Origin of the sequence: Armatimonas rosea, assembly GCF_014202505.1 — a bacterium.
Lineage (GTDB): Bacteria > Armatimonadota > Armatimonadia > Armatimonadales > Armatimonadaceae > Armatimonas > Armatimonas rosea.
The window spans coordinates 287070-401234 of record NZ_JACHGW010000001.1 but is presented as its reverse complement, the minus strand read 5'-3'; the positions used below and the strand labels follow the sequence as shown (position 1 = coordinate 401234).

Annotated in this window: 99 protein-coding genes (2 of these 99 running past the window's edge); 63 read left to right on the top strand and 36 right to left on the bottom strand. The window is 64.1% G+C overall.

The genetic code is table 11. From position 1 onward, the window contains the following. A protein-coding gene (locus HNQ39_RS01730) for a BPSS1187 family protein (RefSeq protein ID WP_184192227.1) crosses the window boundary here: on the bottom strand, positions 1-326 show its 5' end (the start). It extends 622 nt beyond the left edge of the window; only the first 326 of its 948 coding nucleotides appear in the window; it begins with the start codon at positions 324-326; its stop codon lies beyond the left edge, outside the window. A gap of 178 nt (positions 327-504) precedes the next feature. Beyond that, positions 505-1527, bottom strand: coding sequence for a Gfo/Idh/MocA family protein (locus tag HNQ39_RS01725; protein WP_184192226.1), 1023 nt, complete (start codon positions 1525-1527; stop codon positions 505-507). A 219-nt stretch (positions 1528-1746) separates the two neighbouring features. On the opposite strand from HNQ39_RS01725, the gene HNQ39_RS01720 reads away from it, so the two are divergent. Both HNQ39_RS01720 and HNQ39_RS01715 read left to right on the top strand, forming a co-directional pair. After that, positions 1747-2838 carry an NHL repeat-containing protein gene (locus HNQ39_RS01720; protein WP_184192225.1) on the top strand — a complete coding sequence of 364 codons (1092 nt, stop codon included), beginning with the start codon at positions 1747-1749 and terminating at the stop codon, positions 2836-2838. 4 nt (positions 2839-2842) lie between these two features. After that, a complete protein-coding gene (locus HNQ39_RS01715; RefSeq protein ID WP_184192224.1) occupies positions 2843-3949 on the top strand; it encodes a potassium channel family protein in 1107 nt (368 codons plus the stop codon). Positions 3950-4068: 119 nt separating this feature from the next. Here the strand turns inward: HNQ39_RS01715 and HNQ39_RS01710 are convergent, their stop codons facing one another. Beyond that, positions 4069-5850 carry a hypothetical protein gene (locus tag HNQ39_RS01710; RefSeq protein WP_184192223.1) on the bottom strand — a complete coding sequence of 594 codons (1782 nt, stop codon included), beginning with the start codon at positions 5848-5850 and terminating at the stop codon, positions 4069-4071. A 98-nt stretch (positions 5851-5948) separates the two neighbouring features. Next, a complete protein-coding gene (locus HNQ39_RS01705; protein WP_184192222.1) occupies positions 5949-7553 on the bottom strand; it encodes a GMC family oxidoreductase in 1605 nt (534 codons plus the stop codon). Positions 7554-7631: 78 nt separating this feature from the next. Here HNQ39_RS01705 and HNQ39_RS01700 point away from each other — a divergent pair, with 78 nt between their 5' ends. The 6 genes from HNQ39_RS01700 (at position 7632) to HNQ39_RS01675 (ending at position 12864) form a co-directional block, all read left to right on the top strand. Next, complete coding sequence (locus HNQ39_RS01700) at positions 7632-8576, top strand: D-2-hydroxyacid dehydrogenase (RefSeq protein WP_184192221.1); 945 nt, start codon at positions 7632-7634, stop codon at positions 8574-8576. Between the two features lie 168 nt (positions 8577-8744). Continuing rightward, positions 8745-9470 (top strand): DUF4331 family protein, encoded by a 726-nt coding sequence (locus HNQ39_RS30205; protein ID WP_184192220.1) that lies wholly within the window; start codon positions 8745-8747, stop codon positions 9468-9470. A gap of 22 nt (positions 9471-9492) precedes the next feature. Then, on the top strand, positions 9493-10038 hold the full coding sequence (locus tag HNQ39_RS30200; RefSeq protein WP_184192219.1) for a DUF4331 family protein: 546 nt from the start codon (positions 9493-9495) through the stop codon (positions 10036-10038). After that, entirely contained in the window at positions 10038-11171 is a 1134-nt protein-coding gene (locus HNQ39_RS01685; RefSeq protein ID WP_184192218.1) for a tetratricopeptide repeat protein, read from the top strand. Before HNQ39_RS30200 ends, HNQ39_RS01685 begins: the two co-directional genes overlap by 1 nt. Next, a complete protein-coding gene (locus HNQ39_RS01680; RefSeq protein ID WP_184192217.1) occupies positions 11168-11887 on the top strand; it encodes a type II secretion system protein in 720 nt (239 codons plus the stop codon). Before HNQ39_RS01685 ends, HNQ39_RS01680 begins: the two co-directional genes overlap by 4 nt. Continuing rightward, a complete protein-coding gene (locus tag HNQ39_RS01675; protein WP_184192216.1) occupies positions 11884-12864 on the top strand; it encodes a HupE/UreJ family protein in 981 nt (326 codons plus the stop codon). The genes HNQ39_RS01680 and HNQ39_RS01675 overlap by 4 nt, the downstream gene beginning before the upstream one ends. 1 nt (position 12865) lies before the next feature. On the opposite strand, the gene HNQ39_RS01670 is transcribed toward HNQ39_RS01675, so the two are convergent. Continuing rightward, positions 12866-14209, bottom strand: coding sequence for an AAA family ATPase (locus HNQ39_RS01670; protein WP_184192215.1), 1344 nt, complete (start codon positions 14207-14209; stop codon positions 12866-12868). Between the two features lie 298 nt (positions 14210-14507). Between HNQ39_RS01670 and HNQ39_RS01665 the strand changes: the two genes are divergently transcribed. After that, positions 14508-16193: a GAF domain-containing protein gene (locus HNQ39_RS01665; RefSeq protein ID WP_184192214.1), complete on the top strand. Its 1686-nt coding sequence runs from the start codon at positions 14508-14510 to the stop codon at positions 16191-16193. Next, positions 16190-16636 carry a response regulator gene (locus HNQ39_RS01660; protein WP_184192213.1) on the top strand — a complete coding sequence of 149 codons (447 nt, stop codon included), beginning with the start codon at positions 16190-16192 and terminating at the stop codon, positions 16634-16636. Before HNQ39_RS01665 ends, HNQ39_RS01660 begins: the two co-directional genes overlap by 4 nt. Before the next feature lie 5 nt (positions 16637-16641). Here the strand turns inward: HNQ39_RS01660 and HNQ39_RS01655 are convergent, their stop codons facing one another. Further along, the gene (locus HNQ39_RS01655) at positions 16642-17142 is read right to left on the bottom strand and encodes a hypothetical protein (RefSeq protein WP_184192212.1); all 501 of its coding nucleotides are present in this window, start codon (positions 17140-17142) and stop codon (positions 16642-16644) included. A gap of 119 nt (positions 17143-17261) precedes the next feature. Between HNQ39_RS01655 and HNQ39_RS01650 the strand changes: the two genes are divergently transcribed. The 16 genes from HNQ39_RS01650 to HNQ39_RS01575 all read left to right on the top strand — a co-directional run bounded on the left by HNQ39_RS01650 (position 17262) and on the right by HNQ39_RS01575 (position 34213). Then, entirely contained in the window at positions 17262-18545 is a 1284-nt protein-coding gene (locus HNQ39_RS01650) for a potassium channel family protein (protein ID WP_184192211.1), read from the top strand. Further along, complete coding sequence (locus HNQ39_RS01645) at positions 18546-19769, top strand: S41 family peptidase (RefSeq protein ID WP_184192210.1); 1224 nt, start codon at positions 18546-18548, stop codon at positions 19767-19769. A gap of 593 nt (positions 19770-20362) precedes the next feature. Beyond that, a complete protein-coding gene (argC, locus tag HNQ39_RS01640) occupies positions 20363-21370 on the top strand; it encodes an N-acetyl-gamma-glutamyl-phosphate reductase (RefSeq protein WP_184192209.1) in 1008 nt (335 codons plus the stop codon). Further along, positions 21361-22524 (top strand): bifunctional glutamate N-acetyltransferase/amino-acid acetyltransferase ArgJ, encoded by a 1164-nt coding sequence (argJ, locus tag HNQ39_RS01635; protein WP_184192208.1) that lies wholly within the window; start codon positions 21361-21363, stop codon positions 22522-22524. The genes argC and argJ overlap by 10 nt, the downstream gene beginning before the upstream one ends. Positions 22525-22659: 135 nt before the next feature. Then, entirely contained in the window at positions 22660-25425 is a 2766-nt protein-coding gene (locus tag HNQ39_RS01630; protein ID WP_184192207.1) for a DUF1553 domain-containing protein, read from the top strand. A 4-nt stretch (positions 25426-25429) separates the two neighbouring features. Further along, entirely contained in the window at positions 25430-26848 is a 1419-nt protein-coding gene (locus HNQ39_RS01625; RefSeq protein ID WP_184192206.1) for a DUF1501 domain-containing protein, read from the top strand. A 71-nt stretch (positions 26849-26919) separates the two neighbouring features. After that, a complete protein-coding gene (locus HNQ39_RS01620) occupies positions 26920-27939 on the top strand; it encodes an ankyrin repeat domain-containing protein (protein ID WP_184192205.1) in 1020 nt (339 codons plus the stop codon). 105 nt (positions 27940-28044) lie between these two features. Continuing rightward, positions 28045-28893, top strand: a complete 849-nt coding sequence (argB, locus tag HNQ39_RS01615) for an acetylglutamate kinase (RefSeq protein WP_184192204.1) — start codon at positions 28045-28047, stop codon at positions 28891-28893. Position 28894: 1 nt separating this feature from the next. Then, positions 28895-29362, top strand: a complete 468-nt coding sequence (locus tag HNQ39_RS01610; RefSeq protein WP_184192203.1) for a GNAT family N-acetyltransferase — start codon at positions 28895-28897, stop codon at positions 29360-29362. A 44-nt stretch (positions 29363-29406) separates the two neighbouring features. Further along, entirely contained in the window at positions 29407-29847 is a 441-nt protein-coding gene (locus HNQ39_RS01605; protein WP_184192202.1) for a GNAT family N-acetyltransferase, read from the top strand. A 1-nt stretch (position 29848) separates the two neighbouring features. Beyond that, positions 29849-30493, top strand: coding sequence for an FMN-binding negative transcriptional regulator (locus HNQ39_RS01600; RefSeq protein WP_184192201.1), 645 nt, complete (start codon positions 29849-29851; stop codon positions 30491-30493). Continuing rightward, the gene (locus HNQ39_RS01595) at positions 30490-31692 is read left to right on the top strand and encodes an acetylornithine transaminase (protein WP_184192200.1); all 1203 of its coding nucleotides are present in this window, start codon (positions 30490-30492) and stop codon (positions 31690-31692) included. Before HNQ39_RS01600 ends, HNQ39_RS01595 begins: the two co-directional genes overlap by 4 nt. A 3-nt stretch (positions 31693-31695) precedes the next feature. Then, positions 31696-31971 carry a hypothetical protein gene (locus HNQ39_RS01590; RefSeq protein ID WP_184192199.1) on the top strand — a complete coding sequence of 92 codons (276 nt, stop codon included), beginning with the start codon at positions 31696-31698 and terminating at the stop codon, positions 31969-31971. A gap of 31 nt (positions 31972-32002) precedes the next feature. Next, the gene (argF, locus tag HNQ39_RS01585) at positions 32003-33403 is read left to right on the top strand and encodes an ornithine carbamoyltransferase (protein WP_184192198.1); all 1401 of its coding nucleotides are present in this window, start codon (positions 32003-32005) and stop codon (positions 33401-33403) included. 98 nt (positions 33404-33501) lie between these two features. Beyond that, positions 33502-33675: a hypothetical protein gene (locus HNQ39_RS01580; RefSeq protein ID WP_184192197.1), complete on the top strand. Its 174-nt coding sequence runs from the start codon at positions 33502-33504 to the stop codon at positions 33673-33675. Between the two features lie 43 nt (positions 33676-33718). Beyond that, positions 33719-34213 carry an acetate and sugar kinases/Hsc70/actin family protein gene (locus tag HNQ39_RS01575; protein ID WP_184192196.1) on the top strand — a complete coding sequence of 165 codons (495 nt, stop codon included), beginning with the start codon at positions 33719-33721 and terminating at the stop codon, positions 34211-34213. Here HNQ39_RS01575 and HNQ39_RS01570 read toward each other — a convergent pair. Together HNQ39_RS01570 and HNQ39_RS01565 are read right to left on the bottom strand one after the other, a co-directional pair. Then, positions 34210-35565, bottom strand: coding sequence for a serine hydrolase domain-containing protein (locus HNQ39_RS01570; RefSeq protein ID WP_184192195.1), 1356 nt, complete (start codon positions 35563-35565; stop codon positions 34210-34212). The two genes, HNQ39_RS01575 and HNQ39_RS01570, sit on opposite strands and share 4 nt — an antisense overlap. Before the next feature lie 3 nt (positions 35566-35568). After that, positions 35569-36834, bottom strand: coding sequence for an MFS transporter (locus HNQ39_RS01565; protein ID WP_184192194.1), 1266 nt, complete (start codon positions 36832-36834; stop codon positions 35569-35571). Positions 36835-36913: 79 nt separating this feature from the next. Between HNQ39_RS01565 and HNQ39_RS01560 the strand changes: the two genes are divergently transcribed. Both HNQ39_RS01560 and uvrA read left to right on the top strand, forming a co-directional pair. After that, complete coding sequence (locus HNQ39_RS01560) at positions 36914-37822, top strand: nucleotidyltransferase family protein (RefSeq protein WP_184192193.1); 909 nt, start codon at positions 36914-36916, stop codon at positions 37820-37822. 3 nt (positions 37823-37825) lie between these two features. Further along, entirely contained in the window at positions 37826-40828 is a 3003-nt protein-coding gene (uvrA, locus tag HNQ39_RS01555) for an excinuclease ABC subunit UvrA (RefSeq protein WP_184192192.1), read from the top strand. Positions 40829-40847: 19 nt separating this feature from the next. On the opposite strand, the gene HNQ39_RS01550 is transcribed toward uvrA, so the two are convergent. Both HNQ39_RS01550 and HNQ39_RS01545 read right to left on the bottom strand, forming a co-directional pair. Then, positions 40848-41498: a J domain-containing protein gene (locus HNQ39_RS01550; protein WP_184192191.1), complete on the bottom strand. Its 651-nt coding sequence runs from the start codon at positions 41496-41498 to the stop codon at positions 40848-40850. Positions 41499-41551: 53 nt separating this feature from the next. Continuing rightward, entirely contained in the window at positions 41552-41908 is a 357-nt protein-coding gene (locus tag HNQ39_RS01545; RefSeq protein WP_184192190.1) for a hypothetical protein, read from the bottom strand. Positions 41909-41983: 75 nt separating this feature from the next. On the opposite strand from HNQ39_RS01545, the gene HNQ39_RS01540 reads away from it, so the two are divergent. Then, positions 41984-42481, top strand: a complete 498-nt coding sequence (locus tag HNQ39_RS01540; protein ID WP_184192189.1) for a hypothetical protein — start codon at positions 41984-41986, stop codon at positions 42479-42481. A 6-nt stretch (positions 42482-42487) separates the two neighbouring features. Here the strand turns inward: HNQ39_RS01540 and HNQ39_RS01535 are convergent, their stop codons facing one another. Then, a complete protein-coding gene (locus tag HNQ39_RS01535) occupies positions 42488-43261 on the bottom strand; it encodes an ABC transporter permease (RefSeq protein WP_184192188.1) in 774 nt (257 codons plus the stop codon). Beyond that, positions 43258-44052 carry an ABC transporter ATP-binding protein gene (locus HNQ39_RS01530; RefSeq protein ID WP_184192187.1) on the bottom strand — a complete coding sequence of 265 codons (795 nt, stop codon included), beginning with the start codon at positions 44050-44052 and terminating at the stop codon, positions 43258-43260. The genes HNQ39_RS01535 and HNQ39_RS01530 overlap by 4 nt, the downstream gene beginning before the upstream one ends. A 77-nt stretch (positions 44053-44129) precedes the next feature. Here HNQ39_RS01530 and HNQ39_RS01525 point away from each other — a divergent pair, with 77 nt between their 5' ends. The 10 genes from HNQ39_RS01525 to HNQ39_RS01480 are packed head-to-tail and all read left to right on the top strand — an operon-like array spanning position 44130 to position 54195. Beyond that, positions 44130-44675 carry a hypothetical protein gene (locus tag HNQ39_RS01525; protein WP_184192186.1) on the top strand — a complete coding sequence of 182 codons (546 nt, stop codon included), beginning with the start codon at positions 44130-44132 and terminating at the stop codon, positions 44673-44675. A gap of 7 nt (positions 44676-44682) precedes the next feature. Then, positions 44683-45825, top strand: coding sequence for an aminotransferase class V-fold PLP-dependent enzyme (locus HNQ39_RS01520; RefSeq protein ID WP_184192185.1), 1143 nt, complete (start codon positions 44683-44685; stop codon positions 45823-45825). Between the two features lie 23 nt (positions 45826-45848). Beyond that, positions 45849-46322: a glycine cleavage system H family protein gene (locus HNQ39_RS01515; protein WP_184192184.1), complete on the top strand. Its 474-nt coding sequence runs from the start codon at positions 45849-45851 to the stop codon at positions 46320-46322. Beyond that, on the top strand, positions 46315-47415 hold the full coding sequence (locus tag HNQ39_RS01510; protein ID WP_221289745.1) for a GTP-binding protein: 1101 nt from the start codon (positions 46315-46317) through the stop codon (positions 47413-47415). The genes HNQ39_RS01515 and HNQ39_RS01510 overlap by 8 nt, the downstream gene beginning before the upstream one ends. Positions 47416-47429: 14 nt before the next feature. Beyond that, positions 47430-47813 (top strand): hypothetical protein, encoded by a 384-nt coding sequence (locus tag HNQ39_RS01505; RefSeq protein WP_184192183.1) that lies wholly within the window; start codon positions 47430-47432, stop codon positions 47811-47813. Beyond that, positions 47810-48649: a ferredoxin family protein gene (locus tag HNQ39_RS01500; protein WP_221289744.1), complete on the top strand. Its 840-nt coding sequence runs from the start codon at positions 47810-47812 to the stop codon at positions 48647-48649. The genes HNQ39_RS01505 and HNQ39_RS01500 overlap by 4 nt, the downstream gene beginning before the upstream one ends. After that, on the top strand, positions 48646-49836 hold the full coding sequence (locus HNQ39_RS01495) for a radical SAM protein (RefSeq protein WP_184192182.1): 1191 nt from the start codon (positions 48646-48648) through the stop codon (positions 49834-49836). The genes HNQ39_RS01500 and HNQ39_RS01495 overlap by 4 nt, the downstream gene beginning before the upstream one ends. A gap of 21 nt (positions 49837-49857) precedes the next feature. Then, a complete protein-coding gene (locus HNQ39_RS01490) occupies positions 49858-51576 on the top strand; it encodes a polyprenyl synthetase family protein (protein ID WP_184192181.1) in 1719 nt (572 codons plus the stop codon). Beyond that, positions 51518-52402 (top strand): prenyltransferase/squalene oxidase repeat-containing protein, encoded by an 885-nt coding sequence (locus HNQ39_RS01485; protein WP_184192180.1) that lies wholly within the window; start codon positions 51518-51520, stop codon positions 52400-52402. Before HNQ39_RS01490 ends, HNQ39_RS01485 begins: the two co-directional genes overlap by 59 nt. Then, positions 52399-54195, top strand: a complete 1797-nt coding sequence (locus HNQ39_RS01480) for a prenyltransferase/squalene oxidase repeat-containing protein (protein ID WP_184192179.1) — start codon at positions 52399-52401, stop codon at positions 54193-54195. The genes HNQ39_RS01485 and HNQ39_RS01480 overlap by 4 nt, the downstream gene beginning before the upstream one ends. Here HNQ39_RS01480 and HNQ39_RS01475 read toward each other — a convergent pair. Together HNQ39_RS01475 and HNQ39_RS01470 are read right to left on the bottom strand one after the other, a co-directional pair. Next, complete coding sequence (locus tag HNQ39_RS01475; protein WP_184192178.1) at positions 54190-55344, bottom strand: aminotransferase class I/II-fold pyridoxal phosphate-dependent enzyme; 1155 nt, start codon at positions 55342-55344, stop codon at positions 54190-54192. The two genes, HNQ39_RS01480 and HNQ39_RS01475, sit on opposite strands and share 6 nt — an antisense overlap. Continuing rightward, a complete protein-coding gene (locus HNQ39_RS01470) occupies positions 55341-55823 on the bottom strand; it encodes an Lrp/AsnC family transcriptional regulator (protein ID WP_184192177.1) in 483 nt (160 codons plus the stop codon). The genes HNQ39_RS01475 and HNQ39_RS01470 overlap by 4 nt, the downstream gene beginning before the upstream one ends. A gap of 238 nt (positions 55824-56061) precedes the next feature. Here HNQ39_RS01470 and HNQ39_RS01465 point away from each other — a divergent pair, with 238 nt between their 5' ends. Further along, complete coding sequence (locus HNQ39_RS01465; protein ID WP_221289741.1) at positions 56062-56490, top strand: GNAT family N-acetyltransferase; 429 nt, start codon at positions 56062-56064, stop codon at positions 56488-56490. On the opposite strand, the gene HNQ39_RS01460 is transcribed toward HNQ39_RS01465, so the two are convergent. The 5 genes from HNQ39_RS01460 to HNQ39_RS01440 all read right to left on the bottom strand — a co-directional run bounded on the left by HNQ39_RS01460 (position 56491) and on the right by HNQ39_RS01440 (position 63182). Then, positions 56491-58560 carry an ATP-binding protein gene (locus HNQ39_RS01460; protein ID WP_184192176.1) on the bottom strand — a complete coding sequence of 690 codons (2070 nt, stop codon included), beginning with the start codon at positions 58558-58560 and terminating at the stop codon, positions 56491-56493. A 30-nt stretch (positions 58561-58590) separates the two neighbouring features. Beyond that, on the bottom strand, positions 58591-59499 hold the full coding sequence (locus tag HNQ39_RS01455) for a TolB family protein (protein WP_184192175.1): 909 nt from the start codon (positions 59497-59499) through the stop codon (positions 58591-58593). A 65-nt stretch (positions 59500-59564) separates the two neighbouring features. Continuing rightward, positions 59565-60974, bottom strand: a complete 1410-nt coding sequence (locus HNQ39_RS01450; RefSeq protein WP_184192174.1) for a hypothetical protein — start codon at positions 60972-60974, stop codon at positions 59565-59567. Positions 60975-61191: 217 nt separating this feature from the next. Next, complete coding sequence (locus HNQ39_RS01445; RefSeq protein ID WP_184192173.1) at positions 61192-61968, bottom strand: TSUP family transporter; 777 nt, start codon at positions 61966-61968, stop codon at positions 61192-61194. After that, positions 61965-63182, bottom strand: coding sequence for a PDZ domain-containing protein (locus HNQ39_RS01440; RefSeq protein WP_184192172.1), 1218 nt, complete (start codon positions 63180-63182; stop codon positions 61965-61967). Before HNQ39_RS01440 ends, HNQ39_RS01445 begins: the two co-directional genes overlap by 4 nt. Positions 63183-63309: 127 nt before the next feature. On the opposite strand from HNQ39_RS01440, the gene HNQ39_RS01435 reads away from it, so the two are divergent. The 8 genes from HNQ39_RS01435 (at position 63310) to HNQ39_RS01400 (ending at position 70702) form a co-directional block, all read left to right on the top strand. Continuing rightward, complete coding sequence (locus HNQ39_RS01435; RefSeq protein WP_184192171.1) at positions 63310-63885, top strand: response regulator; 576 nt, start codon at positions 63310-63312, stop codon at positions 63883-63885. A gap of 1 nt (position 63886) precedes the next feature. Continuing rightward, a complete protein-coding gene (locus HNQ39_RS01430) occupies positions 63887-65599 on the top strand; it encodes a GAF domain-containing protein (RefSeq protein WP_184192170.1) in 1713 nt (570 codons plus the stop codon). Between the two features lie 68 nt (positions 65600-65667). Continuing rightward, complete coding sequence (locus tag HNQ39_RS01425; protein WP_184192169.1) at positions 65668-66240, top strand: Sec-independent protein translocase subunit TatA/TatB; 573 nt, start codon at positions 65668-65670, stop codon at positions 66238-66240. Positions 66241-66259: 19 nt separating this feature from the next. Next, positions 66260-66484: a Sec-independent protein translocase subunit TatA/TatB gene (locus HNQ39_RS01420; RefSeq protein WP_184192168.1), complete on the top strand. Its 225-nt coding sequence runs from the start codon at positions 66260-66262 to the stop codon at positions 66482-66484. Beyond that, positions 66481-66729 (top strand): preprotein translocase subunit SecG, encoded by a 249-nt coding sequence (gene secG / locus HNQ39_RS01415; RefSeq protein WP_184192167.1) that lies wholly within the window; start codon positions 66481-66483, stop codon positions 66727-66729. Before HNQ39_RS01420 ends, secG begins: the two co-directional genes overlap by 4 nt. A 203-nt stretch (positions 66730-66932) precedes the next feature. Beyond that, complete coding sequence (locus tag HNQ39_RS01410) at positions 66933-68483, top strand: BamA/OMP85 family outer membrane protein (RefSeq protein WP_184192166.1); 1551 nt, start codon at positions 66933-66935, stop codon at positions 68481-68483. A 3-nt stretch (positions 68484-68486) separates the two neighbouring features. After that, positions 68487-69392 (top strand): nucleotidyltransferase domain-containing protein, encoded by a 906-nt coding sequence (locus tag HNQ39_RS01405; protein ID WP_184192165.1) that lies wholly within the window; start codon positions 68487-68489, stop codon positions 69390-69392. Then, positions 69389-70702: an ArnT family glycosyltransferase gene (locus tag HNQ39_RS01400; protein WP_184192164.1), complete on the top strand. Its 1314-nt coding sequence runs from the start codon at positions 69389-69391 to the stop codon at positions 70700-70702. The genes HNQ39_RS01405 and HNQ39_RS01400 overlap by 4 nt, the downstream gene beginning before the upstream one ends. On the opposite strand, the gene HNQ39_RS01395 is transcribed toward HNQ39_RS01400, so the two are convergent. The 4 genes from HNQ39_RS01395 to HNQ39_RS01380 form a co-directional block, all read right to left on the bottom strand. Further along, positions 70670-71854 carry a hypothetical protein gene (locus HNQ39_RS01395; RefSeq protein WP_184192163.1) on the bottom strand — a complete coding sequence of 395 codons (1185 nt, stop codon included), beginning with the start codon at positions 71852-71854 and terminating at the stop codon, positions 70670-70672. The genes HNQ39_RS01400 and HNQ39_RS01395 overlap by 33 nt on opposite strands. A gap of 2 nt (positions 71855-71856) precedes the next feature. Then, the gene (locus tag HNQ39_RS01390; protein ID WP_184192162.1) at positions 71857-73878 is read right to left on the bottom strand and encodes a hypothetical protein; all 2022 of its coding nucleotides are present in this window, start codon (positions 73876-73878) and stop codon (positions 71857-71859) included. A gap of 253 nt (positions 73879-74131) precedes the next feature. Then, positions 74132-74953: an alpha/beta hydrolase fold domain-containing protein gene (locus tag HNQ39_RS01385; RefSeq protein WP_221289738.1), complete on the bottom strand. Its 822-nt coding sequence runs from the start codon at positions 74951-74953 to the stop codon at positions 74132-74134. Positions 74954-75150: 197 nt separating this feature from the next. Then, complete coding sequence (locus tag HNQ39_RS01380) at positions 75151-75909, bottom strand: SDR family NAD(P)-dependent oxidoreductase (protein ID WP_184192160.1); 759 nt, start codon at positions 75907-75909, stop codon at positions 75151-75153. 87 nt (positions 75910-75996) lie between these two features. Here HNQ39_RS01380 and HNQ39_RS01375 point away from each other — a divergent pair, with 87 nt between their 5' ends. From HNQ39_RS01375 to HNQ39_RS01365, 3 genes are all read left to right on the top strand, one after another. Continuing rightward, complete coding sequence (locus HNQ39_RS01375) at positions 75997-76560, top strand: hypothetical protein (RefSeq protein WP_184192159.1); 564 nt, start codon at positions 75997-75999, stop codon at positions 76558-76560. 135 nt (positions 76561-76695) lie between these two features. Next, complete coding sequence (locus HNQ39_RS01370) at positions 76696-78960, top strand: hypothetical protein (protein ID WP_184192158.1); 2265 nt, start codon at positions 76696-76698, stop codon at positions 78958-78960. Between the two features lie 12 nt (positions 78961-78972). Beyond that, positions 78973-79713, top strand: coding sequence for a hypothetical protein (locus HNQ39_RS01365; protein ID WP_184192157.1), 741 nt, complete (start codon positions 78973-78975; stop codon positions 79711-79713). Here HNQ39_RS01365 and HNQ39_RS01360 read toward each other — a convergent pair. Next, a complete protein-coding gene (locus tag HNQ39_RS01360) occupies positions 79688-82249 on the bottom strand; it encodes a CHAT domain-containing protein (protein WP_184192156.1) in 2562 nt (853 codons plus the stop codon). The genes HNQ39_RS01365 and HNQ39_RS01360 overlap by 26 nt on opposite strands. Beyond that, entirely contained in the window at positions 82246-84576 is a 2331-nt protein-coding gene (locus tag HNQ39_RS01355; RefSeq protein WP_184192155.1) for an ATP-binding protein, read from the bottom strand. The genes HNQ39_RS01360 and HNQ39_RS01355 overlap by 4 nt, the downstream gene beginning before the upstream one ends. 62 nt (positions 84577-84638) lie before the next feature. Between HNQ39_RS01355 and HNQ39_RS01350 the strand changes: the two genes are divergently transcribed. Together HNQ39_RS01350 and HNQ39_RS01345 are read left to right on the top strand one after the other, a co-directional pair. Further along, the gene (locus HNQ39_RS01350; RefSeq protein WP_184192154.1) at positions 84639-85745 is read left to right on the top strand and encodes a hypothetical protein; all 1107 of its coding nucleotides are present in this window, start codon (positions 84639-84641) and stop codon (positions 85743-85745) included. A 3-nt stretch (positions 85746-85748) separates the two neighbouring features. Next, a complete protein-coding gene (locus tag HNQ39_RS01345) occupies positions 85749-89525 on the top strand; it encodes a membrane dipeptidase (protein WP_184192153.1) in 3777 nt (1258 codons plus the stop codon). A 6-nt stretch (positions 89526-89531) separates the two neighbouring features. On the opposite strand, the gene HNQ39_RS01340 is transcribed toward HNQ39_RS01345, so the two are convergent. After that, entirely contained in the window at positions 89532-90320 is a 789-nt protein-coding gene (locus HNQ39_RS01340) for a hypothetical protein (RefSeq protein WP_184192151.1), read from the bottom strand. Between the two features lie 303 nt (positions 90321-90623). Between HNQ39_RS01340 and HNQ39_RS01335 the strand changes: the two genes are divergently transcribed. Then, a complete protein-coding gene (locus HNQ39_RS01335) occupies positions 90624-91880 on the top strand; it encodes a PQQ-binding-like beta-propeller repeat protein (RefSeq protein ID WP_184192149.1) in 1257 nt (418 codons plus the stop codon). Further along, positions 91881-94481 carry an AAA family ATPase gene (locus HNQ39_RS01330; RefSeq protein WP_184192147.1) on the top strand — a complete coding sequence of 867 codons (2601 nt, stop codon included), beginning with the start codon at positions 91881-91883 and terminating at the stop codon, positions 94479-94481. Here HNQ39_RS01330 and HNQ39_RS01325 read toward each other — a convergent pair. The 3 genes from HNQ39_RS01325 to HNQ39_RS01315 all read right to left on the bottom strand — a co-directional run bounded on the left by HNQ39_RS01325 (position 94478) and on the right by HNQ39_RS01315 (position 99365). Next, positions 94478-96313: a glycosyltransferase family 117 protein gene (locus HNQ39_RS01325; RefSeq protein WP_184192144.1), complete on the bottom strand. Its 1836-nt coding sequence runs from the start codon at positions 96311-96313 to the stop codon at positions 94478-94480. The two genes, HNQ39_RS01330 and HNQ39_RS01325, sit on opposite strands and share 4 nt — an antisense overlap. Before the next feature lie 54 nt (positions 96314-96367). After that, complete coding sequence (locus HNQ39_RS01320; RefSeq protein WP_184192142.1) at positions 96368-98170, bottom strand: heparinase II/III domain-containing protein; 1803 nt, start codon at positions 98168-98170, stop codon at positions 96368-96370. Positions 98171-98339: 169 nt separating this feature from the next. Continuing rightward, positions 98340-99365 (bottom strand): hypothetical protein, encoded by a 1026-nt coding sequence (locus tag HNQ39_RS01315; protein WP_184192140.1) that lies wholly within the window; start codon positions 99363-99365, stop codon positions 98340-98342. Positions 99366-99606: 241 nt separating this feature from the next. On the opposite strand from HNQ39_RS01315, the gene proS reads away from it, so the two are divergent. Then, positions 99607-101082 carry a proline--tRNA ligase gene (proS, locus tag HNQ39_RS01310; RefSeq protein WP_184192138.1) on the top strand — a complete coding sequence of 492 codons (1476 nt, stop codon included), beginning with the start codon at positions 99607-99609 and terminating at the stop codon, positions 101080-101082. A 121-nt stretch (positions 101083-101203) separates the two neighbouring features. Here the strand turns inward: proS and HNQ39_RS01305 are convergent, their stop codons facing one another. The 3 genes from HNQ39_RS01305 to HNQ39_RS01295 are packed head-to-tail and all read right to left on the bottom strand — an operon-like array spanning position 101204 to position 104226. Then, positions 101204-101929: an SDR family NAD(P)-dependent oxidoreductase gene (locus tag HNQ39_RS01305; RefSeq protein WP_184192136.1), complete on the bottom strand. Its 726-nt coding sequence runs from the start codon at positions 101927-101929 to the stop codon at positions 101204-101206. Then, positions 101926-103542, bottom strand: a complete 1617-nt coding sequence (locus tag HNQ39_RS01300) for a peptide chain release factor 3 (protein ID WP_184192134.1) — start codon at positions 103540-103542, stop codon at positions 101926-101928. The genes HNQ39_RS01305 and HNQ39_RS01300 overlap by 4 nt, the downstream gene beginning before the upstream one ends. Positions 103543-103551: 9 nt before the next feature. Further along, positions 103552-104226, bottom strand: coding sequence for a DUF4058 family protein (locus HNQ39_RS01295; RefSeq protein WP_184192132.1), 675 nt, complete (start codon positions 104224-104226; stop codon positions 103552-103554). 66 nt (positions 104227-104292) lie between these two features. On the opposite strand from HNQ39_RS01295, the gene HNQ39_RS01290 reads away from it, so the two are divergent. The 3 genes from HNQ39_RS01290 (at position 104293) to HNQ39_RS01280 (ending at position 108640) form a co-directional block, all read left to right on the top strand. Continuing rightward, the gene (locus HNQ39_RS01290; protein WP_184192130.1) at positions 104293-106632 is read left to right on the top strand and encodes a DUF1549 domain-containing protein; all 2340 of its coding nucleotides are present in this window, start codon (positions 104293-104295) and stop codon (positions 106630-106632) included. A 139-nt stretch (positions 106633-106771) separates the two neighbouring features. Beyond that, a complete protein-coding gene (locus HNQ39_RS01285; protein WP_184192128.1) occupies positions 106772-108163 on the top strand; it encodes a DUF1501 domain-containing protein in 1392 nt (463 codons plus the stop codon). A 3-nt stretch (positions 108164-108166) separates the two neighbouring features. Further along, positions 108167-108640, top strand: coding sequence for a DinB family protein (locus HNQ39_RS01280; RefSeq protein ID WP_184192126.1), 474 nt, complete (start codon positions 108167-108169; stop codon positions 108638-108640). Between the two features lie 31 nt (positions 108641-108671). Here HNQ39_RS01280 and HNQ39_RS01275 read toward each other — a convergent pair whose 3' ends face one another. The 3 genes from HNQ39_RS01275 to HNQ39_RS01265 are packed head-to-tail and all read right to left on the bottom strand — an operon-like array spanning position 108672 to position 110382. Next, complete coding sequence (locus HNQ39_RS01275; protein ID WP_184192124.1) at positions 108672-109223, bottom strand: redoxin domain-containing protein; 552 nt, start codon at positions 109221-109223, stop codon at positions 108672-108674. A gap of 32 nt (positions 109224-109255) precedes the next feature. Continuing rightward, a complete protein-coding gene (locus tag HNQ39_RS01270) occupies positions 109256-110176 on the bottom strand; it encodes a hypothetical protein (RefSeq protein ID WP_184192122.1) in 921 nt (306 codons plus the stop codon). Next, entirely contained in the window at positions 110173-110382 is a 210-nt protein-coding gene (locus HNQ39_RS01265; protein WP_184192121.1) for a hypothetical protein, read from the bottom strand. The genes HNQ39_RS01270 and HNQ39_RS01265 overlap by 4 nt, the downstream gene beginning before the upstream one ends. A gap of 119 nt (positions 110383-110501) precedes the next feature. Between HNQ39_RS01265 and HNQ39_RS01260 the strand changes: the two genes are divergently transcribed. The 4 genes from HNQ39_RS01260 to HNQ39_RS01245 all read left to right on the top strand — a co-directional run bounded on the left by HNQ39_RS01260 (position 110502) and on the right by HNQ39_RS01245 (position 112913). Continuing rightward, positions 110502-111011, top strand: coding sequence for a thioredoxin family protein (locus tag HNQ39_RS01260; protein ID WP_184192120.1), 510 nt, complete (start codon positions 110502-110504; stop codon positions 111009-111011). Positions 111012-111053: 42 nt separating this feature from the next. Then, positions 111054-111935, top strand: a complete 882-nt coding sequence (locus HNQ39_RS01255) for a nucleoside hydrolase (RefSeq protein ID WP_184192119.1) — start codon at positions 111054-111056, stop codon at positions 111933-111935. A gap of 17 nt (positions 111936-111952) precedes the next feature. Continuing rightward, positions 111953-112597 (top strand): hypothetical protein, encoded by a 645-nt coding sequence (locus HNQ39_RS01250; protein WP_184192118.1) that lies wholly within the window; start codon positions 111953-111955, stop codon positions 112595-112597. A 76-nt stretch (positions 112598-112673) separates the two neighbouring features. Then, complete coding sequence (locus HNQ39_RS01245; RefSeq protein ID WP_184192117.1) at positions 112674-112913, top strand: hypothetical protein; 240 nt, start codon at positions 112674-112676, stop codon at positions 112911-112913. On the opposite strand, the gene HNQ39_RS01240 is transcribed toward HNQ39_RS01245, so the two are convergent. Beyond that, positions 112910-114165 carry the 3' portion of an NAD(P)/FAD-dependent oxidoreductase gene (locus HNQ39_RS01240; protein WP_184192116.1) on the bottom strand. It continues 28 nt past the right edge of the window, so the window shows 1256 of its 1284 coding nt (coding positions 29-1284); the start codon falls outside the window, past its right edge — the gene reads right to left on this strand; its stop codon occupies positions 112910-112912. The genes HNQ39_RS01245 and HNQ39_RS01240 overlap by 4 nt on opposite strands.

Below are 114165 nucleotides of genomic sequence, written 5' to 3'. Positions count from 1 at the left end.
GTGTCGCCCTTGGGGCCCTTGTCGCCGAACTGCCCAAACCAGCCGTTGGCGTAGTGGACCTGGATGGCGTGCAGACCGTAGCTGGTGAGCCGGTCAAAGAGCGGCATGCTGTGGCCCATGAGCCAGATCACCAGCCGCCCCCGCGGCGCGACCCGCGTGTCCACCGCGGCGTGCTCTACATCGGTCGGCTTGCCGTCCTTCTCAAAGACAAACCCAATCTCGGGGTGGGGCCTCGCACGAGGGTCGAGCTGGCTGGCACGCGCCGTGAGATCGTAGCGACGCGGCGCAGGGTCGCTGTAGGTCAGAGGGGTCTCGTTTTGTTTCATGGGATATTTTATCGCCCCGTTTTGGATCGCCCCCGTTGGAGGGGGGCGTCAACGAGCGTCGCAGGCTCCGCGACAAAGGCCTTCGGCCATCAGAGAGCCTCTGAGTTTTCTATGGCCGAAGGCCTTCCCAGCGCGAAGCGCTCGTTGACGCCCCCCTCCAACGGGGGCGATCTAAAGATCACAGCCGCACGACCTCGCCCGTGGCGGCGGACTTCAGGGCGGCGTCGATCACCTGCATCCCGGCGCGGGAGCTCTCCAGGGTCACCGCGATTGGGGCGTTGCCCGCGAGGTGCTCGGTGACATTCTCGTAGAAGCTGCGCCAGCGGCCGGGAAGGGTCGTGATCTGGCGCTCGGACTTGCCATCGTGGAGCGTGCCGTAGCTCTCCGGGGTCTCTACCGCGCTGTCGATATCGCCCGCGATCATGGCCTTCTCTTGCGGATCGAGGCCGTACTTCACAAAGGTCGCGCGGCTCCCGTGCACCCGGAAGCGCGGCTTGGAGATGGCGCTCATCCCCGAGAGATCGGCGATTCCCGTGGCCCCGTTGGCAAACGTGACCACGATCAGCGCCTCCGAGTCGATATCGCTGGCATCGTAGTCGCGGCGCAGGCGGCAGTAGACAGTCTCGGCGGGGGAGTTTTGCAGGGTCAGAAGCTGATCGACCAGGTGCGCCCCCAGATCGAAGAAGCGCCCGCCCCCCATCTCCGCCGCGCCGCGCCAGCCGCCCCACGCGCCAAAGCCCTGCCACGCCAGCTCCATCCAGCGCACGGTCCCTAGCTCGCCGCTCTGCATGAGATGCTTCACCGTGAGGTAGTCGCCGTCCCAGCGCCGGTTCTGAAAGACCGCCAGCAGCTTCTTGTTGCGCTCCGCAGCCGCGAGCATCTGGTCGCACTCCTCCAAGTTCAGGCACATGATCTTGTCGGTGACCACGTGCTTGCCCGCATCCAGCGCCGCCACCGCCTGCTCACAGTGCACCGCCGACGGCGACGCAAGCACGACCAGGTCCACGGCATCGTCCTTGAGGACATCGTCGAGCCCCTCATACGCAATACAGTGCCGGTCCCGCACGATGCGCTCACGGGTCTGCGGGTCGCGCGAGGCGATCCCATGGAGCTTCAGGCCCGGCGCCAGCCCGACTAAGTAGCTATGGAAACAGCGCCCGGCAAAGCCGTAGCCAATGACGGCAACATTGAATGGTCTCATGCCCCCCAAATTCGCGAAATATTGGGGGAAATCCTGCGTTTGTCCGGCCGATTGGAACGGCCGGACTGGAGAGCCTATGGCTACGAAGGCCGTTCCGGCCATAATTCGGCATGCCCGGAACGGGCTTCGCGGCGGAGGAACGACGCCACTGCAGACGCCGATTTCCAATCGGCGACGAAAAACGCAGGAAATTGCCGCCGCGCTGTCGAAGCAGGCGTCATGAACGAAAACGATCTTCCTCTGGAGCAGCGTGGCCTCCTGACCCGCCGCGATCTCCTTCTGAAAGCCGGGGCGACTGCAGCCGCTGCGGTGATCACCGACCTGCTTGTCTCGGGCGATGCCGAGGCCGCGCAGAACGCGCCCAAGCTGATCTTGGGGGCGGGCTCCCTGCGCTACGAGTGCATCCACGACTGGCTTGTCCCGCCCGACACCCACAAGTGGGGTGACACGCAGGGTGTCGCGCAAGACGAGAAGGGCAATATCTACATCTCCCACACAGTTGGGGGGGGTGGCAAGAGCGACGATGCGATCTATGTCTTTAGCAAAGACGGGAAGTTCCTGCGCTCGTTTGGGGCCCAGTTCAAGGGCGGCGGCCACGGGCTCGATATTCGCAAGGAGAGCGGCACCGAGTACCTCTACCACTGCGACACCGCGCACCGCAACGTGGTCAAGACCACCCTCGATGGCACGGTGCTCTGGACCAAGGGACTCAACGACCTGATCTCCGACACCGGGCGGGTCTACAAGAGCAACTCGCCGTTTATCCCCACCAATGTCGCGCTGGCACCCAATGGGGACTTCTATGTCACCGATGGCTACGGCTCGGACTACATCACGCAGTACAACATCAAGGGTGAGTTTATCCGGGTCTTTGGAGGCAAGGGCAAGGAGCCGGGCAAGGTGCTCCAGGCGCACGGGATCTGGGTGGATACCCGTGGAAAAGAGCCGCAGGTCGTGGTCGCCGACCGTGCCAATAGCCGGCTGCAGTACTTCACGATGGACGGCAAGCACATCAAGTTCGACACCGATGGCATGCGCCAGCCGTGTCACTTCCATGTGCAGGGCGATTTGCTACTGGTGCCGGACCTGCGGAGCATTGTCACCGTGCTGGGTAGGAACAACAAGGTGGCGGCGGCGCTCGGGGATGGGACAACCGTCGCCAACCTGCCGGGCCGCGGTCGGCCACGCAGTGAGTTTGTGGCGGGCAAGTTTGTGCACCCACACTCAGCGAAGTTCCTCCAGAACGGCGATATTCTCGTGGTGGAGTGGCTCCCGATTGGCCGCGTAACCCTGCTTAAGAAACTCAGCTAGCCTCATGCGGTTCCTGCTGGCCCCTCTGTGCGTTCTGGTGATTGGCAGTGTCCTACTAGAGGCCTTTGAGGGGCTGGTTCTCCCGCGCCGTATCAGCCGACCGCTCCGTGCGGTCGGCTATTTCTATAAGTGGCTCTGGCTGAGCTGGCGGCGGCTCGGGCGGCGCTTGCGTCCGGGGATGCGCGACGACTGGTTCGCGGTCTTTGGCCCGTTCTCGGTGCTGACTCTCTTTGTGGCCTGGGGAATGCTCTTGGTGGTCGCCTTCGCGGGCCTGGGCTGGTCGCTCCACCTGCCCATCAGCGCCCCAGAAGCCGTCCCCACGTTTGCAACCTACCTCTACCTCTCGGCCACCACGTTCATTACCCTCGGCTTTGGCGATGTGGCGCCGCGCACCAGCTTTGCCCGTGCCATCACGGACTGCGAGGCAGCGCTGGGTTTTGGGTTCCTCGCCATCGTGATCGCCTACCTGCCCGTGCTCTACCAGGCCTTTGCCAGGCGCGAGGTCGAGATCGGGATGCTCGATGCACGCGCCTCAACCCCGCCCAGCGCCGGCGAGCTTCTCAAGCGCATCGGCGGCTGCCCCGATCTAGGCGACCTCAAGGACACGCTCAAGAACTGGGAGCGCTGGTCTGCCGAGCTTTTAGAGAGCCATCTCTCCTACCCCTCCCTCATGTACTGGCGCTCCCAGCACGACCGGCAGAGCTGGCTGGGCACCCTCACCACCATCCTGGATACCTGCGCCCTGATTATCGCGACCCAGCCAAAAGGGGCACTGCTCTACCAAGCGCGCCTGACCTTCGCGATGGCCCGCCACGCCGCCGTGGACCTGCGCCTCGCGCTGAACCGGACTCCCGTTGTGCCGGACCGGCTCCCCGACACCGAGCAAGAAGCGCTCTTCACGCTCCTCACCGACGCCGGCATGCCTCTCGACACCTCGCCCGAGGCCCACGCGCACTTCCGGGAGCTCCGCGCCCTCTACGAGCCGCACCTTGCCGCGCTCGCGCAGTGGCTAGAGCTGACGCTCCCGACTATCGCGCCCAACCCCAACGCCCACGACCACTGGCGCATGAGCACCGACCCGTCGGGCCATTTTTTCAACATGGCCCCCTAACCCCCGCCCGGCGGGGGGCCAATGCGGTTTGGAGCGGGGCGTCAACGAGCGCTACGCGCTGGGAAGGCCTTTGCAGCCGAGGAACGAGGCTCGTTGACGCTCCCCTCTAACGGGAGCGATCAGGTCACCTCAAACTCTCTTTCTTCCACTTGCTCTGACTGCTCCAGCGGCTTGCCATCGAGGCTGCGGCGCACCCGCCAAGCGCGCTGGGGAAACTCTACGGCTCCGACCCGGAGCGCGTCGTGGGCTTCAAGCTGCGGGTGGCGGACGTAGAACCCGCCGGGAGGGAGGAGCAAGTCATCGGTTTCGTAGCTCTCTGTCTCGCTCTGGTTGATCACCACTCGCGTCTTATCGGAATAGAGCGCTTCCTCCACGAGAAAGTTGGGCGTGAGGAACGTGTGCGATGTCAGAAATGCGGGGAAGGTGAGTGCGTGAAGAATGCAAAGAATCATGGCGCAAGGACGAAGGGCAGCAATCATTTCCTCGGCTCCTTCGGTAATTCCAGTGGGTAGGGCAAAGGATGGCGGGTTTAGCCGGAGCAGGGCACTGAGAAATAGCTGAACATAGATATGATTACAACCCGAGAACTGCACCACAGAGTCTCGGTAGATAACGCTAATGAGAGGAACATTTTGAAGAACTCGATAGATGCCACGGTCGTCTCGCCAGGAGTCAACGGTGAAATCGGCGGCAATGGCAAGCCACTCCCAGCGATCCGGTTGCACGATGAGCTGAGCATGTTGCTTGAGGTTCTCCAGCTCTTGCATGTTCTGCTCGATAAAATTCCAGCGAGACGGTGCGCTCTGGTACTCGCGCCAGCGCATGGACAGGAAGGCAACCTCGCCACCAAAGCGTGCCTTGCTTTCCTCAACCGTAATAAGCTCATCATCTTTACCTACAGGGCGAAAGACGGTTTTATAATTTTGCTCTCGCGCAATGGAAAAGGCATCTACCACTAGGTTTTCAGGGACTTCGTGGTAACGGTTAAAGACCAAATTTAGCAACGCACGATCCAGCCCCAGTTCTGTTTTGAGGATATTGAGATAGGCGGGAAAGTCTTCTAAGCTGTCTCCTGCTGTATTCACTTTGATAAAGCTAGAGCCAATCAGATACTCTTTCTCGGGAGCCTCACGAATTTTCTTGCGCAACGTCATATGGTTGCGTTCGGCGATCAGCTTCTCACGGTAGGCACGTGCTATGGCCACATAGTCTCCCGCAGGAATAGGCACGATACGAATATCCAGCCGTCGGCGCTCTGGGTCGCGACGGTAAGTCCAAGAGGCGGAGACACTTCCCATTGCCGACTTTCCCAGCTCCCCGACGGCGTAGGCCGAGTCTGTCAGAAGGGCAAGAGCACTCTCGGGTTGAACGGCTCCCAGGAATGGCATTGTCAAGCTCTCCCAAACGGGAAGCTGGTCCATGCGATCCCACTCATACTGAGGGGTTTCTATGGGCAGGTAGCGCTCCGGGTAAAGTAAGGTTCCCTCCCCCAAAGGCAGTACCAGATACCCACCTTGCTCTGCATGACAGAGCCCTGGCAAGAGCCCCACACGCTCCAGCAAGTGTGTCTTGCTATCGCGGCTGGCCTCAACGGTTAATTGGATCTCTTTCGGGCCGCAGATGACATAGATATCCACAGGGACACCACCCGGTGCATCGAGGCCCAGCAAGATGCGCTTGCCCGCCGCGCCCATCTTCTCGGCGATACTGATGAGCTTGCAGTCGCCAAAATCCGTTCGGGTAATTGCGCCCGTCTCCCGCTCTTTGAGCTCAATCCAGCCGAGCGAGAGCCCGGTGCCCCAGACGGTCTTGGTGACGGTCTCGGTGAGGGAGTAGGTCAGGCTGGTGCGGTCTAAAACGAACTCATAGTCGCCAAACGCGATCCGAAAGAGGGTATTCACAGGTTGAGTGTACCTGGCCTACCCCCTAACCCCCGCCCAGCGGGGGGACAATGCGGAGCGACGGAATGAATGTCGCGGAGCGACTTTGTGGCCGCAGGTCAGGAGCGCAGCGAACTGCCCACGTTCATGTGGGCAGCGAGCCGAAACGCCAGCGCGAAGATGGTGAGCACGGGGTTGAAGCCGCCGTTGGTCACGTGGACGCTCCCATCTCCCACGAAGAGATTCTCAAAGCCATGGACGCGCCCGTTGCGGTCCACGACGCCCGCGGTGGGATCGTCGCTCATGCGGCAGGTGCCCGCTTGGTGCTGGCCGCCGGAGAGATACGGCGTGGTCGGGGGGCCGCCCCAGACTTGTTTTGCGCCCGATGCCTGTAGCCACTCGACCGCTTTCTTCTGGAGAAACTGCCCCGTGCGGATGGTCTCCGGGTGGGTCGCGCCCGAGAGCCGCGCGACAGGAAGGCCCCAGCGGTCTTTGACGATTGGGTCGAGGGTGATGCGGGCATCGGGGGAGGGAATGTCCTGCACGGGGCCCTTGATGTCCGAGAGCTTGCGGTAGTTTTGGCGCAGCCAGTCCTTCGCCTCTTTTCCCCAGGTCGGGACGCCCGGTGCGCGGTAGCGCTTCCAGGCGATAATCGGCAGCAGGATAAACTCATCGGCGAGCATCCCGCCCCCGATAATGCCCTCGCTCTGATTGCCGTGGCTCCACTCCGTGGTTGCCGTGGTGACGCCCGGGCCGAGGCCATCCCAGATCTCGCCGTCAAAGAGCGCCGTGGCCCCGACATAGACATGCCCTTGCAGGTGCCGCCCGACCTGGTCGTTGCCGATCCCCGAGAGCTGTAAGAGCCGCGCCGACTCAATCGCACCCGCCGCCACGACGATTTGTTCCGCCGTCACGGTCTTGGCCTCATCGCCGATAAAATAGGTCACCCCGCTGGCGCGCTTGCCATCGTGGTGGATCTTGGTCGCCATCGCGCCGGTCTGTAGGAAAAGCCGTCCCGTGAGCTTGCCGCGCGCGATCAGCGTGTTCTGCGAGCCGTTTTTCGCATCGACCGGGCAGGCAAACCCGACACAGTGCTGGCAGCGGGTACACGCCGGCCGCCCAAGGTACTCAGTCGAGTTGATCGCCAAGGGCACAGGGAGTGTCCGCCAGCCCAGCGCCTCTGCGCCCTTGCGGTAGGTCGCGCCTTGCTTGGTGACCGCCATCGGGGGCATCGGGTAGTCGCGTTTGTACTCCGGCAGGTGCCACATCGCGCTGGCTTGGCCGCACACCCCGATCTCGTGCTCCGCTTGCTCGTAGAACGGCGCGAGCTCGGCATAGTCGAGGGGCCAGTCCGCCAGCGATGAGCCGTCGGGGATGCCATAGGTGGAGGCCATCTTAAAGTCCAGGGGGTGAAAGCGCCACGCCTGCGCCCCGTAGACCCGCGTCCCGCCGCCCACAATCGCCGCATTGGCGTGGTAGCCACCGTCCCAGGGCGCGACCGTGCGATTCTGAGCAACCCTTGGGTGATCGCTGTCCGGCCCCGCGTTGTGCCCATAGTGCGAGAGGCGCTGGTTTCGGAGGTGGTCCCGCCCCACTTCCTCAAAGCCCGGCTCCCCACCCCGCTCCAGGAGCAGCACCCGCCGCCCCGCCTCCGCCAGCAGCCCCGCCACGGTTCCGCCTCCCGCACCGGAGCCAATGACGATCACATCGTAGTCGCATCTCATGCGCTTAGGTTCGCGCCTTGGCGGTTAACCTCCTCTTGCCACCCGTCGGATCGGGGGTTTGCCGGGTACAATTCGGGCATGCATGTTCTCTGCCTCTCCACCAACCCCGCGCTCCAGGCTGCTCTCACCGAGGCGCTCGGCGAGTCCGTCGTCCTGCACTTCTGTGACCCGAAGGCCCCCGACGAAAAAGCGCTCGCCGAGGCGGAGCTCGTGGTCACGGCAAAGCTGGAGCCGGAGCTGCGGGCGCGCCTGCCCAAGCTCAAGGTGGTGCAGATCACCAGCGCGGGGGTGGATGGCAAGCTCTACCCGGAGATCTTTGCGGATGGTGTCCAGGTCGTCACGGGCTCCGATGTCCACGCCAGCGCCTGCGCTGAGCACGTCCTGGCGCTGATGCTCGCGGTCGCGCGGCAGATTCCGGCCAGCGTCCTGGCACAGAAAGAGAAGCACTGGGGCGTCGCGTCGTCGGGGTTCCAGCTAGAGGGAAAGACGGTCGGGATTGTGGGGGCGGGGAAGATCGGGCAGGGAATCGCCACCCGCTGCAAGGCCTTTGGCATGAACACGATCGGCCTGCGCCGCAACCCGGAGCTCCCCGCGGAGGGCTTCGATGTGGTCCTGCCGCACCTGCAGTACCACGAGCTGATCCTGCGAAGCAACATGGTTGTCCTCGCGCTCCCCCTCACACCCTCGACACGCTGGTTCTTCGGCGAGGACGAGATCGAGATCATCCAGAAGGGGAGCTACCTGTTCAATATCGGGCGGGGCGGGCTGATCGACGAGAAGTATGTCTGGAAGGCGCTGAAGAATAAGTGGCTCGCAGGCGCGGGTCTGGATGTCTTTGAGGACGAGCCGCTGCCGGAGAACTCGCCGTGGTGGGAGCTGGATAACGTGGTCATCACCCCCCATATCGGCGGGGTCACCGACACGCTCGCCGAGCGCCTCGCGGCACTCGTGGCCGAGCAAGTGCGCCGGATGCAGGCCGGTGAGCCGCTGAAAAACACCGTCAGCCCCGAGTTTGGCTACTAAGAAGTGCAGTTGTTCACAGCGCAGTGAGCAAAAAGTGAGCAGTTTTTGGTCTGGGGAGTGACTACCCCATGGCCCTAAACTCCAAGGAACCGAAGCAGCGAACCTGTATCTGAGGTTAGCAGCAGAGCCCTCACTAAGAGAGAGCTCGGAAATTCCAGGAGTATGGTCATGAAATCACTCACCAAGCGCTCACTTGCCCTCATGGGAGGCGCGCTTATCGTCACTGCAGGGTGGCTCGGGGTCCGTCAAGCACGGGGCTCGGACCACGCCGATACCCCCCAGATCGCGGCCGCCCCCGGCACCGACCTGACGGATGTCTTTGTCTTCCCCAGCCCGACCAATAGCAACAATGTCGTGCTGGCGATGTGTGTCTCCCCGCTGATCCCCAGCGGTGGCACCCGCGCCTTCGATCCCGATGTCCTCTACCAGTTCAAGATCGACAACACCGGCGACAATGTCGAGGACCTGGTGATCCAGGCACGCTTCGAGGGAGTCGGCACCGACCAGAAGGTCTTTATCTCCGGCCCGGTCGTCCCGCCGCGCACCGGCACGATGAGCGAGGCCACCACGCCCTACGCCACCAGCGGTGTCTTCAACGGGACTTTTACGCCCACCAGCGGCATGCAGGTCTTTGCCGGTGTCCGTGAGGACCCATTCTTCTTCGACCTGGAGCAGTTCTTCACCATTCTGCCCGACCGCGCCACCCCCATCACCGGCACCGCGGTCCCCCTCGCCGATGCTAACAAGCCCAAGGCCACTACCTGGCGCGCCGCGGGCTCGGCCAAGGACTTTTTAGCCGGCTACAACGTCCTCTCGATTGTCGTGGAGCTTCCCAAGAGCGCCCTCAAGAGCTCCAGTGGCAAGATCGCGGTCTGGTGCACCACCAGCAAGTAACTCTCACGGAGAATTAATAACGATGAAACAACTCTTTTTACTGATACCGATTGCCGTGCTTGCGGGCTGCGGCGGTGTCTCCCGAAATCCCCAGACCTTCCTGCAAGTGGATCGCCTGGCACGCCCCGCGGTCAACGAGGTCTTTGCCACCGTCGCGGGAGACCGGCACAAGGTCAACGATGAGAACAACCCCACCGACGACGCTGGCCAGCTCGCCAACGATATCCAGGGCTTTATGACCGGCACCGCGGGGCGCTCCCAGGCGATCACCAACGTGGTCAAGGCGGTTCTTGTCCCCGATGTGCTGGTCGCAGACCTGAACCAGACCGACTCGGCGGCCTACCTCGGCGCGGAGACGGGCGGGGCGACCGGGGGGAAGTTCGGCGGGCGCAAGCTCACCGACGATGTCGTGGATATCTCGCTGGGGGTGATCTTTGGGGGGACAGTTCCCGCTCTAGGGCTGGCTCCCGATGACAACAAAGAGATCCCGACCCTGACCAGCGACAATGTGGGGGCGAGCGGGAAGCGCTTCACGAGCACCTTCCCCTACCTGGGAGCACCACGCTAGTGCGACGCGGGATCGCCCATGTGCTGGTCTTTGCCGTAGGGGGCTTTGTCTGGGCCGGGAAGCACCTCGCGCCCCAGGCCCCCACGCCGAGGCCCCACCCCCATGTCCCCTACGACCCGACGGAGGTGGAGCGGAGTGTCCGGTTTCTCGAAGCCCGCGCCCTCTCCGACCCGCAGGGTGCCACGGGACTCGCGATGCTGGCCAGTGCCTACCTGCGCCGGCAGAGCGAGGGGGGCGATCCCGACGATCTCCTCCGGGCCGAGGCGAGCGCTCGTCGCTCGCTCTCGGTGCGGAGCCACAACAACCCCATCGGCCACTGGGCGCTTGCCAAGGCGCTCATGGGGCGCCATGCCTTCACCGAGGCGCACGCAGTGGCTCTGAAGCTCGGCGATGGTGCCCTCGCGGCGGAGTGCGATATCGAGCTAGGCAACTACGATAGAGCGCGCCAGCTCCTGGCCGAGGCGGCATCGCGCCGCCCCAACGATCCCGTGGTGCGCGTCCTCCAAGCCCGCCTCTGGGAGCTCGTGGGAAAGGTCCAGCTCGCCGAGGACGCCTACCGGAGCGCACTCCAGCTCATCGAGGCCCACTTCGAGGCCTCCGCTCCCAGCCGCGCCTGGTTCCACGACCGCCTCGCGACCTTTCTGGCGACCCAAGGCCGCTTCACCGCCGCCCAGAGCGAGTTTGAGGCCGCTCGGGACGCCTACCCCGACGACCGCCACGCCACGCTCGGGCTAGCCCAGCTCGCCGCCGACCAGGGCAATACCGCCGAGGCCAAGAAGCTCGCCGCCACCGTCGCGCTCCCCGAGGCCAGCATGCTCCTCTACAAGCTCGGCGACACGTCGCAGTGGGAGCGGATCACGTCGGAGGCCAGCGGCCGGCATGTCCACGGCCGCGCCCTCGCCCTGTTCTTCGCCGACACGGGCAGGAATAGCGAAGAGGCGGTGCGCCTGATGCGCGCCGACGGGAAGCAGCGCCAGGATATCTACACCGCCGATGCCCTCGCCTGGTCGCTCTACCGAGCGGGGCAGAAGGCCGAGGCCCAGACCTACGCCCGCCTCGCTCTCGCCACCGGAACCCGCGACCGGCTTATTGTCGGCCACGCCCAGCAGATCCTCTCGGAGAAAGCGCCATGAATCCACGACGCGCCTTTACGCTCATTGAGCTACTTACCGTCATCGCCATTATCGCGGTTCTCGCCGCCATTCTCTTTCCCGTTTTTTCTCAGGCACGTGCCAAGGCGCGGCAGCTCAGCTGTCTCTCGAACCAGCACCAGCTGGGGATGGCGGCCCGGATGTACATGACCGACAACGACGGTAGCCTCTTCCACCACCACGAGGAGTGGGTGCTCGACGATGGCTCGACCGTTCAACAGCTCCCGCAGAGCATCGACTCTTGTGCAGGAGGAGGCTTTGGCAACAGCCACGCCGAGGCACCCTGGCTCGGTGCGCTGACGCCGTACTTAAAAAGCACCCAAGTGGCCCAGTGCCCCGAGGCTCCCACCGGCCAGAGCTACCTGCTCAACTCTATCTTCACCCACAAGTCCTGCCGCTACGCGCTGGAGGGCGTCCTAGGCGACTTCGCCTCCGAGCCGCTGGTGGCCGCGCTTCCCAACCCCAACCTGATCCTCTTCTCCGAGCGCAATGCAGCCAACACGCCCGATCAGGACGACTACGACACCTGGGTCGGGGAGCCTGCGCTGGTGGAGTGGCTCCAGTACAACCGGCATAGCGACGGCGCAAACTATACCTACACCGACGGCCACGCGCGCTGGCTTCGCTGGAGCCGTGCCCGCCTCGACCAGTTCCCCGACCATGTTGTCCGTCGCCCCTTAGAGGAACCGCTCCCATGAAACGCCTCACGCTCGGCTTGCTCTTGCTCCTCCTGACGGCGCTCCCCAGCCTTGCCCACGACCCGCGCTATAGCAGTATCATCCTGCACCTAGAGACCAACCAGCTACGGATTAGCCTAGTCGCCCCCGTGGGAAAAGAGGTGGGCCTGCGCCAGCGCCTCGTGCTGGAGGCCGACGGCAAGCCCGTGGTCACGGAGGGCGAGAGCCTGCTCCCCGACCCAAGCAACCGCACCGTCTTGCTGGATACCTACGCCGCCGTGGCGCGCCCGCGGCAGCTCTCGGTTGGCAAGCGCCTCTTCCCCGAAGACCCGCAGAGCCGGACGATTGTCATGCTCTACTCACGCGGGAGCCTGGTGCGTGAGGAGGTGCTTGATGCGGCGCACCCGAGCTTTACTTGGACAGACCAGCAGGCCCCGGAGTCGGCGCTCTCCGTGGCGCGGCGCTTTGTTGTAGAGGGAGTCTCGCACATCTTCTCCGGCCCGGACCATGTCTTGTTCATTGTCGGGCTGCTCTTGTTGGGCGGCTCGCTGCGGCAGCTCGTTAAGATCGCGACCGCGTTCACTCTGGCGCACTCGGTCACCCTCTGCCTCGCCGCCACCAAGACCGTCACTCTCTCGCCGTCGATTGTGGAGCCCCTGATCGCGCTCTCGATTGTAGCCGTGGGGGTGGACAACCTCCTCACCAAGCCGGGGGAGCGCGATGTGCGTGCCTGGATGGCGCTGGGCTTTGGCCTGATCCATGGCTTTGGGTTTGCGAGCGCCCTCGCCGAGGTCGGGCTTCCCAAGCAGGCGCTGGGGCTCTCGCTGGGCGCGTTCAATGTGGGGGTGGAGCTGGGGCAGCTCGCGATTGTCCTGGCGGTTGCTCCGGCGCTAGCGCTTCTAAACCGAAAAGCGCCCCGTGCGGGCCGCCGGGCCGTGCTTGCGGGCACCGTGACCGTAATTCTCCTCGGGGCGCTCTGGTTCTTGCAGCGGATCTAGGCTACTTCCCCGGCAGGCCGAGCCGTACCCGTGCGGCAAGGAGACCGGTCTCGCGGATCGAGGTCGTGTCCATGGCGAGTGCGGCCAGGAGCGAGCCGCCGCCCCGGTCGGTGAGGAGGGTCTGGAGCTCGGCAAAGAGGCGCTCGGTGGCGGGATCGTGCTGGGCTTGCTGGACATCGTAGAGCGCGCTCAGGGCCGCCTCGGGCTCGCCAAGCTGGGCAAAGGCCACTCCCTGCCAGCGCCGCGCCTCGGCCTGACTCGCTCTCTGCCCAAGGTTCTCAAAGTGGGCGGCGGCTTCTTCAAAGAGCAAGACCGCCCGCGCCGGGTCATCGGTGAGGGTGATGCGGCCCAGCACTAGGAGCGCACTGGCAAAGCCCTCCCGGTTCTGTCCCTCCCGCGCGACAGCCAGCGCACGCTCGGCCAGATCAAATGCGGGCTCGGGCTCGTGTAGGCGCAGGTGCCCCAAGGCCAGCGCCAGCAAGACACCAGTGGGCCCGAGCTGTGCCTGCGGCGGCGCCTCGGGCAAGGCGATCACCACCTGGTAGCGTCCTTCGTCCTCGGCGACCAGCCCCGCACGCACCAGAACGTCCATCGAGCGCTGCCAGCCCTTGCCCCAGCTCACCTCGATATCCTCCGCCCGTGCCCCGGTCGCAAAGAGAGAGAGTACCCCCAGCAGCCGCCCCACCCCCTCGGGCAGGCGCTCCAGAAGCAGATCACGGGCGATAGTCAGCGGGGTGGCGGTCCCACCGTGCAGGGTCAGGGCCGTGAGCTGTGTCTCCAGGCGCACCCGTAGCGCGGTCAGCGGCTCGGTCTCCAGGAGCGCGGCCACGAGACGCACGGCCTGGGGGTTGCCATCGAGGAAGCGCGCCACCGACGCGGCCTCTTCGGGGTCGAGCTCCTTGCGGCTCCAGCCCACGAGCAAGCGCCGTGCCTCGCTGACATGTAGCAGAGGAAGCTCCAGGGCCTGCTCGTGTGGCAGCCCGAGCGGGGCGTGCGCCGTGGTGAGCAGGTGGAGTGTGGGAAAGCGAGCGAGGAGCGGAGTCACCAGCGCGGGCCACTCCAGGCTGTCGAGGATCACGAGTGCTGCCTCCGCACTCGACGGCACCTGGCGGACGACTGCCTCTTGGGCGATGTCGGCGTGGCGCACCCCTCGCAGGCTCACCCAGAACACTCCCGCCGGAAACGCTCCTGCCTCGGCCAGGCGGTGGGCGGCGGCGTGGGCAAGCGCACTCTTACCGCCCCCCGCAGGGCCGTAGAGCGTCACGAGCCGATGGGCACAGACCGAGCGCACCAGCGCCCCCAGAGCCTCATCCCGACCGACCAGCTTATCCGAAAACGCCCGCAATCGAGCGAACGCTGCCTCTCTTGCCGAACCTTCCACGTCGTTGAACCGCCGCCCCGCGCCTCAAGAAGTGTGAGAAGCGCCAAGTCGCCATTGTAGCACGCGGAAGTTTAGTTTGCAGGGTGCGCGGATCGACGGCCTGAAAGTCCATCTCTGGGCCGCCTACGGCGAATCGGGCCGAGCCCGCACCGAATCTTTCGCCACGGGCTCGGCCCGATTCGCGACGTGAGGAACGAACGAAGCGGCCTGGGCGGGGCCTTTCAGGCCCTGGCAAAGGATTTGCAGGGTATACTGCCCCCTGATGAACTTGGATGCCATCCCTCTGCGACAGATCACGCTTCTCTCCCATGCGGCCGTTGCGAACTGGACCGCGCACGAGCTCCTGGAGCACTATATTCTGGAGGCAACCAAGGCGACCGGCGCGACCCGTGGGTTTATCGCGCTGGCCGAGGCGGAGGCGGGCGGGCTGGTCTTGCTGGCGACCGCGGGCGCGGGCTGGACCGACGAAGCCCGGCAGAACCGGCTCTCGGAGAAGGACCGCACCAGCACGATCACGTCGCTGGTGGCACAGACCGGCGCTCCCGTGCGGGTCGCCGATGCGCCCCACGATGTCGAGGGGTACGCGTCGTTCTTTCCCGGGATTCGCTCGGTGCTGGCCGTGCCGCTCTCGCTGGAGCGCGACGAGCGCGTGCGGGGGGTGCTCAACCTGGAGTCCGATCGGATCGGGGCCTTCACCGAGGAGCACGAGGCCTTTGTGCAGACCGTCGCCGATCTAGCGGCCCTGCGGCTCTCCATGGACGATCTCCGGGAGCGCGAGGCGGCGCTGGTGCAGATCGGCAAGGAGCTCTCGGGCTCACCGGACCTGGACGCCATGCTCGATAGGGTCGTGGCGATCACGAGCCAGGTACTCCGCGCCGAGGAGTGCTCGCTCTACTTTCTGGATCAGGCGAGCCAGAAGCTCACCCTCGCCGCGACCCGTGGCAAGGGAGTCCGCCCGGCGCGAAAAGAGTACGAGCTGGGCGCGGGACAGACAGGGACGGTCGCGGCAACGGGCGGGGTCGTGCGCGATCTCGATGAGATGCGCGCTTTTTTAGGGGTCCCGATTCCGTCTGTGGCAGGCACGGTCGGAGTACTCCGGGTGATCCGCAAGGAGTCCAGCTCGCCTTGGTTCCCCAATGACTTCACGGATGTCGAGGAAGAGGCTCTGCTCACGATTGCAGCACAGGTCGGGGCGGCGATGGACAACGCGCGGCTCTTTGCACGGCTCATGCAGTCCGAGCGCATGGCATCGTGGGGGGAGATGAGCGCACAGTCCAGTCATATCATCGGCAACCGGGTCTTTGTCATTAAAGGCAACCTCAACGAACTGGAATACGTGCTCCAGAACGGCGGAGAGGTTCGTCCGCTGGTAGAGGGAATGAAGCAAGGGCTCTACAGGTTGGAGGAGATCCTGGCCGAGTTTCGGGACTTCGTGATGGCAGGGAACTTGGCCCCAACACCAGGCGATCTCAATGAGCTGACCCAAGTCGCGCTGGGGGAGACATTTCCCAAGCGCGGCAGTGTGGTTCTAGAGGCCCTCTACTCCCCTGAGGCACTCCCCATCTTGGCGGATGGCGCAAAACTCAAGCGCGCCCTCTCGGAGCTAATCGAGAATGCGGTGACCTTTATGGAGGCGCAGGGGGGAGGGACCCTGACCGTGACAACCCGTAAGAGCGGGCGCCGAGAGCCCCTGCCCAACCGGATGTCTCTGCCCCGAGGCGACTATGCCCTCCTCACGTTTCGAGACACCGGCCCCGGTGTCCCGGAGCCCGAGAAAGAGAAGATCTTCCGCCCCTTTATCACCTCACGTGCACGGGGGATGGGGCTAGGGCTGGCAATTGTAAAAGGTATCATTGAGGCGCACCACGGCGGCATCGTCGAGACGGGCGCGCACGGGCAGGGCGCATGCTTTGAGATCGCGCTGCCACTGAAAAAGGGAGGAAAATGACGATGATTCGAGTTCTGGTTGTAGACGACGAAGACGAAGTACGGGCGGCACTGGGCCGGCGGCTGGAGCGTGAGGGCTACGCGGTTGTCACAGCGGGCTCCGAGGCGGAGGGCCTGAGCGCGCTCAAGACCGTGGAGCACCCCTACGATATTGTGATCACAGACATGAACATGGGCGACCCCAACTCGGGGATGCACATTCTTGAGGGAGCCGTCTCACGGGATGTCTTCACCGAGGTGATCGTGCTCACGGCCTACGGGAATGTCGCCAACGCGGTCGAGTGCATGCGGCGCGGTGCCTACGACTACATCGAGAAGAACATGCCCGGCGTGGATGTCTTCGAGCTGCTGGTCATGAAGCTAGAGCAGGCCTGCCAGCGCCGCCGCCAGTCGGTGCAGACCGTCCGGCGGCTAGAAGAGTTCCACAAGCGCCACGGGGAGTAGCCCCCTCAGGCAGCAAGCGCCAGAGCCTCTGGCTCTTGCTGCCGCGCGAGGCTACGACAGTGGCTAAGAATCGGGCCGGTCCAGTCCTTGTGGCAGTTGGTCACCAAGATCGTCTCAAAGCCGTGCCGCAGGCCCGCCTGACGCGTCCCTAGCTTGTCATCGGCAATGAGCGTGAGACCAAAGGCAGGACCATGCTTCTGGCTCCGGCTCGGTGCCCGCCCCGCACGATGAGCGCTACCGTGCTCCTGCGCCGTGATGACTCCGCCCAGGCGAATCCCATTGAGCCGAAAGTAAAGGGCGATCCGGCTCTGAGGCAGGTGGCTCAGCGTGTAGATCCAGATCTCCCAGCCCTCGCTCTGGAGTGCCCGTAGCAGCTCCAGGGTCCCGACGCGAAGTCGCGGCTGAAAAAACAATGCCCCCAGCCCCTGGGGCTCCTCACAGAAAAACTCCCCTACCTCAGGCACCAGAGTGCCACTCCACCCAAACGCGATACGCTTCTTATCCAAGACTCAACACGCTCCCCAAAGATCTCTGCATTACATCTGGGCTATATTCTTGGTATCACAGGGAGCAAACACAAGGGAGATTTTCCGCGCGCCGTCTCCGAGACTGGTTATAATACGGTATGCCCCTCCCGTTTAGTGCTCCTGAGCTCTCCGATCATGTGGTGGTCTGCGGCCTGGGACGCTTTGGCCTACGGATCGTCTCGCTCCTGCGGGAACAGGGGGTGGCGGTGGTGGCGATCACGAGCCCCGAGACACGCGAGGACCGGCGGGTGGCGGCCCTGGACCTGGGGGCGCAGCTCCTGACGGGCGACTTTCGCTTCCCCGATACCCGCGAGGCCGCCCGCCTAGAGACCGCCCGCGCCCTGATCCTAGCCACCTCGGACGACCTGGCGAACCTGGAGACCGCGCTGGATGTGCGCGGGCAGCACCCCACCCTCTGTATCGTCATGCGCCACTCCGACGAGCGCTTGGGGGAGCGGCTCCAGCAGGACTTCGACCTGAACCATGTCCTCGTGCCCCCTATCCTCGCTGCGCCACACTTCGCCGAGGCCGCGCTCGCACCCGTCCCGGAGCGCCCCCACTCCCGGAAGCGCCTCGCCCCACTCCGCCGGGGACGTCGCCCCTACCGCCCGGACCTGACACAGCTCCTGCTGCTGCTGGTGCTCTTGTTTCTGGGGGGAGTCTTGGTCTTTCACAAGAACCTGAACCTGGGCTACCTGGACGCGGCGTACTTCACGATGACGATCCTAACGACCGTGGGCTTTGGGGACTTCAACCTCCAGAGTGCCCCGGCTCCCGTGAAGCTCTTTGGGATGCTCCTCATGTTTGGTGGGGTCTTGCTCCTGGCCACGCTCTCGTCGCTGCTGACCAACTACATCCTCTCCGGGGCGGCGCAGCAGGCCCGTGCGGAGCGCACCGCCCGGCGTTTTCGAGGGCATGTGATTGTCTGTGGGCTGGGAAGTGTGGGATTTGCTATCGCGCGGCACCTTCGGGCACGAAACCTGCAAGTAGTGGTAGTGGACAAGACACCCGACGACGATTTCTTTCGGGATCTGGCGGGAAGGCTTCCCACACTGCTGGGAGACGCCACCCGCCCCGAGACTCTCCTTCGGGCGGGGATACGGCGGGCGCGGGCGGTGGTAGCCTCCACGTCCAGTGATGCGCTCAACCTGGAGATCGGGCTCACGGCGCAGGCTCTGGTAGAGGAGCTTCGCCCCGAGCAGCCGCTCTCTCTGGTGCTGCGGTGTTTTGATCCAGACCTGGCGCGGCGAATCCACCGCGTCTCACAGAACTATACGCTGCTTTCCTCAGCGGAGATCGCGGCCCCTATCTTTGTGGAGGCCGCCTTGCACCCAAAAACAGCGGGTGTTGTTTCAGAGACTACTCTGGAAGGAAGTACTTAGATGCGACTTCGTGCACTTTTGACGGTTGGTGTTTTCTTTGCCGCGCTTCCGGGCGCACTTGCGCAGGCGATCTCTTCGGAGGCCAAGGACAAGGTCCTGCTCAGCATGCAGAACACGATCCAGCGCCAGGCCTTTGTCCCGGGAGTCGACTTTGCCCAGTGGCCCAGCTTTCTCGCCAAGCGCCAGTCCGAGGTCGACAAGGCAGAAGATATCCCCACGTTTGTCAATACCGTCAATAGTGCCCTCCGTGACTTTGGCATCAGCCACATCCGCCTCTTCTCTCCGCAGAGCGCCAAGGCCCGGGTCACCGGAGTCTCGCAGGGCTTTGGGATGGCGACCCAGAAGAGCGAGAGCGGCCTCGTGGTAACCGCGATCGCCCCCAAGAGCCCCGCCGCGCAGCTCGGGATCGAGGCCGGCGACGAGATCCTCCAGGTCGAGGGCATGGACAAGCCCACCACCTACCCCATCCCCGCCGACCGCGACACCACCGCTCTGACGGTCAAGCGCAAGAGCACGGGCACCATCAAGCACTTCCTGCTGGCCAAGAAGTCCTACTCCACCGACCGCCCCAACACGCTTACCTGGACCAACAAAGACACCGCGGTCCTGCGCATTCCCTCGTTCTCCCGCACCTACGACGCCAAGCAGATCGAGGGCTTTGTCGCGGAGGTGAACCAGAAGAAGGCCAAGGCGCTGGTGCTGGACCTGCGGAGCAATGGCGGCGGCTTTGTGCGCAACTGCCAGCACCTGCTCTCGCTCCTAAGCCAGCCGGGAACCCCCATTGGCACCAATGTGGACCGCCGCATCACCGAGCGCTATGTCCAAGACACCGGCGGCGATAGCAAGGACATGGTGGCGATCGCCAAGTGGTGTGGCCCCACCAGCAAGACCGTGAAGATGACCCAGCAGCCGTTTCTGGGCAAGCTCGCCATCCTGCTAGACCGTGGCTCGGCTAGCGCCTCGGAGATCACCAGCGCGGTTCTCAAGGAGCAACGGGGTGCCGTGCTGATCGGCAAGCAGTCCGCGGGGGCTGTCTTGGTCTCGCTCTTTATTCCCCTTGTCAGCACCGACGGCTTCGAGGTGCAGGTCCCCCTCTCGGACTATGTCTCGCCGGGTGGGATGCGTCTGGAGAAGAACCCCCTCAAGCCCGATGTTGCGGTTGAAGCGCCCGTCACCGAGGAGAGCGACCCGGTCCTAGAGAGCGCCCTGAAGGCGATTAAGTAGGTTAGACCGTCCCTATTTAGTCGCCCCCGTTGGAGGGGGGCGTCTTGCTATCGTCGCAGGCTCCGATACGAAGGGCTCTGCCCATAATTTGGTATGGCCGAAGGCCTTTGTGTCCGAGGAACGAGGACAGTAAGACGCCCCCCTCCAACGGGGGCGGTCTAAATAGGGGCGAGCCCAAAGACTTGACAGCCGATTTTCTTTGGCCTATACTTTTGACCTAAGCGATGCAAAAAACTCAGATCAGCCGTCGCCGCGTCCGTCGTCCCTCCGAGGTCACGGGCTAGGCGCTTCAAAAACGCGAACCGTGACCGGAAGGGAGTGACCTTTCTGGGGAGCGGCTACGTGTGGAGAGTGCATCAATAAATTGTGTTTGGCGTGGCCGCAGGGGAAACCCTGGCGGCCTTTTTTGTTTGTCCAGCCGATTAGAACGGCCGGACGGGAGCCCTCCCCCGTTAGAGGGGGGAGGCTGGAGAGCCTATGGCTACAAAGCCCGTTCCGGGCATACGGAATTTATATGGCCGGAACGGCCTTTGTAGCGGAGCCTGCGACGCTCTGCAGTCCCGCCCCTCCAACGGGCAGGAAGTGAGGAAAGTATGACAGTAGCAATCGTTGGTGTGACAGGATACGGCGGCGGGGAGCTGGCGCGGCTCCTCGCGCGGCATCCCGGTGTCGAGGTGACACAAGTGATCTCCGATAGCTCGGCAGGCAAGCCCCTCGCCAGCGCGTTTCCGGGGCTTGCGGGAACCAAGCTGGGTGCGCTGATCTGCGAGAAAAAAGGCGGGGAGATTACGGCAGACGTAGTCTTTCTGGCCCAAGAAAACGGCTACGCCATGACGGTCGCCGGGGCGCTTCTGGCGGCAGGCAAGCGCGTGATCGACCTGTCTGCAGACTTCCGGCTGACGGATACGGCGGCCTGGGAAAAGTTCTACAAGATGCCCCCCGCCGCCCCGGAGCTCCTGGCGCAAGCCGTCTACGGAATGCCCGAGCTAGTCGGAAAAGAGAAGATCGCCAGTGCGCGACTCATTGCCAATCCGGGGTGCTATGTCACAGCCAGTAGCCTCGCGCTCGCGCCGCTGGTCAAGCATCACGGGCTGTCAGGAATTATCATCGACGCCAAGTCCGGGGTGAGTGGCGCAGGCCGCTCCAAGTCTGACACGATCTACCGCTACGCCGAGATGAACGAGACCGTCCGGCCCTACGCCGTGGGTGGCGGCCACCGACACACGCCCGAGATCGCGCAGAATATCGGAGCGAGCGTGCTCTTCACGCCGCATCTGGTGCCCATGACCCGCGGAATTTTGGCGACGTGCTACGGCTCCACCAACGCCAGTGCCGCCGAGCTCACCGAGACACTGAAGCAGTTCTATGCCGACGCGCCGTTTGTGGTCGTGCGGGAGCCGGGCGACTGGCCCTCGACCAAGGACGTGGCAGGCTCGAACTTCTGCCATCTCGCGGTGGCGAGCACGGGCGAGCAAGCCATTGTCGTTTCCGTGATCGACAACCTCGTCAAGGGCGCGGCGGGGCAGGCGATCCACAATATGAACATCATGCTCGGCTTCGACGAAACCGCCGGGCTCGAAGGAGGCGGTCTGTGGCCGTAACGTTTGCAAAGGGTTTTGCCTGCGCGGGAGTCGTGGCGGGGATCAAGAAGAGCGGCGCAAGAGATGTGGCGCTGCTTGTCTCGATCAGCGGGCCGGCGGCGGCGGCGATGGTGGGGACCCTAAACCAGGTCTGTGCACCGTCGGTGAAGCGCAACCGAGGGCTCGTGCCGGGGCGGATCGATGGAGTCGTGGTGAACGCGGGATGCGCCAATGTCGCCACTGGCCCTGAGGGGGTCGCCAACAATGAGCAGATGGGCGCGGCACTGGCGGGCAAGACCCTGCTCACCGCCAGCACGGGCGTGATCGGTGTCCAGCTTCCCCAGGCCAAGCTCCTCGCGGGAATCGCCGCCGCCGAGGCCGCGCTCTCGGAGGATGCCAGCGCCGACTTCGCCGAGGCGATCATGACGACCGACCTGGTGCCCAAGACTGCACAGACCGAGCTCACCCTGGGCGGCACGACCGTGCGGATCGGTGGTGCGTGCAAGGGAAGCGGGATGATCGCCCCCAACATGGCGACCATGCTGGCCTTTGTCACCACCGACATCACGCTGGAGCCAGAGCGGCTCGACACCGCCCTGCGCCGCGCGGTGGACGTGAGCTTTAACTGCATGACGGTGGATGGCGACACCTCGACCAGTGACCAGTGCATCCTGCTGGCCTCGGGCGCGGCGGGCAATACGCCCCTCTCGGGCTCCGAGTTTGAGGCCTTTGTCGCCGCCCTCTCCGAGGTCTGTGTGACGCTCGCTAAGAAAGTGGCGCGCGATGGCGAGGGGGCAACCAAGCTGGTCGAAGTGCGCGTGACAGGTGCGCCGAGCGAGGCCGATGCCAAGAAAGTGGGGCGCACGATTGCGGAGTCGCCGCTCGTCAAGACCGCCCTCTTTGGCAACGACCCGAACTGGGGCCGCCTGATGATGGCCGCCGGCCGCGCGGGCGTCCCCTTCGACCCCGAGCGCGCCTCGGCGACGCTGGCGGGCATTGAGGTCTTCAAAAACGGCGTCCCCGCCGCCTTCGACAAAGCCGCCGCGTCGGAGGCGATGAAGACCGATGAAGTCCTCGTGACCGTGGATCTGGGCGCAGGCGACGGCAAAGCGACGTTCTACACCTGTGACTTTTCCTACGAGTATGTCAAAATCAATGCGGAGTATACGACGTAACCTCTCCTCCCCTGCCCTCCTCTCCCGGGCGTTCGTACCTCACTGGGAAAGGAGGGAGATTCAGGCTCCCCTTTCCCAACGAGCTTGCGAGTGCCCGGGAGAGGGGCAGGGGGAGAGGTTAGAAGGATAGAGGCAATGAAGCGAGCGATTCTGGTTGCAGCGATAACGGCACTGGGCGGGGCAAGCGCCCTGGCGACACCGGCAAACAAGGCGGCACTGGGCGTGCGCTACGGGCGGTTCCTATCCGCACGCCTCGACACCTGCTCGACCTGCCACCAGAGCGCTCCGGGGGCAAAGCCCGGCGTGACGCTCGACGAGTTCCCCCACAACCCGTTTGGCGCACGCCTCAAGGCAGTCGCGGCGGTGCTGAAGAAGTCCGGCCAGCGCGCGGACCTCGGGCGGCGGCTGGAGAAGATCGCGGGCGAGGACAGCGATGGAGACGGAGTCGCCAACGAGGCCGAGCTCCTGCTAGGCCACAACCCCGGCGATGCTAAAGATAAGCCCACGGCGAGCGAGCTGTCTGGCCTAGCGAAGCTCAAGCCCACCTTCACCGCGTTTCGTAGCGAGTACCGGTGGCAGCCCTTTGAGAGTGTCGTCGCGCCTGCGGTGCCGAACCTGAGTAACCTCTCCCCCTGCCCCCTCCCCCGGGCACTCGCAAGCTCGTTGGGGAAGGGGGTTCTGAAAGCCCCTTTCCCACGCCCTGAGGGCACCCGGAATGAGCGCCCGGGAGAGGGGTTGGGGAGAGGTTACTCAGGGAGAGGTTCTCAAAACCCCATCGATGCCTTCCTAGCTGTCGAGCAGCAGAAGCGCGGGCTGGCTGTCCAGCCGCCTGCCGATAAGCGAACCCTCCTGCGGCGGGCGACGCTGGATATAACGGGGCTCGTGCCAACTCCGAAGGAGATTGAGGCGTTTCTGGCGGACAAGTCGCCCGATGCCTACGAGAAAGCCGTGGAGCGCCTGCTGGCCTCGCCGCGGTATGGCGAGCGCTGGGGGCGGCACTTTATGGATGTCTGGCGGTACTCGGACTGGGCGGGCTGGGCCGATGGCGGGCAGATTCGCGACAGCCAGCCGCATATCTGGCGCTGGCGGGACTGGATTGTCGAGTCACTCAACGCCAACAAGGGCTACGACAGGATGGTCCAGGAGATGCTCGCCGCCGATGAGCTGGCCCCCGGCGACCCGCAAGCGCTCCGTGCCACGGGCTTTCTGGCGCGCAACTACAAGCTCCTCAGCCGGGAACAGTGGCTGGAGGACACGGTCAATCACACCTCAAAGGCGTTCCTGGGGATCACGATGCACTGCGCCAAGTGCCACTCTCACATGTACGATCCCATCCCCCAGACCGACTACTACCGGTTCCGAGCGATCTTCGAGCCGCACCAGGTCCGGCAAGACCGCGTGCCCGGCGAGCTAGACACGACCAAAGACGGCCTCCCACGGGTCTACGACGCCGACCTGAAAGCGCCGACCTATCTCTTTGTTCGCGGCGATGAGCGCAACCCGGATAAGTCAAAGGCGCTGGAGCCGGGTGTCCCGGAGGCACTGGGAGGCAAGCTCGTGATCCAGCCCGTGGCCTTGCCCGCCGCCGCTGTCACACCGGACCGCCGGGAGTTTGTCCAGCGCGATCTACTCAATGCTAGCAACGCCGCGCTCCTGGCCGCGTTTCGGGCGCAGGCCGCCAAGCCCAGCCCCCTCGCCGATGCCGAGGTCGCGCTGGCGCAGGCAAAGCACAAGGCGCTCCTGGCGATCTTAGAAGTGGAGACCACAAGCACCAAGGCCGCCGCCGAGCTGACGGTCCAAGCCCAGCGCGAGGTGGCTGTCGCCGAGGCACGCAAGAACCTGCTGGCCGCCGAGGCGAAGAAGCGCCCGGAGGCACAGAAAGCGCTCGACACCGCCGAGGCAGCGCTCAAGCAGCCACTAAATAGCAACTACACGCCGCGCTTCACGGCCTACCCTGCGGAGAGCTCGGGGCGGCGCCTGGCGCTGGCACGCTGGCTGACCGATAAGCAGAACCCACTGACAGCGCGAGTGGCGGTCAACCATGTCTGGCTGCGGCACTTCGGGCAGGCGCTGGTCCCCAGTGTCGCCGACTTTGGCCGCAATGGCCGCAAGCCCACCCACCCACAGCTCCTCGACTATCTCGCGGACCGGTTCATGGCCAGCGGCTGGGATCTCAAGGCACTCCACAAGCTGATTCTCACCAGCACCGCCTACCAGCGCGACAGCCGCGCCACGCCTGAGAACCTCAAGCGCGACCCCGACAACCTCTACCTCTGGCGCAAGAGCCCCCTTCGTCTCGAGGCCGAGGCCGTCCGCGACAACGTGCTCTTTGCCGCCGGGCACCTCGATGAAACACGAGGGGGGGCTGAGATCGACCAAAACGCTGCCCTGACCTCGCAGCGCCGGAGCCTCTACCTCCGAAACGCTGCCGAGAAACAGTCCGAGCTGATGCAGATCTTCGATGGCCCCAGCGTGACGGAGTGCTACGAGCGCAAGCCATCGGTCATGCCCCAGCAAGCGCTCGCCCTCGCCAACAGTGAGCTGGCCCTGCGGGAAGCACGGGCGCTGGCATTTAACCTCTCCCACCCCCAGCCCCTCCCTCCCCCGGGCGTTCGTACCTCACTGGGGAAGAGAGGGGAGCCAGAATCGGGTTCCCCTTTCCCAGTGAGGAACGACGGGTACCCTCTGGGTGCGGGAGAGGGGCTAGGGGAGAGGTTATCCAACGCGCCGGTGTTTATCAAGAACGCCTTCGAGCGGATTCTCTCTCGCCCCCCCACGACCACCGAGGCTCAGGAGTGCTTGCGCTTCCTCGCGGCCGGGGGCGAGGCCAGCCTTCAGCGACGCTACGAGAACCTGGTGCTGGTTCTCTTCAATCACAACGACTTCGTGACGGTGAGGTAAGCAGATGCGACGATCATCACTCTCAGATACCGGAATGGGCATGACGGGCCTGGCGCTCGGGGCGCTGCTGCAACGCGACGCCTGGAAGAAGCAGATCGACCGGGGGGCGTCGGGGCGGCCGCCGCGCGCCAAGTCGGTGATCTGGATCTTTCTGTGCGGCGGGGTCAGCCACCTGGAGAGCTTCGATATCAAGCCGGAGCTCAATAAGTACGCGGGCAAGTCTATCGAGGAGACCCCCTACAAGGCCGTGCTCGATCCCAAGCGGGTCAATGCCAATATTGTGGGCGGCAACCCCAACCATGGCAACCGCAAGACCATCATGCCGCTCCAGACGGGCTACAAGAAGTACGGCCAGTGCGGGCTGGAGGTGGGCGACTGGTTCACGAATATCGGGACCTGCGCCGACGACCTGGCCGTGGTTCGCTCGCTCTGGACACTCGACAACGACCACGGAGCGCAGCTCACCTTCCAGACGGGCCGCCATGTCCGCGAGGGTGCGCACCCAACTGTCGGCTCCTGGGCCTGCTACGGCCTCGGCACGCTGAACGAGAACCTGCCCGAGTATGTCGTCTTAGGCAGCCCGACCGGCGACTGCTGTGGCGGCGCCTGGACCCACGGCGCGGCGTATCTTGGGCCGCAGTACGCCGGTGTCAAGCTCAGCGCCGACCCCAAGAAGCCCCTGCCCTTCCTCAAGCCCGCCGATAACTTGACTGCCGAAGAGCAAGCGGCGAACTTCTCGCTCATGGGCCGCCTCAACCGCCTCGCGGGAATCGACTACCCCGACGACAAGGACCTCCAGGCGCGGATCAAGGCCTACGAATTAGCGTTCCAGATGCAGACCTCCGTCCCTGAGACCCTCCAGCTCGAAAAAGAGTCGGCGGAGACCAAGGCGCTCTACGGACTCGATCAGCCACACACGAAAGCCTTCGGCGAGCAGTGCCTCGCGGCCCGGCGGCTGGTCGAGCGCGGCGTCCGGTTTGTCCAGCTCTTCCACGGCGGCGGCGGCGGCGGGGCCTGGGACGCGCACAGCGACGTGAAGGGCAACCACACGACTCTCGCAGCACAAGTAGACAAGCCCATCGCGGGCCTGCTCAAGGACCTCAAGCGGCGCGGCCTGCTCGACGAAACCCTCGTGGTCTTTGGCACCGAGTTCGGGCGTACCCCCGGCGCCGAGGGCACGGGCCGCGACCACCATCCCCAAGGCTTCTGCGCCTGGCTGGCGGGCGGCGGCGTGAAAGGCGGGATCACCCACGGCGCCACCGACGAGCTCGGCTTCTACGCGGTCGAGAACCCCCACTACCTCACCGACATCCACGCCACCGTGCTTCATCAGCTCGGCCTCGACTCCCGAAAGCTCGAAGTGCCCGGAAGAAAGCGCCTCGAAATCGACCACGGCCAGCCCATCAAGGAGATTCTCGCCTAGCTATGAAAGGGGCGACCACAAGAGTAAGACCGAAGGAGTACCGCCGAAGGCTGGTACGAAAAAGTCACGTCTTGCTTGAGGCACGCCAGCTCTGGGAACAGGAAAAACACGATCAAGCAGCAGATCTCTATGCCGAAGTGGCAGGCATGGAAGAGGAATTCATGCAGGAATGTAAAGATGCAAATTTCGCATCGGAGTATTTCACGCATGCCTTCAGCGCCATTCACTGCTGGCTTCATGCAGGGAATTTCTATCGCGCCCGATTTTTGGGCAACATAATCCTGGAACATCCTGATGTCTCAGAGCCGGTTCAGGAAAGAGTACAAGCTCTACTAGAAGGTATTCAGGATGGGCAGCAGCTCTACGCCAGAGTGGTAATCTCTTCTAGCTTTAACGAGTTTATGAAAACGGTGCGCAAAGAGGGCGATAAATATACCTGGATGACCTTTGCTGTTTCCCGCCGTGACCGAACGATAGTCGAGCGGTTACTTCAGGAGAGAATTATAGGCGATGTCAATCAGTGGGATTGGCACGGACGCTTCCCGATAACGGTTGCTGTTGAAAACGATGATCTGGATATGGTTCGTTTGCTTCACCATTGGGGAGCGAGTATCAGTGGGCAACGAAATCCACTATGGCGAGCTAGGAGTGCTGTCATGGTGGATTTACTTGTTGAACTTGGGGCTGATCCCAATGGAAAAACGGAAGGGTTGGCACCACTTCATAATGCCATCTACGAAGATAATTTTACAGAAGTGATTGAAGCCCTTATTAAACATGGAGCGGATATCAATGTCAAAACTGAGTACGACTCAACGCCACTTTGGGAGGCTATAGCACACTATGCCTCTGGGGATGTTGTTGCCTGTTTACTCGATCATGGGGCAGAGATTCCGTATCCACCTGACAGTTGCGAAATTTTAATTGAGTGGCTTCAGGGAACTGATCCTTGGCGTGGAGACCTCATTGCGTTTGTGAGAGAGTATCAAAGAACCAATGGAGACATTCCCTCAACATTTGGAGAGTTTCTCTCTTCGCATGGAGAGAGCCTTTCCTTGTCTGGAGACTCTCTCTCCAAGCCTGGAGAGTAGCTAAAGTCTTGTGGGGAAAAGGTCTCTAGACGTGGAGAGATAGCCCGAATGGGCTTTGTTTGAATTTCAGACGCCCAATTCATTGGGCGGTAGGAGAAATGTTTGATGCCAGAGCAGATTGCGGCGACGTTGATTCAGGCGCTGCCTTATATCCGGATCTTTGCCGGGAAGACGATCGTGATCAAGTACGGCGGCAATGCCATGATCGACGAGGAGCTGAAGAAAGCGGTGATGCGCGACTTGGTGCTGATGCGCCTGGTCGGGATCAACCCGATCCTCGTGCACGGCGGCGGGCCGGAGATCAACGAGGCGATGAAGAAGCTGGGCAAGGAGCCGGAGTTTGTCGCGGGGCGGCGCGTGACCGATGCGGAGACCATGGAGATCGTGGAGATGGTGCTGACGGGCAAGACCAACAAGAGCATTGTCGCGCATCTCAACGGCGAGGGGGTGCAGGCGGTCGGGCTTTCCGGGAAGGATGCGAACCTGCTGATCGCCACCAAGGACACCGACAACGGCGATATCGGATTTGTGGGCAAGATCGCGCACGTGAACCCGGAGATTATCCACACGCTCACCAACGGCGGCTACATCCCGGTGATCTCATCGGTGGCGGTGGGCGCGGATGGGCAGGCGTACAACGTCAACGCGGACACGGCCGCGGCGGCGCTGGCGGCGGCGCTCCATGCGGAGAAGCTGATCCTGATGACCGATGTCGAGGGCCTCTACCGGGACTTCTCGGACAAGAGCAGCCTAGTGAGCGAGCTCACAGCTAGTGAGGCGCGGCAGTGGATCGCCGACGGCATCGTGGACAAGGGGATGATCCCCAAGCTGGAGGCGTGCGCAAGCGCAGTCGAGGACGGCGTGCCGCGGGCACACATCATCGACGGTCGCCGTGCCCATGCGCTGCTGATCGAGCTCTTCACCGACACGGGTATCGGGACCATGGTGCGCTGAGTTGACGATTCGCGACGCCCGGCCGGACGAGGCCGGGCGGATCTATGCCATCACGCGCTCGGCCTTTCTGGAGTACGCCAGCGATGTCCCGCCGCCCTCGGCGCTCTTTGAGACCGAGGCGGAGGTGGTAAAAGAGCTGGCCGCAGGCAATCACCACGCGCTTCTGGCGGAGCGCGACGGCAAGGCCTTGGGCTGTGTCCGCTACGAGCTCGACCGGCGCGGCCTGCATTTTTTCCGGCTTGCTGTCTTGCCATCGGCGCGGCGGCAGGGAGTCGCCAAGGCGCTCTTGGCACGGCTGGAGGAAGTGGGACGAGCGCACGAGAAGTCGCGCCTCTGGTGTCATGTGCGGCCCAAGGTCAGCCGCAATGTCGCCCTCTACGAGAGTGTCGGCTACGCCCTAAACGGTGAGGATGTGATGGTGCGCAACGGATTTGTGATCCCCGTGGGAGTGATGGAAAAATGGCTCTAGAGAACTTAAAAATTTGGGAAGCAACTGCAACACCCGATGCCGCCATGAGTATCGCGTCTGTGCTGCAGGAAGCCTACGCCAACGACGAAAATGGGGTTCAGCCTCGCTCCACAGCGCTTGATGAGAAGTCGTGGGACATTTACTGTGCACTCGGGGAGAAACGCTACGAGGCCCTTCTCGTCTTTGCAAACTCGCGGCCCGCAGCTACCGTTCGCTGGCAGTTTGAGGACAATGCACTCTACTTCTCCCGGCTTGCGGTTCGTCCCTCGTTTCAGCGCCAAGGAATCGCGACTCTGCTGTTAGAGAGGCTAGAAGAGATTGCACACCAGGCGGGAGCGACACGCCTCACCTGCATGGTGCGGATCGAGATCGAGAAGAATCTGAACATGTACCTGCGGCGCGGTTTTGTTCTCGTGGATGAGCACAGTGTCTGTCGAGATGGGACGCCCGTACGAACAGGACACTTGGAAAAGAGGCTGGTCTAAGATGTACATACCACCGCATTTTCGCGTAGATGATCCCGAGGCGCTCACGGCATTTCTCCTTGCCAATAGCTTTGCAAGCTTAGTGACAGTTGTCAACGGCGAGCCCTTTGCGACGCACCTGCCGCTGCTCTACCAGCCGGAGACCAACTCGCTGATCGGGCACCTCGCCAAGGCCAACCCGCAGTGCGAGCACTTGGCAAATACTGAGAGCGTCTTGGCGATCTTCACCGGGCCGCACGGCTACATCTCGCCGCGCTGGTACACCCACGCACCTGCCGTCCCGACCTGGAACTACACCGCCGTCCACGTGTATGGGAAGCCCAAGCTCATCACGGAGCCCGAGGCGCTCACGAAAATCTTGCTCACGCTGGAGGCGCACTACGAACCGGAGCCAATCCCGTACGACGATACGTTTTTCGCGCCCAAACTTAAGGGAATCGTGGGTGTGGAGCTAGAAATCTCGCGGCTCGAAGGTAAGTTCAAACTCTCCCAAAACATCCCCGCCGAGAGCCGGGAAAAAGTAATCGCAAAACTAAAAGAATCCGAGCGAAGCGAGGCGGCTGAGGAACGAAGCCCCCGGGTACCCTTTGGGTGCGGACGTTTACCGTCCCGGCGGCTCTCCGAGATCATGGAAAACACGAAATGACAACAACGACAGAAGCGACGAAGACCGAGAGTGACTCTCGGCAGTGGGACCAGTCCCATGTGATGACCACCTACGCGCGGCAATCCGTGGAGCTCGTGCGCGGCGAGGGCTGCTGGCTCTTCGACACCGATGGCAAGCGCTACCTGGACTTTCTCTCGGGGATCGCGGTCTGCTCCGTGGGCCACGCGCATCCCTATCTGACCAAGGCGATTGCCGATCAGGCCGCGACTCTGATGCACGCCAGCAATCTCTACCTCACGCAGCCCCAAGCACGGCTGGCGCGGCGGCTGATCGAGCTCTCGGACTTTGAGCGCGTGTTCTTCTGCAACTCCGGCGCGGAGGCCAACGAGGCGGCGATCAAGCTCTCTCGAAAGTACGGGCGGAGCATTGCAGAGAGCAAGGTACGGATCGTCACCGCGACCAACTCCTTCCATGGGCGAACCCTCGCGGCGGTGACCGCGACCGGCCAGCCCAAGTACCACGAGCCCTTTGCGCCGCTCCCGCCCGGCTTTGACTACGTGCCGTTTAATGACATTGCGGCGCTGGAGGCCGCGGTCACCGACAACACGTGCGCGGTGCTCTTAGAGCCGATCCAGGGCGAGAGCGGGGTCCATCCCGCGACGCCGGAGTACCTTGCCAAGGCTCGCGAGCTCTGCGACAAGCACGGTGCCCTGCTGATCTTCGACGAAGTACAGACCGGAGTCGGGCGGACGGGCAAGATGTGGGCCTACCAGCAGTACGGCGTGATCCCCGATGTGATGACCCTCGCCAAGGGGCTAGGCGGGGGAGTTCCGATCGGTGCGTGCCTCGCCCGAGGAGCCGCCGCCGAGACCCTCAAGCCCGGCGACCACGGCTCGACCTTCGCAGGCAATCCCCTCTGCACCGCCGCCGCCAACGCCGTGCTCGATATCCTCGCCGATGAGCGCCTGACCCAGAACGCCGCGACCGTCGGGGCCTATCTGAGAGAGCGTCTTGCCTCGCTGGGAGCGCCGCGTGGGATGGGGCTAATGATCGGGCTGGAGCTCGATAAACCCATTGCAAAAAAAGTAGTGTCCGAGGCGCTGGCGCTGGGCCTGATCATCAATGCCACCGGAGACACGACCCTGCGAATCATCCCCGCGCTGATCCTCACCAAGGAATTAGCCGACGAAGGGGTGAATCTTCTGGAAAAGGCGATCCGAAACGCAGAGGCAAGCTAAGCGGTGCCCACGCTCGTCCTCAGGCTCCGCCCCGAGAAGCTCACGAACCCCGATGCGGATCTGCGCTACCTGGTGCCCCGCCTGCTCTGTGAGCGCTGTGAGGGCAAGCTCCACGAGGATGGCTATGACTACGAGGACGATAACGCGCTCTTGCTCTTCCTAAAAGCAGACGCGCCCGAGCAAGTGCTGCCTCGTGTCTGGGAGATACTGGAGACAGAGCCGGTGCTGGGCAATACGCTCGCCTTGGCTGCGGAGCTCTGGGTAGAAGAAACAGACTAGACGCCGATCTCAATCGGCGGGAATGAAAAGTATGGCAATTCAATTTACACGCAACGGACGAAAAGCGATGCTCTGGGCACAGGTCGAGGCCATGCGGCGGGGCGATGACTACGTGGAGCGGGAGCACCTGCTCCTTGGGCTCCTGCACGGTGAGGAGACCAGCGCCCTCCAGCTCCTGGCACGGATCGGCTACGCCCCCGAGGAGCTACGCCTGCGCATCTCCGGCCTGCTTAAGCCCGAGAATGGCGCGGCCCGCACCGAGTCCGCGACGCTCTCGCCGAGCGCCAAGCAGATTGTCGAGCAGGCGCGCCGGGAGACCGAGTCCACCGGTCACGACTATGTCGGCACCGAGCACCTCCTGCTCGCGCTCCTCCACGAGGCCCCGGCCAGTGTCGAGAGCGTGGGCCTGAGCTACGAAGGAGTCGCCCAAGCGCTCTCGTCGGGAATGGCCGGCGCGCTGAGCGAGGAGTTCAACCCCGCCCCCGAGCCCCTGGTATCGCGCCCCATGCCCCGTGCGGGCTTTCTCAAGGGACGCCACCTGCTCTCGGTCAACGACCTCACCACCGATGAGATCGAGCAACTCTTTGACCTCACCCGGGAGATCAAGCTCGGAAAGGCGCAGAAAGTGGCGGCGGGCAAGTGCGCGGCGCTGCTCTTTGAGAAGCCCAGCCTGCGCACCAAGCTCTCGTTCACGGTCGGGATGCAGCGCCTCGGTGGACACGCGATCTACTTTTCCAAAGAAGAGGTCGGACTGGGCCAGCGTGAGTCGGTCAAGGACGCTGCACGGGTGCTCTCTCGGATGGTGGATGCGATCATCATTCGCACGTTTGAGCACCGCAATATCGCCGAGCTCGCGCACTACTCCCGTGTCCCGGTGATCAATGCTCTGACAGACCTTGAGCATCCTTGCCAGGCACTCGCAGACTTTTACACCATCTTGGAGTACCGCTCGGAGACCCGCGGCCAGAAGCTGGTCTATATCGGCGATGGGTGCAACACGGCCATCAGCCTGATGCTCCTGGCGCCGCGCCTCGGGACACACTTCACCCTCGCCTGTCCGCCCGGCTACGAGCCCCCCGCGCCCCTGATCCAGCAGGCACAAGAGCTCGCCGCCTGGCACAACACCGAGTTTGAGATTGTCCATGACCCGGTGCGCGCCGCCGACGATGCCGATGTGCTCTACACGGATGTCTGGACCTCGATGGGGCAGGAGGCCGAGAAGGCCAAGCGCCTCGCCGACTTTGCCGGCTTCCAGATCGGTCCCCAGACACTGCGGGAGGCCAAAGAGGATGCCCTGATCCTACACTGCCTCCCCGCCCACTACGGCGAGGAGATCACCGAGGACGCGGTCGATAGCCCGCAGTCCGGCATCTTCGACCAAGCCGAGAATCGCCTACATGTCCAGCAGGCGCTCCTCGCCGCTGTCCTGTAGCGCCCCAGTGAGGTTTCCCACTGTAACGGGAATGGGGTAGCATGGTTCTAAGCACTGTCCCCCTCGTTCTAATCGGGGGGGAAGAAAGGTGATGTTTGATGCAACGACAGCTACAGAGTAATAAACTGATGCAGTGGGGAATGCTTTTTCTGGTCGTGGGGATCGCGATTCGGGTCGCACTGGTGCTAGGGCACTTGCTGGCCCCCTACGCCGGGCTGGCGATCTTTGCCGGAGTCGTGCTACTGGTAATTGGACTGATCCGCGGGAAGTAGCTCCCTCACGTGGCACGGTGCGTGCGGTACACTTGGGACAAGAATGCCCACCTACACCGCCTACCTCCGTATCCAGCGTGACTACCTCGCCATTCGCGTGATCGCCCGTAAAGGCTCCGGCGGCTACTACGAGGACGTTCCTCAGTTTGCCTACCACACCCATAGCAAGGAAGTGGTCGCCTTTGGGAGCGCCGCGACTCCCTACGCCGACTCACGGGGCTACGACATGGCGCGGGTCTTCCACCACCCCCGGCTGGCGATCCACGACCTCGAGAACACCTACAAGGTCCTGCGGCACTTCCTCGACAAGGCCATCCACCGGCGCATCCCGCTCTTGCGGCTGCACTTTGTGGTCCACATGCTCGATACCTGGGAGGGCGGCCTCACCGATGTCGAGAAGACTGCGCTCATCCAGACCTGCCGCGAGCTCGGGGCCAAGGGGATTGTGCTGTGCACCGGCCCCGAGGAGATGAGCGAGACCGAGGTGCTCGACCTCACCCGCCAGATCCGTAGCAACGAGTTCTACGAAGCGACCTAGACCTCTGTCCGCTGCCCGACAAGCGGCGCGAACTCGGTGGGGCCGAAGCTGGCGTTGAGGGAGTAGTGAAGCGTGACACTCTCGCCTTCAAACCGACAGATAGCCTCCGCAATAAACGGGGTCTCGACCGAGCAGAGACGCAGGGTGAGTGTCGTGTTGTCTTCGCTCCAAGCCGCGGCTCCCGCTGTGGCGTGGGGCTTGCCGTGCCACTGCCGGAAGCTCGTCTCGCCGGGGAGCCACGCGCCAAAGCCGCCCGTGAGCGTGTGCTCGTCGAGCGTGAGCGTGAGCTGTGACTCCGTGCTCTCGATCTGTAGAGTCTTGAGGCCCTGGTCGTTCTCGGGGAAGGCGTAGGTGCCGGCGAAGACGCGCCCCACTCCCGCAGGTTTTGTGAGCTCCCGTCGCCCGCCAAACGCGGGCAGGAGCTGGGCCCAGGCATGGTTCAGGACGGTCTGCATGTCCTTGACCCCCGACGTGATCGCCAGGACGGCGTCTTGCTCGGGGAGGACGACGCAGTACTGGCCAAACGCGCCATCGCCGCGATACGCGCCGTGGCGGCAGCGCCAGAACTGGAAGCCGTAGCCCTGCGCCCAGTCGCTCTCGGGGTTGTCGCCGTTGGCGATATGCTTCTTGGTCGCGTTGGCCACCCAGCCGTCGGGGAGCAGGCGCACCCCGTCCCAGACACCCTCGCTCAGGTAGAGCTGGCCGAACTTGGCGATATCCTCCGTGCGCACACTCAGCCCCCAGCCGCCCGTGTCGATCCCCAGCGGACACTGCTCCCAGGTCGGGTCGGTGATCCCCAGCGGCACAAAGAGGCGCGGCGTGAGGTAGTCCCGTAGCCGCTCGCCTGTGAGCTTGTGCAGGATCGCCGAGAGCATGTAGGTCGCGAGGCTGTTGTAGAGAAAGTGCGTCCCCGGCGCATGAGGGACATCGGCGGCCATAAACGAGCTCACCCAGTCGTTGGTCTCCGCGCGAAGCCCGCTCATCGGCTCGACCGCATGGCCCGTGGACATCGTCAGCAGGTCGTGCACCCGCATCGCGGCGAGGTTCTCGGAGACGCTCGCCGGGGCCTTCTCCGGGAAGAACGAGACCACTGTATCGTCGAGGCTTAGCCGTCCCTCTGCCACCGCCAGCCCGATCGCCGTGGCCGTGAAGCTCTTGGAGAGCGAGAAGAGCATGTGGCGCTTGTCTGAGCTGTACGGGTGCCACCAGCTCTCGGCGACAACAAAGCCATGGCGCACGAGCATCAGGCTGTGCAGCTCCAGGCCAGAGCCTGCGCAGGCGGAGAGAAACGCGGCGATACCGGAAGAATCGACGCCCTGGGCCTCGGGCGTGCTACGGGGAAGAGAGGTCATGGGCTATTTTACCCGCTCCTCAAGCTCTCCATCGCGGCGGTCCATCAGCGCGGCGGGGATCAGGGGGACGATCAGCAAGACCAGCGCGGTCGTGCCGGCATTGAGCCAGACCAGGTTCTTAAAGTTCCAGTGCAGGCGCTCGTAGAACCAGGAGCCCAGCAGGTTGGAGAGGGCGGCAGTCAGGTTCAAGACGCTCATCAGCAGGGAGTAGCCCAGCGCCTCGTTCTTCTTGGGAGTCGCCCGCCCGCAGAGGTCCCAGAGCGGCAGCACCGCCAAGGTCCCCACAAAGCCCGCCAGCCCCTCGATCACCAGAGCCGCGGTCACCGAGTTGTAGAAGAGATAGAACAGCGTCCCGACACTACTCAAGATAATCCCCAAGGGAAGCAACCGCCGCAGGGAGAGCCGGCTACAGAGACGAGAGTAGAGCAGTGCGGCCAGGAGCCCACAGCCCCCGCTGATCATCCCCATGTTGCCGATAAACTGCTCGCTCAGCTTCAGCGTGTCTTGCTGGTAGAAAAGAAGCGGTGTCCCAAACCCCGGCGCGATCGACAACAAACAGCACATCAGCAGGCCCCACCAGAGCGAGCGCGATGCAAAGGTCGCCTTGAGCTGCTCCCCCACCGCACTCCACGACGGTGCCGGTGCGTCCGCGACGGGAGGCTCGTGGAGGAAGAGGGCGACCAGAGGAACCAGGAGAAAGAAACACCCCGCGCAGATCCCAATGGTCAGCCCAAACGCCTTGGTTGCCAGATAGCCCCCCAGCGGCCCCGCGATCAGCCCAACCAGGTTATTGATCGCCAGCCGCTGCGAGGTCAGCCGCCCGATGGAGCCATTGCGCTTCCCCGCGTCCACCAAGAGCCCCCCGAGCGCCGTGCTCGCCACCACAAAGACCGCAATCGTGATGGTCTGCATCACCAGGAGCGTGTTGTAGGTCTTGGGCAGGAGCGCCAGCAAGAGCCAGCACAGCCCCCCCACAAACGTGCTAAAGAGCAAGTAGTGCTTGCGCCGGGTTCCCAGCAAGGTGAGGTTATCGGAGAACAAGCCCGCGATAGGCTTGACGTAGCTCGCAAACCCAATCACCAGGTTGAAGAACGCCACCGCCTCGGCACCAAGATGGAGCTTGTTTTTCAGATAGAGGTTGATCGGCAGGGTGCAGATATTGATCGCGAGCCACGTCAAGAGCCAGCCCGATGCCAAGACCGCCGATGTCTGTTTCTGCTCGGAGGCACTCTGGGGAAGGGAGGTTGGGGTTGCGGCAGCAGTTGTCATGTAGAGGAGTTCCTTATGACAGGGGTATACGTCGGAGTGCCCTCGCATCGGGACAGAAAGCCATGGTAAACTTATGTTCATGACCACGCGTGAACGCTACGAGGCGGCGATTGCCTCGCTCACGGAGAAGCTACAAAAAGATCGAACCGTGCTGGCAGCCGTGCTCTTTGGGTCGCTGGCCTACGACGATATCTGGGAGAAGTCGGATATCGACCTGATTATCATTGGCGAAGAGTCGGTCAAGGGGGGGAGCTTTACGCTCCTAGAGGAAGACATCTCGGTCCATGCGATCCTGCTCACCCGCTCCGCATTTCGCAAGCAGCTCGACAGCGCCCTAGTCGGCTCGTTTTGGTCATCAGTGCAGCTCCGAAGCCGCCTGCTCTTTACCAAGGACGACTCCCTGCCGCTGCTCTGGGAGAATGTGGCGACTCTCGGGGAGCGGGACCGGCAGGCGCAGCTCCTGCGGGCGGGAAATGCCTGCCTGCCCGTGCTCACCAAGGCGGAGAAGTGGCATAAAATCAAGCGTGACTTCCACTACGCCGCCGTCTATCTGCTCCTAGCCTCCCGGGAGCTCGCCCAAGTGGAGGTGATCGCCGCCGGGCAGAACCCTGGCCGAGAGGTCATCCACCAAGCCCTGAAGCTCAACCCGAAATTCTTTACGCGCCTCTACACCGATGTTTTAGAGGGGCCCAAGACCGACGAAGCAATCGGGGAGGCTCTCGCCCTCTGCGATACCTACCTCACCGAGCGCATCCCCCTCTGCTTCGCGCCGCTCTTGGACTGGTTCGAAGGTGCCGACGGCCCCCGCTCGGTCCGCGAGCTGGAGAGCCACTTCAAGCACCACTGGCACGCCGAGCACCTCGATTTAGCCTGCGACTGGCTCGTCGACAAGGGAATCCTAGACCGGGTCGGTGTCCCGCTGCGCCTCACCAAAGACAGCCGGGTCACGGTGGACGAGGCAGGCTATGTCTTTGTGGGAGGGCTTTAAAATATGCGAGAGACGATTCTGATTCGGGGGGCGCGGGAGAACAATCTCAAGAATGTCACGGTGGAGATTCCGCGCGACAAATTGATCGTGCTGACCGGGCTGAGCGGCTCGGGGAAGTCGTCGCTGGCCTTTGACACGCTCTATGCCGAGGCGCAGCGGCGCTTTATGGAGTCGCTCTCGGCGTGGACGCGGCGGTTTGTGCAGCAGCAGAGTCGGCCTAAAGTCGATGCGATCCTGGGGCTCTCGCCCGTGATCTCCATCGAGCAGAAGACCATCACCAAGAACCCGCGCTCGACCGTCGGGACCATGACCGATGTGGGCGACTACCTGCGCCTGCTCTACGCCACCAGCGGCGAGGCGCACTGCCTGCGCTGCGATGCCCCCATTCCCACGGTCAGCCTCAACCAGCTCGCCGAGCACCTGCTCGCGCTCCCTGAGGGCACAGCGGTCGAGCTGTGTGCGCCAGTTGCCAAGGTCTACGGCGAGGAGTGGAGCTATCTCTTCACCGAGCTTCGCACCAAGGGCTGCCGCCGCGTTCGGGTCAATGGCGAGCTACGCGACCTCGCGGATGAGCTGGCGCTGGAGGAAGAGGACCTCTCCGTGAGTGACCTCTCCCCTAGCCCCTCTCCCGGGCGCTCATTCTTCGCTGGGAAAGGGGAACCAGATTCTGACTCCCCCTTCCCCAGTGAGGTACGAACGCCCGGGGGAGGGGGCAGGGGGGAGAGGTTGCGCGCCTACCAAGTCGAGGCGGTGGTGGACCGGGTGCTGGTCAAGCGCTCCCAGGCCAAGCAGCTCCTTGTCGCGCTGACCGATGCCGCCAAGCTGGGGGAGGGCTTTGTGCGCTGCCGCTTCGACGACGAAAAAACCGAGGCGCGGTTCTATGTGGGCTTTGGCTGCCCGGAGCACCGGCTGACCTTTGTGGAGCGCGAGGGCTGGTACTTCTCCTTCAACGAGCCTGAGAGCGCGTGCCTGACCTGCTCGGGGCTGGGGACGTACCTGCGCGTGCACACCGGCCTGCTCGTCCCGGACCCGTCGCGCTCTATCTTGGGCGGCGCGTTTGTCAAAGAGGCGTTCAATGTCGATAAGAACACCAACAACGGGCGCATTATCTGGGGGCTCGCGGCGCACTATGGCTTCTCACTGGAGACGCCCTTTGCGGAGCTGCCCGAGGCAATAAAAGACATTCTCTTCTGGGGCACCAAGGGCGAGGAGATCACGCTGGTGCTGCCGCCGGGGGGGCGCGACGATCGAAGTGTCGGTCGGAAGCAGAAGTTTGCGGGAGTCGCCACCCAGATCGACCGCTGGTACCGCTGGTATCGGCAGAAGCAGGAGTCCAACGCCAACACCGAGGACTGGCTGCGAAAGGTCATGGTCGAGACTACCTGCCCGGACTGCCAGGGGGTCCGCCTGCGCCGCTCACGCACCCGGATTCGGTTTGGCGGGACGGATATCCACACGCTCAGCAACCTCACCCTCGCCGATGCCGCGGCGTTTCTGCGGGCGCTCCCCTCGCCCGCGCGTAGCCCCGAGGCGGCGCGGCAGATCCTCCAGGCGATCCTCTCACAGCTCGAGCTCCTGTGCGATATCGGGCTGGATTATTTGTCGCTCTCACGGCGCTCGGGGACGCTCTCCGGCGGGGAGTCGCAGCGGATTCGGCTCTCGGCGCAGATCGCCAGTGAGCTGATGGGAATGCTCTATGTCCTGGACGAGCCGAGCATTGGCCTGCACCCGAAAGACAACGAGAAGCTGATCGCGACCCTGCGGCGGCTGCGCGATATCGGCAACACCGTGATCGTGGTCGAGCACGACACCGACACCATCCGCGCCGCCGACCATATCTTAGAGATCGGGCCGGGGCCGGGGATTCACGGCGGCGAGGTGGTCGCCAGTGGCACGGTCGCCGAGCTCTGCGCCAGCCCAGACTCGCTCACGGGGGCGTTCCTCTCCGGGCGGCGCGAGATCGCGCTGCCCAAAGTACGCCGCGCTATCGGGGACGATGCGCTGGTGCTGACCGGGGCGCGGGAGAACAACCTCAAGAACCTCACCGTGCGCTTCCCCTTGGGCGTCTTTATCGCGGTCACCGGGGCATCGGGCTCGGGCAAGTCCACCCTGGTCAACGATATCCTCCACAAGCAGCTCTACAATAAAAAGTACGACTCGCGCGTCCTCGCCGGGGCGCACGACTCGCTGGAGGGGATCGAGAAGATCGGGGATGTGATCGAGATCGACCAGTCGCCCATTGGCCGCTCGCCGCGCTCCAACCCCGCGACCTACGTGGGCTTCTACGACGATATCCGCCAGCTCTTCGCATCGGTGCCGCTCTCGGTGGAGCGCGGCTACAGCGCCTCGCGCTTTAGCTTCAATGTCAAGGGCGGGCGCTGCGAGGAGTGCGGCGGCGAGGGGACGATCACCACCAAGCTGAACTTCATGCCCGATGTGGAGGCGCCCTGTCACGCCTGCAAGGGCAGCCGCTACAACGCCGAGACACTGGAAGTCTTGTACAACGGCAAGTCCATCGCCGATGTGCTGGCAATGAGTATCGAGGACGGCGCGGCGTTCTTCACGGAGCACAAGAAGATCGCCCACAAGCTACGGGTTCTCGCCGACCTGGGCCTGGGCTACCTCACACTGGGCCACCCCGCTCCCATCCTCTCCGGCGGCGAGGCACAGCGTGTCAAGCTCGCCACCGAGCTGGCCAAGATCAAGCGTGGTGCCAAGAACCTCTACATCCTCGACGAGCCCACCACCGGCCTGCACCTCGCCGATATCCAGCGGCTTTTAGACTGCCTCAATCGCTTAGTGGATGCCGGCAACACCGTCTTGGTGATCGAGCACCACCTCGACATCATCAAGTGCGCCGACTGGGTCCTCGACCTCGGCCCCGATGGCGGCAAGAACGGCGGGACGATGGTGGTCGAAGGGACGCCAGAAACCGTCGCCGCCTGCCCCGAGTCCCACACCGGGCGATTTTTGAAAGCCCTCCTCCCCCCTTCCCTCTCCTCCTGATAACGGGAGGAGAGGGAGATCACCCCAAAGACTTTGGAAAGTTATGCCCTGTACCGATCAGTAAGAAGTGGGCATTTACAAGAGTCTCTTGGTTTTGGTTGACACTGACAACAACGTCGCGCAGTACCGTGTGTGCCGTCAGTAAATCGTCCAGCCCACGGAGCAACATATTCTGCGCCTCAGTCCAAACCAGAACAACCAGCCCAGAGCGCTCGTGTAGCGAGTCCGTCAGGACATCGCGCAACATCTCCCAGCTGGTGCTAGGGTCGCGGTAGTTTCCCATATTTGGCCAGTCTTGGTAGGCGCGGAGCTTAAATGCGGTTCGATCAAAGACATCGCTGCCATCGAGAAGATACACCTCTCCTTGCCAGTACTGGACATGTCGCTGCACGATCGAGAGCTTTGATTGATGGAGGCAGTAGCGATTATGAAGTGGGGCAAAGGCCTGTTGAATATGGTACCGTTGGCGCTTCTCAGGGTCAGTGAGAGTGGCGCGGGCTTTTAAGAGCAGATCGAATGCCGCACGGTTCTCTGGCGAGGGATAGAGATCAGGATGCACTTCGCGCAAGCGCTCCCACAGACACGCTGTGATCTCTTCTTGCGTGGCGGCGGGCAAGAGACCAAGGAGTGCGTAGTAGTCGGGCTCGGGAACAGGCAAGAGAGCTGGCATGATAGCCAAGTTTACCTTTTGTCTCAGGCGATAAAGTCGAGGTTATCGTCTTCCTACTTAAGAGAGGCACGCTGGCTACGGAGCCACAATCCCGACAGAACGAGCAAAAACAACCAGCCCCCAAGATAAACGGCTGCAAAACTGTCTTTGCCAGAGCCTTGCCACATCGCTGTGGTCGCGGCGAGCAGAAGTGCAAATCCGGCCCACTTGAAGCGCAAACGAATCCAGGAAATCTTGAGAAGCGCCAGCACAACCAAGACAAACAGCATATCAAAGAGCAGAAGCGATACTCCCCCTAAATCCCGGAACTGCCACCGATCCGTAGGTGGCGTGACTCGAACGAGAAGCCAGAGGTGAGGTATTGGGAAAAGCAATAACAGAAACGGGAGACCTGCAACAAAACGACGCATGTCCCCTATTGTAGAGCAATTCCTATTTGAGGAAGGCCGTTTTTCAATTGTCTACGCCAGGGCGATAGAGAGAACATGGCTTGGAAAGTTGTGGAGCGGCGGATTGGGAAGGCAGGAGCGGTCAAGCGGCGTGAGGCGCGACAGCGAGAGTGGGACCGGCAGTACGGCGAGTCGGGGTGGGAGGTCGGCTACGTGCTGGAGGGAGAGTTTGTCCCGCAAGAGCAAGCACTGGAGCAGGTGTACCAGGCGAGCTACGAGGCGCACTTTGACCAGCACCCGCGCGATCTGACAGAGCTGATTCAGACCGCCAAGGTGCTCCGTAACCCACACGCGGAGGCAACCACCGCTGTGGACCTGCAAGTCCCTGCGATCTTGGAGTCGCTCCAGCGGCGTGGGCTGACGCTCCAAGGAACCGAGGTCGTGGACATTGGCTCGTGGAACGGGGAGTCGTCGCACGCTCTGAGTATCCGTCTCAGCCCGCTCCAGGTGCGCTGTGTCATCGAGCCCAAGCTGACACTGGAGCAGTTCTGGCAGGAGCGCAAGTGCCTCGCCGTCTGGGACGAGTACGAATGAGCTTCCCTACTTGAGGGCCTTGCGGAACGAAGCAACCGCCGCTGACACGAGGAGGACAAAGAGCACCGCCGCGACCACGAAACCCTTCCCAATCGCCGGATCGCTCCAGCCGGAGAGCACCAGTGCGCGGACGCCCTCAATGATGTAGGTCACCGGGTTGTAGCTAGCGATTAGCGCAAAGGTCTTGGGGAGGAGCTCCTTGGGTGCCTGCGAGGTCGTGACATAGAGAAACGGAAAGACCAGCGTGAACATGCTCTGCACCAGCCGCGCGTTCTGGGTCCGTAGCGCCGCGATCATCCCGATACAGCTCCAGGCCATCGCAAAGAGAACCAGCATCGCAAAGATCGCCAGGACGCCCAGAAACCCGGTCTTGACATGCACCCCTACCAGGAGCAAGAGCACCAAGACGATGCTTCCCTGCAGCACGGACTGCACCGCCACCTCGCTGAGCTTTCCCAAGATGATCGCCAGCCGGTGGATGGGCATGATGATGAGCTTCTTGAAGTAGCCACTGGTGATGTCCTGCACCAGCTCGATCCCCGCATTGCCCGCCGAGAAGAAGATCGCCGTGAAGATGGCGGTTGGGGCGATGAAGTCTTTGTAGGAGATGCCCTTGGGAAAGCCTGGCGCGTTGGCGAAGGCCTGCAGCGAGGTTGCGTTGACCGCAAAGAAGAAGATCGGGATAAACAGCGAGGGAATCAGCGCCAGCACGGGGCGCCAGATCTGCTTGATATTGCGGATCGAGAGGTAGTACCAGTCCGAGAGGAAGTGTTGCATCATGATTTTCGGTTCCGCGCGTAGGGGTCGCTGGCGTTGAGGTTCGCCTCCTCGTTGCCCAGGTTGCTCCCTGTGGTCGAGAGAAAGACCTGCTCCAGGGTCTTGGCGCTGTGTTTTTCCAGCAGCTCCGGCACCGTCCCCTCCGTGACAATCTTGCCGGCGTCCATGATGCAGATACGCTCACAAAGCGCCTCGGCCTCGTCCATGAAGTGTGTCGTCAAGAAGATCGTCATCCCCTCCCGGTTGAGCTCGCGCAGGTGGCTCCAGATCAGCTGGCGCGCGTGGGGATCGAGGCCGGTGGTGGGCTCATCGAGAAACAGCACCGACGGCTTGTGCATGAGCGCGAGCGCCAGATCGAAGCGGCGACGCATCCCGCCGGAGTAGGTCGAGGTGTACCGATCCGCCACTTTCTCCAGCTCCACCAGCTTCAGGAGCCGTGCGATCTGCTCGTCGATCTCCCGCTTGGGCATGTGGTAGAGCCGGCCGTGTAGCTGGAGCATCTCGCGCGCGGTGGCGGTCTCGTCCAGCCCCACCTCCTGCATCGCAAACCCTACCCGCTTGTAGACCTCATCCGGGTTCTCGTCGATCTGGAAACCGTCGATGGTGATCGTCCCGCGGGTCTTCTTCACCAAGTTCACCAGCATGTTCATGGTCGTGGACTTGCCCGCGCCATTGGGGCCCAGAAACCCAAAGAACTCCCCTTTTTTCACGGAGAAGGTCACCCCGTTGACAGCTTTCGTGCCGCTGGGATACTCCTTGTACAGGTCTCGCACATCGATAATCGGGTCGCTCATGCTAGTGAATACACCGTTTGAGCACCACGAATTCCCGCACAGCCCACGTGATCTTTGCGGGTACAATGACGCCAGCCATGACGAGCCTCATTGGACAAACGGAGAGTGGAGCGGAGATGCCGGTCGCGTTTCGCACCCAGCGTCTGCTTGAGGCGATGCTGTTCTTGGTCCTAGGTGCCTCCTGGCTCCTCCTAGGGGTGATCCGCGAGTACGGCATGCAGTACCTGTGGATTTTTCTGATTGTCGCCTTTACGCTCGCCTTCTTCCCCAGACAAGCCCTGCCACCGTCAGCTCCCAACCGAGCGCACCGGGGACTCTTGGCCGCCTCGGTCCTTGGTTTTGCGCTCGTGCTGGTCAACGCGCTCACCAACCACGCCCGCTACGCCGACTGGGGGACGCCGGTTGTGATCTTCCTGCTGGGGCTCTCCTTCTTGGCGAGCTCCAAGGCGCTCTCCTACCGAGCCCACGCCGTCACCGGGGGCTTGCTGATGCTGGGGGCGGTGGTCTATCCGTTTCTCTCGCCGGCGGGGCCGAGCTGCCCGAGTGGGTGCTGGGGAGCGGGGCTGTGCCTCTGGGGCAGCGCCCTCTACGGACAGAGCGCCGCGCGCCGCTGGAGCTCATAGTCCCACCATGGCTATCTACCTGGACTGCGCCGCCACGACCCCACTCGACCCTCGTGTCCAAGAGGAGGTCTTTGCCTTTCTCGCGGTGGAGTTTGGCAATGCGGGCAGCCGCACCCACGCTTACGGCGAGCGGGCACGGAGCGCGGTCGAGCGGGCGCGTAACCAGGTCGCGGCGCTGGTTGGGGCCGCACGGAGCGAGGTGGTCTTCACCAGCGGGGCGACCGAGAGCAACAACCTCGCGATTCTTGGGCTTGCGGAGTACGGCCGACAAACCGGCAAGACACATCTCGTGAGCACCGAGATCGAGCACCCCGCAGTGCTGGAGCCGCTCCGTGCCCTGGAGGCGCGCGGCTTCACCCTCACCCTCGTCCCCCCGGAGCGCTCGGGGCGGGTTGCCGTGGAGAGCGTCCTTGCGGCCGTTCGCGAGAGTACCCTCTTAATCTCCGTGATGCAGCTCAACAACGAGACAGGGATTCGCCAGCCGATCGCGGAGCTCGCCGAGGCGCTTGCGGGACACCCAGCGTACTTCCATGTCGATGCGGCGCAGGGCTACGGCAAGGAGAGCGACGTGCTACGGAGCCCCCGAATCGACTTGATGAGTATCAGCGGGCACAAGCTCTATGCCCCGAAAGGTGTCGGGGCGCTGATCACGCGCCGCCGTGGGCAGGAGCGCGTACCGCTCACGCCGCTGATGTTTGGCGGTGGGCAGGAGCTGGGGCTACGGCCAGGGACCCTCCCCGTGGCGCTGATTGTCGGGCTGGGAAAGGCATCGGAGCTGGCCCTGCAAGAAGAGGCGGAGCGGGCGGCGCAGTGCCAGCGCTTTCGTGAGAGACTCTTGCAGGCACTTCAGCCGCTGGAGCCCATCCTGCACGGCGACCAGGCGCACGCGGCTCCCCAGATCCTCAACCTCTCCTTCCCCGGCCTGCTCGGCGAGGACGTGGTCGAGTGCCTCCGCGAGCAGGTCGCCCTCTCCCACGGCGCCGCGTGCTCGTCGCAGAGCCGCACCTGTAGCCCGGTGCTAACGGCTATGGGACTGCCTGAGGCGCAGCTCGAGGGTGCGGTCCGGCTCTCCTGGTGCCACATGACCCCCGAACCCAACACGGATTCTCTTGTGAGAGCGCTGGAACGCGCACGCAAGGATTATTGTTAGAGAGTCAAGAAAAATAAGGTCCTATGAGTTCAACCGACGAGATACGCTACCGGCGCTCCCGCTTCTCCACCCGCCTTCCCACCGACCGCCTCTACACCCGCTCGCACTTCTGGGTAAAGCACGACGAGGCGCAAGAGAGCTGGCAGGTCGGCTTCACTCAGTTTGCGATCCGGATGCTGGGCGAGTTTGTCGAGATTCGCTTCCAGGTGCAGCCCGGCGAGGCGATCGCGGTTGGGCAGGTGATCGGGGAGATCGAGGGCTTTAAGGCGGTCACGGAGATCTATAGCGTGATCGCGGGGACCTTTCAGGGAGTGAACCCGGACTTAGAGACCGACATCACCCTCGCCGACACCGATCCCTACCAGCGCGGCTGGCTCTACCGCGCCGCCGGAACCCCCGAGGCGGAGGCGGTCGTGGGCGAGGGCTATGTCGATGTTTTAGATGCCACGATTGCCAAGATGACCGATAAGCAAGCTCAGGGAGAGAGCGATGGCTAAGGCGCGCTACATCATGATCGGCGGCTTCCTCGGGGCGGGCAAGACCACGGCGATCCTGCGCCTCGCGGAGCTACTGACCGCGCAAGGGCTGAAAGTGGGGCTCATCACCAACGACCAGAGTGTCGGGCTGGTGGACACGACCCTGCTCGGTGCCCATGGATTTCCCGTCGAGGAGATCACCGGCGGGTGCTTCTGCTGCCGCTTCAACTCCCTGGTCACCGCCGCGGAGCGCCTCTCCGAAGAGACCCGCCCCGATGTCTTCCTCGCCGAGCCCGTGGGAAGCTGCACCGACCTCAAGGCGACCGTGGACTATCCCCTGCGGCGGCTCTACGGCGACAACTTTGCGATCGCTCCGTTTAGTGTCCTGATCGACCCCGCCCGCGCCCTGCGGATCCTGGGGCTGGAGACCGGCGCGTCGTTCTCCCCAAAAGTGGTCTACATCTACGAGAAGCAGCTCGAAGAGGCCGATGTGATCGTCATCAACAAGATCGATACCCTCATCCCGGAGCGGCTGGAGCGGCTGGAGCAGGCACTGACGGCGCGCTTCCCCAAGGCCCAGCTGGTGCGTACGTCGGCCCGTGAGGGAGTCGGGCTAGAGCCCTGGCTGGAGCGGCTTTCCCACGAGCAGGCGCAGACCGGCACCGCGATGGAGGTGGACTACGACCGCTACGCCGACGGCGAGGCGCTCCTGGGGTGGCTCAACGCGACCCTCCAGCTCTCCGCCGACGAGCCCTTCGACGGCAACGTGCTCCTGACGAGCCTCACGCAAGACATCCAGGCCCGCCTCCAGGCCGCGGGGGTCGAGATCGCGCACCTCAAGCTGACCCTGACCCCGCTCGACTACGGCACCGACCTGGGCGTGATCAATGCGGTCCGCAACGATCTCTTGCCGGAGCTCTCCCACACGCTCCAGGAGCCGCTGGAGCTCGGCGAGCTGATCCTCAACCTGCGCGCCGAGGCACCGCCGGAGCAATTAAAGGCGCTCGTGCTGGCCGCCCTGCCCGCGCTGCCTGTCGAGATCGAGATCGAGCACCTGGAGAGCTTTCAGCCCGGGCGACCGGAGCCCACACATCGCCTCACCGAGGCAACTTAGGTATACTGACGAAAATGTCCCAAGTGCCACGCGTTCTCTACTGCCACTGTGCCTACGCTCGGGTAGTCCCCGAAGATGTCAAAGAGGCGGTCCTAGAGGGCCTAACTGCATCCGAGCTGGCCTTCGACACGGTCGCGGATCTCTGTGAGCTGGCCGCCAAGGGTGACCCCGCGCTCAAGCAACTGGCGCAGGCCCCCTGCCTGAAGATCGCCGCCTGCTACCCACGCGCGGTCAAGTGGCTCTTCTCCGCGGCAGAGGCACCGCTCGCCACCGAGGGAGTCGAGTTTATCAACCTGCGGGTCCTCAACGCCGAGACCGCACTAGAGCGCCTGCTCGCACCGGAGCTCACGACCGTAATCGAGGCCGAGTCCACAGCGATTCTAGAGGAGACAGCATGATCCAAAACGCCGCCCCCGCTCTTCGTATTGTGCTCTATGAAGGTGTCGGAAGCCAGCCCTTGGCCGCCCCGGAGCGCCTGGAGCTCTTCCGCGCCCTGCTGAAAAAAGGCTACCAGGTCACCCGCGCCCTCAAAGACGGCGGGGTCAGCGCGATCCAAGAGGGGCTCCTGCTGGTCCTCGGTCGCTTCACCGAAACACGCCCCGAGCTCGCCGAGAGCCACGACGGCAAGGTCACGGTGCACGTCCGCGAGCTGGGCGAGCGCTCGCCGCAAGACGTAGTCGCGCTGGTGGAGGAGGTGGTCGGGGAGCTGGAGGCGAAGGCCCCCGGCGGCTGGAAGCCCTGGTTCCCCGTGATCGACTACGACCGCTGCACCAACTGCATGCAGTGCCTGAGCTTCTGCCTCTTCGATGTCTACGGCGTGGAAAATAAGAAGCTCAAGGTCCTCAACCAGAACAACTGCAAGACCGACTGCCCCGCCTGCTCCCGTGTCTGCCCCGAGGTGGCGATCCTCTTCCCCAAGTACAAACAAGGCCCCATCAACGGCGACAAGATCGACCCGGAGGACCTGCGGCGTGAGGCGATGAAGGTCGATATCTCGGCGCTCTTGGGCGGCGATATCTATGCCGCACTCCGGGACCGCAGCGATAAGGCCAAGTCCCGCTTCTCGAAAGAGCGCGACGAAGACCGGGCCCTCAAAGAGCGGCAGTTCTGCCTGACCAAGCTCCAGAAGCAGCTGGACATCCCCGACGAAGTCCTGGCATCGCTACCGACCATGGAGCAGATTCAGGCCAAGGCCGCCCGTGCGCTCGGCTCCAGTGAGGAGCCCGCCTCATGATGCTCCAGTACATGCACCGCATGCTGACCGAGACCGACCCCAAGGGGCTCTGGAAGATCAGCTACAACTGTGCCTACAAGGGGATTCGCTCGGTGAATCTCTACAAGAAGCGGCTCAAGCAAGGCATCCACTTCCCGCCGTTTCTATTTATTTCGATCATCAATAGCTGCCAGCTCAAGTGCCAGGGTTGCTGGGTGGATGTCAAGTCGCCGCGCAAGATGATCTCGCTCGAGGACATGAACCGCATCATCAACGATGCGAAGAAGCACGGCAATAGCCTCTTTGGGCTGCTCGGGGGGGAGCCGTTTCTCCATCCGCAGATCCTACAGATCCTTGCGGCGCACCCGGACTGCTACTTCCAGATCTTCACCAACGGGCAGTTCATCACCGACGAAGTCGCGCGGGAGCTGCGGCGGCTGGGCAACGCGACCGTCTTGATCAGTATCGAGGGCTCCGAGATTGTCAGCGACACGCGACGCGGGCAACTCAAGGTGCTCAACAAGACGATGGAAGGACTCCAGAACGCGGTCAAGCACAAGCTCGTTGTCGGGGTGGCGACCAGTGTCTGCCAGAGCAACTACGAGCTGGTGAGCGAGGAGTGGCTCAAGAAGCTCATCAAGATGGGGGTGCACTACGCCTGGTTCCACACCTACCGCGTGGTCGGCCCCGATCCCAATCCCCAGCTCGCCCTGAGCCCGGAGCAGGTTCTCAATGTGCGGCGCTTTATTGTTCAGATGCGCAAGAAGCTCCCGATCGCCATTATCGATGCCTACTGGGACGACAACGGGGAGGCGCTCTGCCCCATGGCGACCGGAGTCAGCCACCATATCGGCCCCGGCGGCGATATCGAGCCCTGCCCGATCATCCAGTTCGCCAAGGAGAATATCTCCGACCCACGCGGTATCTACGAGGCACTGACCCAGTCGGAGTTTATGAAGGACTTCCGCGAGACCGCCGCCAAGACCACCCGCGGCTGCATTGTCCTAGAGCGCCCCGACCTGGTCAAGAAGCTCGCGCTCCAGCACGGTGCCTACGACACCACGCAGCGCCAGACCGCACTGGCGGAGCTCGATGCGCTCGAGTCGCGCTCCAGCCAGCACAACCCCGGCAACGAGATCCCCGAAGACCACTGGGTCTACCGATTTGCGAAGAAGCACTGGTTCTTTGGCTTCAATGCCTACAGCTAGCCCCGAAAGACACGAAGACAAATGGCAATACCCCTGACAATCCTCCCGCGTCCCGTGCCCCAGCGCCCCGAGCGCCAGCCACAGGCAAATATCCCCCAGACCCGCCCCGAGCGCGAGCTGATCCGCCAGCAGACCATCGACTATGTCGAGCGTGTCGCCCCCACCCCGCCCCTCTCCCAGGCGGAGCTACGCACCCACGCGGAGACCTTCGCCGACCAGTACGGCTGGGACCGGCGCTATGTGGACTATATCGGGGTGCTGATCAACAACGAGACCTGGCGCGAGACCCTCGCCACCATCCCCTTTGAGCGCCGCCTGCTGCTCTTGCCCAAGTGCCTCCGGGTCGAGGACCGCTGCCCCGCCCCATTTGACGAGTTCGGGCTACTCTGCAAGCGCTGTGGCCTCTGCTCGATCGAGGAGCTCCAGGACGAGGCCGAGCGCCTGGGCTACGCCGTGCTGGTCGCGGAGGGCTCCGCGATCGTGATGGCGATCATCCAGACCGGAAAGATCGATGCGATCGTGGGGGTGAGCTGCCTGAATGTGCTGGAGCGCGCCTTCCCCTACATGGAGGCCGCCGCGGTCCCCGGTGTGGCGATTCCACTGCTCCAAGACGACTGCAAGGACACGACAATCGACCTGGAGTGGGTCTGGGAGGTGATCCACCACACCAGCGAGGACAAGACCCGCCGCCTCAACCTGGATACCCTGCGCCAGGAGGTCGAGAGCTGGTTCACCCCCGAGTCGCTCGAAGCCATCCTAGGGCCATCAGAAGGTGCCACCGACGACATGGCACGCACCTGGCTGGCCGGAGCCGGCAAGCGCTGGCGCCCGTTCCTGACCGCCTGTGTCTACAAAGCCCTCCAGTCCGACTCCGAAGCCCCCCTCCCCGATGGCCTGCGCAAGATCGCGGTCGCGGTGGAGTGCTTCCACAAGGCATCGCTCATTCACGACGATATCGAGGACGCCGATGCGCAGCGCTACGGGGAGAAGACCCTCCACGAGCAGTTTGGCGTGCCGATCGCGCTGAACCTGGGGGACCTTCTGCTGGGTGAGGGCTACCGCCTGCTCGCCGAGAGCGATGCCGCCCCCGCTGCACGCGCCCGCCTGCTCAAGATCGCCGCGCAGGGCCACCGCACCCTCTGTCTCGGGCAGGGCGCGGAGCTGGCATGGATGCGCAACCCCGAGACCCTCACCCCGCTCCAAGTGGCCAATATCTTCCGCCAGAAGACCTCGCCCGCCTTCGAGGTCGCGCTCCAGCTGGGCGCCGCCTACGCCGAGGCCGACGATGCCATCCACGAGGTGCTCGCCAACTACAGCCTCGCCCTGGGAATCGCCTACCAGATCCAAGATGACCTCCATGATCTAGCGAGCGAGTCCGAGCCCAGCGACCTCTCCGCCCTGCGACCGTCGATGCCCCTCGCCATCGCCCGCGAGCGCGCCAAGGCCCCGGAGGTCAAGGCACTTTTAGAGGCCGCCTGGAAGCGCGACTCTCGCCTAGACACCGCCGCCCTCGCCCGCCAGATCACGGAGCTAGGCGCGGACACACGAAGCCGCGATCTCATGGAGTCCTACAAGGATGAGGCGATTCGCTCCCTCGTCGAGCTGGAGAACGCAAGCCTTAAGGGCCTGCTGCGCCGCGTGATCGGCAAGCTATTTCAGGTGGAAGTAAAGGGCTGGTGCAGTGAGTTTGAGGCTCGAAATGCTCCAGGTGGCGCGCCTAGCGCCCCGCCTGCTGGGTGAGGCAACAGAGCTTGTCGGGGGGTTTCTGACCCAGCAGCAGCACCCCGACGGCGGCTTTCAAGACCGCGGCGGCGCGAGCGATCTCTACTACACAGTCTTCGGGGTCGAGGGCCTCGCGGCGCTTCAGCGGGAGCTCCCGACGGAGTCTCTGCACGCCTACCTCCAGCGTATCGGCGACGGCGAGGCGCTGGACTTTGTCCACCTGACGTGCCTCGCCCGCGCGTGGGCGAACCTGCCAAAGCCCCTCCAAGCACAAACGCCCACCGACGCGATCCTCACGCGGCTCGAAGCGTGCCGGAGCGCCGACGGTGGCTACCACATGCGGCCCGGTCAGGACTGCGGGACGCTCTACTGTAGCTTCCTCGCCTGGGGAGCCTACCAGGACCTCGGTGTCCCCCTCCCCAACCCCGAGGCGATGGCGGGCTGTATCCACTCGCTCCGGGCACGCGACGGTGGCTACGCCAATGAGGCGAACTTTCCCCTGGGACTGACGCCGTCAACGGCGGCGGCAGCGACCCTGATCCGCCAGCTAGGCCTGCCCCACCCGCCCGAGCTCCCCGAGTGGCTGCTGGAGCGTGCCTGCGCCGAGGGTGGCTTCTGCGCCACGCCGGTTGCCCCCCTCCCCGACCTGCTCTCCACCGCGACGGCTCTCCACGCGCTCGCGGGGATGCAAGTGCCCCTGGAGACGCTCAAAGAGCCGTGTCTGGACTTTCTCGACACGCTCTGGACCAGCCGGGGTGCCTTCTTCGGGAGCTGGACCGACGATCTCCCGGACTGTGAGTACACCTACTACGGCCTACTCTCGCTGGGGCACCTGAGCGTATGAGCGCGCCCACCGCTCAGGAGCTGCTCCTCGCGGAGCGCAACGACACCGGCCACTGGATAGGGTGCCTCTCCAGTAGCGCCCTCTCCACGGCAACATCGAGCTTCACGCTGGCGCTCTATCTCAAGCACCACCCCACGCTCCCGAGCGCAGAGCGGGAAAAGCTCGCGCCCTTGGTCGACAGCGGCGCGCGCTGGCTGACCGAGACACAAAACCCCGATGGCGGCTGGGGCGACACGACCCGCAGCCCCAGCAATATCAGCACGACCACCCTCTGCTGGGCCGCACTCTCGTTCTTCCAGCCCGAGGCAAGCCCCGTAATCACCGCCGCAGAAGCCTGGCTGAAAAACGCGGCGGGCGCCCTCACCCCCGAGCACCTCGCGGCCACGATTGCGGCGCGCTACGGCAAAGACCGGACGTTTTCGGTGCCGATCTTGACCATGTGCGCTCTGGCAGGCCGGCTTGGCGACGGCGAAGCGGCCTGGCGCGTGATCCCTCGCCTGCCCTTCGAGCTGGCCGCACTGCCACACACCTGGTTCCAGTGGCTCCAGCTCCCGGTTGTCAGCTACGCCCTCCCGGCGCTGATCGCAATCGGGCAGGTCGGCCACCACCTCCACCCGACTGGCAACCCCATCCTACGTGCCCTGCGCGAGCGGGCCCGCCCCAAGACCCTTGCCCTCCTGCAAGCCATCCAGCCCGAGGGCGGGGGTTTTCTCGAAGCGGCCCCCCTCACCAGCTTCGTGACGATGAGCCTCATTGCCTCGGGCAAGCGCGACTCCCCGGTGGTTGCCGCCGGGCTTGATTTCCTCGTGCGCTCCGCCCGCCCGGATGGGAGCTGGCCCATCGACACAAACCTTGCGACCTGGGTGACGACTCTGGCCATCAATGCGCTCTCGGCAAGCGGCCCCCTCCCCCTCACAACCGACGAGAAAGACACGCTCCGCACCTGGCTGCTCAACCAGCAGTACAGAGTGGAGCATCCCTACACCCACGCCGCGCCCGGTGGCTGGGCCTGGACCGACCTGCCCGGCGGGGTGCCCGATGCCGACGATACCGCGGGGGCGCTGATCGCCCTGCACCGGCTTGGCCCGGAGGCTCCTGGTGTGGCCGCTGCCGCGCAGCTCGGGGTCACGTGGCTTCTTGAGCTCCAGAACCGCGACGGCGGGATGCCGACCTTCTGCCGTGGCTGGGGCGCTCTGCCCTTTGACAGAAGCGGCGCCGATCTCACGGCCCACGCCCTCCTCGCCTGGAGCACCTGGCGAGAGCAGGTTCCGACGCCACTCCCGCAGCGTATCGACCAGGCCACCAAGAAGGCACTGGTCTATCTTGCCCGCCAGCAGCGCCCCGATGGCTCCTGGGTCCCGCTCTGGTTTGGCAACCACGCCGCCCCGCACGATGAGAACCCCACCTACGGCACCGCGCGGGTGCTCCTCGCCCTGTACTCCCTCCCGGAGAGCTCGACGCCCGCACAGGGCTGCAGAGAGAGAGGGCTCACCTGGCTCCTCAAGGCACAGAGCCCCAATGGAGGGTGGGGAGGCGACCAGGGAGTCGGACCCTCCCTCGAAGAAACGGGACTTGCCCTGCAAGCCCTCGCGCAAGCACGACGGGCCACGGGGGAATCGAGCGCGCTCGACACGGCACTTGCGCAAGGTCGGGAGTGGGTACGAAAGCACCTGCAGGAAGGCCACCACCACACTCCCGCTCCTATCGGGTTCTACTTTGCCAATCTCTGGTACTTTGAGAGGCTCTATCCCCTTCTCTTCAGCGCTGGAGCGACAGCGGGAACCGAGCTATAACTTGCTGAGGAACCGCCCCATGCGCTCCAGCGCCTCGGTGAGCTTGTTGGTCGCCGTGGCGTAGCAGCAGCGCACGTGGCCAATGCCGCCCTCGCCGAAGACATCGCCAGGGACCACCAAGACGCGCTCCTCTTTTAGCAGGCGCTCGGCGAACTCCTCGGACGAGAGGCCCGTTTTTTCGATGCTCGGGAAGGCATAGAACGCCCCGCCAGGCATGCGGCACTCCAGCCCCAGCTCATTGAGGCCCCTGACGAAAAGACGACGGCGGCGGTCGTAGTCGGCGACCATCTCGGCGGCGTCTTGCTCCGCGTTCTTGAGGGCCTCCAGCGCGGCGATCTGCGCGGTGATCGGGGCGCAGAGCATGGTGTACTGGTGGATCTTCATCATCATCTCGATGATCGGCGCGGGCGCGCAGGCGTAGCCGATCCGCCAGCCGGTCATGGCGTAGGCCTTGGAGAAGCCATTGAGGAGAATGGTCCGGTCTTTTGCGCCAGCAAGCGCGGGCACCGAGACATGCTCCGTGTCGTAGCAAAGCCGGTCGTAGATCTCATCGCTGAGGATGTAGAGATCGTGCTCGACCGCCATGTCCACCACCTTCTGGAGCCCCTCCCGGCTCATCACAGCACCGGTCGGGTTGGTCGGGTACGAGAGCAGGATCGCCTTGGTCTTCTCCGTGATCCGCTCCGCGATCGCCTCCGGGTGGGTGGCAAAGTCCGCGCTGGCCCGGGTGGGGACGGGCACGGGAACGCCGCCGGCAAACGCGACACAGGGGGCGTAGCTAACATAGCACGGCTCAGGGATCAGGACTTCGTCGCCGGGGTTGAGGATCGCGCGAAAGGCCGTGTCCAGCGCCTCCGAGACCCCGACCGTCACCAGCACCTCGGTGCGCGGGTTCCAGCCCGTGCCGTAGCGCTCGATGTGCTTGGCGACGATAGCTTCGCGCAGCTCCAGCAGGCCGTAGTTGCTCGTGTAGGTCGTGCGGCCCTTCTCCAGCGAGTAGATCGCCGCCTCGCGGATGCGCCAGGGAGTGACATAGTCCGGCTCGCCCACGCCCAGCGAGATCACATCGTCGAGCTCCGCCACCAGGTCAAAGAAGCGGCGAATCCCCGATGCCGGGGTGCTTCCGACAATATGCGAGAGGGATTTCATGGAGTCACCGCCAGTCTCTCATCGGTGGGCGTCTCCCCAAAGATATCGCCGTCGTCCTTGTACTTCTTCAGCAGAAAGTGGGTCGCCGTCCCCCGGACACCGTCGATGGTCGCCAGCTTCTCCGCCACGAAATTCGCGACTTCCTGCATCGTCTTGCCCTCAACCACCACTCTTAGATCTTGCGAGCCGGAGACCAGGTAGACACTGTGCACCTCGGGGTAGCGGTAGATTCGCTCCGCAATGCGGTCGTAGCCCGTGCCGCGCTCAGGCTGCGCCGCAACATCGATAAAGGCATAGACCCGGCCCGCGCCCGCCTTCTCCCAGTCGATCCGCGTCCGGTACGAGCGAATCACGCCCGCCTTCTCCGCCGCTGCCACCGTGGCCGCGACCTCCGCCTCGCTCTTGCCCGTCATCGCCGCCAGCTGCGCCGCGCTCAGGCGAGCGTCCTTCTCCAGAATCCGCAACACTTCCAGGTCCATAGGTTCCTCTAAACGAAAAAAGACCGGCTCACTTGCGTGGGCCGGTCTAAAAAGAAGTCTCTCGTTTTAAAGTGCTTCAGACAAAACCCAGCATCACGCCACGGCCACAGCAGCCGGAGCCGCCGCAGCCTGGGTAGCCGATGCCAGAGCTAGTCCAAAACACTTCACTGGTAGGCAGTATATCACACGAAATTTGCCGCTCTAACCCTGTATTCCTAGCGGTATTATAGAAAATACTATGATGACCTTCACGATCAGCACCGACCGAGCGCGCCTCGACTTCGCCGTGATCTACGCCTACCTCACCCAAGAGTCGTACTGGGCGCAGGGGATCTCTGAGGAGCTACAGCGGCGCGCGATCGAGAACTCCGTGTGCTTTGGGGTCTACGCCGACGGCACGGGGGAGCAAGTGGGCTTTGCCCGGCTCATCACCGACCACGCGACCTTTGCCTATCTCTGCGATGTCTTTATTCTCCCCGCGTTTCAGGGGCGGGGCCTGGGCAAGCAGCTGATGAGCGAGATCGAGGCCTACTTGCTCCCGCTCGGCTGTCGGCGCTGGGGGCTGGTCACCAAGGATGCCCACACGCTCTACGAGAAGTTCGGCTTCGAGGTCGAGCTGACGGGCCGCTGGATGACCCGCAAGTTCTCCGATATCTACACGCGCTAGCTACTTCAGCGCCTCCCCGAGCTCCTGGAGCCAGAGGGTCTCGGTGAGGAGCGCGATTCCCTCCGCAAGGTGGCGGCGGTAGGTGCTAAAGGGCAGGTCGAGCAGCTCGGCGGCCTTCTCTTGGGTGGGCGCGGGGCGGACATAGGTGTGGAGCAGGGCCCGGTAGGCGCGCTCGCGCTTGGGGTGACCTTGGAGCCCGGTCGCGGTCTCACGGATCAGGCTCTGGAGTACGGAGGCCCGCTCTTGAGGAGAGGCCTCACTTCCCCGTGTCCGCTCTGCGACAACTCGTGAGCGCAGGAGTGGGCTCTGTGCCAGGGTCTCTAGCCGGTCCAGGTGCTTGAGCGCGTCTCGTAGGGCGCCCTCGAAGGCGGGGCGGCTCAGCACGAGGTAGGTCTCCGCCGGGGTGGGGCGAGTCTGGGTGGTGCTCCCCGCCACTTCTTTCTCCCCGAGCACACGCAGCCACTCGGCGGGCGGCTGGACACGCCAGTCGTGGGTGAAGACACCGAGCGGGAAGCCATCGGCGGCGGATTCGGCGGGCGGGCAGCGCTTGGCCTCGGCGTAGGCAAAGACCGGCTCCCAGCGTGCGGGGTCGCGGATGGGGAAGAAGCTGTAGGCCAGGCGCGGGGTGACCAGGTAGTGCCGGACCGTATTGACCATCACCAGGCTCTGCACGGGCGAGACCGTGTGGTAGGTATCGGCCGCCATCCAGAACCGGAAGTAGGTCGCGGTCTCGCCGGGGCGTAGCGGCGCACTGCTCTCCACAAAGGCGAGGGCACTGTCAACAAGCGGGTCGAGGGCGCGGTCCTCAGGCAGCACTCTCTCCAGCGCGAGCCAGAGCACAAAGCCCAGGGGAGCGTTCCCCTCACCGCCACGAAAGACCAGGGTGGTCTGTGCGGGGTGGCCCCACCAGTGCCGGAAGCGCTGCGCCGCTAGCGGCCCCTCGTGCTTCTCCACCCAGCTCTCCAGGAGCGGGGCTTCGTCGGGGCGAGGGCTATCGGCGTAGGCACCGGCGTCTTGCCAGGTGAAGGCGGACTGGATCACGGGGTTGTCACGGTGCAGAAAGACATAGTCCCAGAGCAGGCGCTGCTGCTCGCGCTCGCTGGCCTCGGCGATCCGCTCGCCGTAGTAGCGACGGGCGCGGCGGTGGAGCTGCGCCCAGCGGTCTGGGTTGCGCCAGCGCAGGTCGGCGAGCAGGGCATCGCGGGCCACGGGGTGGGGCGAGACTCCCGGCTGGGCCGACTCGATCAGTGAGAGGGAGCAGAGCCAGTCGAAGAGGGGCCGCGTCTCGCTCTCGTCGCACTCCAGCAAGCGGCTCAGAATGGGCTCGGTGGTCACCCGCACCAGTGCCGATGCCTCCAGCGCCGCGCGGTGCAGGGAAGTTGGGGTGTCGTCGAGGAGGCGCTCGATCAGCTGCTGCACCAGGTCGGGCGAGGGCTCGGGCGCACGGAACGCCGCCTCCCCCTGCTGCTCGTAGAGATCGCGGGCGAGGGTGAGCGCGAGCGGGTAGCCGTGCGTTGAGGCCAGCAGCTCGGGGTGGAGCCCAGGGGGAATGCCACTCCGCTCCAGAAACTCCCTGCTCTCATCGGGGCTGAGGTTGCGCAGGGGTAGCACCCGCACCAGCCCCTGCCAGTCCGGATCGGCGCGCCACGCCGGGGCGACCGGCTTGCGCCCCGCCAGCACCACCAGCGTCTCGCCCGGAAGCTCGGGGATCAGGGTGCTACGGAGCCAGCTCTCCAGCGGCTGGATCGTCTCGTAGCTATCGACCAGCAGCACCTGCCGACCGATCGCGTTTTCCTGGAAGCCCGCGCGTTGCAGGGCGAAGCGAAAGCCCTCGGGGGTGGGCTCGAGCTCCTGCCCTGAGAGTGCGACACAGGGGACTGCAAGCTCTGTGCAGAGAGCGGCGTAGGTGTTGAGAAGCGTGGTCTTCCCCACCCCACCCGGGCCAAAGACACTCAGGACGCAAAACGAAGGTTCCGGCGCGACTAGGGCCGCGTGCAACAGCGCCCGCTCGCTCTCTCGCCCCACCACCCGCCGCCGCGTCGCCGCCAGCCGATCCGCGATCCGTGCCATATAGCGCTAGTATACTCTGTTGTCTCGCGTTCAGGGCAGATACCACGCAAAACCCGACCAGCTGGGTCCGGTCCCGAGGGCCACCAAGCGCTCATCGCCACCACTCGCCAGGCAGGTGACAATCTTAGCGTTGCTCCGGCAGAAGGCTAGCCGAGTGCCGTCCGGTGACCAGCAGGGCTCGGTCTCTGCGCCTCCGGTGGTGACTTGGGTCAGCCCGCCCCCATCGGCGACACGTAGGGTCCAGAGCGTGCTCCCGGCCGTCCCCCGACGGACCACCGCAAGCTTGGTTCCATCGGGCGACCAGGCAGGCTGCTTATAGTCCAGTCCACTGCTCGTGGGCGTGACCGTGACCCGTCGCAGGCTCCCCCCCGTCACCTTCAGCACCCAGACCTCCGCGAGGCTCCCGCCTGCGGGGACACTGACAAAGGCGATGCTCTGCCCATCCGGCGACCAGGCAGGATCAAGGCAGGGATAGGGGAGGGTCGTGCGCTGGACCGTCCCTGTCCCACTGGCGGCGGCGGTAAAGAGCTGCGGAGTTCCCAGAACACTCTGTGCGTAGCTGACCTGCTGCCCATCGCGTGTCCAGGCCACCTTGCTGGAGAGTGTGAAAGGAAGCACGGTGGTCGTGGTCTGCCAGGTACCAAACCAGGCATCCCAGCGGTAGAGCGCGTTGCTCGGCGGACTCCCTCCATTTGTTGTCGCCCAGGAGAGCTGGACGTAGCCCCAGGGATCGGTGTGCCAGTTCGCACACCAGCCGTAGGTGCTCATGGTAATGTCCCCTGTGCCATTGGGCTTGCTAGAGCGCACCGTGCTCAGGTAGCCGCCATTAGGGGCGATATAGGAAATCCGCGTCTCGGTCCAGAGATCGGCCGCGCGGCTAGGGAGTGCCAGAAGTGCTAATGCCCCCAGCCCAAATAAAAGACGTCGCGTTGTCTGCATAGGAAAGCTCCTCCTTGGGATGCTCACCGAGTCTAGAGCGCCTCCGCAACAGCAACGCAACATCGCTATTTTCCCGGGTTACTTGGCTCCCACTTCACGTGCCCATCGGCGTAGACCACCGCGCGCCCGCCGGGGCTGGGAATATGCCCAAGGACGGCCTCATTAGGCTTTTCGATCTTTCCAAAGGCCGTCGGGCCCTTGTAGGTGTAGACAAAGTCTGCCAGCATCGCGGCGTCCTTGAGGTAGGGCATGACCGCCTCACCGACATTCGACGGATCGTGGGGCAGGTTCTCGTCGTAGTCTTGGGCATACATCATCATCCCCAACCCGACTTGCTTGGCGCGATTCATGGTCAGCTCGCGCTGGAGCTTCTCAAACGCCACCCGGTCCAGGCTCGCAATCGAGGTGGCGTAGAGGGAGTCGTCGTGGGTGTAGAGCACGGCGGAGAGATCGGGCAGCAGGTAGGGGCGGCTTGCTTCGGCGGTGACTAGGCCACGCAGGTACTTCTTCTCCTCCCCCGGCTCCCGCGCCTCCAGCCAGAGCGCTATCGTGGTCGCGCTCCGGCCACCATCGGCGCTGAGCTTTGCGGCACTGGCGATCAGCTTGAGCGGCAGATTGGGCTCGGTCTCCTTGGGGAAGGGAGTCGCATCGAGTGGCTTCTCGTTCAGCGGGGTGACCTGGGCATCGCTGAGGCGCACGGCGTACCAGTGGTTCTGGCGCTGTGGCTTTACCTGCCCCTCGACACGGGTGAGGACAATCTCCACAAAGATCACACTCTTGCGATCCGCACTCAGCGCACTGGCCGCGACATTCCCCTTCTCCCCGACCGTCGCCAAGGGGGTAAAGGCGCCCTCCGGGGAGAGAAAGCACAGCCGCCGGGTCAGCCCCATCCGCTTTGGGTCGAACTCCATGCACAGCAGCGACGCAACCCCTGCCAGCGGCTGGAGAATGAGGCGGTTCGGGGTGGGAGCGACAAGCCCGCGGACACTCCCGCGGTCGATATCTACCAAGGAGAGGGTCGAGGTCATCTGTAGCCGATCCGCTGACGCCGTGGGGCCACTGACCTGCTGGAGCACGGCCTTTTTGGCCTCAGGGAACCAGGTAATCCCCTCCATCCGGCTCTGCACCGAGGTAGTGGGGTTGTCTTGCAGGCGGTAGAGAAGCTTGGTGGTACGGCGCAGCCCATCGTAGAGCCAGAGCTTTTCCTCGCCAATGACCTCTCGGTTCTCGGGGGTTGGCTCGGGGCGCAGCTCTTGGACCACGAGGGCGTGGCGGCCCAAGGGCGCAGGAGCGACCTCCCCGATCTTCCCGCTGAGCACGGGCTCGACCTTACCGATGAGGTAGGCGCTGGTCTTGGTGGTGACGATGCGCGGGGGGCGAGACTCAAACTGGCGGCGGGCCAGGGTGGCGCGGGCGGTGAGCGCGGCGGCTCCCAGCCCCAGAGCGCTCAGGGTGAGAAAGTGACGGCGATTCATGGGTTATGTAACGCAAGAGCGCCGTTGGAAGTTACGGCAAGAGCGCCCGGACAATGCAAAAGCCCGGACAACGAGTGTCCGGGCTTGATAGGGCTACGGCTGCCTTCGCAGCCAACCGAGCTTAGTGCTCGCGAAGGCGAGCGTCGCCCTTTAAAGCCCAAGGACTTGTTCCTGGGGCACTCGTTCCTTGGGCTCTTGTCCCCCCGTCGGACGGGGGTTAGGGGGGAAAGACCCAGTAGCGCAGGAGGGTCTGCACCGAGAGCACGACCCCGATCGCGATCACCAGCTTGCGCACATTGCCCGCCCCGAGCTTACGGGCGACTCCCACCGCGAGCCAGCCGCCCAACATCGCACCGACAATCATGACGCCCATGATGGGAAAGTCCACCTTCCCCTTGAGCATCAGCACCACCGATGCCACGACATTCAAGCCCCCGGTGAAGATCGTCTTGAGGCCGTTCATCCGGTGGATCTCGGTCATGCCCAGCATCCCCAGCGCGGCGAGGGTCAAGATCCCGATCCCCGCGCCAAAGTAGCCGCCGTAGACCGCGACCCCCAGCAGAAAGAAGCCGACCGTGAGCGTGATCTTATCCAGCTCGCCCGAGCTAGCAGGGCGCTTGCCGAGCTTTTTCAGCTGGTCCTGGAAGGCAAAGAGCAGGGTCGCGGCTAGGATTAGAAAAGGGATCAAGCGGTCGAAGATCTTGGTGGGTGTGGCCAGCAAGAGTAGTGCCCCGATCGTTGCGCCAAGGAGTGCGATCAGGGCCAGGGGGAGCATCAGCTGCTTGAGGCCCGCCAGCTCTTTCCGGTAGCCCAAGAACGAGGCCAGCGCGCCAGGAGCCAGCCCCGCGGAGTTGGTGGCATTGGCGACAATCGAGTCGAGGCCCCCCGCGAGCAGAACCGGGAAGGTGAGGAGTGTGCCGCCCCCTGCTACCGAGTTCACGCCCCCCGCCACAAACGAGGCCGCAAAGACCAGCCCGAGCTGGAGATAGGTCACGGAAGTGTCACTTTCAGCTCAAGGGGCTTTTTCTCGCCCAAGCGGCGCAGGCGGATCGTCAGGCCGTCTTTCTCGGCGGCATCGAGCACGGCAAAGAGCGCCTCTTGGGTCTGGAGCTTGGCGCTGGGGACTCCATTGAGGCTCTCGATCACATCGCCGGGACGAACCCCGGCCTTGGCAATCGGGTAGTCGTTGACCACCTGGAGCACGAGGCGCTCGCGGGTCTCGCGCACCACGCCTAGCACCCAGCCCCACTTGGGGGTCCGCTCGGCGGCCTGCTTGGGCTGGCTGGCGAAGAACTTGCGCGCCCCGACAATAATCAGCCCGGCGCAGAAGAGGGCAAAGACCGCCCCGATCCAGAGGTCCCGCTTCTCTTGTTTGGTGAAGGCGGCGTAGCGGGAGTTGGCGATCAGGAGCGCGATCCCCATCGGCACCCAGGCGGGGATCGGGAGTGCTGTGGTCTCGACAATCACCAGCGCCAGCGCCAGCAGCCCGACCGTCCACCAAAAAGTCGGCTTCAGCGGGATCTGCCAGTCGTCGCGCAACCGGGGAAACTGGACAATCGCGGCAAAAAAGAGGGCGGGCATGAGGATATCCGCCGGACCGATCGTCACCCCGGAGAGCAAGGGAATCGACTTGGCAAAGGGGGCACTGGGCTGGGCGGCTCCCCCCCCCACCGAGACCAGCGAGATAATCTTAGAGCCCGACTGCATCGCCTGCGCGACCGTCCCCATGGTCACCATGACAATATCAAAGAAGATCACGATCCCCGCCAGCGCCAGCAGGGTATTGGGGTGCCGGATGATCTTTCGTCCTAGCGCCGCCCCCAGCAGCATCACCCCGGTCGGGAGAAAGAGGTTGTTGGCCGTGAGAAAGAGCGGCAGCGGCACCTCCACACGGAACTTCTCGGTCAGCAGGTAGACCAGCCCCATCGGCCCCCCGAGCAAGAGCCCTACCAGCCCGAGAAACCCCAGGCTCTGAGGGAGGCGCGCGGCCCCGGCGGCGGCGCTGAGCAGAGCAAAGAGGAGTGGGAAGAGGTAGGCCAGCGAGATCAGATGAACCAGCGGCGAGCGCCCTGCCGGGAGGGAGACAAAAAGCCCCAGGTAGCGGTTCAGGAGGGTCAGGACAAAGGCACTCAGAACACCTCCCACCAGTGCCAGGAGTGCACGCCGGGAGGGCGGTGTGGTGTCGGGAGTTGGGGTTGGGGCTGTCATTGGTACCGGTTCCTCTGTCTGCACGGTGGCAAGGACAAGGAATTTAGTATACAATCTAAAGTTGTCGCGTGTCTATGGCGGAGGCTTTCGGTCTACTGCCTGGATACAATTAAGGAGTTTTGAATAAGTGGAACCACTGCGAATAGTGATCGCAGACGATGAGCCGATCATCCGAATGGACCTCCGGCGGACGCTGGAGAACATGGGCCATATTGTCGCGGGGGAAGCAGGCGACGGTCGTCAAGCGATCGAAGTCACCCGTGAGCTCAAGCCGGATGTCGTGATCCTCGATGTGAAGATGCCGCAAATGGACGGAATCGATGCCGCCAAGGTTATCTCCACCGAGGGCGTTGCCCCTGTGTTACTTCTGACCGCCTACTCCGACCGGGAGCTGGTAGAGCGGGCTAAGGATGCAGGCGTCTTTGCGTATCTGATTAAACCGTTTAAAGAAGCTGACCTCATGCCCGCCATTGAGATCGCCATCGCTCGTTTCGAGGAGATGCTGGAGATCGAGAAGGAAGTGGCTGATCTGGAGAACAAGCTCGAGACCCGCAAGGCCGTTGACCGTGCCAAGGGGATTCTCATGGACCTGTATGGGCTGAAGGAGCAAGATGCCTTCCGCCGTATTCAGGTGCAGAGCATGAACACCCGCAAGTCCATGCGCGAGATCGCAGAGGCGATCATTATCGCCAACTCAGTCTGACGTGCAGAAAGCAACGACGGAGGAGCTGGAGAGGCTCCTGGAGCGACGCGAACACGAGCTGGCAGATGCCCGCCAACGGATCCGTCAGCTCGAAGAAGCCCTAGATGCGCGTGCCTCCGAGGCCGCCGCCCTCCGTCGTATCTCCGAGGCCACCGGACAGGTGGTCACCACCGACGATATCCTCCCTCTGATCGCCGAGATCGCCCTGGAAGTGACCGACACCGAGTCGGCGCTGGTCTACCTCTTCAACGACGCCCACGATACGCTCGTGCTGCGCGCCGCCACCGATGAGCAGATCAAACCCCAGGTCGGCAAGCTCCGGCTCAAGATCGGGGAGGGAATCACCGGCTGGGTCGCTCGCGAGAAAAAGCATGTCGCCCTGACCTCCGAGGCCTGGAGCGACGAGCGCTTTAAGTTTCTCCCGGACCTCAACGAGGACCGCTACCAGAGCATTCTCTCCGTGCCCCTCATCTGGCGCGAGGAGTGTATCGGGGTGGTCAATGTCCGCACCCAAGCCCCCCACGCCTACACCAAGACCCAGGTCCAGCTCCTCTCCGCTATTGCGTCCCAAGTGGCCGGCGCGATCCAAGCCAGCCGCAAGGTCCGCAACGCCGAGAAGAGCGCCACGCATCTCTCGACAGTCGCCGAGGTCTCCCGCACCATCACGTCCAACCTCTATCTTGAGGAGATCCTCCAGCTCGCAGTCGCGGCCACCGCCCAGACCCTCAACTTCAAGATTGTCGCCTTGCGCCTGGTCGATGAGGAAAAACAGCAGCTCGTGGTCAAGGCCGTGCACGCGGTCTCCAAGGACTACGCCCGCCGCCCCCCGCTCCATATCGGCGAGGGGCTTGCGGGAAAAGCGGTCGAGACCGGCAAAGTGATCACGGTGCTCGATGTGAAGAAGTCGCTGGACTACAAGTTTGGCGATATCGCCCGCGAGCAGAACCTCACCAGCCTCGCCTGTGTCCCGCTCAAGGTGCGCGATCGGGTGATCGGGGTGCTCAACTGCTACACCGACCGCCCCCACGACTTCACCGAGGACGAGCTCAACGTCCTCTCCACGCTCGGCAACCAAGTGGCGGTCGCCATCGAGAACGCCAAGCTCATGGTCAAGGGCGCGCTGCTCCAGGAGATGCACCACCGGGTCAAGAACAACCTCCAGCAGATCGCCAGCCTGCTCCGCCTGCAGAAGCACTACGCCGGAGACCGCCCCGCCACCGAGGTGCTGGAAGAGTCCATCGGGCGGGTCATGGCGGTCTCCGCAGTCCATGAGCTCCTCTCCCGCGAGGACCTCGACACGATCTCCATCCGCAAGATCGCCGAGCACATTGTCCAGGCCACCAAGCAGAGCCTGACCCTGCCCAACAAGCGCATTGACTTCCGTGTCGAGGGCCCCGATCTGCGCCTCTCCAGCCACCAGGCAAACTCGGTCGCGCTCATCCTCAATGAGATGGTGCAAAATGCCGTGGAGCACGGCTTCAAGATCACCGACGACGGCTCGATCTTGGTGCGCCTGATGGAAAAACCCGAGGACTGGCTCCTAGAAGTGCGCAACACCGGCGACTCCCCCCGCCCGGACTTCAACCCGGACAAGCACCACGACCTCGGGCTCCAGATTATTCAGGGCCTGGTTCGCGGCGATCTCCAAGGCGAGTTCAAGCTTATCCGCGATGGCGAAGAGACGGTCGCCTCCATCCGCTGGCCCAAGACATAGAGCGCATTGACGCGTTTTTTTGAGGCACTTTTGAGCCGCGATATAATGGAGGTTCGTAGAGGCGGATCATGTATACGTTAGCTTATTTGGGAATGCAGAATATCGTCATCATTCTGGTGATTGCGCTGCTCATCTTTGGACCTCAAAAAGTTCCAGAGCTGGCACGCCAGATTGGGGGTGCCCTGCGCGACCTCAAAAAGATGTCCAATGAAGTTCAGTCGGCGTTCGACTTAGACGATCATAGTAGCTATGATCGCTACGAGCCGCCGACCTATGAGTACACCCCTCCCGTGAGCACGTCGTACGGACACGAGCCACTGGACCAGTACGGCATGCCTGCTGCCACGGAGCACCCCGCGATCGAAGCGGGCGAGCCGGCTCTTGTGGCAACGGACGAGCATGCGACTTCCGAGCTACATGCGAACCCTGAGCTGGATACCACTCCAGAGCTGCACGCCACGGTCGAGCACACCGCCGACCTGCCCGCGCTCTCCCCGACCGTTGAGGAGGCCGCTGTGGCGGTAACGCACACCGAGGTTGCAGCCGTAGTAGAGACAGTAGATACAAAGGTGTCTCCTCAAGCCGAGACCGAGATAACCACACACACCACCAGCGCTGACATCGAGACGAAGAGCGCTTAAGGAGAAGAGTTAGAAAGCTATGTTCACCCCAACATTTGCCTATTTCACCAGCTACACCGACTGGCTGATTGTCGGCGCGATCGTTCTGGTTCTTTTTGGCGGGAGCAAGATCCCCCAGCTCGCACGCGGCCTTGGCGAGGGCATCCGCGAGTTTAAGAACTCCATCAATGGCGAGCCTGCCAAAGAGGAAGAGGACGAGAAGAAGCCCGACGGCGACAAAGAGAAGACAGGTAGCGAGTCATGAGCATCCTCATCGGTATCCTGACCGGTGTCTTGCTACTGCTCTCGGTGGGGCTCATCGGCTTTGTGACGATGCAGACCCCCAAGAACGAGGGCTTTGGTGGCGGTGTCGCCAACACCCCCAGTAGCAACTTCCGTGGTAAGGCCGGCTACGACGAGATGCTCTCGGTCTACACCCGCAATATCGTCATTGCCTGGATGGGAACTGCCTTCGTGCTCTACCTCCTCCACGAGCTGAGCGGCGTCTAAACTAGAGAGGCTCCCCGGTTCTTCTCTTGAACCGGGGAGCCTCTTTGTTTACTCGGTTTTTGTTTCGGGACGGGCGGTTGCCAGTAGGTAGGCATAAAACAGCACCGCTGCCGTCGTGTAGATCAAGATTCCGATCCCCATTGTCGTCTTCTCCTTACCCTCGTATTCTAACGAGGAAACTCCTTTCCGTCAAGGCATCTTGTATGCACGGTTCCCACCTTCTTCTTTTTTCCGGACTGCTGGGGGCGGCACCCGCTCTTGCACAGGCACAGGATGCTCCGCGTCTGACACGTATCGAGACCGCAGGCGTCTCGGTTCTCCCTGCCAGCCTCATCGCGGAGACAGCAAGAACCGTGCTAAAGGACAAGAGCCTCACTCCCGATACCCTGCGGAGCGCCTTTGAGGCCATCAGAGCTCTCTACCTGCAGCGGGGCTATCCCCTCGCCCAGGTGGTCAACTACCAGCTCACCCCCGACGGTGCCCTGACCCTCACGGTCGCCGAGGGACGCATCCGGCGCATTGTGGTCGAAGGGATCCACCACACGCGTCCGTTTGTCGTTCGCGAGGCCCTCACCCTCCGCGAGGGGATGGTCTACCGCACCGACACCGTCCAGCAAGACAAGGGGCGCCTGGGACGCCTGGGAATCTTCTCGGAGGTCGTGGTCACAGGGCGGCTCCCGGAAGAGAACGAGATCGCCGATACCGATTCCTTGGGGCAGGTCGATCTCGTGGTTCGGGTCAAGGAGGCACAGACCAGCAATGTCGCGGCCACGGTCGGCTACGGCGACCAGAGCGGGCTTGTCGGCTTTGTCAACCTCACCGATGCCAACCTCTTTGGAACCGCGCAGCAGCTCTCCGCCCAGTGGCAGCGCTTCGGGCGGGTCTTCCTCGACAACAACGGCTTTCTGGTTCAGGAAGACCCCCGCACCGCCTTTGACATCACCCTCCAGCGCCCCTCGCTCGGCCCAAAGAGCCTGGCGTACGGTGTCAGTATCTACGACCAGAACACGATCTTCTTACCCACCTTCGGGACGCCGGTCGAGACCCTGCGTAGCTACGAGCGACGCAAGGGGGGAAAGCTCCAAGTCGGGCGACCGCTCGGCGGAGTCTGGAGCGCGGCGCTCACGGCCCGCCACGACTCGGTGGGCTACGACCCGGTCCCCAGCCGCCTCGATCCTCCTGTCGATGCGCTCAGCCGTGCCCGTGCGACAGTAGGGGCGGTGGGGTTCACGGTCGCTACCGATACCCGCGACCGCCTCGACAGCCCCCGGATCGGCTCGCTCAACCGCCTGACCTTTGAGTCCGCCGGCAGTGTCTTGGGAGGCAACCGCACCTTCACCCAGACCAGCCTGGACCTGCGCCGCTACAGCCCTCTGGCTCTTCCCAAGAAACCCGGCTCGGTCTTTGCCGCCCGCCTGCTGGGGGGAACGTCCACGGGCGATGTCCCCCTCTCCGAGCAGTACTTTCTGGGAGGCTTCGATCTCCTCCGCGGCTACGAGTTCTTCTCCGTCCGCGGTGATAAGATGCTCCTAGGCTCGGCGGAGGTGCGTATTCCCCTGGGCGCCGATACCACAGGAGTCGCCTTTGTCGATATCGGCAACGCCTGGCTCCCGGGTCAGAGTGTCTCGGCGGGCGGCCTCAAGACCGGCGGCGGGATCGGCCTGCGCTTCCAGAGCCCGGTCGGCCCGATTCGTTTGGACCTGGCACTGGGCAACCGCTCCCGAACCTATGTCTCGCTAGGACAGTCTTTTTAAGCCATGGCAAGTACAGTCGAGCGCCTCGCGCAGAGAAAACTCATCAGCCCCCCCAAGTGGCTCCCCGGCTGTGTCGCCTACGAGACTATCATGGGCTCCATGGCCTACGGCGTCTCCTCGGACTCGTCGGACATGGATGTCTACGGCTTCTGCGTGCCCCCCAAAGACGATGTCTTCCCCCACCTGCGCGGCGAGATTCCGGGCTTTGGGCGACAGCTCCAGCGCTTCGAGCAGTTCCAGCAGCACCATATCGAGGACAAAGACGCGCTGGCAGGCAAGGGCCGCGAGTACGACCTGACAATCTTCTCGCTGGTCAAGTTCTTCCAGCTCGCCATGGAGAACAACCCGAATATCGTCGATTCGCTCTTCACCCCACGCGAGTGTGTCCTTCACTGCAACACCATCGGGGAGCGGGTGCGCGAGAGGCGACGGATATTTCTCCACAAAGGCGCCTGGCATAAGTTCAAAGGCTACGCCTACGCGCAGGTCCACAAGATGGAGACCAAGACCCCACAAGAGGGCAGCAAGCGCGCCCAGAATGTCGATGAGTTTGGCTTCGACGTTAAGTTCGCCTATCATGTTATACGATTACTTGACGAGATTGAGCAAATACTAACATTAGGCGATCTTGACTTGCAACGAGATAGAGAGCGTATGAAGGCCATCCGGCGTGGGGAGTGGACTCTAGAGCAGGTCAAGGAGTTCTTTGTGACCAAGGAGAAAGAGCTGGAGAGCGCCTACACCGCCAGCAAGCTCCCCCACGGCCCGGACGAAGCCGCGATCAAGACGCTCTTGCTGGAGTGCCTGGAAGCACACTACGGCTCGCTGGAGAGCGCGATCTCTCTGCCCAACCAAGAGCGGGCGCTCCTGGCGCAGATAAAAGCCCTCTGCGAGAAGGCGGGCGTATGAAATCCCTCTGGGCTGTTCTTATCGCGGCGCTGGTGCTCACCGTGAGTTTTGCGGTCAAGGTCCCGCTGAACAATAACCCCGATGAGTCGTCGCACCGGGACTACATCCGGCTGATGGTCGAGCAAAAAGGGCTGGTGATGTTTGTCCCGAGCAAAGACCGAAAGCCCTTGCCCGCCCCCGTGCTCGAGAGGATGCAGGCGCGGGAGGGAATGACCGAGGTGCCCGAGGGAGCGCCCAGCCGCGACGAGACCCACCAGCCGCCGCTCTACTACGCGCTCGCCGCGCTGGTCTTTGCCATCACAGGCGGCGGGAGCCTGCTGGCGCTACGCTTGGTCGCGCTTCCGTTTCACCTAGCGACAGTCTGGATTGCCTGGAAGACAGGACGAGACCTCTTCCCTAACCGGCCCGTGCTTGCTCCCGCGCTCGCCGCGTTTGTGGCGTTCTTACCGATCCAGGCACAGCTTGGGGGCGCGATCAGCAACGATGCCACCACGCACTTTTTCTGCGCGCTAATTGTCTGGCGCATGGCACGCTTCTTTGCACCGCATATCGCCCCGCCCCACCGGGTCTATGCCTGGGGAGAAGGAGCGCTCCTGGGGCTGTTTTTCGGGCTGGGGCTCCTCACCAAGCTCACGGTCCTCCAGCTCTACCCCGTGCTCTTTGTCGCCTGCGCTCTGGCGATCCGGGCCAAGCGCATCACCTTCACCGATACCATTGGAGTCTTTGGAGCCGCGGTGCTGGTCGGGCTGGCGATTGCCGCTCCGTGGCTGGCGCGCAACCAGCAGCTCTATGGGGACTTCCTGGCCCAGACGATCTACAAGGCAACGGGGCCAAATCTATCCCCTGCGGAGATCAGCCAGCTCTCGGGGTGGAGTGGGGCCGATTATGCCCGTAATGCCGGGCTACGCTCCTTTGTGAGCTTTTGGTGTTTTCTGGACCCCCATCTACCGACCGTGCCACTGGCTCAGTTTATCGGCTCGCCCGTGCTCCTGCTCCTCACGCTCATCCCCGCCCTTATCCCGCTCTTTGGGCTCTACAAGGCCAGTAAAGAGAAGGCTGTCGAGCCTGTCTTTGGGTTTGCGACACTGGTGCCGCTGTGTCTGGTGCCCTTTTTTACCAAGTTTATCTACGAGGTCTTCCAGGCGCAGGGACGCTATTTTCTGCCGTCGCTGCTGGCGGTGGCGCTGGTCTGTGTGGGGGGCTTTGCAGCGCTGACAAAAAAAGACAGGGCCGCCTTTGTGCCGGCGGCCCTGCTCTTGTTGCTCGCACTCTGGCAGCTAGTTGGTGACGGATACGCCGCTAGTCGCTGAGGGGTGCGCCCCTTGCGAAGCGGTGATTGTTCCCAGCCCCCAGCCTGCCGCAAAGAGCCCGATTCCCACCAAGGCGAGCACGACCTTGCGGTTGACCGGTCGGGCATCCAGGGTCTCGTCCTCGGGGAGGGCTTCCAGCTCGGGGAGGAGCTGAGGGCGGAAGGGTGGGGGCTGCTTCTCCAGCCCAAACTCCAGCCGTGCGTACTCACGCCCGATCCGAGCCAAGCTCTCGACGGTCTCGTCGCTGACCGTGTTGCGGAGCGCGAGGGCCTTGATATTGCGCGCGATCCTCCCCGCGATCCCGGCACCATCGCTGGTACGCTTGCGCCACTCGTCGGGGTCCATCGCCTCTCCCAGCCGCATGGTCTCGGCCACCTGATCGGCAAGGCTGGTCGCATCCTGGGTGAGCCCCTGGGTCAGCTCCCGCGCCGGCTCATCGTCGGCGTGCGGCGAGGGCAAGATCCCAATCAGCTCCGCACCTAATCTATCCGCCAGCTGCTTGATCTCCCCTCGACCGGGAAGGAGCATCGACGGTGCCCGGAGCACGACCGAGAAGACACCGCGCGGGGTGGGGCGGGTGGAGGGCCACCAGGTCGCAAAGGTCGAGAACTGGTTGGCGGCGAGCAAGGCGTGGAGCCAGCGCTTGAGCTTAGCCTCGTTCTCGGGGTTAAACGGGAGCTCGGGGGCGAGGGGCTCGGGGACTCCTGTGCTCGTGGTCTTGGTGGGCGGCGGTGGCTGGAGCTGGAGGAGAGTGAAGTCCTGCGCCTGCCCCTTGGAGCGCAGGGTATCCCAGACCGCATCGGCCCCCATCAGGGTCAGCGGACCGCCCATCTTCAGGAGCTGCTCCGCGGGCAAGAGCAGATGGAGGTACTCCACCCCCCGCCGCTGCCCCGCCAGCTCTTTGTCGTCGGTGATCCGGGAGAGCGCCCAGAGGTCCTTGCGGATCTGCCAGAAGAAAAACACCTTGTTGTCTTCGGCGGGAAGCTCGATATCGGAGTAGAAGTTATGGCACAGGAAGCGGATCGACTCCGCCAGGCGCTCCTTCGTGTCCGCTGTCCCATCGGCGACCATCGCCGTCACTTTGTAGTCGTCGTAGGGGCCACGTCCACTGCGGAAGATGGCCCACTGCACGCCGATGTGCTCATCGCTCATGCTTACTTCTCCGTCGAGCGTCGCTCTTCAATGGCGGTCTGCCAGAGCTCCACTACTTTTTCGATATGTCGAATGGCATCCAGGTGCCGCTGCGCGGTGGTGTCGGTGCTTCCCAAGAGCCAGCGCTTCAGCTCGGTAAATGTCGTCACGTTCCAGCGCAGGGCGCGTGCGGTCAGCCAGAGCAGCGGGGTGGCGCAGTTGGTCGGGCTGGTATCCTGCGGGGAGATCATCTCAAACTTCCGGGAGAGATCGGGGTTGCCATCGGGGCCATTGGCGGGCCGGGACGCCGTGATCGCGGTGGTCTTAAAGATCTCCACATCGGCAAAGCCGGGGCCGGTGGCGCGGCACTTCTCTTCCCACTCCTGCAGGATGCCGTAGGGGCCGCTGTAGCGCAGCAGCGACGAGTTCACGTCGTTTTTATCCCGCACGCGGCGCTCACCGTAGATCAGATTGTCCATCTGGACATGGTTGGGCAGGCCGCTGGAGAGCTCGACACACTCGTCGCACTTGGTCATCACCATCCCGACCGGGATCACGCGGTTCTTCCCGTTGCCCTCGATTCGCCCCTCGATATTGACCCCCATCTTCCGGTCGGTCTTACCGTCGATCAGGACATCCATCGCGGCGCGGAAGGCACTATGGACATCGTTGAGACCCTCTTCCTGGACACCGCGGCGCAGGGCCGAGATATCCCCCACAAAGAGAATCCCATCCGAGTCCGCGATCCGGTTCCAGTACTTGCGGTGGGCCTCGGCGGAGTGGTCGCTGGTCACCAGGAGGCTTCCGGGGTAGTCCAGCAGGTTGATGCGGGCGACCTTGGTGGGCTGCTCGCCCTTGCGCAGGCGGACATAGACATCGAACTTGAACTCGCGCATCCCCTGGGTACTGGGCGGCCACTGGTTGTAGGTGTAGATCAGGTCCGAGAGATAGTCCAGGTTGCGGTCGAGATAGAAGCGCTTCTGAGACTCATCGAGCTGCTCGTAGTTGACCGGCGTGATGTCCACGGGCTTGACAATCACCCCGTAGCGCTCCGCCGTGTTTTCCTGCCACTCTTTGTAGGCACCGGCCAGGAGCACGGTCTTGCCCGACTCGCGGCCCCCGATCACGGTGAAGTTCATCTCCAGGGCCTCGCCGCCGGTGGCGACATAGCGGGAGTCCTTGCCCTGCTTGCCACCCTGCAGGAAGCGCAGTTTCTGGTCGGCCTTCCAGGCCCAGGCCAGGGTCGAGCCCGCCCAGCCAAAGCCAATCAGCGCCGGAATGCCGGTCGCCCAGGTCATGAAGGGCCAGCCGCTGACAATCCCATGGACAAAGTCCTCAAGAGGCAGCGTAAAGAGAGCAACCAGCGCGGCTTGGGGCAGGAGCTGCACCAGCCCGAAGTTCCCCCCCGCCATCACCGAGTCGCCGCGGACGGCCAGCCGCCGGGAGACAAAGAGGCCGATAATGGCTGCGATCCCGATGGCGATAAAGCGGGAGATATAGAACGGGGCGGAGCGCTCGGTGGCAAACGAGGCGGGGAGCACGGCGCGGGCGATGAGCAGCATAAAGGTCGCCAGGACGCCGGTCACGACACCGGTGACTGCCCAGTCACGGATGGCATCCACGGCCTTGTAGGTGGACTGCTTCCCTTGGGTCGCCTTCTTGGCCGCCAGAGAGCGCAGGATCGCGGTGGCGAGAAAGGCCCCCAGGATCGCGCCGATAGGAATCAGGCTGTAGCCCACCTTCAGCCCACTGGCCTTCGTTGTCTGGAACGCCGACCAGAGGATCGCCTTGAGCCACATCAGCAGCCCACCGATCCCGATCAGGAGCGCCCACTTTGCCAGCTCCGCAACCTTCATGCGCTCCATGGGATCGAGGCGCTGGATCAGCTTTTTATCGGCTGTCTTTGCCGTTACCAGGGGGGTAGGGGTCTCAGCCGCGCGCTCGTACTGTGAGAGCTCTGGCCGTGGTAGCTCAGGCGGTGGTGCAGCAGCGGGCGCATCTGGCTCCGCTGAAAAGTCCGACTCTGTGAACATCTCTCGCCGCATGTTTCGCTAAACCTCTATTTGGGACAATTTGCCGAAAGGATACCATACAATTACCAGGGTGCGGCTGTGGAATCCATCATGACAATTTGCTGGATTATAAGTCGGTTGATTGAAACAAAAACTGGACTGAGATGTTTTTAACTGCCCTCAAAACACAGAAGCCCGGACAACGAGTGCCCTAGGAACAAGTCCTTGGGCACTCGTTCCTCGGGCAACGCGTGGTTGCGGCAACTTGGCAAGAGCTATGGTCTCTCTACCGCTTAAGGTACTTATCGAAGAAGGCAAAGAGCGCGGCATCGGCGGCCTTGGCCTGCTCCCCGCCAAAGCCGTGGCCCGCGCCCTGAAGAGTGACCAGCTCGGCGTCCACACCCGCCGCGAGGAGGCGGTCCACCATCCAGATCGACTGCTCGTAGGCGACATAGTTGTCTTTGGTGCCATGGACGCAGAGAGTCGGCGGGGCGAGTGGGGTCACCCAGTAGAGCGGGCTGGCCAGCAGGTGCTTGGGGCGCTCCTTCTCCACATTTCCCCCGAGGAAGAGCGGGAGCACCTCGGCGGCATCGACACTCTTGCCATAGGAACGCGTCAGGTCGCTGGGGCCGTAGAAGTTCACGACACAGCTCACCTTGCTGGACTGCGCCGGGTTGCCACCGTCGCCCTCCAGCTCTTTGACACCGCCGGTGACCCCCAGGTAGAGCGCCAGGTGCCCGCCCGCCGAGCCCCCGGTCACCCCGATCCGCTCCGGGTTGATGTGGTACTTGGCGGCATTGGCACGCAGCCAGCGCACAGCGGCCTTTACATCGTGGATGGCGGCAGGGAACGGGTACTTGGGCGCCAGCCGGTACTCGACCGTCACCGCCACATACCCCCGCGCCGCCAGCTGCTTGACCAGGCCATCGTAGCCGTCGCGCGTCCCCGCACGAAAGCCGCCACCATGGATACAGAGCACCGCGGGAAACGGGCCATCGCCCTTCTCCGGGCGCGCCATGTTCAGCATCAAGTGCTGGTTGTCTGGGTTGGAGAACTCAATGTTTTTCTCAAAAACCACACCCTCTTGCGCCTGCGTTTGAACAGGCACAAGTGCCAGTAGTATCAGGGCAATGGTTCCATTCCATAAATGTCGCATTAGTGCCTCCTTCGGCATTTTGCGAGGAGTTGAAAATTCCTCGCTGTGGGCGCTTCGCGCCGAATGCCCTCTGGGCAGGTACGGGTTCCTGCACCCGGAGGGCGCCCGGCGCAAAGCGCCTCCAGCGAGTGGTTTTCAACCACTCGGTTCTAGTGCATGTCCAGGCCGCCGGAGATATCGATCGAGCCGCCGGTGATGTAGGCGGCTTTCTCGCTGGCGAGGTAGGCGATCAGCTCGGCGATCTCATCGGGGCGGGAGAGGCGCTTGACCAGCAGCTTGGCCATGAAGGCCTCGACATCTTTATCCCCACCGGTCTGGCGGCGCTCGGCGAAGTTCTTCTGCATCATCCCCGTGTCCACGGCGGCGGGGCAGACACAGCAGACACGAATGCCTTCCTCGCCCAGCGAGATCGCGGCGGACTTGGTGAGGTGGATCATCCCCGCCTTGCTCAGCCCGTAGATGGTCTGGGTGGGACGCCCGGAGCGCCCGGCGGCGCTGGCGACATTGACGACGACTCCGCCGTTGCCAAACTTCTTCATCTCCACAGCCGCGGCCTGTAGGCAGAAGAACGCGCCCTTCAGGTTGATGTCCATGAGCCAGTCGTAGGTCTCCTCGGTGACATCCCAGATCGGCTCCAGCCGAAAGACTCCGGCGTTGTTGACCAGGCAGTCCAGCCGCCCGAGCTTCGCGCCCAGCGCCGCAAAGACCTCGCGGATCTGCGCCACGTTGCGGATATCGAGCACCGCGGTCTCGGTCCCCTCACCCACCTGCTCCGCCGCGCCCGTCAGCGCGTCGGCGTTGATGTCCACCAGCACCACTTTCCAGCCGTCGCGCCGGAAGATCTTGCCAGTCTCGATCCCAATTCCCCCGGCCCCGCCGGTCACCACCACCACTTTTTGTTCGCTCATGCCGCTAACATTCCCCTCGGCCGCGGCGATTTCCTGTCACCAACGCGCAAAAAAACGCGTCTTTAGCTTCCGAAGGAGTACCAAACCATGCCAATCTTACTCGCGGCTCCGCCCGCTCCCGCCCTCAGCTCACCGTTTCGCATCCAAGAGGACAAGAAGCAAGAGAAAGAAAAAGAGAAGTCCCAGAAGAAACGCTGGCGCTATCTTGTCGACGAGGACAAAAAATCCCACGAGGACGACGACGATGAAGGCGAGGACGGGGGCAAGCCCGCCGTGACCCTGCTCACCGGCACCTACGATCCCCGGGGCGCGGGCTACGGCTCGCTCCGCCAGTACACGCTCGCGTCGCAGGGGATGTTCCTGGACTACCTCAAGGGCGACGGCCCAACCAAGGCGGAGGTGATCGGGGTGGGGATGAACGGGGGCTCGTTTCTGGAGCGCCGCGCCAACGCACCGGTCTCCCCGTTTCTGAACTTTGGCTGGGGACTCTACCATGCCCGCGGCACCAGCTCTGAGACCAAGCTGGCCTGGCGGGTGGGGATGGGAGTGACTACCAAGGTCGGCTTTATCGCCAAGCTCCAGCTGCTGGATACCAAGCTCAAGAGCGGCGACCTGCGCGGCTCGTCGCTCATGGTCGGCTGGCGGTTCTGAACCCAACATCCATCCCCCCGGCCCCCTTCCTTCGCTCTATTTCCGACTTCGTCGGGACGAAGGAAGGGGGAGAGGGAAAGTGAGAGGGAGAGAAAGGAGAGAGGAAGGGGGTGAGCTTGTGGCGAAATGTGTCCCATGGTTCCTGTTGTTCCCGCTCTCGTTGTTTTTACGGCACAGGCCAGCGCACCGCGCTACTTCACCAATGCCGAGAATGTCCGGCGCATCGCCACCGGCAAGAGCTTTGTTGCCTTCGCGACCTCGGGGGGCGTGAGGGTCTTTGAGCGTGCGAGCCAGAAGTGGCGGGTCTACACCCAAAACGACGGCCTCCCCACCCACAATATCCACGATGTGGTCTTCGACAAGGCCAAGCCCGACACGCTCTGGGTGCTCTGCGGCTCCTGGGGCGACTGGGCAAATGAGCAGCCCGAGCCCGACCTTCGGATTGTCACGCTCGATCTAGCGAGCGGCAAGGTGGAGTCGGTCGCGCCCCCGATTGCTGCCCCCCGCACGGCGCGCATGGGCTACCAGTTCTTTCTCGACTACCGGCTGAGTGTCTCCGACGGCTGGGCGTTTGTGTTCACGGATAAAGGCGCGGCGCTAGCCTGGGACCGAGCCGCGAAGGCGTGGAGAAGGCAGGTCACCGTTGAACCGACTCCCCCCAGAGCAAGCGCCTACCCGGGCCACGTCTCCAGCCTCCAGCTTGTTGGGAGCTCAGGGAGCACTCTCGCCTTTTTTATTCAGACAAAACTGCGGTACATAAACCAATCACAGGTCGTGCCGGGAGCAAATGGCCAGCCGCCTACCGTGGTGAACACCATGATTCCCATGGGCGATGAGCTCCCCCCCCATATCCTTCTCTACGACCGTCAGACCGGGCGCGGCACCCGCCACCCCATCGGCCAGGGCTTAATGGGACAGACGACCGTCCAACCTGCTGTGGCAGGGCGCCCCTCTACCATTCTCATGGGCGGCCGTCCCGCACGACTGGTTCCCGACACACGGCCCGGCACGTTTCTGATCGAGTCGCTGGCCAGTGAGTTTACGCCAAACTCACCGGGAGAAGGCTACACGGCAACCCACACGCTGGTGCGCCACCGGGTGGCTCCCAACCTCAAAGAGCCCGTGCTGATCGGCTCGGAGAAGATCACCAATCAGCAGGCCACCCCGATCCAGCAAGCCATGCGCAACTCTACCCCCTTCTGGACGGACTTTGTTCTTGATGGCAATACGCTCTGGGTCGCCAACTACAACGACCCGAACTACCCCCAGTCGGCGGGGATTGCGCGTCTGGACTTAGCCACGGGAAAGTGGGAGCGCTTCAAGCCCTCTGTCACAGGGATCGCGGCGAACTTTGCGAGCATCACGAAAACCAAGCAGGGCATTTTCAGCATGAGTCGCTCTGTCTTACCCAAGCGCTACGACCCCAAGCTCGACGATTTCACCGCGCCACAGAACCTCTCAGAGACCGACTTTTTCGACTCCCCCATCCTCCCCGATCCGCGTGCGATGCCCAAAAACGAAGAAGAACAAAGCTTCTGGGCATCGCTTCGCACCCTAGGACGGAGTGGAAACCAGCTGTTAGTCTTTGGCCCCGCCGAGGCCAGCCGACGTTTCGAGCGTCAGGGCAACGAGTTTAAGTCCTTCCCCATTAAGTACGACACCCTGTTCTTCTACGATATTCCTACCAAGAAGCTGACCAAGCTTGAGATGCGGGGGCTGGAGGGCCTCGTGCCCAAGTCGGCAGGATTCACCGAGAGCACCCTCTTCTTCTTGACTGAGGAGAAGGCCCCCGACGAGCGACGTGGTGCTCCTGTAGTGATCCGCTGGGACAGCAATACGGGTGCGGTCAAGCGCTACCCGGAGTCACTCTTTCGGGAGGTCAGCGTGGCGGCGCAGCGGGCGGCGGGCTTGCGCCAGCAAGTGGATCTGAAGCAGCGCCAGACACAGCGCAATGAGCAGCTCAAGCGCTTCCCCCAGGTGGCGATCCCGCCCGTGGTGCTACGCCCTCCCATGGAGTTCCTCTTGCCGCTCCGTGGTAGCTTTCTCACCGCAACGGGCACGACTTGGCTACGGCTCGACCAGCACCTGTTCCGCTACGATGCCAGCCGCGATACCTGGACAGCGGAGGGGCTCGCCGATAGCCTGAGCCCCGAGGGCGAGACCGCGCTCTGGAAACAAACCGGGCCAGAGTCGTGGCGCTTTGAAGGCTTTGAGGCACGACGGCTCCGCGGAGAGGTCGCCCGCTGGAGCGCCGAGACCGGCTGGCAGAAGCTTCTCCTTGGTGAGAGTGGCCGCGCCGCGGGCAACAGTGTGCTCTACCACGACGATACCCTCTGGCTGACAGGAGTCGGGGTGCTTCGCCTGCCCCGAAGCACCTGGACCTTCCAGAAGGCACCGTAGTACCGAATTTTGATGCAGCGCCAGCGCGACACACAGAGCCGCTTGTGGAAACAGCTACAGGAGCCTACCCTCCAAAGCGCCCTGGAGAGCATTGTCGCCGCCTACGGTGCAGAGAACCTCTTGCCCCTTCTCTTACAATTCCTCAAGCGAGAGAAGAGTGCCGAGTGGCGGGCAGGGTTTGGGTGCTTGGCCTACCTGGCTATTTTCTGGGTGTGCTGTGCTCTCTGTAGTGTCTGGGAGTTCTCCCTTCTTTTTGCGGTCGCGATGGTGCTGTTCTCCCCCGTGTTTCTCTTCGTCTTATCGAAAATCGGGAAAACCCAGACACCGCGGCGCGTGAACCTCACCCGATTACTGCGCTACAGTGTTCGTGACCTAACCGACAGCACCGCCGCCGCCAAGGTCATCTCGGCGATTCGCAGCATTGGGCTCAGCGAGGACGCTACCCTGCGACGAGAGCTGCGGCAGGAGCTAGAGCGGCTCCTCCTCCGTCTCCCCACCGAGTCGGCGCGGCGGCTGACACGGATCGAGCGGCTCTACCTGCGCCTCTGGCTTTGGGACGCGATGAAGTGGGACCAGGCGGGCGATGCAGATTTCTGTATCGCGGCCCTGCTCGTGCTCGGAGATGCGAAAGACTGGTCTGTGGTGCCCCATGCCTGGCTCTGCACACGCTGGCACCGCACGCCACGGGTGCGCGCGGCCGCATCGGCCTGCCTAGACGAGCTCTTTTCTAGAGGCCACTCCCGATCAGAATAAACGCTCCCCAGTAGTAGGGGTGCTCGCGGCCGGGGAGCTTGCGCTGCTCCAGGCTCGCGTGGCGCAGGGCGGCGGGCTTGCTCAGGCCGCGCTTGAGCGCCGCGTAGAACGCCTGCATCCCCACCACCGTCGCCTCGTCGGGGACCGACCACTGACTCAGCACTAGGTTGCGTGCCCCCGCTGCGGTGAGCGCCCAGCTCAGCCCGCGCACACCCTCGCCCGTGAGGAGCTGCCCTCGCGCGGTGTTGCAGGCGGAGAGGGTCACCAGCTCCAGCCCCGAGAGGTCCAGCCCCATGAGCTCCCGCGCCGTGAGAAAGCCATCCTCCCGGGACAAGTCCGTGGGGTCGGAGAGGACGAGGCAGGAGAGCGCAGGCGCTGTGTCGTTGACAAAGGCATGGGTGGCGATATGGAGCCGCCGACAGCGCACGGCATCGGCCTTGACCCGGCTCTCCTGGGCGTCTTTTCCCAGGAGCACGGTCGCCTCAGGGAAGAGCTGCCCCAGGGCCGCCGCCTCCTGAAGAGTCCCTGGGAGGGAGAGCGAGAGCATCCCCGGCGGGAGAAAGACACTCCGCTCCGGCGCGATAATCGGCCGCTCGGGCGCAATGATCGGCCGCTCGGGAGCGATAATGGGCCGCTCGGGCGCGATAATCGGGCGGTTGAAGCCCGCCAGGTTCGGGGCGGCGACCGCCAGGAGAGAGAGAGGGCGCGGCGGCAGGGCCGGGAGGGTTCGCTGCTGGAGCCAGAGCGCGGCGGAGAAGGCATAGCTCACGACCGGCTGGTCCAAGAGCACCAGGAACGGCACCTCCCAGAGCGCCCCATCCGGGCAGAGAACGACCTGCTCCATCCCCCGAAGCTGGGACGCTAAGGGCGCGATGAGCACGTCGGCCAGGGCCCGCGCCGCGTCCTGCCAGGGACGATCCGGGGAGCTACAGGCCTCTCGGAGCTGCTGAACCCGGCCACGCAGCTCTGCCAGCGGGGTGGGCAAGGTGATCAGGGTCACGGACTGGCGCTGGAGCGCCAGCACGCGCACTTTCTCTTCGGGGAGGGTCGGCAGAACGAAGTCCAAGAGGAGCTGACGCGGCTTCAGCTGCGCCTGGACCTGGGCCAGAGTCGGCTCCGACGCGGCGCGGCAGAGGGCGGTCTGGGGCGAGCGGGCGTGGAGGGTGTCGTAGAAGCGTGCCAGCGCGGTCTCGGCCTGGCGAAGCTCGCTCTGGAGCTCGGCAAAGCGCTTCTTTCCCCCCACGGCATTGGCGATTCCCTCCTGGACCAGCGCCGCATTGAGCTGCTCACAGCGGGCGCGCAGGGCAGTCTCCTCGGGGCTCGGGGCGGCTTCCTGGCTCCCTCGTCCCAGGGTTAGCTGCTCCCGAAGCGCCCGCGCCTTGAGCCGCTGCACCAGCCCAAAGGCCTCGGGGCTCTGGGGAGGCAGGAGGCCCAGCAGGCGCTCGTAGGGGCTCCGGCTTCCCTGACGAAACGCCAGAGCGGCATCGCTGAGCCCGGCGTAGGTGCGGCGGCGCTGCTCCAAGACGGCGATCGCGGCGCGGCAGGCGGCACTTGCCTCGGAGCGCTTTCCGAGCTTCTGGAGCGCCTCGGCGTGGCGGTCCTGGAAGTACGGTAGGTCGTAGGTTCCGCGCCAGCCCTGCGCCACGCAGAGGCTAATGAGCTCACTACAGGCCGCTGCCACCTGTGCCCAGTCCTGGTCGTAGCTGGCAAAGTCGAGCCGCTTCTGGAGCGCCCCGCGCTCGTCCACGGGACTCTGCTGCTGCTGCGCGAAAGACAGGTAGCGCTGCACCAGCGCAAGCACCTTGGGCTTGGCACCCTGGAAGTACTCAAACGATGCGTAGGCGCCCAGGGCCATGAAGCGCTCCGGCACGAGCCCCGCGCGCTGGCAGAGCGCCAGCTGCTCCTCGAAGCACTGCCGGGCCTCGTCGGGGCGCTTGAGTAAGCCCAGCAGGGTGGCCCGCAGGGACAGCATCTGTGCCTGCTCCACAGGGTCTTTGGTCGCGGCGAGGGCACGCACCAGGAGGGCCTCCGCCTCGGCGTAGGTAGCGGGCTCCCCCCAAGCGGCCAGCAGGTTCGCCTCGCCCCGCAGGTTCTTGGCTTGCTGGAGTCGCTGGCGCTCTCGCTCCAGAAACGTTCGGGCACGCACCCGGTCGCCCTTACTGAGATAGGCCGCCATGAGCCGACTGGTCGCCAGAGCGCCCGCACGCTCGTAGACCGCAATCGCCTGCTCACGAAGGCGGAGCTGGGTATAGAGATCGCCCAGCGCCAGCCGCACCGTCGCATCGTCGGGGACCAGCGCCTCCGCCTCGGCAAGGCAGACAAAGGCCACCAGCGGCTGACCATTGCTCTGGTAGTCACGCGAGAGCTCGACCAGGGTAGCGGCCTCCTGAGCGCGCTCCCCCCGCTTGCGCCAGCCGTCGGCGCGGCGGCGGTTGAGCGTGATCGCTCTCTCGTAGTCGAGTGTCCGGCGGGCCTCACCCGCCTCGCGACGGAGCAGATCGAGCTCCTCGGGTGTGGGGACTTGGTCGTGGCTCATCCCAGGCTCTCCTTGAGCTGTGCGGTGTAGTCGGCCAGCGGGCTTCCCAGCTCACGGAAGCGCCGCTCGGCATCGTTGTAGAGGCTCAGGGCGCACTCGCGGTCCCCTTGCTGCTGCCGAACCTCGCCCAGGTTACTCAGCGCCCGCGCGACCCCCAGCGGGTTGCCCAGTGCCTCCTCACGCTCCTGCGAGGCGGCGTAGGCAGCTCCGGCCGCCCTCCAGTCCGCGCGCAGGAACGCCAGGTTCCCCAGGTTGTTGAGGGCGGAGCTCACGGCGTGCTGGTCCCCGCTTGCCTCCAGCACCGTGATCGCCTCGCGCAGGGACTCCTCCGCCGCCACCCGGTCTTGGCTGGGATCGAGAAACGCCAGGTAGCCCAGGTTGTTCTGCATCCGTGCCGCTCCCGCCTGCTCGCCCACGGAGCGGTAGAGTTGCAGTGCCTCCAGAAAGTGCGTGTGGGCTCGGGCAAAGTCCCGCTCCTGCTCGGCGGCCTGCCCGATAAGATTGTGAGCATCGGCCTGCACCTGTGGATCTCCCCCTTGGGCAAGAGCCTGGGTCGCGCAGTGGTGGGCGAGTGCGGACTCCGCCAGGTCCAGGTGCAGGCTGGCACGCTCACAGAGCAGCTCGGGATCGTCGGGGGCCGTGCCCAGCGCGCGCTCCAGCGGCACCACGGCAGCGAGGGCGTAGCCACGGCGACGGAGAAAGCGCCCTAGTGCCAGCCCCAGGCAGCGCACCCGCTCAGGGGTCTCACAGCGGCCCAGCGCCGCCTCCAGGTTGGCCTGCTCCTGCACCAGTGCCCGCAGCGCCGCGCTCTCGCCGTGGGTTCGGAGGGCGCGGAGCTGCTGGGTCGCGAGCTGGCAGAAGAACTGGGCGTGGCGGGCCTGAAGCTCCGGGGTCTTTGCCTCCGGGAGAGTGGCGGCGAAGGCACGAAGCGGCTCTAGAAACCGGTAGCGTCCCTCGCTCTTGCTCACCAGAGAGCGCCCAACCAGCCGAGTGAGGAGCGGGGCGAGCTGCTCTTGCGAGAGTAGCGTATCGGCACAGACCGCCTCGGCGGCCTCCAGGCTCCAGCTCCCGGAGAAGACCGCAAGCCGGGCAAAGAACAGGCGCTCGGGCTCGGTGAGGAGCTCCACGCCCCAGCGGATCGCCGCCTCCAGGGTCCGGTGGCGCGGCGGCGCGGAGAGATCCTCTCCTAGGAGCGAGAGAAAGCTCCCCTCCAGCCGCTGTGCCAGCTCGGTCGCGGAGAGCGCCGCGATCTGGGTCGCCGCCAGCTCGATGGCCAGGGGGATTCCCTCCAGGCGGCGGCAGATCACGCTCAGCGCGGCCTCGTCGGCGGGAGTCGGCTGCCACTCCGGGCTGGCCTCGCGGGCGCGCTCACAGAAGAGCGCCTCGGCATCGGCGGGGGCGAGGGAGGAGACACGCCAGACCGTCTCACCGGGAAGGTGCAGGGGCTCGCGGCTGGTCACGAGGAGCCGAACCTGTGTGGTCCGCGTAAGCAGGGTGCGCACCAGCTGCGCTGCATCGGGGAGTATTTGTTCACAGTTATCAATAAAAATTAGTATTTCGTTTTCTTGGAGGGCACGCAGGACCGCATCCTGCCCCCCATTGGCCGCCCCAAAGCCCAGCCCTAGCGCCTGGGCCAGGGTATCGCTCAGCGATGCGCCTAAGGTGAGGGCGCTGAAGTCCGCAAAGACCGCCCCATGGCGAAAGCGCCTCGCACAGCCCCGAGCGACCTCCTGCGCGAGCCGGGTCTTGCCAACCCCACCCGCACCGGTCAGGGTCACGAGGCGGCTCTGTGCAAGAAGCTCGCCCAAGCGCTCGACATCGCGGCTACGGCCACGCAGAGGCGTGAGCGGCTGCGGGAGGTTGTCGTGGCGCTCTCGCTCCAGAGTACGGGTCTCGCGCACCACGAGAAGCGCCTGCTCACAGCGCGTCCGCTCCGTCAGCACCCACTCGTCGCTCCAGCCCGCCAGAAACGGCCCGGTGTGGAGCGCCAGCGCCGCCGTGAGATCGCCGCGCTGGAGCGCTTGGTCGAAGTCCTGGAGCTCGGTGCGGACAGTCAGGCGCAGGCGGCTTCCCTCGGTATGCAGAACGCTCTCCGCCGCCGTCCCCAGCGCCTCACGCAGCTCTAGCAGCGTCCGCCGCAGGTAAAAACGCCCCCGGCTCTCGTCGGCGTCCGGCCAGAGTGTCTCCGCCAGCCACGCCCGCTCCACCTCGCGCGGTGCCCGCCAGGCCAGCAGCGCCAGCAAGCGGCTCGCCTGACGCCCACACGCGAGCGGTGCCTCTCCCAAGCGGGCGTCCCATCCTCCGAAAAATTTAAGCTGCAGCACCATGCGTCCCTATTTTACGCCGATTTTGTAACGCTTGGTGTAACGTCGCCTCCAGACAATAGGGCATGATGAAAACAACCTCCCTCTCTCTCGTGCTCTTGCTCACGGTGCCAGCGCTGGCCCTGGCGCAGAAGCCCAAGCCAAAGCCCGCGGCTCCGCCCAAGACCGCGGCAATCAACGACACGACCCGCCCCATCGTGCTGGGAACCAAGCAGCTCGCCGGCGACTTTGGGAAGCTGGCGACGACCTACACCCTGGGAAAAGAGTCCCCGCTCAATGTCACGGTCACCGGCGCGGAGTACACCAGCACCCCCGGGGTCTATGAGTCCGCCTTCGAGGGGTTCAAGCCCGCACAGCCCAAGGCCGATGAAAAGACCTTGCTCCTCAAGCTGACCCTGCAAAACCCCACCCAGCAGCCGCTCGCGCTCAGCCCCGGCGGCCTCAAGCTCACGGCTGTCACCCCCGATGGCACCGATAGCGAGCGCTTTGTCCTGCTCAACCCCAAGACCCGCAAGGAGTGCCTTAATCTTCCTCTCAAGCCAGGCCAGAAGCTTGAGGTGCTGGCGCTGGTGACGGTGCCCGCCAAGGAATCCATCCACAAGCTGATCGTCCAGCGCGAGGACGGCACCCCGGTGCTCCGCTACGACCTCACGGACAAGATCGCCGCGCTCCCGAGCTGGGCGGGCACGGGAGCGGTCGCCAAGGACGTGATCGCGGGAATCCGGGACTGCGTGATGCCCGCGGGCTGGTTCGACCTGGGGCTGCGCGGCCTGGAGTGGAGCGAGGCCAAGATCGACGGGGACGAGGAGCCGGGGGAGGGCAATCACTTTCTCGTGGCGCACCTGAGCTTCCAGGCACTCGCCGATAAGGTCGGGCTGAACTTTGGTACCTTTGACATGGTGCTTACCACAGACGATGGCCAGAAGATCATCAAGGAAGCGCCCGGTGGGATCGGGGGGTTCTTGCTGGAGACACGCCCGACACCGTTTGCAGGCGAGCTCAGCAAGGGGGAGAAGCAGGACATCCGGGTGTTCTTCCGGGTTCCTAAAGATGTCCACCCCAAGACCCTCACGATTGTCGATCGCGAGACCGGCCGCGGCCTCGCCTTCCCCACCAGCCAGGACTGGTTCTCGATCCGCGACTGTGTGCGTAGCCTGCGGAGCGGAAACTAGCCCATGAACACCCGCCTCTGGCTCTCGTCGCTCTGCCTCGTCACAAGTCTACTACCTCGTCCCGTGTCGGCACAGGTGCTCCTCCCCTCCGCAGTCGCGGTGAGTGCCACGAGCCCACAGGGACAGCCGCCGCTTGCGCTTTTTGAGAAGCAGTGGCAGCTCCAGGTGACTAAGGTGGAGCTGGTCCCCAAGTGGAGCGAGCGCTACGGCAAGAGCCAGAGAGCGTTCGGCGCAAAGGAGGGTGAGACGCTCTTTGTGGTGCAGCTTGAGGTGAGCAATCTCTCCAAAGACAAGCGGGGGCTTCAGTGGCTGAGCGCCGAGGCGGTCGCCGATGACGATGGCACTTACGCCCTCACGGGGCTCGATATGGCCCAGGGCGACCAGCCACGGAGCATGGCGGTGGTCGCGCCGGGAGAGAAGCGCGCGCTGGCACTGATCTTTGCGGTCAGCCCCGACGATAAGTTCAAGGCGCTCCGGTTGAAGCTGGGCAATGAAAAACCCGGTGAGGCGGCGGTCTACGAAGAGGCGGAGCTACGGCTGGGAAGTCAGCCCCCCGTGGTAGACAAGCCGCTGGTCACGCTTCCTCCGAACCTCAAGCCCACGCTGCTCCTGCAGACCAACTGGGACTTTGAGAAGCAGAGCCAAGGCTGGAGCGCCACGTCCGGCAGTGAGGCGATGCTGGAGGCGATCTGCCCGATTCCACGCCCGGAGCTCCCGCCCACGCCCCCAGCCCCGGTTCCCCTCGGGGGCGACTACTGGGTGCCCGTCCGCGATAGTGCCGTCCAGGTCTTCCAGGCACAAGGCACTTGGTTCTGCGACACCGGCGCACCGACCGCGGGTCAGACCGGGCGCAATGGGAGCCGCCGGGGCCGCCTGAGCTCGGTGAGCTTTCCGCTCCAGAAGCCGTTCTTGCAGGTTCTGCTGGCGGGCCGACGCGGCAGTAGCACCTCCGGCACGGGGCCGCGTCTCGAGCTCCAGCTCCGTGAGCCGGCCACCAGCCCGTACCCACGGGTCGATAGCGAGTTTGTCCGAATCGGGTTTCTGGAGGCACCCCAGGACGATACCCTGCGCCGAATGGTGCTCCCGATCTCTGCCGAGCTGATGGGCAAGACCGTGCGGGTGCAGATTATCGACGAGGACCCCAGTGGCTATATCGTGGTCGATGATATCCAGCTCACGGAGACCGCCACGCCCTTGCCTCTGCCCCCCGCCCCAAGCCTCAAGCGCCCGCTCTGGGGCTTCGCCGACACCCACACCCACCCGGCGGCGCAGCTGGCCTGGGGCGGGATGTACTGGGGCTCCAACACCGGCGATCCCGCCACGGCCCTCCACGACTGCACACCCGCCCACGGAATCGGGGGCACCGGCCTGCGGGATGTGGGAGCGATCCTGGGACTGGTGCGCAATGGCGTGAGCCTGGTCTCGATCTGGGACGACTGGGTGCGGCTCTTCTTGACCTACAAGGGAGTCTCCAACGAGACTGCCAATGCGGTGCTGGGGACGGTCAGGGGCACCCTGAGTGTCGCCACCGAGGGGCCTGCCCAGTCGGCCTTCAATGGAATCCGCAGTGCCTTCGGCCTCCCCGAGCCCACGGCCGCCGGTTTTCTCCAGCGCGCTCTGGGCTGGGGGCCGCTCGACCAGGACGCGATCGCGCAGCTGGCCTACAACGCCGTGGAGGAGAGCTTTGGGCACCGCACGGGTGGGGTCGAGCACAACCACGATGGCTGGCCACGCTTCAACTCCCGCACCCACCAACACATGCACGAGCAGTGGATTCGGCGCTCCTACGACGGCGGCCTACGGCTCATGGTGGCCCACGTGGTCAACACCGAGCTCCTGGGAAACCTCATGCCCCGAGGGAGCCGCAATGTCTCGGACTGGGATGCGATCAATGCCCAGCTCACGGAGCTAGAGGCGCTCGCGCGGCGCAACAGTAGCTGGATGGGGATCGCCAAGACCCCTGCGGAGGCCCGTCGGCTGATCGAGCAGAACAAGCTGGCACTGGTGCTGGGAGTCGAGGTCGATAGCCTGGGCAACCTGAGCAAGAAGACCAACCCAACCGAGGCCGATGTACTAGACGAGCTCAACACGCTCTACCAGCGCGGCGTCCGCCACATCTTCCCCATCCACCTCGCCGACAACGACCTGGGCGGCTCCGCGCTCTACAACATGATCTTCGACCTCAACCACTTCGCTCTGCGCGGCACGCTCCACCCGATGCGCCCCGATGCCGATGCCCGCGCCGCCGGGGTGGAGTACCGCTCGATGGAGTCGTTTCTCGACCTCCCCAGCGATATGTTTTCGTCGCTGGCACAGACCTCGCGCCGCCTGGGGCTAGACCGTCTCCGGCTCCCCGGCGGGATGCTCCTCGACACCGCGACCCTGCTGGAGCAGGTGCGTGCGATCAAGCCGGACTACGCCAGCAAGTCCGGGCACATGAACGCACAGGGTCTCACTCCCAAGGGCGAGGCGGCGATCCAGCGGCTGATGGACCTGGGGATGGTGATCGATATCGACCACATGAGCGACCTCACCCAGCAGCGTGTCCTCGCCCTCGCGGAGAGCCGGGCACAGGGCAGTGTCCAGGGCTACCCCCTGATCGCCGGCCACTGCTCGTTCCGGGGGCTCTGCACCACCCACGCCCGCACCAGCGACCACCACAAGGTCCCCTGCGAGAGCGATGTCTCGCCGCAGGTCATGGCCCGCCTGAGGGCGCTGGGAGGGATGGTCGCGCCCAGCACGCTGGGAAAAGACGCCCAGACGACCTCGCGGCTAGATGCCCCCGGTAGCTCGACCTCCTGGGCGACCGCCTACCGCTACGCCATACAGCAGATGGGGGGCAAGAGTGTCGCCCTCTCGACCGACATGGCGATGCTGGGCGGGCTGGGGCCGCGCTTTGGCCCGCTCGGTGCCCATGCCATGGAGGGCGACACGCTCCTCCAGCAGACCCGTGGCCTCACCCGGCTCCAGGCTGTCGATAGCCAGCGCTCGCCCGTGGCCTACCGCACCCGCCTGAGCGACACCCGCGGCTACCGGTGGGAAGGAGATGCCTACGAGAGAGCAGGAGATCGCACCTACAACGCCGACCAGCGCAATGCCTTCCAGGCCGTGGCGCTGGGGCTGGGCAACAAGCCGCTGGACGCGCTCCCGCTAGAGCCTGCCGGAGGCCCGATCTTCGAGTGGAACCTGCTGAGCGCCACCGGGAGCCTCTTGGTGGAGGCCGCCCGGACGATCTTCGATGTCCCTGGCAAGTGGATGATCAATATCGCCAAGGGGATTCGCGGGGTGGTGGAGAACCCGGTTGTGGACCTCTACAAAGGCCCCGATATCCAGCACGCCGCCCGCGCGGCGCGGCAGTGGGTGGACACCAACCCGAGCCGCCCTTTCGGGGCCTCAGACTACCTGCCGTTTCTGGAGCAGCACCGCCGTACCAACCGCAACGAACCCGACGCCGCACTCTACCAGCGCGCCTTTGAGATGACCCGCCGCGCCTATCTCGTCCTTGCTCCCTCCGGCAGCGGGGCACCCAATGCCCTCACCCGCTCGACCATCGGCCCCCGGGACCTCGACTTCAACCTCGATGGCCTGGCGCACTACGGCCTGCTCCCGGACATGCTCCAGGATATCAAGAACACCGGGATGCGCCCCGAGGAGCTCGCGCCGCTCTTTCGCTCCGCCGAGGACTACATCCGTATGTGGGAGAAGTGTGATGCCCTCAAGCTCACGGCGGGTGCCAAGCTCAATACGCTGCCCAATCTCAAGGACATCCTCAAGCGCTAGACCGTCCTACCACCTCGTGGCCCACTCGGGGGGCGGGAGCGCCTCGAAGGCCATGTCGTTGAAGTCAGCAAGCTCGGTTGTCGTGAGAGAGCCCTCGTCGTGGAGGGCCGCCACAAAGAGCTTGCCGTCGCGCGTGAGGATCAGCCGCCCCTGCGGATCGACCTCGGCCTGCTCTGCCTCTAGGTTCTGGGTGGCCTGCTCAAAAGAGTCGTAGAGCGTGTAGAGCGGCGAGCGGCTCTGGCGTGCTTGGCCACGCAGAAAAAACCGGCCTTGGGGTGTCGACAGGGGCTTTTCGTAGAGGGGCTCTTCCCCCTCCCCGACCACCTGCCACCCCCTCGGCGACACGGGGATTCCGTCGGGGTACTTCGTGACCTTCAGCCAAGGGGCGAGCGCGTAATCGGGATGCAGCTCCGAGCCGATCGCCAGCCACCGCCCCAGGGCAAGTGTCTGGTTATCCTGAAAAATAGCCTGCCCCCTCCCCCAGGCTGTCCACCAGAATGCCAGAGCGGTTACGTAGGGAGGCTTGCTGATGGCAACCCACGAGTCGGCATAGACACCGTGGTTTTTATGCCATTTCGATGCCGCGTAGACCAGCAGCTTGCCGTCGGGAGAGAGATCGCCGAACTGGAGCTTGCCCAGGAACCAGTGCCCTGGCTCAAAGGTATCGGTGTCCGTGTGCCAGAGAATCAGCCGAGTCCGCTTGCGTGGCCCCTCACGAAAGATCACCCCAACCGGTGCCTCCCGTGCAAAGAAGACCTTCAGACGCGCGGGCAGTGTCGGCTTGGGCTTGAACATGAAATATTATCCTTCTGTCGGAGATCGTGTGAGCCCTGCACGGAAATCGTGCGGCTTTGGGGCGTCGTCCCTCCGCCGTTCGCTTCGCTCAGATTAGTCTTGTACCGACGAGCCTACTTGTACCGACGAGGGACGAGGAGGCGGCACGAAGTGCCCCGGGTGCCCTCTGGGCGCGGACGTTTACCGTCCAAGGCTCACACAAATTGCAACAGGAAGAAAATTATACCGAGGAACCTCCTCATAAGCTCTCAGGTATAGTGAGATAATCATCCATACTTACTTTAGCGAAAGAAAGAAGCACTTATGAAAATTCGAAATTTGGCGCTGGTAGCGCTTGCACTCACAGCAGTGGGAACCGTGGCGCGGGCCGATGACTGGGCGCAGTGGCGCGGGCCGAAGCGCGATGGTATCTCGCAAGAGAAGGGACTACTGAAGGCGTGGCCTGCGAGTGGGCCAAAGCTGGTCTGGCAGGTGAAGGATATCGGCTCGGGGTACTCGACTCCGGTGGTGGTGGGGAATCGGCTCTATGTGCTGAGCAACGAGGGGCTGGAGAATGAGTTTGTCCGCGCCTACAGCACCACCAATGGCAAGCTGCTCTGGTCCACCCGGCTCGGCGCGGTGGGCAACCCGAAGCAGCAGCCCAACTATCCCGGGGCACGCTCCACCCCCACGGTCGATGGCAAGCTCCTCTACGCGCTCAGCTCGGATGGCGACCTAGCTTGCGTCGATACAGCAACCGGCAAGCAGGTCTGGAAGAAGAGCCTGCGCACGGACTTCGGCGGGACCGCGGGGGTCTGGGCCTATGCTGAGTCGCCACTCGTGGACGGCAACAAGGTGATTGTCTGCCCGGGCAGTGAGACGGCCGCGATGGTGGCACTCGACAAAAAGACCGGCGCGACCCTCTGGAAGAGCGCGATCCCCGGCGAGAAAGTGGCCAGCTACGCCTCCGCGATTGCGGTGGAGCTCGACGGCGTACGCCAGTATGTCCAGCACCTGAGCAAGAGCCTGGTCGGGGTGGAGGCGGCATCGGGAAAGCTCCTCTGGCGCTTCGACAAGACCTTCGACACGCAGTTCCAGATGCATGCCTTCACGCCGATCGCGGCAGGGAACATGGTCTATAGCGCCGCAGCAACCGCGGGTGGTGTGGCGAAGATCGCGGCGGCGGCAGGGAGCTTTACCGCGGACCCGGTCTACGTCGAGCGCAAGGGCTACAACGGTCTGGGAGGCGCGGTCAAGGTGGGCAACTACCTCTACGGGACGAACCGTGCGACCCTATTCTGTAGCGATTTTGCCACGGGTAAGGTTCTCTGGGACGAGCGCTCGGTGGGCTCCGCGGCGGTCTGCTCCGCCGATGGTCTGCTCTTCCTGCACGGCGATAACGGCGAGGTTGCGCTGGTCGAGGCCACACCCACGGGCTACAAGGAGAAGGGCCGTTTCTCGCCGCCCAACCAGCCCGACCGAGGCCAGGCCAAGGCCTGGGCGTACCCGATTATCGCCGGGGGGAAGCTCTACATCCGCGACATGGGCTGCCTCTGGTGCTACGACATCAAGACGCCCTAAGTGGAGCCTCTCTGGCGTATCGCGCTCTTTGATGGCCCTCGGCTCCTCACCGCCGAGGGCGCTGAAGTGCGCCGCTTCCGCTCCCAGCGGGTGGCGGCGCTCCTGGCCTATCTCTGCCTGCACCTAGGGCGCGACTGCCCCCGCGAGGAGCTCGCCGAGATGCTCTGGCCCGACGAAGACCCGCAGACAACGGCAAACCGCCTGCGCTTCTCGCTGAGCTCCCTGCGCCACCAGCTGGAGCTCCCCGGCATGGCCCCCGGCTCGGTACTGGATGCCAGCCGCGCGGGCTATGTCCGGCTCCGGCGCGAGAGTGTCTGGTGCGATGTGGTCGCCTTCGACCACGCCCTCCAGCAAGGGGAGCGTGCCCTCGCCGCGCAGCTCGCCACGGGACCGCTCCTTCCGGGCTTCTACGACGACTGGATTCTCACGGAGCGCGAGCGGCTGGAGGCCCTCCGCGAGGGGCTTCCCTCGGCCGTGATACACGCCGCGCCCACGCCCCCCGAGACACCCGAGCGAGCGATCACGCGCCAGCTTCCGGTCTACCTGACCCAGTTCTTTGGGCGCGAGACCGAGAGCGAGCGGCTGATCGAGACCCTCACCAGCAACCGCCTAGTCTCCCTGATCGGCCCCGGAGGGATGGGCAAGAGCCGCCTAGCGGTCGAGACCGCCCGCCGCCTCCCGCTCCCCAGCACCTTTGTCCCCCTCGCCGAGCTCACCGACCCGGGACGTCTCGCGGAGTTTACGCTCCAGGCGCTCGGGGTGCAGGCCCGCAACGAGACCGATCCCCTCGAAACGCTCCAAGGACTCCTGGTGCGCCGTGGCGCGTTCCTGCTGATCCTCGACAACGCCGAGCATGTCCTGAGCGCTGCCTCGGCACTTGTTCTGGCGCTCCTGGCGCACGCGCCGGCGCTGACGATCCTGGTGACGAGCCGCCAGCCGCTGGATATCCAAGGGGAGTCCGTGGTGCTCTTGGAGCCGCTGGAGCCCCCGCACGCAACCACCTCGCCGGCGCGCCTGCTGGAGTTTCCCGCGGTCGCCCTGTTCTGTGACCGTGCCCGCCACGCCCACCCGGACTTCTCCCTGACACCGCGGCACACGGAGGCGCTGGTGACCATCTGCCAGAGGCTGGAGGGAATGCCCCTAGCGCTGGAGCTCGCCGCCGCCCGCACCCGCACCCAGACCCCCAGCCAGATCGCCCTCGCCCTCTCCGAGAGCGTGCTCGGCCTCGCCGCAACCCAGCGGGACATCCCCGAGCGCCACCGCTCGCTCCGCGCGGTGATCCAGAGCAGTGTGGACCTCCTCTCCCCCGAGCTGCGCCGCTTCTTCTATGGCCTCGCCCTCTTCCAGGGCGGCTGGACCCAGGAGGCGGTCGAGGCGATCCAAGCCCTCCCCGAGGCCGATACGTTTCTAGATGAGCTGGTCCAGCGCTCGCTGATTACCGTGCAGGAAGATGCGCTCACGGGGAACATGCGCTTTGGGTTCCTGGAGACCCTGCGCCAGTTCGCCAACGAGCAGTGCTCGGAAAAAGAGCTCCTCAGCCAGCGCCATGCCGCCTACTTTCTGACACTCCTTGCCCGTGCCACGGAGCACGATGTCCGCACGTTCGGCCCGCTGGAGTCCGATCTGGAGAACTTGCTGGCTGCCCTAGAGCGAGGCGGGAGCGCCCCCACGGACCTCTTCTGGCAGGGCCTGACGGGCTTTCTGACCTTTAGCTTCATCCGAGGCCACCACCGCCGCGCCACCCCCTGGGCCGAGCGCGCCGTGGACGCTTGGCGCACGGTCGAGCCGCCCGCCCTCCGCTTCGAGCTCCTGCACCGTGCCCTGATGCTCTACAACGATCTCGGGCGCTGGGACGAGATGGACCAGCTTGCCCAAGAGCTCCGCACCGAGGCCCTGCGCCACCAGGCCCCACGCTGGGCACTGGAGGCCCTCACCCACCAGAGCTACACGGCGTCGCAGCGCAAGCGCCACGAGGACGCCGTGGGGCTCCAGCGGGTCGCGCTCGACGAAGCCCGTGCCTTGGGCGATCCCCCCACACTGGTTCGTGCGCTTGTCTCGCTCAACCGGGTACTCAACCCCCTTGCCGAGGCTCTCACTCCGAGTGACCCAAAGCGCTCCAAGGCCCTCTGGCAAGAGGCAGAGGCGGCGTCTCGGGAGGCCCTGCTCTACGACTCGCCCCACTCGCGCTACCAGGCCAATATCGGCATGGGGCTCTTTCTGGCCCTCGATGGCCAAGGGCGCCTGGCGGAGGCCTACGCACAGCTCAAGTTTGGGCAGCACTGGGCACTGCAAAACCGCTCTCTGGCGGGGCTGATGTACACGCTCTACTTCGAGCAAGGGGTCGAGCTGCGCCACGGCTCCCCGGAGCGCGCCGCGCTTCTCTCGGGTGCCTTCTCCCGCCTCCGGGAGCAGATGGGCTATGCACACCCGCACACCGGCCAGGAAGAGACCTGGCAGGTGCAGCTCCGGGAGTCTATCTCGTCTGCCGCCTACGAGCGCCAGATCCGGCTCGCCTACCAGCTCCCTCTCGAAGTGCTTGTCGTCCCCCGCACCTGGGACGAGCTCACTGCGGGGAAAAGAGCCAAGAGGATGTCCCACTAGGGCTCGTTGGCAGGCCTCGGGGGGAGCCGCTTGAGCCCGGCCGCGACCTCGGGGTCTTGGAAGAGGAAGTTGGCCCCGGCGTAGTGCTCACGGGCCAGCTCGCTCTGTCCCAGCCTCTCGGCGAGGGGGGCGAGGGCCTTGTGGGCGTTGAAGTAGCGCACGAGGATATGCAGCTGGAGCGGGTCGCCGTCTTTCCAGCCCGCGTAGACCCCACGTGTCTGAAAGCCCTGCCAGAGCGCGGCGTTCTGCGCGACCAGCTCCGTGTCGGTCGGCTCCGTTCCCGGCTCGTAGAGGCGCTGCGTGATCCCCCACGGTCGCCGGGTGAAGGGCTTGAGGCGGTCGTTGAGCGAAGGCTGGCCCGCCTCCATGCTCAGGCCGTCCTGCCGGTCGTCGGAGACCAGGAGCACGGGCCGCCCCTCCGCCAGCGCGGTTCGGACCAGGAGCTGGAGGTAGGTGCCATCGCTGGTGGCCTTGGTCGGGAGCCCCAGCGGCGAGGGAACACTGGGCCACTGGCTCTGCAGGTGCTCGAAGTACCAGGCCGCGTTGTTGTTGAGAGTCCCCTCCAGCAAGTCCACGTTCAGGACCGCCACATCCGGGCGCTGGTGCTTGACAAACTTCAGGTACCAGAGCGTAAAGATCGTGTTGTTGGTATTGAGCACCACCGCGTCTTTGGGTGCGCTTGCCAGGATATTGCTCGCAAAGTCTGCCTCCAGAAAGTTGCTGCTCTTATCCGTAGAGGTCAGGTGGGTGGTCATCTGGACCAGGGGCGTGAGCAGGAGCAGGAGCGCGAGCGGGCGGACCAGCTGGGGACGAACACGCACCAGCCAGCCGCCCAGCTCGGAGAGGCCTACCCCGATCCAGACCGCCATGCAGAGATACGAGGGAATGTAGTAGACATAGATATCGCTGATGGCGTAGTTGGTCGCGTAGACAATATCTACCGCAAAGATCCAGGCAGTCAGACAAAGCACCGGACGCTGGCGTCGCCAGAGCGCCACCATGCCGGGGATCGCAAAGACCAGAAAGTGCCCCCCAAACTCCACCCAGAGCGCCCCTTTGGCGTACTCCCAGAGCCGTAGGTGCCAGGTTGCGAGGGGCTGGGTGAACATCAGCGGGCGGTACTGCGAGCCATTGACATGCTGGAAGAACGCCGGCCAGGTCTGTGGGTCCCCCCACTTGAGCGGCGAGTGTCCGTACTTGGCGGCGAGGGGGACATAGGCATAGAGCAGCAGCGGGAGCACAAACAGTGGCACGCACAAGAAGAGCCGCTTGAAGCCCACACGACGCCACGCAAACACCAAGAAGCCCGGCAGGAACAGCGCCATCGTCAGGTTGTTGGTCAGCGCAAGACCATAGACCAGCACCAGCGGACCCAGCACCTGCTCACCCCGCTCCAGCCGCACGCTCAGCCAGAGCACCGTGCACAGAAACAGCGCCGTGAGCGTGTAGACCTCGCACGAGAGCGACTGCTGCCAGAGCGTGGGAGCGAAGGCCAGCAGCAGGGCGGCACTCGCGGCGACGACTCGCGAGGGAACGACAGTGGCGACAAAGCGGTAGAACATCCCCACCGCGCCCGCGCCAAAGAGGGCGGTCATGAGGTTGATGCGCAGGGCGGGCTCGTCGATGACGGGTGCTAGTCCCAGGAGGAAGGCTCGTCCCAGGAGGGTGAAGAGGGGATAGCCCGTGGGGTGGCAGACTCCGAGTGTTGCCATGGCGGTCTCGAAGTCTCCGTCGTCTCCGGTGTAGATGGTTCTACAGAGGGTGAGCGCGTAGACCAGCGCGGCGACCGTGAAGAGTAGCCATGCGATTTTCTTATCGGAGAGACGAGCCATGCCCCTGATTGTCGGGAAAAACTCGTATTGTCTACAGGGGCAGGCTCACATGCGCTAGAGCCCGCCCCCGAGGCGTGGGAGCGACGGCGCGGCGCTCACCCAGTCGCGGAGGGGCCGGAGCGGGGTTGTCTTGGGGCCATCGCCGGGCGTGAGCAGCACCGCGATTCGGGTCTGGGTCACCTTACTGGCGAGGCGTACTAGGAGGCGACGCTCCCCCTTGGTAGGCTTGGGCTGCTCCTTGCTCCCCTCGACCGGCGCGATCACGACTTCTTCGGCAACAAACACCGCCCCGGCGGGCTCGAGAATCCGCGCGGTGCAGGTCTTCCCCTTGAGCGTGAGCGTGGCCTCCGCCCCGCTGACCGCGAGCTGGGCCAGGGTGTGGATACGCCAGCCTACCTCGACCGGCTGCTTGGCCGTGAGCTCGTCCTGGATCAGGAGCGCCTTGCGCCCCTCCACCAGCGCGACCCCGCGCCAGAGCTTGCTCGCCTGGACGTAGCCCGCCGTGAGATCCGCGACCGCGTAGCCCTGTGGGGAGAAGGCGAGCAGAGGGGCTTTCGCCTTGGTCGCCTGGTTCTCGCCATCGAGCGTGAGTGTGTTCTGCCCCTCGGTGCGGAGGCGGTAGTAGGTCCAGCGCTTGTCGCCGAAGTAGGTGGGCAGGTTGTAGTTGTCTGGCCCCAGCTCCATCACAAAGCGCTCGCCCAGCGCATCGAAGACAAAGGTCCCCAGGTCCAGGTGGGAGTGGTTGGCGGCGTTGTCCCCGCCCTTGAAGCCCACCCAGAGCGCCTCTTTACTGCCCCAGTCCGAGCGCAGGAAGGCGGCGTCGATCCCACGAAAGACATTGTCCAGGGGCGCATTTGCCTTCTTGGGATTGCTACTAGCGGCGGTGTACCAGAGCAGGTCCATGGTGCCGCCAAAGCGCCCCGCCCCCCGATTCGCCTCCCAGTCGTAGAGGGGCTGCTTGAAGCGCCGTGCCAGCCAGCGCATTTCTGGGGCGGCCCCGGAGTTATCGCCGCCGTCGGCGTAGTTGAAGACCTTCCCGGTGGGGCCGACAAAGTAGAGCCGGAAGGTCCCCGTGCGGTCGAAGCCATTTGCGGTGGCGAGCCCAAAGTCCGAGCCCAGCGCGGACTCCAGCGCGGCGATCAGAGGAACCGTGTAGCGCACGGTGTAGTCCCAGTAGCCCGGCCCCTCGTTCCAGCCGCCATCGGGGCCAAACGAGGCCATGGCCGCGGGGAGCGACTTTAGGGCGCTATGGAGAATAAAAGATGCTAATTGCGGCTCTTCGTCGGCGATTGCCAGCGCTCCCAGGCCCATTCCTCCATTGCAGACCTGGTTCCAGTTATGGTGCACCGTGGTCCACCACCTCCACGGCTTGGTCCCCTTGTAGGCCTCCTCGCCGCGCCGGAGCCCCTTCTCCACGATCGCGGTCTTGAGGAGCGTTTTTTCGTCGGTGGTGAGGCCGTGATAGAGCCAGTCGTAGCCAATGGCAAAGGCATGGGTCATCTCGGCGACATCGAGAAAGTGCGACGGGTTCCAGTCCGGGAAGGCGGCGGCGGCAAAGAGCTCTTTCTTCGCCCGCTCCACCCACTTCTTGTCGCCATCGAGCCGCCAGAGCGCCGCCAGGGTGTAGATGCGCGAGAGGCACTTGCGGCTCTGGTCCAGCAGGCGCGGCCCGATCAGCTTGTACTCGACCGTCGTGGGGTCGGCCAGCAGCTTCTCCCCCGCCGCGGTGAGGTTCTCGCGGTAGCGTGTGGCATTGGGATCGCTTGTCGCGAGTGTCTTCACCCGCTCTAGCTCGGAGTCCAAGACGATCAGCCGGGGATGCCCCGTGCGCAGCCTTGCCAAGTCAACGGTTTGCATACCCCTATTCTACAGCGAGTTCGCCCAATGGAATTGGGCGTCCGCAGTAGCCTGCGGCTGCAAAGCCCGTGCCGGGCTGGGAATCAGTTTGGTAGCCCGCACCCGGAGGGTGCCCGGGCTTTGTGGCCGAAGGTCATTGCAGACGCCGGTTTCCAACCGGCGGCGAAGCTCAAGGTGTGTAGATAAACCCGCGGAGCTCGTCGCGGTTGGTATACCCCACCCCGACAAGCTGGCCGCGGCTATTCAGCTCCTGGGGAAAGAGCTCGCGAAAGTTCGAGCCCGCCGGGATGAGGGTATTGGGATCACGAAACGTGCCGTCTTCCCAGTACGCCCCCCGAGGGGCCTTCGCCTTGGGATCGAACACCACACCCACGGCTTGGCCACGGTCGTTGACGGCTCGTACTTCGCCGGGGACCCTTTCTGGGGTGGCCAGAAGCTTTGGGGTAGCTCTTAGCTGAGACCAAATCGTGGGCTTTCCTGCCAGCACTCCTCCGATCACTCCGGCGAGGGAGAGCGCCTTGGCCTGCCCCGGCCCTCCCTTGAGCAGGTACTTACGGGCTTTCTGCCACACAACGGGCTGGCCCGTACTATAGCCCGCAATCAGCCCCGAGTCGTTGATCGCTGCGGCGATTCCACGCTCTTCCTCATCGAGAAACTCCACGAGGCCGTCTTTCCAGAGAACCGCCCTATATCCACGGTACCGATAGCTTGCACGCGGCTCCTCATCGCCAAAATCAACATAGCCCACTGCCACTCCCGCCGTATTGACACCGGTTGCCACGGAGAAGCGTGCGCCGGTTAAAGACGGCAGAACGGTGACACCTTGGGGGTGCCAGAGTGTCGCATGGGTGCCCGTATCACGGAAACGCTCACTCTGACCCACTAGAAAACGCCCATCGTGAGAGAGAGCCCGAAGCCGCGCCGTGTCCGCTCCCTGGGGGTGGGGAAGTGAGCGAGGAGGGGCGCTCGGGTTCTCCCAGTAAATGGGGATATTGTCCGACCTATCGGGCTTAAATGCGATTCCCGCAATCCCTCCCTGGTCACTGATGGCGAGCGCCCAAGAGTCAGGAAAGCGGCCACTGTAAGGAGGAAGCATCGTCAGCGTCCCCGAGCGCTCCTGTGTTATGTGATGCTCCCACGTTTTCCAGAGCATGACCGAGGCCGCGATTCCCAAAGCCGTGGGGAGGGTTCTCATGTTCTTAATCTTTCGGGACGTTCACCGTCGAGGGCGATCATACAATCTCCTAGACGAAAAAAATTTAGGGTGGGTTACGCTTCTGGCATAGAGCTTGCGTCTCTTCGAAGTGTCGCTTTTACGAGCGCGAAGAGAATATCCCTCCCCCCCCGACAACGAATGTCGGGGATTTTTTTTGCGTGATCCGATACAATCGGGCGGGCGTTTTTAGCGCCACATCTTTTCCTCTCGATAAAACACTATGGCAAAACAAGCAATCACAACCCGCGAGAAAGACTACTCGCAGTGGTATCTCGATATCGTCAAAGAGGCGGACCTCTCGGACTACTCCCCGGTGCGCGGCTGTATGGTCATCAAGCCCACGGGCTACGCGATCTGGGAGATGATCCAGCAGGGGCTCGACAAGCGCATCAAGGACACGGGGCATGTCAATGCCTACTTCCCGCTCTTTATCCCCGTGAGCTTCATGACCAAAGAGGCGCAGCATGTCGAGGGCTTCGCGCCGGAAGTCGCCGTGGTGACCCATCATAGGCTGGAGAGCGATGGCAAGGGCGGGCTGGTTCCGGCCGCGCCGCTGGAGGAGCCGCTGGTGGTCCGCCCGACCTCCGAGGCGATTATCGGGGATAGCTTCTCGCGCTGGGTACAGTCCTGGCGCGACCTGCCGCTGCTCATCAACCAGTGGGCTAATGTCGTGCGCTGGGAGCTGCGCACGCGCCCGTTTCTGCGCACCGCCGAGTTCCTCTGGCAGGAGGGCCACACCGCCCACGCCACCCACGATGAGGCCGAGGAGGAGACCCTGAAGATTCTTCATGAGGTCTACTCGGACTTTGTGGAGAATGTCATGGCCATTCCGGTCTTCAAGGGGCTCAAGACCGACAAGGAGAAGTTCGCAGGCGCACTACGCACCTACGCGATCGAGGCGATGATGCAGGACGGCAAGGCGCTCCAGGCGGGCACGAGCCACAACCTGGGGCAGAACTTCGCCAAGGCGTTCGAAATTAAATTCCAGGGCCAGAACCAGAACGAGATCGAGTACGCCTGGACAACGTCGTGGGGTGTCTCGACCCGCCTCGTCGGGGCGCTGATCATGGCGCACTCCGACGACGACGGCCTCGTGCTGCCGCCGCGCCTCGCCCCGACCCAAGCGGTGATCGTCCCGATCTACAAGACCGACGACGAAAAAGCCGCCACTCTGGCCGCTGCGGAGCAGCTCAAGGCGGCGATTGGCGATAAGGCCCGTGTCAAGATCGACGCGCGGGATAACGTCACGCCGGGCTTTAAGTTCAACGAGTGGGAGGTCAAAGGCATCCCGGTGCGGATCGAGATCGGGCCGCGCGATGTCGCCAACCAGACAGTCGTGCTGGGCCGCCGGGACCGTCCAGGCAAGGAAGGCAAGCGCTTTGTCAGCTGGGCCGAGCTCCCCGAGACCCTGCCGCAGCTTTTGGAAGAGATCCAAGCCGCCCTCTACGAGCGCGCCAAGGCCTTCCGCGATAGCCACGTGGTCGATGTCGCCAACTACACCGAGCTCGCGGCCGCAGTCGAGACCGGCTTTGCCCGCGCCTGGTGGGCCGGCTCGCGCGAGGACGAAGACAAGATCCAGACCGAGCTCAAGGCGACCATCCGCTGCATCCCGCTGGACCAGCCCGGCGGCGAGGGGGTCTGCGTGCTCACCGGCCAGCCCGCCACCCAGCAAGTCCTGTTTGCGCGGAGCTACTAACCTCTCCCACCCCGGCTTCGCACGGCTCAGCCACCCCTCCCTCACCTAAAGGCAAGGGAGGGGCTTCAGGGAGGGGTCTTACTCCCCTTGCCTTTAGGTGAGGGGCTGGGGGAGAGGTGATCTACCACGTAAACCGGGGGGCTTGGATGCCGCCCTCGATCCAGAGAAACTTCCCGTTGGTCTCGCTTGCCGGGGCGGCGACAATCTTGCAGACTAGCTCGGAGGCTTTCTCGGGCGGGTCGCCGCCGGTGCGCTCGACCAGCTCGGCCCAGCCGGGCATGCCGCCAAAGTCTTTAATGTCTTCCCACATCTCGGTCTTGACCTCGCCGGGATGGATCGCGCAGCACGAGAGCTCGCTGCCGACCAGCTCGGCGGCGAGCTGGCGCGTGAAGAAGTTAAGGGTGTACTTCGAGAGAATGTAGTCCGCGCCGGGGCCGTCGGGCGGGGCGAAGCCCGCGGCGGAGCTGACCTGGATCAGACGTCCCCAGCCCAGCGCCTTCATCCCCGGTGCACAAAGACGGGAGAGCAGGTAGGGCGCGTAGACATTGGTCAGCAGGGTCTGACGCCAGCGCTCCGGGTCGCTCTCGGTGATCTTGTCGAAGCCATTGTGGACCCCCGCGTTGTTGACCAGCACCGAGACCGGGCCAAGCTCCGCGAGCACGCGCTCCATCGCCACGGGGTCACTGGCATCCCCGACAAAGATGCGTCCGCCGGTGAGCGCCGCGGTCTCTTCGAGCTTCTCCCGCCGTCGCCCCACCAGCGCCACCGAGAAGCCCTCTTGCGCCAGCGCCACGGCGACCGCGCGCCCCACCCCGCTCCCGGCCCCCGTGACCAGCGCGACTCTCACGCGCCGGCCGCTTCCTGAGACTCCGAGAGATCGAGCGCGGTGGAGAGAAAGCGCAGCTTGGGGTTGTTCTCGATAATATGGTTCATCCCCCACTGGCTCTCAAACAGGCAGACAAAGTTGCCGAAGCTGTCCTCGACCCGGCGGGTGCCCATGCCCCAGTAGACCTCGCGGAGGGCGTCTTCGGGGCCCTGAATCCAGCGTGCATGGCCGTAGGGCAGGCGGTCCAGGCTGGTCTCGACCCCGTACTCGGAGATCAGCCGGAACTGGATCACCTCGAACTGGAGCTGCCCGACCACGCCCAGGATCGGCTCGGTGCGCCCGGCGTTGATCTCGTGGAAGAGCTGCACGACACCTTCCTCCGAGAGCTGCTCGATTCCTTTTTGGAACTGCTTATACTTCTCGGACTTCCGGTTGCGCAGGACCCCAAAGTGCTCGGGGGCGAAGCGTGGAAAGCCCCGGAACTGCACCGGAGCCCCCGTGCAGACCGTGTCGCCGAGCTGGAAGACACCAGGGTTGGTGAGGCCGATAATGTCGCCCGGGTAGGCCACATCGACCGTCTCCCGGTCCGAGGCAAAGAGCTTCTGTGGGCGTGTCAGGCGCACGGACTTCTTGGAGCGGGGATTCAGGGCGACCATATCGCGCTCAAAGCGCCCCGAGACCACGCGCAGAAACGCCACCCGGTCGCGGTGGTTCGGGTCCATGTTGGCCTGGATCTTAAAGACAAAGCCCCGGAACTCCGGCTCACTGGGCTCGATCTCCCCGCCCTGGGCCGGGCGCGAGGTCGGGGTGGGTGCGAGGTCGATAAAGCGCTTCAGGAACCGCTCGACCCCGAAGTTCGTGACCGCGCTCCCAAAGAACAGCGGCGTGATCTCGCCCTTGGCAATGCGCTCCGGGTCGAGCGGCTCGCCGGCCACATCCAGCAGCTCGATATCGTCGCGGAGCTTCTGCGCCGGGCCACTGCCGATAATCTCATCGAGAGTCGGGTCGCTTAGATCGACAATGCGAACGGGAGCCTTGTTGGCACCGTGCTGGACGCGGTCGTACAAGTGGAGCTGGCTACTCTGGCGATCATACACGCCCTGGAACTGGTCGCCATCGCCAATCGGCCAGAAGACCGGCGCGGAGCGAATCCCCAGCACCTCCTCAAGGTTGGCCATCAGGTCCAGCGGGTCGAGGCCGGGGCGGTCCATCTTATTGATAAACGTGAAGATCGGAATCCCGCGCTGGCGGCAGACCGCAAAGAGCTTGATGGTCTGCGGCTCGACACCGCGGGCGTTGTCGATCAGCATCACGGCGCTATCGGCGGCAACCAGAGTCCGGTACGTGTCCTCGGAGAAGTCCTGGTGGCCCGGCGTGTCCAAGAGATTCAGCACGCAGCCGTCGTACTCGAACTGGAGCACGGTGGACGTGATCGAGATGCCGCGCTGCTTCTCCAGCTCCATCCAGTCCGAGGTCGCCTGCCGCCGGTTCTTCTTCGCCGTCACCGACCCCGCGAGCTGAATCGCGCCCCCGTAGAGAAGTAGCTTCTCCGTCAGAGTCGTCTTTCCCGCGTCGGGGTGGGAGATAATGGCAAACGTGCGCCGCCGCGCAATCTCTGTCTCTAAATCGCTCATAGCCGAGAGCTAGGATACCACGTAGCCCTCCAGACACTCGTGTGACCAAGCGGCTTCTTCCTCAGTGAAGGTGGGTTCAGCGGACTGGGTGTAGGCAACTTCGAGGAGCTCCGCGTAGCGGTTTTCGTCGTAGCAGCGGTCGAAGACGGCCTGAAGATCGAGCGTGAAGGGTGGGACATCAGCGGTGAGAGGAAGCTCTAGCATGGGAAGGCGGTCGGCAAGTCCGATGCGCCAGAGCAGAATCTTGCCCGGTTCTTGGGCATTGGCAAGGCTCAGGAGATAGGAGTAGCTCCCCAGAGCGAGTGCTCCCTCCCGAGGAGCAGCAACCGTATGCTCTCCCCCACGAAGGAGGTCAATCTCCAGCAGATGTGCCTGACTCTGAAGGACTGCTTGTTGCTTACGCTGGTACTCTTCCCGCCCCTTGCCATGCTTATTCTCAGGGCTAAGCAGCTCAATGACCATCACGACATGGCTCCGGTTGGTTCTATCAAAAATTTCCAGGTAGGCTTCACGACGAAACTCATCCTCGTCCTGGATCATTCTTACTTGGGTATAGGAGAGAAAACGTGAGGGTAGTTCGCGATTGATAACGATATTAAGAAGAGCAATGAAGCTGTTGTGAAACTCCTGCCAGAAGCCAGGTTTCTCCAGAAACGGGTCCATGCCCGGAAACGGTCCAGCCATCTTGCACCTCGGATTTGTTTTATCATGGCCCGGTGTTGTTTGGAGAATTTCGGTATCATAGCAAGCATGATTCGTAGGCTTGTGGGAGCGCTGGCGCTGGGTGGTCTGAGCGTGATGGCGCTGGGCGCGCAGAAGGTGCAGACGACGCAAAAGGCAGTCTCGTACCAGCGCGATGTGCTGCCGATCCTGAAGAAGAACTGCTCGTCGTGCCATAGCAACGGGGCCAAGCAGGGAGACTTCTCGCTCGATAGCCGGGAGGCGATCCTCACCGGCGGCAAGACCCATCCGGTCGCGCGGCCCGGTAAGGGGGCGCAGAGCTATTTGATCGAGCTGGTAGCGAAAGGGGTGATGCCGCCGCAGGGGGCGCACCTCAAGGCCAGCGAGGTCGAGACACTCCGGCGCTGGATCGATGCGGGCCTGCCGTTCGATGGCGCGGCGGAGAACGAGGACGCGGCCTGGACACCGCCATTGGCACTGGTGCCGGTGAATGTCCCCGCGGGCCAAGGTAACCCGGTGGATCGCTTGCTCGCGCCGTACTTTGCGGCGAAGAAAGTCGCGCCGGGAGCGATTGTCAGCGACCGGGTCTTTGTGCGGCGGGCGTACTTGGATTTAGTGGGCCTGCTACCGTCGCCGCGGCAGACCACGGCGTTTGTGCTGGACACGCGCCCCGATAAGCGTGAGCGGCTGGTGGCGAGCCTCTTGGCCGACACGAAGAACTACACCGAGCACTGGCTGACCTTCTGGAACGATGCGCTCCGCAACGACTATGTCGGGACGGGCTATATCGACGGTGGCCGGAGCCAGATCACGAGCTGGCTGTATGCATCTCTGGAGAGCAACAAGCCCTACGACCAGTTTGTGCGCGAGCTGGTCGCCCCGCCAAGCCCGGAGTCCGAGGGTTTTATCAAAGGAATTGTCTGGCGTGGCGTGGTCAATGCCAGCCAGCGCCCCCCGCTCCAAGCGGCGCAGAATATCGGGCAGGTGTTTCTGGGCGTGAACCTCAAGTGCGCATCGTGCCACGATAGCTTCACCAGCAACTGGAAGCTGCGCGATGCCTACGGCCTGGCCACGGCGTTCTCAGACACCCCGCTGGAGCTGGTGCGCTGCGACAAGCCCACGGGAACCATGGCGAGCGCTAAGTTTTTGTGGCCCGAGCTGGGCAGTGTCGATGGCAACGCGCCCCTGGCAACCCGGCGCGCCCAAGTCGCGGCGGCGCTGACCTCGCCCGCCAACGGCCGCTTCGCCCGGACGGTTGTCAACCGGCTCTGGACCAAGCTCATGGGGCGCGGCCTGGTCGAGCCCAACGACGAGCTGGACCACAAGCCCTGGAACCCAGCGCTACTGGACTGGCTGGCGAGCGATTTTGTGGCCCACGGCTACGACCTCAAGCACACGCTGGCCCAGATCGCCACGAGCCGCGCGTATCAGCTGCCGTCGCAGGGGCTGGCGAAAGAGAAGCCGAGCGGCTATGTCTTCACCGGCCCTGCGGTCAAGCGCCTCTCCGCCGAGCAGCTCACCGATGCGATCTCTACCCTGACCGAGAGCTGGCCCACGCCGGTGGAGACGCTACGGATCAACAAGGGTGTGGTCAGTGTCCCCAAGCGCACGGGCAAGGTGCTCTTCGACAGTGGACTACTGCGCTCCGGGGCAAAGCAAGTCGATGTGGATATCACTGGCGCAGAGATTCTCGTGCTGGCCGCCACCGATGGCAACGGCAACGCCAACCACGACTGGGCGGACTGGGTCGAGCCGCACTTTGGCTTCCCCGACAACACCGAGCGCGATGCCGATGACTGTGTCCTACTATCCGCGACCACGGGCTTTGGGACCATCCAGAAAGACAAGAGCATCGTCGGCAAGCCCCTGCGCCTCGCGGGGAAGACCTACGGCGAGGGAATCGGAACCCACGCCAACTCCCTGCTGATCTATGAGGTCCCCAAGGGCGCGACCCGCTTCCGTGCACTGGTCGGGCCGGACCAAGGCGCGGTCGAGGAGGCACCCAAGGAGGTCTCGGTGCGCTTTGCGGTGGTGGGAGCCGCCCATGCCCTGATCGAGGCCCGCGCCGCACTCACCACCGCTGATGCCTTCACCCGCGCCCTAGGACGGCCCAACCGGGAGCAGACCGTCACGCAACGCCAGAGTGTCGCCACGACGCTTCAGGCGCTAGAGCTGACCAACGGCCCGCTCCTCTCCGCCCGCCTCAAAACCGGCGCGTCCACCTGGCTCCGTCACGCAGGCAACGGCGAGGATGTGCTCAACGGCCTCTACCAGACCGCGCTGAGCCGCCCGCCCACAACCACGGAGCGGGCCACGATCCGCCAAGCGGTGGGCACCAAGCTCACCCCCGAGGCACTGGAAGATATTTTATGGGCGCTCCTGATGAGCCCGGAGTTTCAGCTGTATTGATCGCCCCGGTTAGAGCGGGGCGTCAACGAGCACTTCGTGCTGGGAAGGGCTCCGCCCATAATTCGGTATGGCCGAAGGCCTTTGTGGCGGAACGCCCGTTGACGCCCCCCTCCTACGGGGGCGATCCAAGGAATAGAAAATGAACCGACGAGAGCTACTTTTATCCGCACTGGCGGCGGGCTATGCCCGCCCGCTCTGGGCCGCGCAGCCCGCCCCGAAGGCGACCGCGGATGCGGTGATTGTCTTGTGGATGGGCGGCGGAATGGCCCACACCGAGACCTTCGACCCCAAGCGCTACACGCCCTACGAGACCGGGACGCCCTCGGAGAAGATCCTCTCGACCTTTCCGGCGATCCCGACAGTCGTGGACGGGGTGCAGCTCTCGCAGGGGCTGGAGAAGATCGCGCAGGTGATGGACCGGGCGACCCTGATCCGCACCTACCGGGCGGGCGATCTGGGGGCGATCCTGCACTCGCGCCACCAGTACCACTGGCACACCGGCTACGCGCCGCCGCAGACAGTCGCGGCGCCGCACATTGGCTCGGTGATCGCGCGGACCCTCGGGCCGCTGAATGAGGCCGTCCCGGCGTTTATCAATATCGGGCAGCGCTTCGATGTCGGGGAGGGCGAGGAGCTCAAGGCATTTACCACGGCGGGCTTTCTGGGGAGCGAGTTTGGCCCCTTCAACCTGCCCTACCCGGATCAGGCGGTCGAGGCTGTGCGCCCCCCGGCGGGCATGACACCGTCGCGCTTTGAGAACCGCCAGGCGCTCTATAAAAAGCTGGTCGGAGAGTCCCTAGTCGGGAAAGTGGGCTCGGACTACCAGAAAGAGAGCCTGCTGCGCTCGCTGGACAACGCCCATCGCTTGCTGTCGTCGCCCGCCGCCGCCGCCTTTGACCTGACAAAAGAGCCCAAGGCCAGCTACGATAGCTACAACACCGGGCGCTTTGGCCAAGGGTGCTTGCTGGCACGCCGCCTGCGTGAGGCCGGAGCGCGCTATATCGAAGTCACCACCGAGTATGTTCCGTTCTTTGGCTGGGACACCCACGATAACGGCCACACGCGCCTGACCGAGATGAAGCGCCAGATCGACGCGCCCATCGCGCAGCTTGTTAAAGACCTCGAAGAGCGTGGCCTGCTGGACCGGACCCTGATCGTGCTGGCATCGGAGTTCTCGCGCGACATGATGATGGAGGGCAAGCCCGATGCCCGTGTCCGCGACCAGGTGACCGTCCCGGATATTGTCAATGAGCCCAAGTTCTACGGGATGCACCGGCACTTCACCGACGCCGGAAGTGTTTTGATGTTTGGCGGGGGCGTGAAAAAAGGCTTTGTCTATGGCAAGACCGCTGACGAGCGCCCGTGCAAGACGGTCGAGAACCCGGTGGTAATCGAGGACCTGCACGCGACGATCTACCATACGCTGGGGATCTCGCCCAAGCACGCCTACGAGGTGGAGAAGCGCCCGTTCTATGTCACGCGCGACGGCCTCGGGAAGCCTATCGGGGCCTTACTGGCAAAGGGAGTGTAAACGATGACCGTTCAAGAGTTTCAAGCAGAGAAGATCGAGGGGGCGGCTAAGTTGCTCGCCTTCTGGCTAGGTGCGATGCCCGAGGAGAAGCAGAGCTGGACTCCCACGCTAGAGGGGGCAGCGAACCTGCGCACGGCCCGCGAGCAGGTGGCCGAGTGTGCAGGAGCAAACCGCGTCTTCACGCAGATCCTACGCGGGGAGAGACCGACGCCTTTCAGCCCTTTCGAGGTCAAGTCGGAGTACGCCAGCCTGGAAGAGGCACAGCAGGACCTGATCGCCAGCGCCATCGAGTGTGCCGCGGTGGTCCGTGGCCTCAGCGACGAAGACCTTGCCAAGGACTATGTGCTCCGCCGTGGGACGATGTCGGGCTACCAGGTGATCGAGTTCCCCTACCGCAACATGACCTACCACGGCGGCCAGATTAATTTGCTGCAGCTCCTCTACGGGGATACGGAGTTCCATATCCCCAAGGGCTAGAACGGTAAACCTCGGGGCTATCACACGAGGCTTACTTCTCCCGACGGAGGAGCTGGATGCCCTGCTCGACATTTTTATATTCGCCGCTCCCCTTGTAGTCCAGCTCCCCGTTCCAGAGGCCGCGGACGTGCCCGGTCTTGTCGATCAGGTAGGTGGCGGGCCACCACTGCTGCTTCCAGGCGTTCCAGTTGGCCTTGGAGTTGTCGATCAGCACAGGGAAGGTCAGCTTCTCTTTCTCAATAAACTTCTTCACCGACTCCACATTGAACTCGGACTCCAGCTCGGGGGTGTGGATGCTCACAAAGACCACATCGCTCCCCTTGGAGTACTTCTGCGCCCAGTCGTTCCAAAAGGGGAGCGTGCGCTTGCAGTTGATGCAGCCAAAGGTCCAGAAGCACACCACCACCACTTTCCCCTTGAGGTCCGCAAGCTTGAGGGGCTTGCCCGAGACCCAGTCCTTTGCCTCACCGATCAGCTCGGGGGCGACAGGAAACTTCGCCGAGCTCGCGCTCTGCTGTGCCCTTGCTTGGGCACCGAACAGGAGGCTGAGAGCTCCCGTGAGAAGAAGGGATTTGCGTGTCATGCCCTCTCTACAAATAAGCACCTAGGGAAAGTTCAATCCCGGGGAGAAAGTTTTTTTGCGAAGAACCGCCGCGCGAGCACGGCCGCGCCCGCAGCGCCCACCAGCGCTCCCCCACCGTAGCGGCCAAGGCGTGTCTGGAGGAGTGGCGGGTGGCTCGGGTAGGCGTTATCGGGGCGGGCGAGGATCTTGGCGAGCTGGTTTCGGTAGACAGAGAGGCGCTGTGCGGCTAGGACGGCGGGGCGCGGGGTGTCGCCGGTGACCGGCTTGAGCGCCTCGGGGGTGCCCAGAAAGAGCCCACGGCTGTCGTAGAGCGCAGCGCGGAAGAGGTCGTCTTTGCGGCCCGACGTGCTATAGAACCGGTCGATCCCATCGTCGCCGGGGTTGATATCGTGGTTGATGCCCGCCAAGCGCCAGAGCCCATCGCGTCCCTTGAGAAAGACCCCGCCGCCGCTGTCGCCCGTCGAGAGAGTGGACTCGTCGGGGCCGGCATCGTGGTCAAAGGTGGCGAGGAGGAGTGCCCCGTAGGGCTTGCTGGTCAGGAACCCCGAGACCTGGTTGCGTCCCCAGTTCTGCCGGTGGTCGATCGCTCCCCACTGCCAGCCCTTGCCCGCAAGCTCGGCTCCGCGTGCCGTGCCACGCCCCACCAGAAACAGCTCCCGCTCGAGCTCGTCGCCGTCGCAGACGGTTGCCCAGCGCGGAAAGGCCCGGTCTACCCGCCAGAGTGCTATGTCCGTTCCGGGAAGTGCCTCGCGCGCGACCGCAAGGTAGTGTTGGTTTGCAAGCACAAGCGCATCCCCGACCTGGCCGCCGACATGCGCGGCGGTCACAAACCAGCGGGCCGCAATCGGGGTGCCAATATACTTGCCCCACTGCCCCTGGAGCTCCCAGCAAGCGCGGCGCGCCGGGTCGGGCGGGGGCGCGAGGTTTCGCCCCGCGCCCCCCAAGACAATCACTTACGCGGCCCGAACAGCACGTTCTCTAGCTCCTCGTCGGCGGCGGCGTTGAGCTGCCCCGCCAGCCAGCGGCGCGCCTTCTCCAAGCACTCTTTCTTATCGTCGCTCTCGCTTAGCTCCAGCTGCACCGAGCCTCCCAGCCGCACGGACTGGAAGTCTCGGGAGCGAGTAACTTGGTAATCTACTGTCAGGGTGGTGACCTTCATTTTAATCCCTCCACAAACTCTCTTTTTCTTTCGGTTGAGAAACTCCCCCCATGCAGGGCAGTACGGAAAGAGGGTTTCCCAAGATTTTCGCCGAATGGTGACCCAGGAGAGTAAATTCGATGTTTCGACAAGATAAACCCGCAGCGGCGACCCAGCCCCCCAAACCCACCAGAGAGCTTCTCGCGGCAGCGAGTAAGACCGCGCACAAAGAGAAGAAAAATATCTTCATCCACTTTGGCGCATCGTGGTGCGGCTGGTGTCACTTGTTTGAGAAAGTGATCGCGATCCCCACGGTAAAGGCACTCCTCGACGAAAACTACGTCATGGTGGAGCTGGTGGCGATGGAGAACGGGCCCAAGAAATCCTTGGAGAACGCCGGGAGCAATGAGTTCATGGCGGCGATGGGCGGGGCAAAGTCCGGTCTGCCGTTCTTTGTCTTCCAGGACGCTAGCGGTAAGAAGCTCGCCGACTCCAACGTGATGCCCGGCAACCAGAACATGGGCTGCCCCGCGGCTCCTGAGGAGATTGTCGCCTTTGGGGAGCTCCTCAAGAAGACCGCCCCGCGCCTAAGCGAGGCGCAGCGCAAGACCATCCTGGACGAGTTCACCAAAGCCGCTCCCAAGCGATGATAACTTGTCCCCCCGCTAGGCGGGGGTTAGGGGGTTGACAACATGACACCCGTCCTCTTTGACACCGATATCGGCAACGATATCGACGATGCCGTGGCGCTGGCCTACTTGCTCTGCCAGAAAGACTGTGAGCTTGTGGGCGTCACCACGGCGACCGGAGACACGGCAAAGCGCGCGGCGCTCTGCGAGGTGATCTGCCGGGCGGCGGGCCGGGGCGATATTCCGATCCACGCGGGGCTCGCTGGGCCTCTGCTCCACGGCACCGAGCAGGGCGTGGCGCAGTACGCCGCGATCGAGGGCCTGCCCCACCGAAAGGACTACCCCACGGGCTTTGGCGCGCTGGAGTTCCTGCGCAACACCATCCGCTCCCGGCCGGGCGAGATCACGCTGCTCGCGGTGGGGCCGCTGACCAATATCGGGACTCTCTTCGCCGCCGACCCGGAGCTGCCCGGTCTGCTCAAGAAAATCGTGCTGATGTGCGGGCGCTTTGTGAGCGGCGGGCCGGGTGCGCGTGAGTGGAACGCCTTTCTGGACCCAATCGCCACGGCGCTGACCTACAAGCACGGGGCGGGGAAGCTGCTCTCGGTGGGGCTGGATGTCACCCTGCAGTGTGTCCTGCCCGCCGCGCCGGTTCGGGAGCGCTTCGCCGCCGCGGGCGGTGCGCTCGCGGCAACCCTAGGGATGGCCGAGGTCTGGTTCCACCGCGCCGACCACCTGACCTTCCACGATCCGCTCGCCGCCGCGCTGCTCTTTGCCCCTGAGCTCTGTGGCTACGAGCAGGGGACGGTCACCCCGGTGATCGAGCCGGGAGCGCTGGAGGGGCTGACCCGCTGGCAGGCGCACCCCGATGGCCCCCATACCATTGCAAAGACAGTCGAGGTGGAGGCGTTTTTTGCGCACTACTTCGCGACGACCGGCGGCTAGCTGGGTAGAATAGTGCCATGCTAATCATGCCGGAACTCGCCGTCGCGCTCCGCCGTGAGCTGGAGGACGCACTCCAGAGTCACGAGAGCGAGGTACTGACCCTCTCCACCTGGGCCAAGGCACGCAGCACCCGCGCCGAGGGCTATGTCCACGCGCTCAAGCACGCCCTCGCCCAGCCCCTACCCTTGCTTCTCTGGCAAAAGGGGGTCTGGGCAACCGCGACCGCGGCACGCGATGAGATTGGGGGGGAGCTAACCCAGACCAGCGACATGGTCACCGAGGGCCAGCTCTGGCTCTTCGATGGCGTGAGCATCCCGCCCATGGTCAAGAAGCGCTTTAGCCTGCCCAGCGATGCCCGCCCCACCGCGCGCATTCTCCTGCCCCTTCCCACGCCCCCCGACGAAACCCACGCCCCGGAGGTCGCGCCGCTCCCGGATGGCTCGCTCCCCAGGGCAGGCACGGCGATGGGCTATCTCTTCCACACGGTCGAGGCGGGCGGGCGAAACGGAACCCCGTTCCTACGGCTCCTCCCCGACCTCTACCCCGGAGAGTTTATCGCCGACCCGCACATCAACTTTATCGCCGCCCTGCGCTACGCCAACCAGCACAAGAAACAGATCGTCGCCCCGGGCAAAGGCAAGGTATACTCCGTCGGTGAGTGATGCCAAGCGATACGATACGGACTATCTCTATTTTCTCTCAGCAGTTGGGGAGTGTTTTTGTGAAGCGTTCGGGGGAGTGTCAGAGTTTGCGGAAGCCGCGCCCCAGGACTGGCAAGAGGTGCTCTCTGAAGCGCTCGGTAGCCCACTGAGCCCCGAGCGACTCCACGCCGCAAGCTCCGATGAGGGAGTCACCCAGCTCTCGATTGCCTGCCAAGACTACTTCGAAGTGAGTACCGTGCCCGGCGAGCGCATCCGCCAAGCACTAGAGCGCTCCCTCTTCCGCTGGCCTCTGGGAAGCCTGACAGTCACCCCTTAGCGCTTGCGGTTGCTGATAAGCCTTGCGCCGCGTTGGTAGGTAAGATAGGCGTAGGCCCACTCTAGCAGGACGTTCAGGCGGTTGCGGTAGCCAACCAGCTTGAGGACGTGCACAAAGAGCCAGAAGAGCCAGGCGGGGTAGCCCTTGAGCTTCAGGCCCGGGAGGTTTCCAATCGCGGCACCGCGCCCCAGCACGGCCAGGTCGCCGAGGTTCTGGTACTTAAAGGGCTCCGTGGGGTGGTGGTTGACGCGGCGGATGACATTGCGCGCGGCACACGCCCCGCCCTGCACCGCGCCCTGGGCGACACCGGGGACGAGCTTGCCCTCGACCGGCTCGCCGCTGGAGTCGCGGAGGGCGGCCTGGGCCATGTCACCGACCACGAAGACCTCGGGGTGGCCGGGGATGGAGAGATCGCGCTCGACAACCACGCGGCCGGCGCGGTCCGTGGGCACCCCGAGGCTCCCCCCGACCGGTGCGGCCTTGTTGCCAGCCGCCCAGAACACCGTGCGCGCGGGAATCTCCTCCCCCGACGAGAGAGTGACGCCGTCGGGGCGGATATCGGTGACTTTGACGCCGTTGCGAACTTCTACCCCAAGGCGCTGGAGGTCTTTTTGGGCGTGCTGGGCAAGGTCCTCGGGGAAGGCGTTGAGGATGCAGGGGCTGTTCTCGATCAGAAGAATGCGCGTTTTTGACAGATCGACGCGCCGAAAGTCCGGGCGCAGGGCCTTCTTGGCGATCTCGGGCAAGACCCCCGCCAGCTCACAGCCCGTGGGGCCGCCCCCGACAATCACAAAGGTCAGCCACGCCTGCTGGAGCGCGGGATCGTCGCACTTCTCCGCTTCCTCAAAGGCCATCAGAAAGCGCTGGCGCATCTCCAGGGCATCGCCTAGAGTCTTGAGGCCCGGCGCGAGCGGCTCCCAGTCATCGCGGCCAAAGTAGCTATGGCGCGCCCCGCAGGCCAGGATGAGGTAGTCGTAGGGGATCGTCTTGCCCTCCGCTGTGGAGAGGATCTTTGCGTTCACGTCCACGCCGGTCACCTCGGCCAGCCAGACAGTCGCGTTTTTCTGCTTGCGCAGGATCGTGCGGATCGGGTAGGTGATCTCCGTGGGAGCCAGCGCGGCGGTCGCCACCTGGTAGAGCAGCGGCTGGAAGACATAGTGGTTGGTCTTGTCCAGAACCAGCACGTCCACGGGGGCATCTTTGAGGCCCTTGGCTGCGGCGCACCCGCCAAATCCCCCCCCGACAATCACCA

Excerpts from the sequence above, each read along its gene's own strand:
- HNQ39_RS01725 (WP_184192226.1), bottom strand. The coding sequence starts at position 1,527 with ATGAGACCATTCAATGTTGCCGTCATTGGCTACGGCTTTGCCGGGCGC.
- HNQ39_RS01720 (WP_184192225.1), top strand. The coding sequence starts at position 1,747 with ATGAACGAAAACGATCTTCCTCTGGAGCAGCGTGGCCTCCTGACCCGC.
- HNQ39_RS01715 (WP_184192224.1), top strand. The coding sequence starts at position 2,843 with ATGCGGTTCCTGCTGGCCCCTCTGTGCGTTCTGGTGATTGGCAGTGTC.
- HNQ39_RS01705 (WP_184192222.1), bottom strand. The coding sequence starts at position 7,553 with ATGAGATGCGACTACGATGTGATCGTCATTGGCTCCGGTGCGGGAGGC.
- HNQ39_RS01700 (WP_184192221.1), top strand. The coding sequence starts at position 7,632 with ATGCATGTTCTCTGCCTCTCCACCAACCCCGCGCTCCAGGCTGCTCTC.
- HNQ39_RS30205 (WP_184192220.1), top strand. The coding sequence starts at position 8,745 with ATGAAATCACTCACCAAGCGCTCACTTGCCCTCATGGGAGGCGCGCTT.
- HNQ39_RS30200 (WP_184192219.1), top strand. The coding sequence starts at position 9,493 with ATGAAACAACTCTTTTTACTGATACCGATTGCCGTGCTTGCGGGCTGC.
- HNQ39_RS01680 (WP_184192217.1), top strand. The coding sequence starts at position 11,168 with ATGAATCCACGACGCGCCTTTACGCTCATTGAGCTACTTACCGTCATC.
- HNQ39_RS01675 (WP_184192216.1), top strand. The coding sequence starts at position 11,884 with ATGAAACGCCTCACGCTCGGCTTGCTCTTGCTCCTCCTGACGGCGCTC.
- HNQ39_RS01665 (WP_184192214.1), top strand. The coding sequence starts at position 14,508 with ATGAACTTGGATGCCATCCCTCTGCGACAGATCACGCTTCTCTCCCAT.
- HNQ39_RS01660 (WP_184192213.1), top strand. The coding sequence starts at position 16,190 with ATGACGATGATTCGAGTTCTGGTTGTAGACGACGAAGACGAAGTACGG.
- HNQ39_RS01650 (WP_184192211.1), top strand. The coding sequence starts at position 17,262 with ATGCCCCTCCCGTTTAGTGCTCCTGAGCTCTCCGATCATGTGGTGGTC.
- HNQ39_RS01645 (WP_184192210.1), top strand. The coding sequence starts at position 18,546 with ATGCGACTTCGTGCACTTTTGACGGTTGGTGTTTTCTTTGCCGCGCTT.
- argC (WP_184192209.1), top strand. The coding sequence starts at position 20,363 with ATGACAGTAGCAATCGTTGGTGTGACAGGATACGGCGGCGGGGAGCTG.
- HNQ39_RS01630 (WP_184192207.1), top strand. The coding sequence starts at position 22,660 with ATGAAGCGAGCGATTCTGGTTGCAGCGATAACGGCACTGGGCGGGGCA.
- HNQ39_RS01625 (WP_184192206.1), top strand. The coding sequence starts at position 25,430 with ATGCGACGATCATCACTCTCAGATACCGGAATGGGCATGACGGGCCTG.
- argB (WP_184192204.1), top strand. The coding sequence starts at position 28,045 with ATGCCAGAGCAGATTGCGGCGACGTTGATTCAGGCGCTGCCTTATATC.
- HNQ39_RS01605 (WP_184192202.1), top strand. The coding sequence starts at position 29,407 with ATGAGTATCGCGTCTGTGCTGCAGGAAGCCTACGCCAACGACGAAAAT.
- HNQ39_RS01600 (WP_184192201.1), top strand. The coding sequence starts at position 29,849 with ATGTACATACCACCGCATTTTCGCGTAGATGATCCCGAGGCGCTCACG.
- HNQ39_RS01595 (WP_184192200.1), top strand. The coding sequence starts at position 30,490 with ATGACAACAACGACAGAAGCGACGAAGACCGAGAGTGACTCTCGGCAG.
- argF (WP_184192198.1), top strand. The coding sequence starts at position 32,003 with ATGGCAATTCAATTTACACGCAACGGACGAAAAGCGATGCTCTGGGCA.
- HNQ39_RS01580 (WP_184192197.1), top strand. The coding sequence starts at position 33,502 with ATGCAACGACAGCTACAGAGTAATAAACTGATGCAGTGGGGAATGCTT.
- HNQ39_RS01575 (WP_184192196.1), top strand. The coding sequence starts at position 33,719 with ATGCCCACCTACACCGCCTACCTCCGTATCCAGCGTGACTACCTCGCC.
- HNQ39_RS01570 (WP_184192195.1), bottom strand. The coding sequence starts at position 35,565 with ATGACCTCTCTTCCCCGTAGCACGCCCGAGGCCCAGGGCGTCGATTCT.
- HNQ39_RS01565 (WP_184192194.1), bottom strand. The coding sequence starts at position 36,834 with ATGACAACTGCTGCCGCAACCCCAACCTCCCTTCCCCAGAGTGCCTCC.
- HNQ39_RS01560 (WP_184192193.1), top strand. The coding sequence starts at position 36,914 with ATGACCACGCGTGAACGCTACGAGGCGGCGATTGCCTCGCTCACGGAG.
- uvrA (WP_184192192.1), top strand. The coding sequence starts at position 37,826 with ATGCGAGAGACGATTCTGATTCGGGGGGCGCGGGAGAACAATCTCAAG.
- HNQ39_RS01550 (WP_184192191.1), bottom strand. The coding sequence starts at position 41,498 with ATGCCAGCTCTCTTGCCTGTTCCCGAGCCCGACTACTACGCACTCCTT.
- HNQ39_RS01545 (WP_184192190.1), bottom strand. The coding sequence starts at position 41,908 with ATGCGTCGTTTTGTTGCAGGTCTCCCGTTTCTGTTATTGCTTTTCCCA.
- HNQ39_RS01540 (WP_184192189.1), top strand. The coding sequence starts at position 41,984 with ATGGCTTGGAAAGTTGTGGAGCGGCGGATTGGGAAGGCAGGAGCGGTC.
- HNQ39_RS01535 (WP_184192188.1), bottom strand. The coding sequence starts at position 43,261 with ATGATGCAACACTTCCTCTCGGACTGGTACTACCTCTCGATCCGCAAT.
- HNQ39_RS01530 (WP_184192187.1), bottom strand. The coding sequence starts at position 44,052 with ATGAGCGACCCGATTATCGATGTGCGAGACCTGTACAAGGAGTATCCC.
- HNQ39_RS01525 (WP_184192186.1), top strand. The coding sequence starts at position 44,130 with ATGACGAGCCTCATTGGACAAACGGAGAGTGGAGCGGAGATGCCGGTC.
- HNQ39_RS01520 (WP_184192185.1), top strand. The coding sequence starts at position 44,683 with ATGGCTATCTACCTGGACTGCGCCGCCACGACCCCACTCGACCCTCGT.
- HNQ39_RS01515 (WP_184192184.1), top strand. The coding sequence starts at position 45,849 with ATGAGTTCAACCGACGAGATACGCTACCGGCGCTCCCGCTTCTCCACC.
- HNQ39_RS01510 (WP_221289745.1), top strand. The coding sequence starts at position 46,315 with ATGGCTAAGGCGCGCTACATCATGATCGGCGGCTTCCTCGGGGCGGGC.
- HNQ39_RS01505 (WP_184192183.1), top strand. The coding sequence starts at position 47,430 with ATGTCCCAAGTGCCACGCGTTCTCTACTGCCACTGTGCCTACGCTCGG.
- HNQ39_RS01500 (WP_221289744.1), top strand. The coding sequence starts at position 47,810 with ATGATCCAAAACGCCGCCCCCGCTCTTCGTATTGTGCTCTATGAAGGT.
- HNQ39_RS01495 (WP_184192182.1), top strand. The coding sequence starts at position 48,646 with ATGATGCTCCAGTACATGCACCGCATGCTGACCGAGACCGACCCCAAG.
- HNQ39_RS01490 (WP_184192181.1), top strand. The coding sequence starts at position 49,858 with ATGGCAATACCCCTGACAATCCTCCCGCGTCCCGTGCCCCAGCGCCCC.
- HNQ39_RS01480 (WP_184192179.1), top strand. The coding sequence starts at position 52,399 with ATGAGCGCGCCCACCGCTCAGGAGCTGCTCCTCGCGGAGCGCAACGAC.
- HNQ39_RS01475 (WP_184192178.1), bottom strand. The coding sequence starts at position 55,344 with ATGAAATCCCTCTCGCATATTGTCGGAAGCACCCCGGCATCGGGGATT.
- HNQ39_RS01470 (WP_184192177.1), bottom strand. The coding sequence starts at position 55,823 with ATGGACCTGGAAGTGTTGCGGATTCTGGAGAAGGACGCTCGCCTGAGC.
- HNQ39_RS01465 (WP_221289741.1), top strand. The coding sequence starts at position 56,062 with ATGATGACCTTCACGATCAGCACCGACCGAGCGCGCCTCGACTTCGCC.
- HNQ39_RS01460 (WP_184192176.1), bottom strand. The coding sequence starts at position 58,560 with ATGGCACGGATCGCGGATCGGCTGGCGGCGACGCGGCGGCGGGTGGTG.
- HNQ39_RS01455 (WP_184192175.1), bottom strand. The coding sequence starts at position 59,499 with ATGCAGACAACGCGACGTCTTTTATTTGGGCTGGGGGCATTAGCACTT.
- HNQ39_RS01450 (WP_184192174.1), bottom strand. The coding sequence starts at position 60,974 with ATGAATCGCCGTCACTTTCTCACCCTGAGCGCTCTGGGGCTGGGAGCC.
- HNQ39_RS01440 (WP_184192172.1), bottom strand. The coding sequence starts at position 63,182 with ATGACAGCCCCAACCCCAACTCCCGACACCACACCGCCCTCCCGGCGT.
- HNQ39_RS01425 (WP_184192169.1), top strand. The coding sequence starts at position 65,668 with ATGTATACGTTAGCTTATTTGGGAATGCAGAATATCGTCATCATTCTG.
- HNQ39_RS01420 (WP_184192168.1), top strand. The coding sequence starts at position 66,260 with ATGTTCACCCCAACATTTGCCTATTTCACCAGCTACACCGACTGGCTG.
- secG (WP_184192167.1), top strand. The coding sequence starts at position 66,481 with ATGAGCATCCTCATCGGTATCCTGACCGGTGTCTTGCTACTGCTCTCG.
- HNQ39_RS01410 (WP_184192166.1), top strand. The coding sequence starts at position 66,933 with ATGCACGGTTCCCACCTTCTTCTTTTTTCCGGACTGCTGGGGGCGGCA.
- HNQ39_RS01405 (WP_184192165.1), top strand. The coding sequence starts at position 68,487 with ATGGCAAGTACAGTCGAGCGCCTCGCGCAGAGAAAACTCATCAGCCCC.
- HNQ39_RS01400 (WP_184192164.1), top strand. The coding sequence starts at position 69,389 with ATGAAATCCCTCTGGGCTGTTCTTATCGCGGCGCTGGTGCTCACCGTG.
- HNQ39_RS01395 (WP_184192163.1), bottom strand. The coding sequence starts at position 71,854 with ATGAGCGATGAGCACATCGGCGTGCAGTGGGCCATCTTCCGCAGTGGA.
- HNQ39_RS01390 (WP_184192162.1), bottom strand. The coding sequence starts at position 73,878 with ATGCGGCGAGAGATGTTCACAGAGTCGGACTTTTCAGCGGAGCCAGAT.
- HNQ39_RS01380 (WP_184192160.1), bottom strand. The coding sequence starts at position 75,909 with ATGAGCGAACAAAAAGTGGTGGTGGTGACCGGCGGGGCCGGGGGAATT.
- HNQ39_RS01375 (WP_184192159.1), top strand. The coding sequence starts at position 75,997 with ATGCCAATCTTACTCGCGGCTCCGCCCGCTCCCGCCCTCAGCTCACCG.
- HNQ39_RS01370 (WP_184192158.1), top strand. The coding sequence starts at position 76,696 with ATGGTTCCTGTTGTTCCCGCTCTCGTTGTTTTTACGGCACAGGCCAGC.
- HNQ39_RS01365 (WP_184192157.1), top strand. The coding sequence starts at position 78,973 with ATGCAGCGCCAGCGCGACACACAGAGCCGCTTGTGGAAACAGCTACAG.
- HNQ39_RS01360 (WP_184192156.1), bottom strand. The coding sequence starts at position 82,249 with ATGAGCCACGACCAAGTCCCCACACCCGAGGAGCTCGATCTGCTCCGT.
- HNQ39_RS01355 (WP_184192155.1), bottom strand. The coding sequence starts at position 84,576 with ATGGTGCTGCAGCTTAAATTTTTCGGAGGATGGGACGCCCGCTTGGGA.
- HNQ39_RS01350 (WP_184192154.1), top strand. The coding sequence starts at position 84,639 with ATGATGAAAACAACCTCCCTCTCTCTCGTGCTCTTGCTCACGGTGCCA.
- HNQ39_RS01345 (WP_184192153.1), top strand. The coding sequence starts at position 85,749 with ATGAACACCCGCCTCTGGCTCTCGTCGCTCTGCCTCGTCACAAGTCTA.
- HNQ39_RS01340 (WP_184192151.1), bottom strand. The coding sequence starts at position 90,320 with ATGTTCAAGCCCAAGCCGACACTGCCCGCGCGTCTGAAGGTCTTCTTT.
- HNQ39_RS01335 (WP_184192149.1), top strand. The coding sequence starts at position 90,624 with ATGAAAATTCGAAATTTGGCGCTGGTAGCGCTTGCACTCACAGCAGTG.
- HNQ39_RS01325 (WP_184192144.1), bottom strand. The coding sequence starts at position 96,313 with ATGGCTCGTCTCTCCGATAAGAAAATCGCATGGCTACTCTTCACGGTC.
- HNQ39_RS01320 (WP_184192142.1), bottom strand. The coding sequence starts at position 98,170 with ATGCAAACCGTTGACTTGGCAAGGCTGCGCACGGGGCATCCCCGGCTG.
- HNQ39_RS01315 (WP_184192140.1), bottom strand. The coding sequence starts at position 99,365 with ATGAGAACCCTCCCCACGGCTTTGGGAATCGCGGCCTCGGTCATGCTC.
- proS (WP_184192138.1), top strand. The coding sequence starts at position 99,607 with ATGGCAAAACAAGCAATCACAACCCGCGAGAAAGACTACTCGCAGTGG.
- HNQ39_RS01300 (WP_184192134.1), bottom strand. The coding sequence starts at position 103,542 with ATGAGCGATTTAGAGACAGAGATTGCGCGGCGGCGCACGTTTGCCATT.
- HNQ39_RS01295 (WP_184192132.1), bottom strand. The coding sequence starts at position 104,226 with ATGGCTGGACCGTTTCCGGGCATGGACCCGTTTCTGGAGAAACCTGGC.
- HNQ39_RS01290 (WP_184192130.1), top strand. The coding sequence starts at position 104,293 with ATGATTCGTAGGCTTGTGGGAGCGCTGGCGCTGGGTGGTCTGAGCGTG.
- HNQ39_RS01285 (WP_184192128.1), top strand. The coding sequence starts at position 106,772 with ATGAACCGACGAGAGCTACTTTTATCCGCACTGGCGGCGGGCTATGCC.
- HNQ39_RS01280 (WP_184192126.1), top strand. The coding sequence starts at position 108,167 with ATGACCGTTCAAGAGTTTCAAGCAGAGAAGATCGAGGGGGCGGCTAAG.
- HNQ39_RS01275 (WP_184192124.1), bottom strand. The coding sequence starts at position 109,223 with ATGACACGCAAATCCCTTCTTCTCACGGGAGCTCTCAGCCTCCTGTTC.
- HNQ39_RS01265 (WP_184192121.1), bottom strand. The coding sequence starts at position 110,382 with ATGAAGGTCACCACCCTGACAGTAGATTACCAAGTTACTCGCTCCCGA.
- HNQ39_RS01260 (WP_184192120.1), top strand. The coding sequence starts at position 110,502 with ATGTTTCGACAAGATAAACCCGCAGCGGCGACCCAGCCCCCCAAACCC.
- HNQ39_RS01255 (WP_184192119.1), top strand. The coding sequence starts at position 111,054 with ATGACACCCGTCCTCTTTGACACCGATATCGGCAACGATATCGACGAT.
- HNQ39_RS01250 (WP_184192118.1), top strand. The coding sequence starts at position 111,953 with ATGCTAATCATGCCGGAACTCGCCGTCGCGCTCCGCCGTGAGCTGGAG.